This is a genomic window from Dokdonia pacifica (assembly GCF_900188275.1).
GTDB lineage: Bacteria > Bacteroidota > Bacteroidia > Flavobacteriales > Flavobacteriaceae > Dokdonia > Dokdonia pacifica.
On sequence record NZ_FZNY01000005.1, the window covers coordinates 346030 to 440338 of the forward strand.

Consider the following 94309-nt stretch of genomic DNA (forward strand, 5'->3'; position numbering starts at 1 on the left):
TAATTGCACGTCAAATTTCTCATTGTCTAAAGTCGAAATTATAAATTCTGAATTTGCAAATGCAATATCATCTACTCCTAATGTATCATCAATAATCACTGTATAATCTTGAACTTCTCCAAAAGAAAAACTAGAACATGCTTCATTGATATCACCTGCAGCAGATGTATCTATCGCTTTTGCTCTTAAGATATGACTTCCTAATGGCGATCCAACAGGTATAGTCAAAGTAAAATCTTCAAGAACTCCTACTTGTTGGAAAAATTCTCCAGCAATGAGTTGTTCTGAATCTTCAAAATCACCATTATCATTAAAATCAATCCAGACAGATAAAGCTTCTACACCAGGGCCACCTGGCCAGTTTTGCTGTGCTTGTAATATGTACTCATTTTGACCATCTACATTACTCAATGTAGTAGATAAGTCTGTTCTATTTGCATATCCTTGAGGTCCTCCTTCAGGTTCTGTATTACAACCATTCCCACCATCATCAGCATTAATAGTATTTAATACAAATTGCTTGATTCCATCTATATTACAACCTTGAGTAGCCATAGGCATACAGATATTTAATAATTCAATACTTGTCTCATCATTAGATGGATCTTGATCTCCAGCTAAATTTGTTCTTGCAACAATCGTATGATTTCCAGCTACTGTGACATCTGCTTGTGTTGTAAATGTATAGCTCACTGTAGAGTTTGCTGGAACGTTTCCTGTAAATGTTTCTACTACTGGAGCTTCTGCATCTAAGATATATTGAACCTCAAAATTAGATTGTGCAACTCCTCCAAAATTAGTAATATCTACAGTTACGTCTTCTACTCCTAACATACCTGAAGTAGGTGACGTAATAGCACTTACACCTAAATCATCTGCCAATAAATGTGTTACTTCAATAGATGCGTCATCATTTACAGGTTGTTGATCTCCATCTAATAATGTATTGGCTGAAATTACATACGTTTGACCTTCTATATTTAAATCTAATGTAGCTGTAAACATATAATTTACAGATTCTCCACCAGGTATAGTTCCTGTAAATGTTTCGTTAGCAATAAGAGCGCCATCTAATCTTAATTCTAAAGGAATATTAGATTGATCATCTGTCCCAAAGTTTCTTATAATAATTTCTACAGTTTCTGAATCGGTAAGATCACCAGTCTCTGGAGATATAAAACCGTTTACACCTACATCTGTAGCAAATCCATCTGAAAGTCTAAAAGAAGCAATTCGTGTAGCCCAAACATTATTTGATGAAAAATACTGACTCGTATGCCAAAATGTAAATTCATTTGGATCTAATGTCATATGCGCATAATCTCCAAAACGATTTGAATTCGTTTGTACGCCTGGTCCATCAAATATCACATTTTCTTCTACTGTCATTTGTCCTAAAGGATCTGAAGCAAATCGACCTGTATGACGAATACCAACAGGCATATCACCACTACCAATATTATAAGCAAGTCCTATGTTACCTTGAGCATCCATAGCAGCACTACTCATAAAACGACTATTTCCATCATCTGGCGCAAACGTTCCTTCTTGAAATAATGTCCATGTATCATCTGCATCTGTATTTCGAAGTTCTATCCATCTAATCCCTGATGTATCATTTCCATCCACATCTACATTAAATGTAATTAACCAAGAATTATGATCTTCAAAAACTCTGTAATTTGCCATATAAGATATGATACCACCTTGACCTGCTAATTCTTGAGCAGTTCCTGGCTGATCAATTTCTCCAACTCCAAAAGCAGCAAATAACGAATCAAATGCATCTACAGGTATTTCTTGTGGGTTTGCAGAGATCGTAGAGTTTCCAATATCATCCCAATCAATAACAGCCTCCCAAATCAACAATTGATCTGTATCTATATTTCCATTCCATGAATCATCCTGTAAATACACGAAAAAACCTGGTGAGTTTTCTGGTGTTGCAAAACCTGTTAGGTTTGCAGATGCAGCGCTAAAAATAGTAGTTGGATTTGCAAATTGTCCTGTAAGATTAAGTCCTACTATTTGTGCATCTGGATCTCCAGCTAGCATAGCATCACGCTCCAATACAAAAACTTCTCTTGGGTTAAATCCACCACCACCACCATTACCATTGGTAGTAAGATAATAGCCATCTGGCCATATAGAGTAATGTGGATAATCTTCAAATTGCCCATTAAGAATTTCATAAAGGTTATATGCTCCCGCAGGATCTGAAGTCTCTGAAATAGCAATTAATAAAGAATTTGCTCCCTGTCCAAACTCGCTCACTAACCACCTATCGGCTAGTTGATCATATAAAACTATTGGATCTCCACTATTAGAAGGGTTTCCTAAAAAAGTTCCTAAGGCTACAGGACCAACCTCTAAATCACCATCTTTCGAAAAAATTGCAATAGAAGAGTTAACAGCTTGCACATAATGATTAGGTCCTACTGCTCCTGTAGGATCAGGAGGAACAAACCCTGTTGCACCTATTCCTATAAAATTAGCTTCAATAGCATCTGGTGCTAATAATGGTCCCATTTCTCTTTGTATTGTAGCTTCAGGATCAGACTGACCTTCTACTAAATTATCAAAAGAGCCTTCATAACGGTTGGGTACAATAATAAGTTCATCTACGCCAAAGTCATGATTTTGCGCAGTTGGAAGATCTCTAAGTGCTTGTGTCTTCCCTTTAAAAACAGCTTGAGAAACCTGACTAGGTCCATTGGTCTCTTGTGCAAACATCCCTATACTTAGAAAGAAGATTGCAATAAAAAATAATTGTTTTCTCATATAATGGTTGATTTCTTTACTTTAAAACAATTTAAAGATACAATTTCCTACCTGTAAACGTGTATTATACATATTGAATCTAATTAATTCAAATCATCACAAATACATACATATTAACAGGCATCAAAAAAATCTGTTTATAATATATACAACCTATGCGTTATTCATCGTGTGTATTTTGCTTAAAAAATGTAAATTTGCGCCTTTAAATAACATCACATACTTACCTGTATGATTTACTTCTTCGGAAATCCAAAAGAAACTGTATTTGCAGTTCAAAGTAATCAAGATTTAACTCAAGAAGATAGCCAAAAGCTAGTGTGGCTTTTTGGCAATCAACCTAAGATAGAAGCGTCCACAATAGACGCTTTTTTTATTGGACCAAGAGCAACAATGATAACACCATGGAGTACAAATGCTGTTGAAATCACTCAAAATATGGGGATTAAAAACATCATTCGTATAGAAAAGTTTTCTTCCTCTACAGAGGATGATACTTCTTTTGATCCCATGATTTCTCAAAAATACACTGTACTTAGTCAAGATATTTTCACTTTTGACATAGAACCAGAACCTATTATTGAGCTTGATGATATTAGAACGTATAATGAACAAGAAGGACTCGCTTTAAGTGAAGAAGAAGTTGTTTATTTGGAAGAAGTATCCAAAAAAATAGGTAGAAAACTTACAGATTCGGAAGTTTTTGGATTTAGTCAAGTAAACTCAGAACACTGTCGTCACAAGATTTTTAATGGAACCTTTGTGATAGATGGAAAAGAAATGCCCTCTTCTTTGTTTAAACTTATTAAAAAAACGTCTGCAGAAAATCCGAATACTATCGTATCTGCTTATAAAGATAATGTAGCATTTACTGAAGGACCTCGGGTTACGCAATTTGCACCAAAAACTGCCGATAAGCCAGATTTCTATCAAGAAACAGAATTTGACAGTGTCATTTCGCTTAAAGCGGAAACCCATAATTTCCCAACAACAGTTGAGCCTTTTAATGGAGCTGCTACAGGATCTGGAGGTGAAATTAGAGATCGACTTGCAGGAGGGAAAGGATCTTTACCACTAGCAGGCACAGCAGTATATATGACGCCATATTCAAGACTACTGGAAGATAGACCTTGGGAACAAAATATGCCCGCTAGAAAATGGCTATACCAAAATCCAATAGATTTACTGATTAAAGCTTCTAATGGAGCATCAGACTTTGGAAATAAATTTGGACAACCCTTAATTACAGGATCAGTACTCACCTTTGAACATGAAGAAGAAGGACGTAGGTTAGGATACGATAAAGTAATTATGCAAGCTGGTGGAATAGGTTATGGAAAAAAAGATCAAGCCCTTAAAGACACTCCTAACAATGGTGACAAAATAGTCATCTTAGGAGGAGAAAACTACCGTATTGGTATGGGAGGTGCTGCAGTATCATCTGCAGATACTGGTGCTTTTAGCTCTGGTATTGAATTAAATGCCATACAACGTTCTAATCCAGAAATGCAAAAACGTGCTGCAAATGCCATACGAGGCCTTGTAGAAAGTGAAGAAAACCCTATTGTTTCTATACATGATCATGGAGCTGGAGGCCACTTAAATTGCCTTTCTGAACTTGTAGAAGAAACTGGAGGTCATATAGATTTGGATCAACTTCCTGTAGGTGATAAAACACTCTCTGCCAAAGAAATTATTGGTAATGAATCACAAGAACGCATGGGACTTGTGATTGGTGAAAAAGACATGGAAACACTTAAGCGTATTTCTGAACGTGAGCGTTCACCAATGTACGAAGTAGGAAATGTTACCAATGATCATCGTTTTGCTTTTGTGAGTAAAACTACTGGGGAATCTCCAATGAATCTTGCATTAGAAGACATGTTTGGTAGTTCTCCTAAAACAGTAATGACTGATACAACGATTGATCGCGCATATAAAAACCCGACCTATCAATTAGAAAACTTTCATGATTATCTAGAACAAGTACTACAATTAGAAGCTGTGGCTTGTAAAGATTGGCTTACTAATAAAGTAGACCGTTGCGTAGGAGGTCGTGTCGCAAAACAACAATGTGCTGGTCCTATACAACTCCCTCTTAATAATGTAGGAGTTATGGCACTAGATTATAAAAGCACTGAAGGTATTGCTACTTCTATAGGACACTCTCCCGTAAGCGGGCTTATCGATCCTGTAGCTGGAAGTAAAAATAGTATTGCAGAAGCTTTAACCAATATTGTATGGGCACCACTTACTGATAATTTAAAATCTGTGAGTCTATCTGCAAATTGGATGTGGCCTTGTAAAAACGAAGGTGAAGATGCTCGTTTATATAAAGCAGTACAAGCTATTTCTGACTTTGCAATAAATTTAGGTATCAATGTGCCTACTGGAAAGGATAGCCTTTCTATGAAACAAAAGTATCCTGATGGAGATGTAATTGCACCAGGAACTGTTGTTATCTCTGCTGCTGGAAGCTGTAATAATATCAATAAAGTTGTAGAGCCTGTTCTTAAAAAAACCAGAGGAAATATTTATTATATAAATATGTCTCAAGACACCTATAAATTAGGCGGATCTAGTTTTGCACAAGTATGTAAAACCATCGGTAATGAGGCACCTTCTATTATAGATGATTCCGCTTTCGCGAAAGCGTTTAATACCTTACAATATCTTATTAAAAATGATTTGATTTTGGCAGGACATGACGTGGCTAGTGGAGGACTTATCACCACCTTATTAGAAATGTGTTTTGCAGATACTGAATTAGGCGCAACTATAGATCTTTCCGATTTAGGAGAGCAAGATCTTATCAAAGTATTGTTTGCTGAAAACGCTGGAGTAGTATTTCAAGCCAAAGATGACTCCGTAGAAAGCATACTCTCTGAGCAAGGAATTCCATTTTCAAAAATTGGATCAGTGACACACTCAGATACATTAGAAATTAAAAATCACGGTGTAGAACTTGGACTTACTGTTTCTTCTTTAAGAGATACTTGGTATAAAACGTCTTATCTATTAGACAGTAAACAAACAGCAAATAATCTTGCTAAAGAGCGTTTTGATAATTATAAACTACAACCTTTAAGATATATATTCCCAGGTCATTTTACAGGAAAGCTTCCTCAAATAGATGCTAGCAAACCTCGTCCAAAAGCGGCTATTTTAAGAGAGAAAGGGAGTAATTCTGAAAGAGAAATGGCAAATGCTATGTATCTAGCTGGTTTTGATGTAAAAGACGTTCATATGACAGATTTAATATCTGGAAGAGAAACATTGGAAGATATTCAATTTATAGGTGCTGTTGGTGGTTTTTCTAATAGTGATGTACTAGGATCTGCAAAAGGTTGGGCTGGAGCTTTCTTATATAATGAAAAAGCAAATAAAGCTTTAAAAAACTTTTTTGCTAGAGAAAATACAATGTCTATCGGGATTTGTAATGGATGTCAATTATTCTTAGAACTAGATCTCATCAATCCTGAACATGAAAGACTTGCTAAAATGACTTATAATGATTCCAAAAAACACGAAAGTAGTTTTACAAGTGTTACCATAGGAAATACAAATAGTATCATGATGTCTACCTTAATAGGCACAACAATGGGTGTATGGATAAGTCATGGAGAAGGGAAATTTAACCTCCCTATGGAAGAGTGGCATTATAAAATAGTAGCTAAATATGAGTATGCAAATTATCCAGCAAACCCTAATGGTTCTGATTATGATACTGCAATGCTTTGTGATATAACGGGTAGACACTTAGTAACTATGCCACATATAGAGCGCTCAATATTTCCTTGGAACTGGGCACATTATATAGATGGAAAGCATGATGAAGTATCACCGTGGATAGAAGCATTTGTAAATGCTCGTGAATGGATTGAAAAAAATAGTTAGAAAATGTAATTTCTAGGTAGGAAATCCTACTATTAAATTGTTTTTATACTATACTACAATAAAACCTCCTTGATTAATGAAAAATATTTACTTGATTATATTCTTACTTTCTTTTTTTGCTATATCTGCTCAAGAAAAACTAGAAACATACCAACGTGCTAAAATATCTTTTAATCAAGATAGTGACCTATTTAGATTACAACAGCTTGATATTCCAGCTGATCATGGAATTAAGAAGAAAGATCACTTCATCATTTCAGATTTTTCTGTTAGTGAATTAGAACGTGCTCGTATAAATGGTTTTCAAGTAGAAGTACTTATTGAGGATATAAGAGCACATGCTGCAGAACAAAATAGATTAAACACTCCTCTACAGAGAAATGCAAGCTGTAGTGAAGATACAGGTGCAGTCTACCCTACTCCAGATAACTTCAATTTAGGATCTTTAGGCGGATATATGACATATCAAGAATTTCTAGATGAATTAGATGATATGCATGACCTATACCCTAATTTAATTACTGCCAGAGATGGAATAAGTGATTTCTTAACTGAAGGACAAGCTGACAACTCTGTGACACCATCTATAGGAGACAATAGAATAGAATGGGTTAAAATAAGTGATAACCCTAATGAGACTAATGAAGGGGAAGCACAAATACTCTATACGGGTATTCATCACGCTCGAGAATTTGCTACATTATCAGAGTTAATTTTCTATATGTGGTATTTATTAGAAAACTATGAAACTGATGCTGAAGTACAGAGTATCGTAAATAACACAGAACTTTATTTTGTTCCTGTTGTAAATCCTGATGGATATTTATACAATCAAGTATTGGATCCTACAAATGGGCAAGGATTCTGGCGTAAGAATAGAAAAAATGGTAATGGAGTAGATAACAATCGTAACTATGATTACCACATTAATGGTGATCCAAATAATGGTTCTTGGGGAGGACCAGGCGCTTCAAATAATCCAGGTTCTGAAGTATATCACGGCCCTTCTGCATTTTCTGAAGTAGAAAACCAAGCTATCAAATGGTTTGTCGAGCAACACAATTTTGTAATTGCATTAAATAATCACTCGTTCGGAAGATTATTATACTACCCATTTGGTTATGCAGATGTAGCAACGCCTGATGATGCACTATATCAAGGAATAGGAGCTGAACTAACATCATTAAATGGTTATAACGCATTAAGAGATTCTCCTTTCTCTGGAGATAGTGATGATTTTATGTATGGTACGGTAGGAACGCATGACAAGATATTTGCATTTACACCTGAAATAAATAATTCTTTCTATCCGCCTTCAAATCAAATTGAAGATATTGCTAGAGAGATGATGTTCTTGAATCTTACAGCTGCAAAAATGACTAATAATTTTGCAACATTATCTGATACTTCTTCTCTATTTATTGATACAACTACACCCGATGCTTCTTTTAATATTAGACGTTTAGGCATCAATGGATCTGGAGATTTTACAGTAAGCATAAATCCAGTATCTAGTAATATTATAAGTGTAGATACTCCTGCTACATTTTCTGGTCTTGCAACATTAGAAGATCAAGACGGTAGTATTGGATTTACCTTATCAAATAGCATTGTAGCAGGCGATATCGTAGACTATGAACTTGTCGTTAATAATGGCTCTTTTGATACATCAATTTTTATTTCTAAGATATTTGGAGAATCAGAACAGGTATTCTTTGATGATGGAAGTAGTTCAACAACAAACTTTGAGACAAATGATTGGGGAATTACAGACGATTTCTTTGAGTCGGCACCAACTTCTATCACTGATTCTCCAAATGGAAATTATAGCAATGATGAAAATTCATCTATTGTAATAAATACACCTGTAGATTTAACAGATGCATTATCTGCTTCTGTATCATTTTATGCTAGATGGGAGATTGAAAACACATGGGATTATGTACAGTTTGAAATCTCAACTGATAATGGTTCGACTTGGATTCCTCAGTGTGGAAACTTTACAACAGAGGGAACAAACATACAACCCCTTGGTGAGCCACTATACGATGGTACTCAATCTGAGTTTGTATTAGAAGAAATTTCTCTTTCAGACTATCTTGGAGAAGAAATTATCGCTAGATTTCAATTAGTTTCTGATGACCAAGTAAGAAGAGATGGTTTTTACTTTGATGATCTAGAGTTTCTAGTAGTAAACGAAGAGGAACTATCTGTAGGAGAAAGTATTCTTGAAAATTTCACTGTTTTTCCAAATCCTGTAAAAGATATTTTAACCGTACAAGCTCCACAAGGAGCATATACTACAACGGTATACAATATACAAGGACAGCGTGTTTCTGCAACAACAGAACACACTGGAAGTGCTCAGTTAGATTATAGCAGCTATGCAAATGGTATTTACTTTGTAAAAATAGCTTCAAACAATGCATTAAAGACTATTAAAGTGATTAAAGAATAAATTCCATACACTAAATATTTTTACAAAAAAGGGCTAACAAATTGTTAGCCCTTTTTTGTAGTAGTAACTATTTCTATGCCTTTAATAGCAAGCATATTATAATTCCTATTGTTAAATAATTCTCGATTCTTAAAAATATCCTACATGATTTTAACATAATCAATAAAAAAACCATCATTTTTTCATATTTTGCAAGGATAAATTATAGTACATGGAAATTACGAGACTTTTTGATTTCCCATATTACCAATTAGAGAAAAATAATATTTCTGATGCGCTTTGCACAAAGAAAAATGGTGTTTGGGAAGCTACTTCAACTCAAGAATATATAGATAAAGCAAATGCGATAAGTAGAGGCTTATTACGTTTAGGCGTAAAACCTAATGACAAGATTGCATTAATATCAATGACCAATAGAACAGAATGGAATATTTGTGATATTGGAATATTACAACTAGGAGCTCAAAATGTTCCTATATATCCTACCATATCTATGGAGGATTATGCCTATGTTTTAAATCATTCTGAATCAAAATACTGTTTTGTTTCTTGTGCTGAGGTTCATGGTAAAATTTCTGCTATCATGGATCAGGTTCCTTCTTTAAAAGGAGTGTATTCTTATGACGAATTAGGTGATTGTGATAATTGGACAAAGGTATTAGAGCTTGGTGCTGATGATAGCAATCAAGACGAAGTTGAAAAACTTAAAGACAATGTAAAAACAGATGACCTAGCAACACTTATATATACTTCAGGTACTACAGGGAGACCAAAAGGAGTGATGTTATCTCATAAAAATATCGTGAGTAATGCACTTGCGAGCTCACATAGACTTCCAATACCTGAAAATGATGTAAGAGCATTAAGTTTTCTTCCGGTATGCCATATTTATGAGCGTATGCTCATGTATTTATATCAATACATGGGAGTTTCAATTTATTTTGCAGAATCATTAGAAACTATAAGTGATAATCTTAAAGAAGTAAAACCAGTTGTGATGACTGCTGTGCCTAGACTATTAGAAAAGGTATATGATAAAATCATAGCTAAAGGAGCAGACCTTTCAGGTATAAAAAAATCACTTTTCTTTTGGGCTGTAAAAATAGGATTACAATACAAACCATATGGACAGAATGGATGGTGGTATGAGAAAAAGTTAGGATTAGCACGTAAACTTATTTTTTCTAAATGGAAAGAAGGTTTAGGAGGCAATTTAAAACTCATAGCTTCTGGAAGTGCTGCACTACAACCTAGACTAGCACGTATTTTTAATGCAGCCGAAATGGGAATCATGGAAGGCTACGGTCTTACAGAAACATCACCTGTTTGCTCTGTAAATGATATGCGTGAAGGAGGTTTTAAAGTAGGAACGGTAGGGAAATTATTACCTGGTGTAGAAGTAAAGATAGCTGAAGATGGAGAAATTCTTGTAAAAGGGCCTAATGTAATGATGGGCTATTATAAAGATCAAGAAAAAACAGACGAAGTAATTAAAAATGGATATTTCCATACAGGTGATATCGGAGAGATTGATCAAGATGGATTCTTAAAGATCACTGATCGTAAAAAAGAAATGTTCAAAACATCTGGAGGAAAATATGTAGCACCTCAACTTCTAGAAAATAGATTCAAGCAATCTTTATTTATAGAACAAATTATGGTTGTAGGTGATGGAGAAAAAATGCCTGCGGCATTAATTCAACCAAATTTCGAATTTTTAACTGATTGGGCCGACAAAAAAGGAATCTCATATACAGATCATGCAGATCTTATTTCTCAAGAACGTGTTGTAAAACGTTATCAAAAAGAAGTAGATGAAGCTAATGAGACATTTGCCAAATGGGAAAAAGTAAAACAATTCCGTTTAACGCCAGATACTTGGTCTGTAGAAGAAGGTCACCTCACTCCTACTATGAAATTAAAACGTAAAATTATAAAAGAAAAATATAAGCCACTGTATAATGATATTTATGGCCATACAGAATAATTATTACTAAAAGCTTAAATAAAAACTCCATTACTACTATTGTAATGGAGTTTTTTTATGACCAATTTTCATTTTTTATACGCTTTCGCGAAAGCGTACACACAATAAAAAACTAAAATAATAGTTACATAACTACAAAAATAGTTGTTCAACTAAAAAAATCGTTATACATTTGAAATATCAATTACACTATCTTTTAAAATAGAAGATATCATCAATCAAATAAAAATTAAAAAAATACCGTTTGCACGGTCTATACATATGGAGAAATTAACTAATAAAGAAGAGGAAATAATGCATTCCTTATGGCAACTAGAAAAAGCCTTTGTTAAAGAAGTAGTAGCAACATTGCCCGCAGGTAATCATTACAACACGGTATCTACAGTGATACGTAATCTTGAAGAAAAAGGATATGTATCGCATACTGCATTTGGAAAGACACACCAATACTACCCTATAATTACGATAGAAGCATACCGTAAGCAATTTATGCAAACTGCAACTCAAAAGTTTTTTGATAGTTCATATAAAGAAGTCGTATCCTTTTTTGCAAAAGAAGAAAAAATTTCTGCTGCTGAATTGAGAGAAATTCTAGCCATTATTGAAAACAAAGAAAATAAAGCGTAGCAACTAGTAACTATTCTCTTTGGTGAGAGAAAATCAAAACGTATGGAACCATTCATTTACATTATAAAGAGTATAACGATCCTCTCTATATTTTATATTATTTACCGTATAGTGTTACAAAAAGACACCTTTTTTACCGCAAATAGACATTATTTATTAGCAGGTATTGTTGCGGCTCTTGTATTTCCTTTTATAGAATACACAAAGATCATTTATAAAGACATCCCTATTATAACTACTACTGTTGAAGACTCTCCTATGGTAATGGTCACTGAGACTGTACTACAATCTCCATCAGAACCTTTAGTTATAAATTGGTGGCAAATAGCACTTATTGTATATACCGTTGGCGTATGTATTATGATGGTACGTTTATGTATACAACTTATCTCTTTACATAAGCTTATCTCTTCCTACCCAAAAACTTATAGTGACGGGTATACTTATGTTCAAATTACTGATAAATCCATCACGCCTTTTTCATTCTTTAAAACAATATGTTATAATCCCAACCTACATAATTCAAAAGAACTCACTATGATCTTAGCGCATGAGAAAATCCACGTGCGTCAAAGACATACCATAGACGTTTTGCTTACACAATGCCTACTGGCGATACAATGGCTTAACCCATTAGCCTGGTTATATAAGAAAAGCTTGGAGCAAAACTTAGAATTTATTGCAGACAGTGGAGCTATCCAAGAAGTTCCCTCTTCTAAAGAATATCAACATACACTGGTTAAGGTCTCATCAACCATCGTACAACCAGCACTTACTAATAATTTTTATCATTCATTAATCAAAAAACGAATCGTTATGCTAAACAAACAAACATCGCGTAAACGCAACTTATGGAAACTAGGTCTGGTCTTACCAATACTAGCTATATTTATGTATTCCTTTAATGTAAACGAAGTCATAGAATATCGTGAAGTACCTAATACTCCAGAAAACGCTATAGAGCCTTCTAGTGAACGTATATCTATACTAGAAGAAGAAGTGCCACTTACTAAAAATAATGACAATACAAATGACTCTGTAGCTAATAACAAGGCAATAGCAACTCCAAATGAGCAAAAACAGTTTACAATTACAAATACAACTACTGATGCTTATTTAAAATCTATAGAGGCTCATTTTGCAAAAACATTTAAAAGTACTTTAATTCGATTTTCAAAAGTAAATCACATAGATGATCAACTCGTAGGATTTGAGTTTCAAACAAAAATGGCTGATGATCCGCGTTTTTTCACTCGCTTCTCAGTAGATAATGCTGCAAATTTTAATCCGTTTAATTTAATACCAATTGCTGAACATGAAATCTTAATGGCTGATGCCAAAGGGGCTAAGATTAGATTTACACCTGAGCAATCCCTTAGCACTTTTAAAGTACAAGAAACTATGGGGAAAAATCCTATAGTCGTAGTAAATGGAAAAGTCATTCATTCGGATTCCAATACAATTTCTTATGAAACTGATCAAGGTATACTTACAGTATTGCCATCTAAAGCAATGGCATTATATGGAGCCGAAGCAAAAGATGGAGCGATTGTTATAAATGATCCAAACTATACCACTAAGGTAAATGGGAAGTATATAAATACACCTAAAACAAATGCAACTACAAATAACACAATAGTTGCTATAGCTTTTAAAGTACGTATTACTAAAAATACTACAGATGCAGAATTAGAAACCATCAAAAAAAATCTTAAAGAAAATCATAGTGTGGAAATTGACTACTCTGTGACACGTAACAATAATAATGAGATTACAGGTCTGAAAATAAAGTACAAAACTGCAAAAAACAATACAGGAAATTACACTGTTAGTGGAGACTCTCCTATTGCTGACGTATTTATATTTGAAGATGAAGATGGTTATACAGGTATAGGAAATACAGGTTCTTCGGCAGAGATTCGTGAGCGAATGGAAGAGAGACAAGCTTTATTACAAGAACGATACAAGCAAATGGAGGAGCTACATAAAGAACGACAAGAAGAAATGGAGGTGCTAGAAGAAGAGCATAAAGAGCGTCGAAGAGAACTTGAAGAAAGAGTTGAGAAACAACAAGAAAAATATAAAGAACGTTTAGAGATTCATGAAGAGAAAATGGAAGAACGCCAAAAAGCACTAGAAGAACGAAGAGCTATTTTGGAAGAGAAAAGAGAAGAGATGAGTGAAGTACGCCAAAAAGCACTAAAAGAAAAAAGAAAAGCTTTAGAAGAAAAGAGAAAAGTACTAGAGGAGAAAAGAAAAGAAATGCATAAAAAGCATTTAAAAAGTGCTCAAGTCGTACATGGATACAATACTAATAGCCAAAGACTATTCATTACTTCTAGTCCTACTGGTATTATTACAAATGCAAATAATGGAGGAGTTGTCACAAATTTTGTCACAAAAGAAACTTCAAATGCAGAGTTAAAAAATATTCAGGCGTCATATGCCGAAGATGATATTAAATTCTCATACAAAGGTTTGAAGCGTAATAATCAAGGAGAAATTATTGCTATCACATTAAAGCTTTCTGATAAAAACAATAAAACATCGGCAACATTTAAAAATAATAATGAAGCTATTCCTATGATATATGTAGGATATACTGGAAATCAATAAGTATCCTTATATATCGACTTTAAATACCTTGAACATTATAAAAGTTTAAGGTATTTTTTTGCAAAGTTTTAAATATCTCATATGTAATTTAGGGTAAAAAACAATACTTGGCATTACCTTTGATATAGTATAATAAAACTATAACTCAAATATGATGATACGCAAAATTTTACCACTACTCCTTTTTTCATTTATTTTATTCTCATGCGCTAATGACGATGATATTAATACAGATACTATTGGACAAACTTTTGAAATCAGTAATGTAGACTTTATAACTACAGATGGATTTCAAGGCGTTGTAAACGTCGTAGTACCAAACAATATTTCTGTTTTTGAGTCTGATGTTCCGTTAGTATTTATTTTAGATCCAGCAGCAACTGCTGCAAATGGAGTAGATGTATTTGAACCACTTCCACGAAGTTTCTTTTTTAATAATGGTGGTTTTGCTCAATATAGATTTAATTTCATTTTTGATGATGCAACAGGAATCTTTGACTTAGACCTTGTATTAGAAAGTGACGATTTTGATGCATTAGGAAATGATTTTACACAAAATCAAATATTCAGAATTGTAATTGTACCATCTGAATTTGCAGAAACGCATAATACAGATAATTTAAATACTGTACTATCAGAACTTAATTTAGATTAAGTTTACACTATACCATTTTTAAAAAACTGCTTTTGAATATTTTCACAGCAGTTTTTTTTATGCCTTCACATTTCATAAAATTAAATTTGCCCCTATTACGCATTAAAAAAGGCTTTTTTAATGCGTAATTTTTTACAATTTCTACAGGTAAAAAATAATTACAAAAAGATGAAACCCCCATTTTTAGGCCTTTTTATGACAAAAGTCCCCTAGAGATTTTAAAAAGCTCCAAAATACCCCCTACAATTGTTTCATATTTATACAACAACAATAAAATAAGGTTACATATATTAATTTTGTTGTAGATATAATTTTAAATATTGAAACATATATGATTTTTTTACTTACAAATTAGTATCCAAATGCATAAAATCTATTAAAAATATTTTGCAGCTTCATACAAACGCCACTTCTTTGCTGTATCAATCAAAAACAACTATTAAAAACTTTTAAAATTATCTATTATGAAAACGCAAGAAATGACATCTAGAAAACATGTAAGAACAAACAAAGCTTTAGGTATATACACCGTATTTATGGTATCACTATCTATAAGTTACATCGTCACCAGTTGGTTACAATATGTTGGGTAACCTAAAAACATAAACATCAAAAAGTATTTATTAACCACTTAAACTCACTCACACTCATGGTACAAATTATTATTGCCGCTTTAGAAGTTATCTTTGGATAACAACCTGACCACTTCCGTCTAAGACCGATGCATATCCTAAGACGTTACTTATCCACTTGATGAATTATTATGGGTTACGCTTTCGCGAAAGCGTACCATCTCATCACATCATTTTTCACTAAAATATAGAATACAGCCACATTTGCGACTACACACGCACGGGAAACTACGTCCTATTTTTAATACAGAACTGACTAGTTTATTGCGTTTTCAAAGCTAGTCAATACAAACCTCCTTGCTCTTGATCAGAAATAGGAGGTTTTTCTATATAATATCTTTAGTACTTTTGAAATTAATTTGGCATCAAAATTGAAACTTGATAAAAAAGTCAATGATTATGAAGTACGTCTACACAACATTATGTATACTCTTGTGTCTTACAAGTTGCTCATCTGTAAAAAAATCTACCTCTTCTATTTTAAGTGGTGATTATGATGAGGCTATAAATACCTCTGTACAGAAACTACGCAAAAACCCTACTAAGAAAAATAAAGAGTCACATATACTGCTTTTAGAAGAAGCCTTTGCAAAAGCTGTACAAAGAGATACAGATCGTATTACGTATTTACAAAAAGAAGGAAACCCTACTAAAATAGAAGAAATCTATCAATTATATAAAACGCTACACAGAAGACAAGAAAGTATTAAACCATTGCTTCCATTACAATTACGAGAGCAAGCTAGAAATGCTGTTTTTGATATTAAAAACTATGATAATGAACTTATCACATCAAAAAGGGAACTTACAGACTTATTATATAATCAAGTAATTAATTCACTAGCTGCTGCAAATTCTAAAGTAGATTACAGAAGAGTGCATAATGATCTGGAATACTTAGATGATTTAACTCCTAATCACAAAGATGTTCATCAACTTTTAGAAGAAACCCATATTAAAGGAACAGATTATATTGAAGTAGCACTATATAATGATTCTGATATTTTATTACCAAGACGATTACAAAATGATCTTTTAGATTTCTCTACATATGGTCTTAATGATTTTTGGAAAGTTTATCACAGTACTCCGCAACAAGGGGTGACCTATGATTACCTCATGGATGTCTCATTACGAGAAATTAATATCTCACCAGAACGTTTTAGAGAACGAGAAGTGCAAAAAGAAAAAAGTATCAAAGATGGTACAGAATTCTTATTAGATGACGATGGTAATTTTGTACTAGATGAAGATGGAGAAAAAATTGAGGTAGATAAAATGATCACTGTTCGTTGTAACTATTATGAAGTATTACAAACCAAGGCTGTAAATATTATAGGTCAAGTACGTTATACATCACATACTACAAATCAGGTGATAGAATCATTTCCTCTTGCTAGTGAATTTATTTTTGAACATTACTTTGCCACTTATGATGGAGATAAAAGAGCCTTAGATGATGGTTTACTAAGATATACACGTAATAGAGAAGTTCCATTCCCTTCTAATGAGCAAATGGTATATGATGTAGGGGAAGATCTAAAACAGCGTTTAAAATCTATTATAGTAAAATCTAATTTTTAAAAACAATCTAAAAAGGCTACTCATTTTGAGTAGCCTTTTTAAAGTTATATATCGTACTATTTTTATAAATACTGATGCAATACAGGAACGTTTACAGCTCCGTGGCTATCTGCATATACAGCTGTTCCATTTTTGATAACAATCATTTGTGGGCTCTGATGTATTACTTGAAAACGAGCCGCTACTTCATTAGACACCTCACGGTATGCTTTTAAATCCAAATAATATATATCCATTTGAGTAGCATCTATATCATAAGTAGATTCAATTTGTCTTAATACCATACGACTGATTCCACAAGTAGTAGAATGTTTATAAATCGCAACAGGTTTAGCTTTAGAATCGTTTGCAATTTTATCTAGTTGGCTAATCTCTCTCAAGTGTTGCCAAGGAATTTCTGGTTTTGGTGCTTTAGGTTCTTTAGACCCAAATAATCCGTTAAATACGCCCATATTCTGATTTTTTATACAAAAATAGTCGTTTAGGGTTTAGTAAGCTTTCGCGAAAGCAAAAAAAGTATCTACATCTTACGTCATATTGTAAAAACAACCTACAGAAGCAATACAACAACACGTCAAAACGTCACTAAAAATAAGCCTTCACACGTCATTTTGTCTTATTACGTACCTTGGAATAACTATTGACAAGTATCAATCAAAAAACAACTATAAAAATTTAAGAAGCCATGAACTTCAATAATTTCACTATAAAATCACAAGAAGTCATACAGAAAGCACAACAAATTGTGCAAGAGCTAGGACATCAACAAATTGAGAATGAACATATTTTTAAAGCCATCTTAGAAGTAGATGAAAATGTAACTCCATTTTTATTGCAAAAACTAGATGTAAATATCCCGTTACTGAAGCAGATTTTAGAAAGTACGCTAGCAAGTTTTCCTAAAGTATCTGGTGGAGATATGATGCTTTCTCGTGAGGCTGGAAAAGCGATCAACGATACAACGATTATAGCAAAAAAAATGAATGATGAGTATGTATCTGTTGAACATATGATACTTGCTATTTTTAAAACTAAAAGTAAGATTGCTCAAATCTTAAAAGACCAAGGTGTTACAGAAAAAGCACTAACAGCAGCTATAGATGAACTCCGAAAAGGAGATCGTGTTACTTCTCAAAATGCAGAAGAGACCTATAATGCACTTAATAAATATGCAAAAAATTTAAATCAACTTGCGAAGGACGGAAAATTAGATCCCGTAATAGGTAGAGATGAAGAAATACGTCGTATTCTTCAAATTTTATCAAGACGTACTAAAAACAATCCTATCCTAGTGGGAGAACCAGGTACTGGAAAAACAGCCATTGCAGAAGGATTGGCACATCGTATTATAGATGGAGATATTCCAGAGAACTTAACAAACAAGCAAATATTTGCATTAGACATGGGTGCCTTAATTGCAGGAGCTAAGTTTAAAGGAGAGTTTGAAGAACGCCTTAAAGCTGTAATCAAAGAAGTAACTACTAGTGATGGAGATATTGTTCTTTTTATAGATGAGATTCATACACTAGTAGGCGCTGGAGGTGGTCAAGGCGCTATGGATGCAGCCAATATTCTAAAGCCAGCCCTAGCACGTGGAGAATTAAGAGCAATAGGAGCTACAACGCTAGATGAATATCAAAAATATTTCGAACAGGATAAAGCGTTAGAACGCCGTTTTCAAAAAGTACTAGTAGATGAACCGGATACAGAAAGTGCTATTTCTATCTTAAGAGGAATTAAAGATAAATATGAGACGCATCATAAAGTACGTATTAAAGATGATGCCATCATCTCTGCCGTAGAATTATCACAACGTTACATTACGAGTCGTTTCCTTCCAGATAAGGCAATTGACCTAATGGATGAAGCCGCTGCAAAACTTCGCATGGAAATCAATTCTAAACCAGAAGAATTAGATGTCTTAGATCGTAAAGTAATGCAACTAGAGATTGAAATCGAAGCGATTAAACGTGAAAAAGATGAAGCAAAATTAAAAAGCCTACATCTAGAACTCGCAGAATTGAAAGAAGCTCGAAATTCGATAAGTGCCAAATGGTTATCTGAAAAAGAAGCTGTAGAACGGGTACAAACGACTAAGCAAGAAATAGAAAATTATAAACTAGAAGCAGAAAGAGCTGAAAGAGATGGAGATTACGGACTCGTAGCAGAACTTCGTTACGGAAAAATAAAAGATGCACAAGAACGCTTAGAATCTTTACAAAAAGAACTGGTTGCTCACGAAGAAACTGCACTTATCAAAGAAGAAGTTACAACTGAAGATATTGCGGAAGTTGTTGCAAAATGGACAGGAATTCCTGTAACAAAAATGCTCCAAAGTGAACGTGAGAAGTTACTTCATTTAGAACAAGAATTACACAAACGTGTAGTGGGGCAACAAGAAGCTATCATTGCAGTAAGTGATGCTGTAAGACGTAGTCGTGCAGGATTACAAGATCAACGTAAACCTATAGGTTCCTTTTTATTTTTAGGAACGACTGGTGTTGGGAAAACAGAACTTGCAAAAGCATTGGCCGATTATCTTTTTGATGATGAAAATGCAATGACACGTATTGATATGAGTGAATACCAAGAACGTCATAGTGTAAGTAGACTTGTAGGAGCACCTCCAGGTTATGTAGGATATGATGAAGGAGGACAACTTACAGAAGCCGTGAGGCGCAAACCATATTCTGTAGTTCTGCTAGATGAAATTGAAAAAGCACACCCAGATACATTTAATGTGCTCTTACAGCTACTAGATGAAGGAAGATTAACAGATAATAAAGGACGCACAGCAGATTTTAGAAATGCTATTGTTATCATGACTTCAAATATGGGAAGTCATATTATCAAAGAGCGTTTTGAAGCTATTCAAGATATGGATAGCGCCATAGAAGCAGCTCGTGTTGATGTACTAGGTTTATTAAAACAATCTATACGGCCAGAGTTTTTAAATCGTATTGATGACATCGTAATGTTTACACCACTCACCAAGAAAAACATACGTGATATTGTAAAATTACAATTACGAAGTGTCAAAAAAATGCTTAATAAACAAGGCATTGTACTAGACTCTACAAGACAAGCTATTGACTTCTTAGCAGCAAAAGGATTCCAACCTGAATATGGGGCTAGACCTGTAAAAAGAACCATTCAACGAGAAGTATTAAATCAATTGTCAAAGGAAATATTAAGTGGAAAAATAGCCACCAATAGTATTATTCTTTTAGATGCATTTGATGATGTACTAGTCTTTAGAAATCAGGACGAATTAACAGGCGAAGAAGAATAATTGTTGTTGCAATTCTATAAAAAAAGCACCTATATGGTGCTTTTTTTATTAATTTAAGTAGCTTAGAGCCATAATCCAATATAGTAATGTTAACCATGAATAAATCTATAGTACTTATAATTTGTATGATTACCATAGTAATTATTACAAGTTGTAAAGAAGAAAAAACTTCAGTACCTCCTCAAGAAATAAGTAAGGAAGATATACAAACTGATCTTGTAAAAGTTCCAGAAAGTTGGGTTACAGAAAGAGTGACTAAAGCGAAAAATAGATTGCAAGGGTCTCCCGCTGGAACTATCGTATGGAATGCCATGGAAGCACATGGAGGTTTAACCAACTGGTATTCAAAAGGACCTATAGCCTTTCATTTTGATTATAAACCTCTAGATGGAAGTACACGACGTAATACATATCAAACAGTAGATATGTGGCGTAATACAGCTAGGCATCAACATTATGATGATCGCTCTCAAGAGTTTGGATGGGATGGTTCTCAAGCTTGGACAAAAACGACAGATAGTACCGCTTTTAAATACAACCTTCGTTTTTGGGCATTAACTCCTTATTATTTTCTTGCACAACCCTTTGTACTTGATGGGGAAGGTGTGATCCTAGAACAGTTAGAAGATAAAAATTTTAAAGACAAGATATACAATGTTATTAAAGTAAGTTTTGCAGAAGGTACGGGTGATGCACCAGATGACTATTATGTTCTCTATTTTGGAAAAGAAGATCATACACTTGGTGTAATTCGTTATATCGTATCCTATCCAGGGTATTTTGAAAAAGGAAAACATTTACCTGAAAAGTTTATGGAGATACAAGGAACTACTACAATAGATGGTATTATAGTAAGCAAAGGATACCACACGCATTGGCTACTAGAAGATGAAACACCTGGCGAGCATATCACAACAATTACTGTAGATTCTATTTCTTTTCAACCAAAAACTAAAAAAGAATATCTTGAGGCACCTCAAGAAGCTACAATTCTAAGGGGATTAAAATAATATCTTATTTTAAAAATAGCTATGCTTTACATTCAATTTGAAATTAAAAACCCAGAAAAGTACTATGCTTTTAAAAAAGTATATAAAATACTTTTTGAGATTAAACCTAAAGGAGAAAGTAGACCGTTTGAGTTTTGGGAAGATCTCATTCCTGCATATTCGAAAAAATTTTTAGAGGGGTTTTATAAAAAAGAAAATGCCCTTTCAGATCTTATTAGAGAAGACTTCACATCTATGATTAATTACTTAGAGTTTGGATTAGATGCAGATTTTATAAACCTCCAAATTCTTAATCCAACAACAGGGCAAGTAGATTTTGCGGCTTTAGGATTTCCTTATGGAGGTATGGACAGGCTTCTTGTTTTTTTAAAATCATATGATTGTATTCCAAAAGAGATTTACAATGGGTTTTCTGTATGTAAACTCACTTGGATAGATAAATACACTTATGAATCAATAGATTTACCTGACAAAACTGAAGCATACTTGAATTAAATAAAACTGTTACACTAGTGATTTTTTAAAAATTTATTTAATGATTCTAGAGCTAGAAATATATACTTCTACTAGATACATACCATTAAGTTTGTAATTACAATACTAATTTTTACATTTAAGATGTTATTCAAAATGTAAAAAACATATGCGCCCTCTTTTAATATGTATTTGTAGTCTTTTTTTATTCATAAGCTGTACGCAAACTATCTCTACTCCTGCAACATTAGATACCCTAACAAAAGAGAGTCCTCGTATACAAGGGGAAAATGCCTACCTAGAATCTCCTTATGTAACCGCAGGTGATCGTGTATATATGGTAGGGCATCAAAATGGATCTTTTCCTGAATTAGGCTGGCATATTAAAGATGAAATGGGAGGCATCTGGAACCACCCCATCAAACTAATAGATGGTTTTGATATAGAAATTCAAAAAAACAATACTACGGTAGCTTTAGATAGCGCACACACTTTTACAAATTATCCATATGCCAATAAACATGAATATACGTTACAAGAACAAGAATTAAAAGTAGATCGCTGGCAATTTGTACCTGATCATAAAGAAGGTATTTTCATTCAACTAGCAATCAGGAACACTAGCAATACAGAGACTAGTTTTGATCTTGCATTTACAGGTAATGTAGATCTTAGACCTACTTGGCTTGGAAAAGAAACCAATATGATTGATGCGCAAGATATAGCAACCTATGATGCTACTACTGATCACTGGATAATGAAAGATCAGAATAACCCTTGGTTTGTTTCTTTTGGATCTGATCACACCTCTATAAAACAAAAGCAAAAAAAATCTTCCTACAGAGGTATGGGAGTAGCTGGAGAACTCGCCTATCATATCTCAATACCTGCAAAGAGTACTGAAACTATCAATTTTGTAATCGCAGGAAGTTATATCTCAAAAGAGAACGCTATAGCAACCTATCAAGATATACATACATCGGCTATAAAAGATATTCAGTCAAAAAAGCAACGCTATGCTCAATTAGCAAAACAATCTAAACTTACCATTCCTGATAAGGATATCCAAGAAACTTTTGAATGGCTCAAATACAATAGTGATTGGTTAGTACGTACCGTTCCAGAAATAGGTTCTGGAATCACAGCAGGTATTCCTGATTACCCATGGTGGTTTGGCGTAGATAGTGAATATGCACTTAAAGGATATATGGCTATTGGACAAACAGAACCTGTATACAATACCATACAACTATTAGATAGTGTATCAAATGCTCTGAATGGTAATGGACGTATCATTCATGAGATGTCTACCAATGGAAAAGTATTTAATCCTGGAAATATTAACGAAACGCCACAATACGCATCTCTTATTTGGGAAGTGTACCAATGGAATGGAGATCGTACATTTTTAGAGCGCTACTTCCCTACTATTGAGAAAGGCCTAGATTGGTTACTCAGTGAGAAAGATGCAAATAACAACCTATTTCCTGATGGGTTTGGAATGATGGAAATTCATGGTCTCGATAGTGAAATGATTGATGTAGCCGTCTATACCCAAAGAGCCTTTGACGATGCTGCAAAGATGGCTTCAATACTTAACAAAAATGAACTCTCAAAGCGATACGAAGAAATTGCTCTTTCGCTTAAAGCGAAAATAAATACAGAATTCTGGTCTGAAGACTATCAGAGCTATGCAGATTTTATAGGAACAGATACACAAGCATTACATCTTATAGAAGATGCCATTGTACGTGCAGATACACTTAACAAACCATGGGCCGTTGCTGAGCTTAAAAGCACGCAACAAGCGATCAAAGCAAACCCATCATCACAGCCAAGACCTTTTGTATTACATCATAATTGGGTAGTAAATACGCCTATGGAAATGGGAATTGCAGATTCTACAAAGGCATTACAAGCATTACAAACCGCCGAAAAGTTCGTAAATCCTTTCGGAGTTTTTGTAACAGGAATAGACAGAGATGATTCTGCCGGAAAAGACGATGGGTCTTTTAAAGGAAGTAAAATCTTCTCCTATACAGGTGCCGTCATGACACTTCCTACTGGTGTACAAATTGTAGCTGAAAATAACTATGGACGTCCCGATCAAGCTCTGAATTATTTGAAGCGAATGAACAGAACCTTTAGCTATGCTTTTCCTGGAAGTATGTATGAAGTATCTCCAGATTATGGAATGATCACACAGGCATGGAATATTTATGGATATGCAGTTCCTATTGTGCAACAGTTTTTTGGAGTACAACCCAATGCAGCCCAAAAGAAAGTCACTATACAACCTCAAATGCCGAGTACATGGAATGATGCATCTTTAGAAAATATCAAAATAGCCGATAATGAAGTCTCTATATATTACACAAAAACGGGATCACAAATCCATCTAAAAGTAATACAAACCAATCCTGAATGGGAAATTACTATTGAGTTACCATCACAAGATGGAAATAGTAAGAAATTTACTTCTAAAGGATTAACTCAAGAAGCACATAATTAATTACACTAAAAACTGAAATAAATCTGGTTTATCATTCAGGTAATCACCAAAGAATTTACGTGCATGCATTCTATTAACGAGAGGTTCTAAATCTGTTACTTTTTTTAGTTGAATTCCTACCACGGCAGGCCCTTGCTCCCTACTCGTTCGTTTAGAATACTCAAAGTGTGTAATATCATCGTCAGGACCTAAAACCTCAGCAACAAACTCCTTTAAGGCACCTGCACGTTGTGGAAAACGGACAATAAAATAATGCTTTAAACCTCTGTGTAATAAAGCACGTTCTTTAATCTCTGCTGTACGAGTAATATCATTATTACTTCCACTTACCACACACGCAACATGTTTTCCTTTAATCTTATCTGCAAATTGATCGAGTACGGCTAGTGTTAAAGCACCAGCGGGTTCTACGACAATAGCATCACGGTTGTATAAATCTAGAATAGTTTGACACACTTCTCCTTCTTGTACCGTAACTACTTGATCTAAAAACTGACGACATATTTTAAAATTACGCTCTCCTACGCGTTGTACAGCAGCCCCATCTACAAACTTATCGATATCAGATAAGGTTGTATTTTGACCACGTTCTATAGAAGATTTCATAGCGGGTGCGCCTGCAGGTTCTACTCCTATCACTTTCGTATCTGGAGACAATAAATGAAATACCGTACTTAATCCAGCAGATAGTCCTCCACCGCCTATGGGTACAAATACATAATCCAATGGCGTAGTAGATTGCTTAATGATTTCTAACCCTACCGTTGCTTGTCCTTCTATAATTTTTTCGTCATCAAAAGGGTGTACAAATGTTTTTCCTTCTTCTAGACAGCAGGTATTCGCTTTCGCGAAAGCGTCATCAAACGTATCACCTTCTAAAACCACCTTGATCCAATCTCCTCCAAAAAGCTTGACTTGTTCCACCTTTTGAGAAGGTGTAGGCATCGGCATATAAATCGTACCATGTATCTGTAGTTTTGCACATGCAAAAGCGACACCTTGGGCATGATTTCCAGCACTGGCACATACAATCCCTTTCGTTTTTGCTACTGAAGATAACGAACTCATCTTATTGTAAGCTCCTCTTATTTTATAAGATCGCACTTGCTGTAAATCTTCTCTTTTTAAAAGAATAGTCGCATCATATTTTTTAGAATATGTAAAACTCTGCATTAAAGGTGTTTGAGTAACAACTTCTTTAATAGCTTCTGAAGCATTTTTTACAGCATCAAGCGTAGGATAATATGTGGTTTCTGTTTGCATAATTTTCATTCTCGCACTTCGGCTACGTTCTGCATAAACACCAGTGGGAATATCATTCTTATTAATTTTATCATTCCTCCTTCTCGAAGAATCTATTATTAGTGTCATTTCGAGTGCAGTCGAGAACTGATTACTAAAAAACTTCATTGAGCTCTCGACTGCGCTCGAGCTGACAACACTAATTTAAAACAGCTTCTGGTGTGTCTTCTGTTTTTACTTTTTTCATGGCAGTCATAGCTTTACGCAATCTTGCACCTACTTTTTCTACTGGATGATTACGAATGGCATCATTTACAGCAATAAGTTCTTGATTATCTACGCTATTTGATTTCGCGAAAGCGGTACCTATCACATCTACATCAATAGTTTTCATAAAATCAGTAAGTAATGGCTTGCATGCATGATCAAAAAGATAACATCCATACTCTGCTGTATCAGAAATGATACGGTTCATTTCAAACAGTTTTTTACGAGCTATCGTATTTGCAATAAGTGGTGTTTCGTGTAATGATTCATAGTAGGCTGAGTCTTCAATAATACCTGCAGCAGTCATGGTTTCAAAAGCAAGTTCGACACCAGATTTCACAAAAGCAACCAGTAACGTCCCATGATCAAAATACGTTTGTTCAGAAATATGATCGCCTGTAATTTCTTGTTTTTCGAAAGCAGTTTCTCCAGTGGCAGCACGCCATGTTAAAAGGTTTTTATCATCTGCTGCCCAATCTTCCATCATAGTTTTAGAAAAATGCCCCGAAATAATATCATCCATATGCTTTTCAAACAGCGGGCGCATAATTGTTTTTAAGTCTGAAGCTAGTTGAAAAGCTTTGATCTTAGCAGGATTACTTAAGCGATCCATCATGGTGGTAATACCTCCGTGTTTTAATGCTTCTGTAATCGTCTCCCATCCATATTGAATAAGTTTTGCTGCATACGAAGGTTCGATTCCTTTTTCAACCATTTTATCAAAACAAAGAATAGATCCTGTTTGTAATACACCACAAAGAATGGTTTGTTCTCCCATGAGATCACTTTTTACCTCAGCAACAAATGATGATTCTAATACACCTGCTCTATGTCCCCCAGTTGCAACTGCGTAAGCTTTTGCTTGCTCTAATCCTTTTCCTTGCGGATCGTTATTAGGATGTACTGCAATAAGTGTAGGAACTCCAAAACCACGTAAATACTCTTCTCTTACTTCAGATCCTGGGCACTTAGGTGCTACCATAATTACTGTCAAATCTTTACGTACCTGCATTCCTTCTTCAACAATATTAAATCCATGAGAGTAAGATAGTGTTGCTCCTTCTTTCATAAATGGCATTACTGCCTTTACAACAGCAGTATGTTGCTTATCTGGAGTTAAATTAAGTACTACATCTGCATCAGGTATAAGCTCTTCATAGGTTCCTACCGTAAAATCATGTTTGGTTGCATTTTGATAAGAAGCACGTTTTTGATCTATAGCACTTTGGCGTAAAGCATAAGAAATATCAAGACCACTGTCTCTCATATTTAATCCTTGATTTAGTCCTTGCGCACCACAACCTACAATAACCACTTTTTTCCCATCAAGGGCTTTGGTTCCGTTAGAAAATTCATCGGCAGTCATAAAACGACATTTTCCTAATTGTGCTAATTGATCTCTTAATGATAATGTGTTGAAATAATTTTCCATGTGTGTATCTTATTTTTTCATCTCCGTATAGACGGAGATCTAATCTCTCTCTGTCCTTCGGACATCTCTCCTAAAGGGAGAGAATTAATAATCTTTTATATTTTTTAATTATGCTGTTTATGCTTTCGCGAAAGCGTACTCATCTTCTTTACTTAACTCTTTTAAAAGTTGAGAAATAGGCATTTCTGATTTTGTGACCGCAATACGCCCTGATCTGACAAATTGCATAATCCCAAAAGGTTTTAATTCTCTGTATAATAATTCGATTTCAGAGCGCATTCCAGATTTTTCAAGTACAAAAAACTGTTTGTTTACTGTTACAATACGCGCATGACTATCTTTTATAATGTTTTGGATTTTTCGTTCTTCAAAGAGTAAATCTGATTTAATTTTAAATAATGCACTCTCTGTAAAGATGGTTTCCTCATCGGTATGGTAATAGGCTTTAATGACTTCTATCTGACGTTCAATTTGTCCTATAATTTTTTTGATTTGTGATTCTGTTACTTGCACAACAAGTGTCCATCTGAACACATCATCTATTTCACTTTCTGAAGCAGAAAGGCTTTCTACATTGATGTGGCGACGTTGGAAAATAGCCGAAATACGGTTTAATAACCCTATATTATTTTCGGTATAGATACTTACGGTATAGGTCTTTTTCTCCATAACTTTTATTTTAATTCCTGAGAAAATGTGTATCTCATTACTTTTAAATTAGTGTTCTTTTAAATTAGAATAACTCTTTATTATTTATTTCCCCTTTGGGGGTTAGGGGCCTTTTACTCTAGCCTTATATCTGATACAGATGCGCCTGAAGGAATCATAGGGAATACATTATCTTCTTTTTCTACACATACTTCTAGGAAGTATGAATCAGTACAAGCGATCATTTCTTTGATAGCTCCCGCTAGTTCTTCTCTTTTAGTTACTTTTTGTGCTTGGATATGATATCCTTTTGCAATAGCAACAAAATCAGGATTCACCATCTCTGTAGAAGCGTATCGTTTATCAAAAAACAATTGTTGCCACTGTCGCACCATCCCTAGAAACTCATTATTTAATACCACAATCTTTACAGGTACCTTATTTTGAAAAATAGTTCCTAACTCTTGAATGGTCATTTGGTATCCACCATCTCCTATAATAGCGACAACTTCTCTATCGGGTCTTCCCATTTTTGCTCCTATAGCTGCAGGTAATGCAAAGCCCATAGTTCCGAGACCTCCAGATGTAATATTACTTTTTGTTTGATTAAACTTTGCATAACGACAAGCTACCATTTGGTGCTGCCCTACATCAGATACAATAATGGCGTTCCCTTGAGTTTCTTTATTAATACCATCAAGGACTTCTCCCATGCTAAGACCTTCTTTGTTTGGCACAAGATCATGCTGAATAATCTTAGTATATTCTACTTGATACAAGTCTTTAAATTGTTGATGCCAATCTGTATGTACATTGGGCGACACTTTGGATAGTATTTTAGAAAGACTCTCTTTACAGTTACCTAGTACAGCTACATCTACCATTACATTTTTATTAACCTCGGCAGGGTCTATTTCAAAATGAATGATTTTTGCTTGTTTTGCATAGGTATCTAAAGATCCCGTTACACGATCATCAAAACGCATTCCTATTGCTATTAATAAGTCACATTCATTAGTTAATACATTAGGAGCATAATTACCATGCATCCCTACCATACCTACATTAAGAGGGTGATCTGTTTCTAATGCAGACACTCCTAAAATGGTCCACGCAGATGGGATCCCCGTTTTTTCAACAAAGGTTTTAAAAGCTTCTTCGGCTTCGCCAAGAATCACCCCTTGTCCCCAAACGATCATAGGTTTTTTTGCGGTATTAATTAATTGTGCTGCTGCTTCAAGAGCCTCTTCTTTTACTTCTGGAACAGGTTTGTAGCTTCGTATATGAGTACATTCTTTATATTCATAATCTAACTCGCCAAACTGCGCATCTTTTGTAATATCAATAAGTACTGGTCCTGGACGACCACTACGTGCAATATAGAAAGCTTTCGCAAGCACTTCTGGGATTTCGGATGCTTTGGTTATTTGATAATTCCACTTGGTAACAGGTGTTGAGATGCCAATAATATCTGTTTCTTGAAATGCATCACTTCCCAATAAATGTGAAGCTACTTGACCTGTAATACATATCATAGGAGTACTATCTATTTGAGCATCTGCTATTCCTGTAATAAGGTTGGTTGCCCCTGGTCCTGAAGTGGCAACTGCCACACCTACTTTACCTGTAGCTCTTGCATATCCTTGCGCAGCATGCGTTGCTCCTTGCTCATGTCTTGTAAGTACATGTTGTAATTTATCTTGAAACTTATACAGCTCATCATACATAGGCATAATAGCACCGCCGGGATACCCATATATGAGATCAACTCCTTCTGCTAGTAAACAATGGATAATGGCTTCGCTTCCTGTAATAGTTTGCTTTCTAGTTTCTGTATGTATTATTTTTTTTGTTTCCATACCCTCGCCTGACCTCTCCAAAAGAGAGAGGAATTTTTAATTAATTCTTTTATTTAAAACTCGTCTGTTACACATCCCTGTGAAGCAGATGCTACTGTTTTTGCATATTTATATAAAGCACCTCGTTGTACCTTAAGAGGAGGTTGTGTCCAATGTGCTTTCCTATTTGCTAATTCTTCTTCACTAACATCTACCGATATGGTGTTAGCTTCGGCATCAATTGTAATGATATCTCCATCTTCTACAAGTGCTAAGGTGCCTCCTTCTTGAGCTTCTGGTGTAATATGACCTACTACAAACCCATGGGTTCCTCCAGAGAAACGGCCATCAGTAATAAGTGCCACTTCTTTACCTAATCCTGCTCCCATAATAGCTGCTGTAGGTTTTAGCATTTCTGGCATTCCAGGGCCTCCTTTAGGCCCTTCATATCTAATAACAACAACATCACCAGAGACGACTTTTCCTTGTCTGATTCCATCATTAGCTTCAAATTCTGAATTAAATACACGTGCGCTTCCGCGAAAGCGAACTCCTTCTTTACCTGTAATTTTTGCAACAGATCCTTCTGTAGCAAGATTTCCGTATAGAATGCGAATGTGTCCTGTTTTTTTAATTGGATTTTCTACTGAATGAATCACATCTTGATGTGCTTTTAGATGATCAACATCCGCAAGATTTTCAGCAAGTGTTTTTCCTGTAACTGTAAGACAGTCGCCATGTAGCATTCCTTGTTCCAGCATATATTTTAATACAGCGGGAACTCCTCCTACTTTGTGCAGGTCTTCCATGAGGTACTTTCCACTTGGTTTTAAATCTGCTAAGAATGGTGTCGTATCACTTATTTTTTGAATATCGTCAAGCGTAAAAGGAATTTGAGCTGCTTTGGCAATCGCCAAGAAATGCAAAACAGCATTTGTAGACCCACCTAACACGGTTACAAGCCGAATTGCATTCTCAAGCGATTTAACCGATACAATATCAGATGGTTTGATATCGTGTTCAATAAGATGTTTTAATGCATTTCCTACTTTAGCACACTCTTCGGTTTTGTTTGTACTTATTGCTGGATTTGATGATGTATATGGCAAACTCATTCCGAGTGCCTCAATAGCAGAAGCCATTGTATTTGCTGTATACATTCCTCCACAAGCACCAGCACCAGGGCATGCTTTTTTAACAACAGTTTTAAATTCCTTTTCTGTAATAGTACCTGCAACTTTTTCACCCCAAGCTTCAAAGGCAGAAACTACATCTAATTTTTTATCTTCATGACATCCAGGAGCTATGGTGCCACCATATACTAAAATAGAAGGTCTATTTAATCGTAACATAGCCATAAGGGCACCTGGCATATTTTTATCACATCCTACCACCGTCACAAGCGCATCATAACTCATTGCTTCTACGACTGTTTCCATAGAATCTGCAATCAAATCACGGCTTGGCAATGAAAATCGCATTCCAGGGGTTCCCATAGAAATTCCATCACTCACACCAATGGTATTATAAATCAACCCGACAAGATCTGCTTGTTGGATACCACCTTTTATATCTTTTGCTAATGCATTTAAATGCATATTACAAGGGTTTCCTTCGTACCCTGTACTTGCGATTCCAACAAAAGGTTTTTGAAAATCATCTTCTGTTAACCCTATGGCATGCAACATAGCTTGTGCAGCAGGTTGCGTTGGATCTTGTGTAACGGCTTTACTATATGGATTGAGTTCTTTCAATGTTATATTATTTAAAATGTTAAAACTAATAGCTATTCATTATTTAAAAATTCTCTTTGCTGTTTACTTACGTTATTCAATAGCACCAAAAAACACATAACAACCTAAATAACAGCATTTTGTGTTTTTATTTTCTTTCCAAGTCACATCATAAAAAAAGCCTGTATCAATAATGATACAGGCTTTTATATAATGGGTATAGCAGTCCGTATCATTCCCTTTGAGGAATAATAATAATGACGCTATTGATAATTTGGTTTCTCATAAACATGGGATAAATGTATAAAAAGATTTTTGAAAAAAACACGAAAAATTCAAAATGGTAGGTTCTATTTTCAATCGCTTCAGTAAAATTGTACTTATTTTTGTAAAAAATATATAGTGAATATCCCAAGCCTCATTGATTCGCAACGCACCTATTTTACTACAGGTAAGACAATAGCTATCTCATCACGCATTCAGGTTTTAAAAAAATTATACAAAAGCGTAAAAAAAAATGAAGAAGCCATTCATAAAGCGTTGTATTCAGATTTTAAAAAACCTATATATGAAAGTATTTCAAGTGAAACGGGAATTGTGTATCGAGAATTACGACTTGCAATTAAAGAATTGGAATTTTGGGCACGACCAAAAAAAGTAAAAGGATCACTACTTAATTTTCCATCAAAAGATTATCTGTATTATGAACCCTATGGAACAACGCTCATTATTGCGCCCTGGAATTACCCGTATCAACTTGCATTAACACCTCTTATTGGAGCCATTGCAGCAGGAAATACTGTTGTTATAAAACCTAGTGAACTTACTCCAGCGACAAGTCAAGTTATAGAAATTATTATTAGCGAAGTGTTTACTCCAGAATATATTGCTGTGGTACAAGGTGCTATTCCAGAAACAACCGAATTACTTGCGCAACGTTGGGATTATATATTTTTTACAGGGAGTGTGTTTGTAGGCAAAATTGTAGCACAAGCTGCGGCAAAGCATTTAACACCTACTACATTAGAATTAGGAGGTAAAAACCCTTGTGTCATTGATGCATCTGTAAATATCGCATTGGTTGCAAAGCGTATTGTTTGGGGGAAGTTTTTAAATGCAGGACAAACATGTGTTGCCCCAGATTATATATTGATTGATGCTTCTATAAAAGATTCATTTTTAAAAGAATTGGAAAAAGAAATAGCGCTTGCCTATGGAAAAGATCCTTCAACTTCCCCTGATTTTGCTAGAATTATAAATGAAAAGAATTTTGATAGGCTCACTAAAATGTTAGAGGATGCACCTATTGCATTTGGAGGAAAAATTGATCGTAATCAACTCTATATAGCACCTACAATTATTGATAATCCAAGCATAGATAGTTTTGTTATGGAGGATGAAATTTTCGGCCCAATTTTGCCCGTCATCCCTTATCAAACCAAAGCAGATATAGAAGCTATTATAGACCGTTATGAGAAGCCATTATCGGGGTATATTTTTTCGCGAAAGCGGTCTTTTACAAATTGGTTTTTAAGTCGTTTTTCTTTTGGAGGAGGTGCTGTAAATGATACCGTGATTCAATTTGCCAATGAAGCATTACCATTTGGCGGTGTAGGTCATAGTGGTGTAGGTAGTTATCACGGAAAGCATACTTTTTTAACTTTTAGTCATACAAAAGCCATTGTCAAAAAAGGAAATTGGTTAGACCTTCCTGTCAGGTATGCACCCTATAAAGGGAAAAATAACTTACTAAAGGCTGTTTTAAAATGGTTATGATTGTATGATGAGATTATGTTTCATTACATAAATTACAGCACCTACTCTAGATGACACCCCTAGTTTTCTAAATAACTCTGCGCGTCTATTTTCTATGGTTTTAGGGCTTAAATTCATACGGTCTGCAATTTCTTTGTATCCTAAATCGGTACCACAGAGGTAATTTAAAAACTCCTGATCGGTAGGTTTTAATTGAAATTTTCTATGGTTACTAATCTCAGTTTCTTTTTCTTCAGAAATACCATTTAAAGCCTTTTTACGAAGATCTCTATCTACTATTTCATTATACACAAATTCTCCTTTACTAGCTCTTACAATAGAGGCATTTAATTGCGTAGGTTCTACATCTTTAAGAAGATAGCCTTTACAACCGAAGAAAATCATATTAGAAATGGTTTCTTCATCATCTTCCATGGTAATGGCAATCACATTAATTTCTGGACAATTATCTTTAATCCATGCCATCGTGCTTAATCCATTCATGATGGGCATACGGACATCTAACAACACAACATCTGGTTGTTCATGACCACTTTTAAGGTATTCTACAAACTCTCTACCGTTTTTGGCAACAAAAACGACATAGGTATCTTCAAAACCTGAGACTAGTGTTTTTAATGCTTTCGCGAAAAGAATATGATCGTCAACAATGGCTACTTTGAGCGGTTTCATTTAGGGGAAGGTTGGTATGTTAGTGTTATTTCGGTTCCATGACCTTGTTTGCTATGCGCCACTAATTGTGCATGAATCATTTCTGCCCTGCGTTGCATATTAATAAGACCTGAACCTAATTTATTATCATGGGTATTATATCCTATTCCATCGTCTTTTATCATAATATGAAGATGTTTCTCCTCATAAGATATATTTATAACAAGGTGTTGTGCTTCTGCGTGTTTAATCACATTACTACAACATTCTTGCACTATTCTAAATATAATAATTTTTTCGCGTTCTTCTATAAAAATAGGTTCACCAGTTACTGTAAGTGTAGAATTGGTATGCGAAAAACGATTTAAGCGATCTATCTCTACTTGTATTGCTGCTTGTAAATCCATGTTTGCAAGAACCTCACTATTAACAATTTTAGAAAGCTGACGCACCTCAGTAAGACTCAAATCTACTGTTTCTAATGCCTCTTTAAATGTTTCTTTTTTATCATCAGGAAGAAGTGAAAGACCTGATCGTAATTGCATTTTAGCAACCGAAAGGAGTTGTCCTACATTATCGTGTAACTCCATCCCTACATTTTTAAGGGTTGCTTCTTGTATCTCATTTTCGGCTTGTACAAGAGCACTCTCATATTCTTTTTGAGCCACTACTTTTTCTATAAGCAGTTTGTTTTTACGACGTTGAAACGTATAAAAGAAGAGAATAAATAGAAAGACAAGGACTACGACTACTATGATAAAGTAGGCGACGAGGAGAACTTCGTGCTTTGAGATTTGTTGAACCAATAACATTTTACAATACCAAAGATAATAATTCCATACAGGAAGTAGTTCGCATAACTTAAAATCAATCGATAATATTTAGTAAATACGATTTCTTCCGACTTTATATATTGACTACTCAAAAATAGTGGTGTGACCGAAATAAAATATAATAAAACACCTACAGAAATATAAAAAGGTAATTTATGAGTTATCTCTAGAATTCTATCAGATGTCAAAATCTCATAATAGTACATACATAGAACCATCACAATAAGAATCAATCCAAATAAATTCATGAGTTGAGAGTACCCAATAAAAAATATCTCTCCAAATATAAAATCAAAGATGGTTATTATATTGAAAGTAATCATCGAATAAATAACTATAGATTTTTTCTTACTAGATATCAGTTGCTTAAAGAAGTACCAAGTATAAAACATATAGGCAATTGCCGTATATATATTGAAAAGCCAATAATTTTTAGACCATTCTGGATTATTAATAAAAAATGGTAGCTCATCAAATTTATATGGACAAATTAAAAATGTGTATGAACCTAAAACTTCTACAGATATAACTATCCATAGATATATACTCAAGAATTTAAAAGTCTGTGTTTTTAGTTTTTTGATTTTTATATAAGAAAATGTGGCTACTACTGCAGCCACAAATTCTAATATCAATGAAAAATTAATAATATCAAGTAAAGTTTTTATCATTTACGGATTGTATTGTGTTGGAGGCCATCCTCCTTGAGTATTATTGAATGGATCAATATCGTAATTATTTTCATCATCATCATCTCCCCCTCTACTTGTACTTGCTGTTTTTCCTTTAGTAGGGGCTAAGAAAAAAGTTGTTTTGTCAGATTTTGATGCATCGTATGCTCCAAAATATAAACGTACGCCTGGGTTTGATACTCCTTGTTTTTTAGATTCATCTTCCACATAATCTAAATACTCTCGAAGTTCAGAAATACTAAGTGAAAATTCACAGGTATCATGTTCTCCTAAGCTTTCTCTAAGAGTTTCTCCCCTTGTCTTACTCCAGTGAGAAAACAACTTTTCAGCATCCTGAGGTGAGATGCATTTTTCTGGTTTTGCCATAATGTAAATAGTTAAAGTTAAGTTATGAAAGTAGCAAAATATAACTCGTTCTCCAAGAAGATTTATATAAAAACAGGTAAAAATACCTATTTATGTTACGGTCTTCCTGTATAAATTAGCGGTAAAATTCTTACGAACCTATATTAAAATTCTTACGAGGATAAACAAATATATAGTATTAAAAGATTCTAATTATGAAAAGAGCCTCAAACTCAGAAAGATTACTCGCACCAAGACCTATTGTTATGCCATCTACTATCACATTTTGTAAACTTACTATTAGAAAATTATACGCCAGAGGAAAGCGTTTGGGAATTGCTGGTTGGAATAATGAAGCAGATTATGCAGATTACATCCACAACCTATGGGAAGCTATTTCTTCACATCGCGAACTCAAATCAGAAGCAAAACGCACTGAAGATCTTTTAGGAAAAGGAGATGTTATTCAATTGCTTAGTGATACGGTTATGGAACAGCAAAATGTTCTAGCTAGTAAGTAAAAATGATACGGTATCATCTTGTTTTTTCTGAGCTAATACATTCATAGCACTTTCAGAAAGTTGTAATATGCGTGGGTATCCGCCTGTAGTTTGACAATCTTGCATTAAAATCATCATTCGTCCAGAGGGTGTTAACTGTACTGTACCGGGAATCACTGGCCCTGTTGTTATAGAAGGTATTTTATGAGCTATTGTATCCTCTAATTGTATTGCCATTCGATTCCAAAGTTTGGAAATAGTAAATGTTTTTTTTGATATATCAGCACGTAACTTCTCATCCAAAAGATCGTATTCAGGTCCTTTATATGTAATGAGATCTTCTTCTTTCAGGTAAGAAACAATAGCAGTTTCCTTTTCAATTTTAAGTCGGGCGCCTTTTATTGCACCATATAGAGATATACCTACAGGAATACTTGCTCCCTTTTGTATTGTTTTGGATTTTGTAATAGGCACATACATACTTTTACTTTCTAATACTGATGGTGATTGCATTCCTCCAGCAATTGCAAAATAGCCTCGACAGCCTTCTGTAATTTTAGTGAGCTCTAGAATTTGTCCTTTACGTCCTTTATAAACTGTATTATTTTTGATGGTTTTAGCATCTAGGGTTGCAATGGTATTTCCGCCAGTAATCACAAAGTGTCTATCACAAAGAAATTGAATAGAAGGGCCTACCAAAGTATATTCAAGCACTGCTTCATTTAGGGAATTATTGACAAGTGTATTTGCAAGTTGCATCGCTTTTTTATCCATGACTCCACTTTCTGGAATTCCTAAATGAGCATATCCAAAGCGACCTTGATCTTGAATAGTTGTATAAAAACCTGTACGTTCTATTTGAATACTATCTTTCATCTTCTTCTTCTAGTATTGGAAATACGGTTTCTGTAAGTGCCTGATTTTTTATACGTTGATACTCTTTTGCGTCTATTGCATAAAATTGAATAGCATCTCCTGCTTTAAATGGAGAAGGTTGCTTTTTTGAAACATCAAATAGTATACTAGGACTATGTCCAATGGTGTACCACCCGCCAGGGCTATCTTGAGGATATATTCCTGTTTGTTTTCCTCCTATAGCCACACTTCCCTTTTTGACATTTTGAGATGGGATTGATTTACGTTCTATATGTAATCGTTTATCAAGGCCTTCTAAATAAGGAAATCCTGGTAAAAATCCCATAAAATAAACAGTATACAATGGTTTTGTGTGTAGTTCTATTAATTGATTTAATGTGAGCGAAGTCTTCTCTAAATAGGCATCTAAATCATCTCCAAATAAGGATTCATAGCATACCGGGATGCGATGAACTCTTGTTTTCTGGTCTTCCTGAGGGATTGTTGCTTTAATAATTTCGCGAAAGCGGTCTTCAATTGTATTTCCAGAAAGAGAATCTATGGTAACATATTTAAGTAAAATCTCTGTGTAGGTATGAATAATCTCGGCATCAAATTCTTTTGCAAGGTTTTTTTTAACAGCAAGAAGAAACAGCAATAATGATCTTGAAGGAACAGATTTCCATTGAATACTCCAAGAGTTCTCTCCTAATTTAAAAATATGGACATTGTGATAGTACATCAGTATATCTGTATTTGATGACTTTTAAGACCCTGATGTATTTCGGTTAAAATTTGAAATGCAGAGGGTGTATCACCATGAACACATAAAGTGTCTATTTGAAATGGTAATTTTTCATTCGTACTAGTGATGAGTTGTTGGTCTTTAATCATCGGAATAATATGCGCAAGAACTTCTTTTGCATTATGAATTACAGCATCAGGTTTTGATCTACTCACCAATGTATAATCATTATGATACCTACGGTCTGCAAACCCTTCTACTTTTGTTTGTAATGCTCCTTCTGCCGCTCTTTGAATGACAGATTGATAAGGTACATATAGTACTAATTGATCATCAATTTCCTGAACTACATCGATTACTAGCTTTGCTATAGTGATATCTACGGCAGCTAAATTATATAGTGCTCCATGTACTTTTACGTGATGCAATTTTTGATGTTGCCTTTCGGCGAAATTTTTTACCGTTTGTATTTGCTCCTTAAGACTATTCCGGAGATCTGTTGTTGTCATATCGAGTACCAATCTTCCAAAATTTTCTTTATCTGGATAGCCTGGATGTGCTCCGATCTTTACATTATTTTTGATGGCTAGTTGAATGGTATGCTGTATTGTATTTGCATCGCCTGCATGTGCTCCACACGCAATATTACACGAACTCAACAGTGGAAGTAATTGCGCTTCATTACCTACACCTTCACCTACATCACTATTTATATCAATATGATACATTACACAACGTTAAATGCTTTAAGAATAAGACGAAGCCCTACTCCAAAAACGATTAACCAAATAGCTACACTTAGTATATTTTGCCACGTCTTGTTTGTATAAGCTCCTAATAGTTGTTTTTTATTTGCTATCCAGATTAAATATCCTGCAATGATAGGTAATAAAACTCCATTAGCAACTTGTGCAAATAGAATAACATCCCCTGGTCTATAGCCAAGTGAAGAAAATATAATTCCTAAGAGTAGGATTATCACCCAAACCCATCGAAATCTCATAGATTTAATATTCTTCTCCCATCCTAAACACCCCTGTACTACATACGCTGCAGCCAATGGAGCTGTAATTGCAGAAGTTAATCCAGCTGCAACTAACCCTACTCCTATAAAATAACGTGCATATTCTCCAAATAATGGTTCTAAACTTTTAGCTAAATCGGCGGCATTAGAGATCTCTTGTCCTTGAATTGCTGCTGCACAAATAATAATGGACATAGAAACCAATCCACCCAAAATAACAGCTACAATTGTATCTTTTCTTGCAATAGAAAGATCTTCTGGTCCTCCCCATTTTTCAGTTACTAAAGATGCATGAAGAAATAAATTATAAGGCACTACAGTAGTTCCTATCAAAGCAACAATAGTAAGTATACTTTCATCTGGAAATGAAGGGGTGAAACTATTTTTTAAAATAGCTACAATATCTGGTTTTGTAACAATAGCTGTGATCAAGAATGCGACACTCATAAATAGTACTAGCCCCACTAAAATACGTTCTAGCATCTTATAGTTTCCTATATATAGAATTATAGCTGCCAGAATACCTATTCCGATACTCCAAATATTAAGTGATAATCCTCCAACGTCAATTGTGCTTATTATTCCAATCGCTTCCACACCTAGTACACTACCACTTATATTACCCGCTTCATACGCGGCATTTCCAATCACAATAGCACTTAGAATTAATAAAATAGATAACAATCGTACTAATGGATTTGTAATTTGAGATCGTATTACTTTAGCAAGACCATTATTGGTTACAAGTCCTATCCGAGCAGCCATTTCTTGTAATACAATGGTGGCAATAATAGAAAGTACCATGGCCCATAATAAGGTAAATCCAAATGATGCACCAGCATCGATACAGGTGGCTACAGTGCCAGGTCCAATAAATGCCGCTGCAATGAGAACACCTGGGCCTGAAATTTTATACTTGCTTTTCACTAGATGTAGAATATTTTAAAATGTGTCATATAAAATTATTTTTTATTTTTCAATTCTCGTTTTAATATCCTTAATTCTATTTTATTTTTTTTATCAATTATTTTTTGAATTCTATTTTTCCATAGTCTAAAACCAAAAAATGATAACATAGAACCAATAAGAAAAAACAAGCTTCCAAATAAGTATATAAATTTTAACTTATTTTTTTCATATTTAATACCTCTTTTTATTGACTCTAGTTCAACCTTTTTCAATTCTAAGCCCTTTGAAGCTATTTCCATTTCTTTTAAAATTTTGTCTATTTCTTTCAATTCAGATTGCCCTGGAATTATTTGATCTTCATACTTGAAAATAAATGCTAAATATTCTCGCCATTTTGGATCAGCTTGAATGTTAGCTAAATTCTGTTGATATTCTTTTCGAGAATTCTCTGTATAGTCCTTTTCAGGAAAAGATCTCAATACATTATTAATTGTTTTATACTTACTTTCAAGTTCCAATCTATAACCTTTAAAATAAATACTATCGACTTTAAGTTTTTGCTCAGTTAGCTCCATATTTCGGATTTCACGTTCTAATTCAAAACTCGTTAAAAGAATTATACTCATCGAAAATATTGCTATAAAGATTCCTGATAACGCATAAAATTTATACAAGTTATCAGTTGGTAAATTAGGTACTGAGAAAGGAGTCATTTTTCTTTCATTATGAATGGACAACTAATGTATAAAAAATACTACCCATTCATCATTTTTCTTTTTGTAAAATCATTTTTCATGACTGTAATTACTTTTTTAGTAAGTACTCTTGCTAGATATCCTTTTACAAGTTTAATAGCATTTCTAAGTAGCCATTTCTTTTTAAAACGCGTCTTTATTTCATAATCTAAAATGACTTTTATTCTATTTTTCAGAGAAGACTCTATACTTTCAAAATATCCATTTCTAATTTCGGGGAAGTCAGGAACTGTATAAAAATATGGATTTGTCTTTCCTTCTTTTTTAGCTTGGATAAATAAAATATCAGGAATAATTGGAAAATAAGCTTTCTCTACTCCTTGATCATCTGTATCTTCCTTAAGGAAAACATCTTTTGCTTCGGCAGTGAGGTCTTTGAATAAAGGATGCGGATTTGCTTCATCATACTCTAAAGAAAAGAAAGCTCTTAGGAAATTTCTAGCATTATCTCTTCCTAAGAAAAAATCATGTTTTCTAAACTCAATATCTAAAAAACCTCCAAAACCTCCTAAGGCACTACAGGCTAGTGGTGGATGCTCTGCCAGTTTTCCGGGTCTTTCCCATTTTACAGGAAATATGAGTAACCTAAAGTAATCTTTATAAAAAGCACCCGATCTTTTTACACGAACTTGTTGTTGGAATAATGAATATCCCTTTCCGAGTACTTGCCAAATATTTTTTTGAAAAAAAGAAGTTTCCCCTTCAATATCCTCAGCGAGATCTTGATTGTAAAAATTAGGGAATGGGTCTATCATAATCGTTCCAAACATTGGGGTTTCCTTATTATAATTGGGATGCATACTTTCCAGCACATTGACCACTTCTGCATAAGGTTCATTGTTTATCGTTCCTCCATCTATATTTGTAAAGTCAAAATTTTCTGTTTCTAAGTATATTTTTATTGCAGAGCGCTCCTGTACACCTAGGCTTCTTAAAATAGCATTTTCTATATATGCGGTTGTGAGTTTTCCATCAAATTGTCTCATTTCGAGTCCAATAGGGAAAGCTCCCGTTCCTTTTGTACACAGCTTCATTAGCTCTTTGGCTTCTGTATCATAAGGATCAAAATTTAAATAAATGTCGGTATCTGTTGCTGCGTCAAATTTTAGTTTAAAGTGCGCAATTATCATATGTTCATGCATACGATGGCCTGGTGAAAATGGAAAACTAGCCGACGTGAAATTTTGAAATTTAATCTCAAAAGGAATACCTCTTACACTACAAAGAGTTACTAGTACTCTTAGGTCTTCAGATATATACTTAGGGCGTTCTCTCTTTTGATTTTGAGGCGGTACTTGATTGAAAACTCGATCTGCAATATTATCTATTGGTTTAGAATTTAATAATGAAGGAACCCCATGCGTACTTTCATCTATATCGGTAACGGTAAGCATTTTTTGAAACGTAGCTACTTTATTTTTAACAGCGGGCGCTACATCATCATCTAATAACACCCAACTATCATACAAAATATTACCTGTTTTTTCATTAGAAGGTTTGCGTACAGGTTCCATTTTTGAGAATGTTGATAGTGCGGTAATCATACCTACCATCCCTCCTGCCGAAGCACCTCCAAAAGCATCTATACAAACATCATACATAGGAATAGTGGGATCATATTCCGGACTCTCCTTTCCTACACTCCTATTCCTTTCTTTCTTTTCTTCCCACAATTCTAGAACTTCTATTAAATAATCCATAAATCCAGCTGTATATGCTCCTGCCGATACAGCACCTGCCATTGTAATTCCTATATGAAATGTTTCTGTTTGTGTCGCCATGTCTTTTGTTTTCGTGTCAATCAGTTAACGAATAGGAAAGTACATATTTTATCATAGATATGAATACCCTTTATGAGGTATTTTAATCTGCATTATGCAATAGTTTAGGACATTGGGTGTTTGAGTATACGCTTTCGCGAAAGCGTATAACAACATATAAATTGCAAAAAAATAGCCGTAGGAATAATAAAGAGGGAGTGCACCACTACCCCCTCTTTAAATACTTTATTTACATAAACATTTCTAATAAAATAACTACACTTTAATTGTTATTGAACTGTTTACGCTAATTTATCAATACAACTAACAAAAATAAATTAGGCTTGTAAATAACAAGGGAATCTAAACTACGCTATAGATTTATATAACACAATAGTCACTATAAAAGCGCTACTTGCCCTTTCATATTTGTAGTCATAATATGTAAAAATGTATGTGTCCTGCAGTATATATTATGCAGGTATCAAGTTTACTAGTAGAGCTAGGATGTAAAATCTAAAAAACTATTAGACACCCATTGCTCATCTAAACTTATTTGTGACCAACCGTTTTTTTCTTCATAGGCAAAGACTTCTTGATTTTTTACAACAGAACCTACCACGTGAAATTTTGTAGAAGGGCCACTACGTACATTGAGTACATGGGCATTTACAGTGGCTCGTTTTATTTCTTTTACATAGTTACCAGAAACCCATTCTTCTTTATTTTCTGATATTCTGTACCAATTATTTTTCTCTTCATAAATACGTACCACTGCTCCTAGAGAAGTTTGCCCAACACGTTCAAATGAAGAGCTTGCTCCTTTACGAATATTTAATAGGTTTGCTGTCACATATCCATATCCTATGATAGAAGAAGATATTTCTCCTGTAATAGGTTGTCCTATAGCAGCTGCAACAAGCGGTAGAAAATGCTGCTCACAATCTGATACTTTATTACCTCCAAAAAAATTAGTGCCTGGACAACTCTTTGTACCCGAACCTCCATTAGTACGCGCTCCTGTACTCAGGTTAAACCAATGATGGTATACAATCCTATCTGTAGATACTGGCACATTAAAACGTTTACATAATGCGGCAGTAACCGAAATAATACTTTGACGTTGTAAATCTGTCATTTCATCTTCTCCAGTATCAAAAAAGCCTATATTTTCTATACAGATAGCGTGTTTATTATTTCCATAAATACAAGCAGGAGATCGCTCAAAATCTCTTCCTGTAAGAATTCTTCCATCTGGAAAAATACTAAGATGTTGCCCAATATCACTCCATCCGTTATTATTGACATGATGGTTTTTCATGCTCTTTTGCATATCAAAATGATTGTCTCCTTTAAAGTGAATATAACTAGGTGAAAATGTGTGATGTTGCTGAACAAACAGCACGGTACGCGCAATATTTTGTTGCTGAATCCATCGTTCAAATTCAGAAACGGTGAATGAGGTAAAGCCAAATTTTGTTTTCATGTTGATCTATTTTTTGAATGGTATCACCTCTAAAGATACTTTAAAATACTCACTATCAGTAGCTACGCCTTATTTTCTTACAATAGTTTCAGTAGTTTTCTTGAAATAATGTTATAGACAGTGTTTTTTCGCTTTCGCGAAAGCATATATAATATATGCAGATATACACTTAAATCATGATGCATCTTGCAATCCAAATTCACATTCTATTACCTGAAAAAAATGTATTATTCTTTAGGTAAAAGAGAATCTCTTTTTACATTAATAACATGAAAATCTCCATAATAACTTGAAGAAACCCGTACTTGAATTCTATCGTTATAGTAAATGATCTCTAGCTTATCAATTTCTGATACTACAGGTTTTTCTTTCGTAATTTTCACTCTTTCAAATTTACCTTTTACAAGCGCTCTATCTATACCACTGTAAAAATTATAAAGAGGTTTTTCTTTTTCATTAAATTCAAAAGTAATTACGAGTCTAGGGTTATTATCTAAAGACAATGTAGCATTAGCCATATAAACTGGGATCTCGAGATAATCACCAGTACTATCTATAACTTCTTTTGTAGTAGGATCTATATTTTCAAGTATATTTTTAGATACTTTAATGACACCCCCTTTAGCCATTCCTATTTTAAGTTTGTAACTCCGTAGATCATCTATGTATGTGAATATATTTCGGGATGAGCTTAAATTACTATAAAAATCTATTATAGATTTCTCAGTTTTTAGCGATTGATCTTTTTCTATAAAAGTTTTAAAAATTAATTGCAATGTTTCCTCATAAGTGTAGTTAGATTTTAATGTTTTTATGAGGTTTTTAAAGGCGTCATTATCATTTTTTGGTATTTCAATATCTGTGTTAAGTTTTTCATTGATACGTTTTACAAATATTTCAATTCCAGTTTCGTCTTTTTTGTAATCAAAATCTACAAGTTTATTTATTGTATTGGCTACAACTTGTCCTAAACTAAGGCTTAATACATAAGTTCCTGTTTCAAAATAAGAATAATAACTATAGTCAAAAGATTTTACATAATTCTCATGACAGTAATTTAGTATTGCTAGTTCACATTCTGTATCAATACTATATTTATTTCTAGTAAGTGTTTCGCTAATTTTCCTTTTAGAACTGGCCGTAGGCGAGAATACTATAAGGTCATCATACAATGGTATATTTATTCCTTCTCCTTTATCATATGCGCTAAGTTGTATATAACCTCCACTATTTCTTGAAGAAATACTATTTCTTGAAAGACCAAAAAATAACTCTTCTAAACTATGATCTACCCAAGCAGTTATATTTGAAAAATCCTTACTATCTTGACTTTGAAGGCTTGACACGCTACAAAATTCTTGAAGTATCGGTAATGCCGAATCATAGCTTTGTTGCCCATAAGAAACTAAATGTATAAGTAATAAGGCTAAAAAACTATAGCTATATTTATTATTAGAAATGTAATTCATGTTATTTATGATTTCTTATATCTTCTATTCCCATTTACAACTTCATAGGTTCGTTTTATCTTCCCATTATTATCATACTCATAATAAACTCCGTTACCATCTTTTAATGTTCCTTTATCTAATGGGTTTCCATCACTATCATTAGCCTCAATAAGATTAAGAATTTTTCTGTTTTCTCCATATTCTAATATGGACTTTACGATTCCATTTTCATAATACGAAATGTATTTCCCTACAGGCACATTCATGTTATATATTTTTTCTTCTCTAGGATTCCCGTTCTTATAATAATTCATGCTCTTTCCGTGTAACTTTCCATCTTTATAATTTTCCTCCTTCATTTTAATACCATTGATCGCATAAATTATATACTTCCCATTTTTCTTTCCATCTTTATAATTAGCTTCACTTTGTATTTTTTGAGTCTTTTCATAATATTTTATCCATTTACCATCTTCTTTGTAATATGAATAATTTTGAATAGCGACTTTTTTTCCTTGTTTATTAAAAATACGCTCAACTCTATATTTTCCTTTTTTAGAGTATTTAATTTTTTTGTGAATGTTACCATCTCTGAAATAGACAATAACCTCTCCTGTAATATTATTATTCTTATAGGTTTCTTCTCTTTTAAGTTGTTTATTATCAAAAAAGAATTTCCACGTATTAATTCTTTCTCCTTTATCATTATAACATTCTATACTCAACGGATTTCCATTATCGTAAAAAAACTCAAAACATTCATTCTGACTAAAAAGAGTACTTATTGTAAAAAGTGTTATTAATAGGGTTACTAATTTTGATTTCATACATTAAAAAAATTAAGTACGTAAAAGTAGTTTTTATATTCCAATACTTTATATGAAGATTTATCTCAACATACAGTGTGCTCAGATTGCATGATTTTGATGTAAATAATAGTGTTGCTGGGTATGCTTTCGCGAAAGCATATATAGTACTTTTATAAAAGACAAGTAAAAAACACTTTTTTGATAAAAATATGTTAATAAATGCACTTTAACGGCTTTATAGTGTTTTTTGTCGATTTTTAATTTAAAAATATTTAATTTTGCTTTTTAATATATATGAATATATCAAGTTATAATACCTTGCGCTAATTAATTCAAGAAGAAACATTCTTAACCCTATTTTTCAAGCATTTTCAAATTTATATTTTTATTAAAAATAACGAATAAATCACCTATATAACTTGCACCCCATTTTAGTATATGGTTTTTAAAATTTGTTATTAAATCCTACTATTAAGTGTACCAAAATCATAACCTACATGTTTTTCAAAAATGATCATTTAAGTACCCGGAATCTTACAAAAAAATATGTATTGTTGTTCATTTTTGCAATAACAACAATGACCTCATATTCTCAAACAAGAGCTACGATTAAAGGTACTATTTCTGATCAATTTGGAGGTCTTCCAGGTGCTACTGTAAGCATTGAAGGAACTACTCAAGTTACGACTACAGATGTAAACGGAATGTATGAATTTTCTGTAGATGAAGGTACGTATATCATAAATGCAAGTTTTGTAATGTATGTAACAGACTCCAAAGAGACATCAGTTATGGTTGGGGAAACAGTACAACTTGATTTTTTATTACAAACTGGTTTTTCTATAGATCAACCCATAAGTATCGGTACTCGAGGGAATCCTATATCTAGCTTAAACACGTCTTCTCCTGTAGATATCATTACACCACAAATGCTAGAGAATGCAGCTGGATTAGAGCTAAGTACGGTATTACATTATTTAGTCCCTTCTTTCCATTCTACACATCAAACTATTGCAGATGGTACAGATCATATAGATCCAGCTACCTTACGTGGATTAGGTCCTGACCAGGTATTGGTACTTATTAACGGAAAACGTAGACATAGCAGTTCGCTTCTCAATGTAAATGGAACTGTGGGTAGAGGTAGTGTAGGCGTTGATTTTAATGCCATTCCACTAGCTACTATTGAACGTATTGAAATCTTACGAGAAGGTGCAACATCACAATATGGATCTGATGCTATTGCAGGAGTGATCAATATTATACTCAAAAAACAAACTGAAGTTATAGATATAGATAACAGAGTCCTTATCAATAGTGAAGGAGATGGTTTTGAGAATTACTCTTCAGGAAATTTTGGTTTAAAACTAGGAGCCAATGGCTTTGTAAATGTAACTGCAGAGTATCGAAATAGAAATGCAACCAACAGAGCTGGAAACTATACTGGTAATGTATATAGCGATGATCCAATTGAAGATGCATTGTTAATTGAAGAGAATGATTTCTTTAATCAAACGGGATATGATGATAGGCAGGTGATGGAAATCGGAAATGCAGAAACACAAAACCTTGCCCTCTATTTTAATGGTGAATTTAAAATGTCTCCTAACGCTACTATTTATTTACATGGAGGAAGGAATTATAGAGAAGGAAAAGCAAAAGGTTTTTATAGATTTCCAAAAGACGAAGATCGTGTAGTATTATCACTTTTCCCAAATGGTTTTTCCCCAGAAATATTAACCGATATTCAAGATGATGCAGTTGTTGTAGGAATTAAAGGGATTAAAAATGGCTTTAATATTGACTTTAGTCACACTATTGGCAATAACAGAATAGACTACACGATTAATAATTCTAATAATGCATCCTTAGGGATTACATCACCACGCACCTTTTATTCTGGAGGTTTTTCTTATCATCAAAATACAACCAATCTCGATATATCAAAACCTCTTGATTATTTCAAAGGAGTAAACCTAGCTTTTGGAGCCGAGTTACGGGTTGAGAATTATCAAATTATTGCTGGCGAGGAAGCATCCTATGTAGATGGTGGTGCTACCTTTATTGATGCTAATGGAGAAGAAAGACCTCGTATCCCAGGAGCTCAAGTATTCCCAGGTATACAACCAGAAAATGAGTTGAATAGATTTAGAAGTAACTCATCAGGATATATTGATATAGATGCCAACTTAACAGATAATTTTTTAATGCGTTTAGGAGGTCGATATGAATCTTCAAATGATTTTGGAAGTCAAGCGGTATATAAGATCGCGAGTAGATATCGTATTGATGAGAATCTAAGCTTCAGGGCGGCATATGCTAAAGGATTCAGAGCTCCTTCTTTACATCAAGTATATTTTCAAAATATAAGTACACAATTTATTAATAATACCATTGTACAAGTAGGTACCTTTAATAATGAAAGTGCGGTAGCAAGAGAAGCTTTTGGAATTGATAGACTCAGCGCCGAAACTTCAAGACATTTTAGCGCTGGTTTAAATGGAAAACTAGGAACTAAAATTACATTTGGTTTAGATTATTATCTTATCAATATAAAAGATAGAATTGTACTTTCTGGACGATTTTCAGAAGGGTATGAAGATATCTTAGATCCTTTTAACGTAGGAGCCGCACAATTCTTAACAAATGCTATTGACTCCAAAACCAATGGTATAGACTTTTCAACATTTTATAAAGACCAATTAGGTAACGGAGTGCTTAATGTTTCTCTTGCAGGAAATTTCACAAAAACAGAAGTCGTTGGACCTATTAAAGTATCTTCTTCACTTATTGGACAAGAAGAAGTTTTATTTAATAGAGAAGAAGTAGCACGTGTAGAAAAAGCGCAACCAAATTTTAAAATAAATTCAAATGTCTCTTATGAATGGGACAAATTCAAAGTACAAATAGGAAATACTTATTTTGGAGAAGTTACTTTCTTACATCCTAGCGATGGTGATCCTGCAAACTGGGTACTCAATGAATATACTGGAATTATTGAATCTAGAGATCAAGTATTCACTCCTAAAATTATCACAGACGCATCTATAAGTTATCAAGCTAGTACAAATATTATCTTCACTCTTGGAGGTAATAATATTTTAAATGTGTTTCCAGATAGACATACTCATGAGGCAAATACAAGTGATGGAAGTTTTGTTTATAGTAGACGTGTACAACAATTTGGAATAAGTGGTTCTAACTTCTTTGCAAAATTATTACTACGCTTGTAATGAAAAAGGAAATAAAGCACACCATAAGGATTGTTTTTCTACTACTACTTAGCATACATAGCATAGGTGACTTACAATCCCAAAACACAGAAAACAAGCAAGTAGAAAGATTACAACGTGCAATTTTTGTCTATAACATTGCACAACAAGTAGCATGGCCAAACGCTAACAGTTTTAAAGAAGTTACTATTGGTGTATTAGGTCCAGATAGAACTACTATAGATCTACAAGCAATGGCCCAAAAGCGAAGCATTGGAGGAAAACCAGTTCGTGTAATTACCCATTCTAAAATAAAAGATATAGGAGCTATTCAAATACTCTATGTAAATAACCGCTTTCATTATGACATTGCTTATATATTACAATCTATAAAAGGGAAAAATATACTACTAATTACAGAAGATTATAGCTATAATGCTTCTATGATTAATATGGTCTCTGTTGGAAATTCATTTGAATACGAACTGAACGAATCACTCCTTTCTATAGAAAACTTTACCATAGCACCTTCCCTATCCCAAAATGCAGTAAGCTCTGCACAAAAATGGAAAGCCTTATTTAAGGACACACAATCATTACTTGAGAAAGAAAAAACAACGGTCATAGACAAAAACAAAGAACTATTAGAAAAAGACACCATACTTAAAAATCAACAAGACATCTTAAATTCACAAAAAGATGCTATTAGCCAACAAGAAAAGAGTTTGCAAACTAAAGAACAAGCGTTTGAAAAGCAATTAGACTCTATAAATGTATTGTGGTCTATCAATCAGATACAGGAACAAAAATATGAAGATAAAGTAGCTATTGAAAAAGCGCTTGAAAAACAGATCACAGAACAAATTGCATTTTCAAAAGTCACACAAGATCAAATTATAAAAAGTAGAAAAAAGCTTGCACAACAAGACTCTATATTAGCTTTAAAAAACAACCAGATTACAGAAGCAGAGGCAATTATAGATAACCAACAATCTATCATTACAAGTAAGACCAAAATTAATATGTTGCTTGGCGTGATTGCTGGACTATTGTTATTAGGTGGGGTTTACTTTTTTATTAATTATCGTAAAAAACAAACACTCAATACCACACTTGCATCCAAGAATAAAGAAATTAACAAACAATCTAAAGCACTCTCTTTAAAAAACAGTGAATTAGAGCAATTTGCGTATATCGCGAGTCACGACCTTAAAGAACCACTTAATACCATCTCTAGTTTGATCATGCTTATCAAAGAAGATGCTGGAGAGACGTTAGATGCTAGTGCACTAGAGAATTTAGATTATATGGATGCATCCAGTACCCGCATGCGTACTTTAATAGAAACCTTATTGCAACATTCTAAATTAGGTGCCATGAGTGATGTAGAAATTATTGATTGTAATGCGCTCTTAGACGATCTTCAAAAAGACTTAGCCACTGTTATTAAGAAAAATAATGTCGTTTTTCATATTGATCAATTACCCGCAGTAAGAGCATCCAAAGTAGAACTCCGATTGGTATTTCAAAACCTACTTGCCAACGCGATAAAATTCAGGAAAGCAGACACCGTTCCTATCATTAAGATCACTTCGTCAAAAGACGCAGATGAAGCATTTCCTGATCAATACTACCATACTTTTTATGTAACAGATAATGGAATTGGGATTCCAGAGATTCACCAAGAGAAGATCTTTACTATTTTCCAGAGATTACATGCAGATGAAGCCTATGAAGGTACAGGAATTGGACTCGCGCATACCAAAAAAATCATACAAGCCCATGGTGGAATCATCTCAGTAGAAAGTGAGCCAGGACATGGAAGTACGTTTTCATTTACGTTGCCAGTGTAGTTGCTAGTGTATTTTATTCTTTTTTCGCTTTCGCGAAATGTTATACATTATTGTTGAAATAATAAATAACCAGCACTACCCCAACCATCCATCTCTATCCAAACTACGATACTGTATGGCTTCGCTGATATGTGTTCCGGTAACGGTTTCACTTCCAGCGAGATCTGCAATGATACGGTCTACTATAAATATTTATAAATTATATCAAAACAAAGAGGCTTTACAAGGCATATGTCTGTTATTTTGACATTCAATGAATTGAAAAAGTATTCAAATTTATTTTTTTTGATTATTCTTGTAAATAAAAAGCCCGTAGTTATGCCATTTCCTTTGTGATTGAAAGGCGTCTAAATCCCCATCTCCATCAATATCATGTAATTTTATTCTCCAAGAATTCCCGCTGGAATTCCCAATAAAATGAGATGTAAAATAACCTGTCCCATCATTTTCTAACCACATGAGTTTGTATTTATTCATAAACGCTTCGACGTCTACCATAACATAATCTGAAGTTCTGTAAAGGATATCAATATCGCCATCGTTATCAATATCACCAGTATAGATTAATTTTTCAATATTTGGCGACTCTTCAATAATTTCTATAGGCTGCATTATCTTATTAGCATTTACTTTACTCCAACTCAGTTTCCGTCTCTCATCAATAAGAATATCCTCTATAGAATCATTATCAATATCTGCCATGATCAAATTGTAATAAAATCCATAACACTTTTCAAGAAATGGAACTTTAAATGTGTTGTTTTCTTTATTTTCAAAAGAAGTATAGCACTCACATGCTTTACTTAAGTCAATAATTTCTAGTTTCCCATCTACATTGGCATCAAAAACAAATAATTGTTTAAATTGATCTGATTCTGAAATGGTTACAGGTGGGGTGTTAAATGTCCCATTTTCATTAAGATAGACATAAAATCCTTTACGACTATTTCCATCTGTTCTTCTTATTTCATAGGTAACAATATCAATATCGCCATCATTATCAAAGTCAATCAAGTCAGCATTTGGAACTCTTGTATTCATTAAGTTAACTTCTTGATATTCAAACTTACCCATTCCTAAATTTTTATACCAACCTACACGATCTATCTTGGTTCTTTCATCCCACCAGAACACATCTTGAAGTCCATTATTATCCATATCTGCCAAAATGATTTTATTAAAATAGTTCTCATTTTGTATGATGGGTACGGCATCAGAAATTTCTCCATTCTTAGAAACAGGATAATAAAATAATCGGTGCTCTGAAGCTGCAATGATATCTTTAATTCCATCATTATTGATGTCTAAAAAATCAAAATCACTAATACTCCCTGTGATGACCCAATCGTCTTGATATACCAATGTCATATTATTATTTATACCAACTGAAATTCTATATCCGTTCCTTACAGAAAACTCGGTAAAGTCTCCAATACCATCATCATTCATATCTGTAATCATAAGGTAAGCCGACTCATGTTTTGCGACGATTGGTTTTTCTTCTGAAAATTTTCCATTTTCAATATTTTCTAACCAGAAATTTTCTGAGGGTTTTGTAGGTGGTACTCTGATGTTTTCTACAATATCTAAATCCTTATCACCATCCATATCGGAAAGAAAAAATGTAATTGGAATCTCTTTTGTTTCTATTTTGTGTTTTTTATAATAATGCCCTTGTTCATCACGCTCATTCCAATAGATACCATTATCATATTCACTCGCATACACAAAATCCAGATCACCGTCGTTATCAATATCTTCTATATAAAATACATCTACTCTGGTTTGAATCTCGTATGATCCCTTTTCAACATAATTTCCATTCTTAAATGCTCTTATTTTCACTAATATTTTATTAGTGTCACCTGATGTAGTTACCTGTTCAGAAATGATCTCTTTTTTACCATCTCCATCAATATCCTTAGACATTACAAATCCAAAATCTCCAAAAAGTTGCCGAAATTCCTTAAACTTTTCAAACTGTCCTTTACCATCTCCTGTAAAAGCCATAATACTGCCTCCAAAACGATTGATGAGTATATCTAAATTGTTATCGGCATTAATATCTGCTACATATATGTCTGAATACTCAATAGCATAATATCCAATCTTAAATTTCTGTTTCAGTTCTTTAAGACCTTTACTTGAATTCATAAAAATCTTGATTTTACCATCTTTATGTAGCACCACAACATCATCTAAACCATCATTATTAAAATCAGCTACACTTAAAGTTTCCATATTTTCGGACTCAGCAAATTGAATGGTTTCTTGTTTGTGCCCATCACCATTGTTAATATGAACAAATGGATAAGCCAGGATGTCAGGAAATTGGTCTTTATTATAATGAATAAAGCGTGCTTTTTTACCATAAGTAAAGCCTATACTCCCTATAAGTTCACCTTTACTAAATTGCTGTGAGGATACAATATCAGGACAAATAAAAAGACAAATAAGTATAAGAGTTCTGAACATAGATTTGTTTTTATTCAAAGATAAAACAATAAAAACCATCAAGCATTTACTAGTTATAATTCCCTCGCTGGCGCCAGTTTGTAACTGGTGCCCACTCATCACAACCTACACTTAGATACGATGTCGTTGCTAACATCATAAAATCACTTCCTGTTCTCATTCTAGTTACCCCAACCATCCATCTCTATCCAAACTACGATACTGTATCGCTTCGCTGATATGTGTTCCGGTAACGGTTTCGCTTCCTGCGAGATCTGCAATGGTTCGAGATACTTTTAAAATACGATCATACGCTCTCGCAGAAAGATTCAGACGTTCCATAGCGGTTTTTAATAGCGTTTTAGAAGCCTCATCAAGCGCACAGTACTTTCGGATTTGCTTGACATTCATCTGAGCGTTGTAGTTTGTGGATTCGCTTTCGCGAAAGCGGACTACTTGTAATTCCCTCGCTGCCGTCACTCGTTTCCGAATCTCGACGCTGGACTCGGCTTTTTGCTCACTACTCAATTTTTCAAACGGAACGGGTGTTACTTCAATATGAATATCAATACGATCTAATAAAGGACCACTCACCTTCCCTAAATAACGTTGCATCTCTGCTGGACTACTCGTCACTGGAGCGTCGGGATCATTAAAATACCCTCCTGGACTAGGATTCATACTCGCTACCAACATAAAACTACTAGGATAGGTTACTGTAAAGCGGGCTCTGGAAATGGTCACTTCTCGATCTTCCAATGGCTGACGCATCACTTCTAATACCTCACGTTTAAACTCGGGTAACTCATCCAGAAACAACACCCCATTGTGAGATAATGAGATTTCGCCTGGTTGCGGATAGCTTCCGCCTCCTACGAGAGCAACATTTGAGATGGTATGATGTGGTGATCTAAATGGGCGTTCGCTCATCAAACCTTGGTCATTCTTAACACGTCCCGCCACACTATGAATTTTAGTAGTTTCCAACGCCTCTCGCAAACTCATCGGCGGAAGAATGCTCGGAAGTCGTTTAGAAATCATGGTCTTTCCTGAACCTGGAGGACCTATCAATATAATATTATGTCCGCCTGCAGCGGCAATTTCCATACAGCGTTTTATAGACTCTTGTCCTTTGACATCGGCAAAATCAAATTCTGGATGTTCCAAACTTTTATAGAACTCGGCTCTTGTATCTATAACGGTTTGTTCTAATGGAATGTCTTTATCAAAAAAGGCAATAACTTCGCTTATATTTTCGACACCATACACTTCTAATCCATCAACAATAGCAGCTTCTTTAGCATTTTGTTTGGGAAGAATAAAGCCTTTGAAACCTTCTTCTCTTGCTTTGATCGCAATAGGCAAGGCACCTTTTATGGGTTGTAATCCTCCATCTAGAGAGAGTTCGCCCATGATAATGTATTCTTCTACGCGATCTCCTTTAATCTGTTGTGTAGCGACTAATATTCCTGTTGCTAATGTAAGATCATAGGCAGAGCCTTCCTTACGCATATCGGCAGGTGACATATTGATAATAATCTTTTTTCCTGGGATTTTATAGCCATTATTTTGAAGTGCTGCTGCAATTCTATAATTGCTTTCTTTAATGGCATTATCAGGTAATCCTACAAGGTGGTATCCGATTCCTTTATCTACATTGACTTCAACGGTAATGGTGGTGGCATCTACACCAAACACTGCGCTACCAAAAACTTTGGTTAACATACATTTTTAGTTAGTGTAAGATAGAAATATGCGCAGCTCTATACCTCACTGATTATAAGACCATAAATATAAATGCTTTTTATGGGTTTACAAATCAATCTTTTAGGAAATTAAGCTTTATAAAAAAACCTGCAAAGCGAACTTCACAGGTTTCCATATGGGTCTTAATTTTATATAAAACTATTTTACAAGAATCTTCCCAACTTCAATTTCAGATCCGTAAACTACTTTATAAAAATAAAGACCAGAAGTAGTAAGATGATAGTCTATTACTACTGTTCCTGCATCAAACTCTTTAGATTTGTATTCTTTTACCATCCGACCATAACTATCATAAATCATCACAGTAATAGCTTCTTTTTCTTCCAAAGGAATCGCAATCACTCCATTTCCATCTGAAGGATTAGGATAAGTTATTATCTTACTTTTTAAAACGGTACTTATATCTTTTATATCATCTACAGAAATTCCATCTGGTACATTACTACGAGTAGGGCAATCAAATGGACAAGTATCATTCCAAGTACCATTTCGCATTGCTCCGCCAGAAGTAAAATTGAACCAGCCTTCACGGTCTCTAAATAGATCTACAGATTGACTTCCATTATTCCCATTATTAAAAACAATTCCAATTTCAGAACTACTTACGCCTGTTGGTAATGTGATATCGTAAAAGTACCAATTAGCAGTATCGGGAAGGGCTGTCATTTGTAAACCAGGCCAGTTGGGAGTACCCGATAAAACACCATTTTGAGTTGTATTAAATGTATACGCAAAAATCGTGTTCCAATCATTAGGTTGATGGGCATAGATACGATAGGTATTTGTAGAAGTTCCAGGACAATCTGAAGGACAAACATCTGACCAAGTACCATTTCGTAAGGCACCGCCAGAAGTAAACTCAAACCAACCATCTTTATCTCTAAATAGATCAACAGATTGGCTTCCATTATTCCCATTATTAAATACAATCCCGATTTGATTGGTACTCACTCCTGTAGGTACATTGATTTCATATTCATACCAAACTGTACTTCCTGAAACGGGTGTCATAGATTGCCCAGGCCATCCGTTGGTACCAGAGAGCACACTATTTGTTGCTGTGTTATATACATAGATATCAAGTTCATTCCAGTCTAATGGTTTTTTAGCACGTACAGTAAATGATGAAGGAGGAGTTACACTATTGCCATCAAAAGCTTCTCCTATTAAGACAAGACCAAACGGGCTGTTAAAATCTGCGGTATTATTTGTCACCGTAGCAGTATTTCCTGAAAAATAATCAGTAAGTTCAGTTCCATCTGGCCATAGATTAAACACATTTAGTGCATTCTGAAAGTCACCATCATTTCCTGTATACACTAAACTTTTGTCAGATAACACGCCGTTATCAAACTCTCTTTTAAAGGTATATGGTGTATCCTGTAATTTTGTATGTACACCCGCCCCTACAGAAACATGCTCTCTTCTAAAGCGTCCTATCTTTTGGTGATGTAATAAGGTGAGTGACGCTAGAGAATTAGGGTTTGAAAGATCTCCAAAATTCATAAATGATCGTAACGTAGCATCACCTGTTGCCCCACCGCCGGGTGTTAAGGTACGTGCGGTTTCATCTCCATAATATATTTGTGCGGTAGAAGGTGACAGTAAGAGCTTGGTACCTGCTTCAAAAGTTCTCGTTCTATTGATATCAAATACCTCAGCAGTATCATGATTTGCCAAGAAATTCATCACAGAAGCACCTCCTAATTGATTTTGCAATAAATTGTTATAGCTAGAAAATATACTCTCTAAGCCTTGATTTGCGACAAAACGAAAATCAAAATTGATAAGGTTTTCATACCCATTATTATAATAATCTACATTAAAACCATCTCCATTAAATACACGCTGCATTCCTAGTGCAAAATAATTAAACACCTCTCCTGTCATCCAGAAAGGTTGATCGTCTACTTTCTTTTGAGGATTATTTCCTTTCCAATCTTGCAGTGCAATAAGCCCTTCTGTTTTTAATTCGGTCCATACAGATTCTTCTACATGTTTTACAGTATCTACTCTAAAACCATCTACACCATAATCTCTTACATAATCAGTCAACCATTTTATGATATAAAAACGAGGAGCTCTCGGATACCCTGTTCTATTAAAGAACGCATCAAGTTCTGCTAGTTCCTGATCTTTTCTACCTTCATTTTCCCATTTGTCCAATAGCCACTGAGGAAGATTTACGGGAGTATTACTCTCTGTTAAAATGTCTGGCAAATTAGCAACTAACTCACAAGGAATTGTTCCTTGAGGCCCATTAAAATTACAATCTGGATCTCTTCGTACCCAGTCACTTGGCCAAGACTCATCATCAGGATTATCTGGTCCTACATGATTTAAAACAACATCCATAACAATACGAATACCATGATCATGCGCGGTATCTACTAATGTTTGAAATGTCGTTTCAGTACCAAGATTACGGTCTATGGCCGTCCAGTCTTTTGCCCAATAACCATGAAAGGCATAATTTTTCCCTGGACCTTCATCTGTTGCTCCATGAATATTTTCATAAGGTGGTGTTAACCATATGGCACTCACTCCTAAGTCGTCAAAATAACCTTCATTGATTTTATTAATAAGACCTTGTAGATCGCCTCCTAAATAACTTCGTAGTGGCGCGCCGTCTTGTTGTCTTCCATACGAAAAATCATTAGAAGGGTCTCCATTTTCAAAACGATCGGTAAGTACAAAATAAACAGTTGCATTTTCCCATACAAAAGGAATATCTCTGCTCTGTCCTAAGCTAGTTATGTACGTAAATAGTACACATAAAATTGTCAAAAATTTAGTTGTTTTCATAATTCTGGGGGATTAATTGGTTATACGTATTAGATTCTTCCTATCAAACAGTATTTAAATCACTAATAATCTGATAGATAAACCCATTTAAAAATAAGTGAAAGTTCTAAGATATTCTGTTCAAAAATCCATTAATTTTTAAAATCGATATCATTTTTAACATATTGATATTCAATGCTTTCAATTAAATACGTTAACGAAAACGTTATCGTAAAAATTATCAAATTCGCAATATTTAGTAAGGGTTATTTAAGAAAGGTTTCAGAATAGAAAAAATAGAGAGATCTATCTTACACATTATACATAATAATTCCTGTTATGAATACATTTTCAAATGACGAAATTCATACAATGTTTTATGAAAATCCTATCATTCTAGTAGGAATTAATACTATACTCGTAATTCTCAAACAATCGGCAAATAGACATAAAATCAAGATGAAATACATTTGCATCTTAAAAAAAAGTTAACAAAAAAGAAAATACCCCCATTTTTCAGAAGAAAACTGAGCAAAAAAAATCAAAAAAGGGGGATTTACCCCTTTCCTAGCACATAAGTATCCTATACTTTTAACATAGAAAACAAATAAAGGTTTGTTTAGATTTAACAAATGGGGGATGTGACGTTTTTATTTGAGTGTTTAAAGACAATTTTAACGCACAATACCATTTAATTTAGGGGTGAAAGGCATCCCGCTTCTCTGCGGGATGTTTTTCTAAAAAAATCTAAACATCAATATATATAGTGCGCTTGCTACCTACGCACAAAACAATATAGGGGGTGAAAGGCATCTCGCGGCTTAGCGGGGTGTTTTTCCGTTTTAGGACATATCTAAAATAAAAAAGCGCACCTGGTAGGTGCGCTTTTTTATTTTAGTAAGATATCTTATTTCTATCTCAGAATACTAAATGAGATTCTAGAAGTATGAAACACAGTATGTGTTTCTTTTGTAAAGTCAGACTTCTTAGCTTCAAAAATATTATCTACATACGTTTGTGGATTCAAATCAATAAGCGGAAACCATGTACTTTGCACTTGAATCTGTATTTTATGACCTTTCTTAAAGGTATGTAACACATCTTGCAACTTGATGAAAACTTCTTCTTTTTTACCAGGTACAAATGCTTCTGGACGTTCCATGCTTCTTCTAAAGCGTCCTCTCATGACTTCGCTACGCACCATTTGATGGTAACCCGCCATTTGAACACCTTCTTCTGTCTCTTCTGTATTAGGTACATCATCTGGATACACATCAATGATTTTTACAATCCAATCTGCGGCAGTTCCAGTAGTAGCTACTTCTAGTTTTGCCATAATCTCCCCAGCGAGTGTCACCTCATCATCTAGTACAGGCGTTTCATATACTAATACATCATCCCTTTTAGCTGCAAATCGTTGATCATCACTCATATATTTACGAGGTGTAAACACCATTTTCTTCCCTTCGGCATACGGAACTGGATTTGCTGGATCACTCACAAAAGTTTCTGCTCCATTCTTAGTAGATGGGCTTCCAGACAACCTATTATTGTCATCTAAATAAAATGTAGCTCCCATTGTTGCTTTAGGTGGCCATACATCAAATGACTTCCACTCTTTCGTTCCAGTATCAAATATATGTGCTTCGGGTAATTGTGTCTCATTACCTCCCATTCCTTTTAAGAAGTGATTAAAGAATTTTGTCTCTAATTCTTTTTGAAAATAATCAGAGATATTATCTCCAAAATACACATTACCTACAGCTTGTCTTTTTCTATCACGTGCCCAATCTCCATGACTCCATGGTCCAAAAACAACGGTGTTATAATTATTGCTACGTTTTTCTATATTCTTATACGTTTCCCAAGGTCCATATAAATCTTCTGCATCAAAAAGACCTCCTACTGTCATAACAGCAGGTTTGATATTTTCTAGATGTTGAATAATCCCTCTAGATCTCCAAAACTCATCATAATTAGGATGCTCTTTTAATTGTGTCCAGAACTCATTAGTTTCATCATAATATGCATCTAGATTTGATAACGGTCCTGTCTTCAAAAAGAAGTCAAACTGATCGTCACTATCTAATTTTGGAAATTGGTACCATGCATCTGTAGTTGGGCCTTCTTTTTGATATCCAAATAAAGCAGTTGCTCTCCAGTAACTCAGTAAATAAGCTCCATTATGATGAAAGTCATCAAAAAAGAAATCTCCAATACAAGCCTGTGGTGAACTCGCTTTTAAAGCAGGGTGACCGCTTAATAAAGAATAGGTTGCATAAAAGCCAGGGTACGAAATTCCCCAAGTTCCAACATTCCCATTATTATTTTCTACGTTTTTCACTAGCCAATCTATCGTATCGTAGGTATCACTTGCTTCATCTACTTCATTACCTTCTTTATTAGGAATATAAGCGCGCATATTATCATACTTCCCTTCACTCATCCATCGCCCACGTACATCTTGGTATACAATAATATTTCCTTCTTCCATCATATACTTATTAGGCCCTATTTTAGAACGAAATTGTCCTTCCCCATAAGGTTTGCTACTATATGGTGTACGTTGCATTACAATAGGATACGTCTTTGAAGTATCCTTTGGAGAATAAATAGTCGTGTGGAGTTTTACGCCATCACGCATCACAATATCCACCTCTTGTTTATTGTAATGTGCTTTTACATCATAGGTTTCTTGTGCATACGCTTTCGCGAAAGCAAAAACAAATAGCAATACGAATAGTTTCTTCATTATATATTAATTATTATTAAATCGTGTTATTCCTTCTTTTAACCAAGCTAAATATTCCTCAATATCAGGAGTATAAGATACTGGCTTATTTAATTCTTTTTCGTCATGGTCTAGCAATACATAGTAAGGAGCGGCTAAAATACCATAACGTTCTATCTGAAAATTACTCCATTTATTTCCTACTGTTTTTATACGACGTCCTGAAGCACTAACGCCTTGTTCACTTTCTGGGAGTTCTTCTCTAGAGTCACCGTATAAAGAAATTAAAACAATATCATTACGTAAAACATTTAATACTTTAGGGTCTGACCATACGCGTTCTTCCATTCGTCTACAATTTATACAGGCATATCCCGTAAAATCTAAAAGAATCGTTTTATTTACCTTTTTTGCATAGGCAACTCCTGCATCATAATCTGTAAAAGATAATAAATCATGTGGCCCCAACTCTGCATGTTCTGGAATTTCTTCTTCTGAAGAAACGATAGAAGATTTACCACCTACACCATACGGAGATTCACTATTTTTCATAGGAGGAGGAAAACCACTTATCAATTTAAGAGGCGCTCCCCATAGACCCGGTATCATATATACTACAAGACTTAATGTAGTTAATCCAAGTAAAAGACGTCCTACCGAGATATGATTTAAATCACTATCATGAGGTAACTTTAATTTCCCGAATAGATATACCGTTAGCCCTATCATGATAGCAATAATGATCGCTAAGAATATTTCGCGCTCTAAAATATTAGTTTGTGCAACAAGATCTGCATTTGATAAAAATTTAAATGCCAATGCTAACTCTAAAAACCCTAATACTACTTTTACAGTATTCAGCCATCCACCTGATTTTGGTAATGAGTTTAACCAACCAGGAAACATCGCAAATAATGCAAATGGTAATGCTATAGCAGAAGAAAAACCTAACATACTTATGATAGGTGCTATTCCTCCTTTTGTTACAGATTCAACAAGAGCAGTTCCAACGATAGGTCCTGTACAAGAAAAAGAAACAATAGCCAATGCCAATGCCATAAAGAAAATACCGATCAACCCTCCTCGATCTGCTTGTCGATCTACTTTATTTGCCCATGATTGCGGTAACATAATTTCAAATGCTCCCAAAAATGAAATAGCAAATACTACGAGTAAAACAAAAAACGCAATATTAAAAGGGACACTTGTAGAAACCTCAACAATGGCAGTTTCTCCAAAAATAGCTGTCACTGCAAGTCCTAATACTACATATATAAGTATAATAGATAAGCCATATATAATGGCATTTTTAATTCCTTGCGCACGTGATTTGCTCTGTTTTGTAAAAAAGCTCACGGTCATGGGTATCATAGGAAATACACATGGTGTTAAGAGTGCTGTAAACCCACCTAAAAAAGATAGAAAAAATATGAGCCATAGCCCTTTTTTATCTTCATTTTGATCATCATCATCATCGTCTATTACCTTTTCTTTTTTAGCTGTATTTGTATCGGTTCCGTATTCCTGAAATGCAGTAAAATTATCAAAAATAACCACCTTGTTATTTACTAAGTCATGTACTACATTAAACTCTTGATTGATACAAACTTCTTTACAGGTTTGATGTTTTATTATCGATTTTACAAAGGGTGTATTTGGATCGTTAAGCGTAATCTTTTGAGATAATCGTCCTGTATCTTTCCAAAAAACCTCATCTACTCCAAAAATCTCGCTATACTCTCTATGAGTAGGACTTTCGACTGCGTTTCCTTCTAATATATAAGTGGCATTACTTTTAGGAAAAAACTCAAATCGCAAAGGATTTGGTCCATCTTCAGGAGTAAACTGGCTATATACATGCCAATCCTTTTCTATAACAACATTATAGTGTAAAATATATTCTGTATCTGAAATTTTTTCAATTTCTCCAGACCATTTCACAGGGTCAAACTTCTGACCACCTCCAAAGCCTTGTCTATCGCCAAACCCTTGAGCCATCGCAAGTGTTGCGGTAAGTATAAATACTCCGAGGAGTGTAAGCGTTTTACGCATCATATTGCATATGTTATTTTTAGTAGTTTTTTTGTATCCTCTTGCGCACTATATCTTCTATCAGAACGATACCCTAGTATCCAAATAATTCCTTTTTGGTCACATAACAACCAGGTATTTTCTTTGGCTACCAAAGATAGCTTTTCATCTTTAAAAAATTTACTCAATTTCTTTTTCCCTTGCATTCCTGAAGGATAAAAGAAATCACCTTCTTTCCAACGGCGTACAGTCATTGGAAATTGTACTTTAGAAAGGTCTACATATATCTCAGTATCTAAGACAGTTGCAATAGCATCTACCCCAGCAAATGACAACCTTCCATAATCGCCTTGATGTTCTTGTATGTCTTCCTTTATTAGAAAAGAAGTCGTTTTATTTCTTTCTTCTTTACGATAAGGGTAAAGTTGTAATGTGGTTCGGTCTTTTAGTAGTCGATGTGTATCCGAAAAAAGTTGTTTGCCCGATTGCGCTTCTAGTAAATGATACACATCTTCCCAAGCAGTAAATCCATAATCCTTATACAATACATAAAGTACAGCATGAGGAGTTGGATGCGCTTTTAATTTAGGAATGTCTACACAGATAGCACGAGGTCCTATTAAACTATCCAACGGATAGAAATATCGGTCCTTCAGTTCTTGCTCATATACATTTAATAAGCTCACCGATTGTTGTACATGCGTTACTGTTTTTTCTGCCGTGTGTAGTATATCTGGTCGTATTTTTTCTAGTTCAGGGATAACATGATGACGGATCGCATTACGTACATATGCATCAGAAGCATTACTACTATCTTCACGCCATGTAATTTGATGCGCTTGTGCATATTCATAAATACGCTTTCGCGAAAACGGTAACAGCAACCTCAACACATTCCCAGAAATAGCCGGTATTCCACTCAAACCATCTATTCCTGTACCTCGAGTTATATTAATCAGCAGTGTTTCTAGATTATCATTACTATGGTGTGCTGTCAGTATATAATCGTATCCTTCAGCGGCAGTGAGTTCTTTAAACCAAGTATACCTTAAATCGCGAGCTGCCATTTGGGTAGAGATGGTATGTTTTTTTGCGTAAGCGGATGTATCAAAACTCTTCTCGTAATACGAAAGCGTGTTTTCTGCAGCAAGCGCCTTTACAAAACGCGCATCTTCATCACTTTCTTCTCCTCGTAAGTTAAAATTACAGTGTGCAATCCCTATATCTAATCCAGATGATATACAAAGGTGTACCAAAACAGTACTGTCTAATCCTCCACTTACGGTAGCTAGTAATTTTGTATTCTCTGTGAGGAAAGGAAATTGTTTTTTTAGATGTGATTGAAACGCATCAAGGAGCATACTAAACGATCTTAAACTCTTCCTTTAAGGGCATTAAACACCCATGCAATGGCAAAAAAGCCAAAACCAACTGCGGCAAAGCCCCATCCGGCAACATCATCATATCTAAAAGCTCCTAAAGCAATAAGTGCTAGTCCAACTACAATCATTATAAAGGTAGCCCAAGCGAGCACCGTATTCTTATTCATTCCCATAGATTCAATTTAAGTTGTTCAGCAATTATAAGAATAATTGTCATAACAAGGGATCGAAATACAAATATCGACTAAATTTCATAAACGTGAGGAAGAGAAAGCTATAAGGTTTTCGTAAATTCGAACATTATTTTACGTCTTATCCATTTTAACAAAAAAATAAGGCGTTTTTAAAAACATTATTTTTAATATACCTACCTATATAAAAAAGCGTATTTCAGTACTATGGATATAAAATTCAATAAAAACGAAGATCATAATAAACTCTTACTTTCTGATTTAAAAAGAAAACTTGCAAAAGTAAAATTGGGTGGCGGTGAAAAGCGTATTGAAAAACATCATTCTAAAGGAAAACTAACGGCACGAGAACGAATAGACTACCTAGTAGACGATCCAAAAAAATGCATCGAAATAGGTGCTTTTGCTGGTGAAGGAATGTATGAAGAACATGGTGGCTGCCCTAGTGGTGGTGTGGTTATAAAAATTGGATACGTATCTGGAAAGCAATGTATTGTTGTTGCTAATGATGCTACTGTAAAAGCAGGCGCTTGGTTTCCAATCACTGGAAAGAAAAATTTACGAGCACAAGAAATTGCAATAGAAAATAAATTACCTATTATTTATCTTGTAGATAGTGCAGGAGTATATCTTCCTATGCAAGATGAAATCTTTCCAGACAAAGAGCATTTTGGGCGTATTTTTAGAAATAATGCTGTAATGAGCAGTATGGGTATTACTCAAATTTCTGCGGTTATGGGTAGTTGTGTTGCTGGAGGTGCCTACCTTCCTATCATGAGTGATGAAGCACTTATTGTAGATAAAACAGGGAGTATTTTTCTTGCTGGAAGTTACCTTGTAAAAGCGGCAATTGGTGAGACGATAGATAATGAAACATTAGGAGGTGCAACAACGCATTGTGAAATAAGCGGTGTAACAGATTACAAAGCAAAAGATGATAAGGATGCTTTGGATACCATTAAAAAATTAATGGATAAAATAGGAGATTATACAAAAGCAGGATATAACCGTAAAGAGGCTGCACTTCCTAAAGAAAATCCTGATGAAATTTTTGGTATTCTTCCAGCTTCCAGAGCCGATCAATATGATATGCGTGAAATCATCAAACGTCTTGTAGATCATTCTGAGTTTGATGAATATAAAGAAGGATATGGACAAAGTATTCTTACTGGATATGCTCGTATAGATGGTTGGGCTGTGGGTATAGTAGCAAATCAGCGTAAGTTGGTGAAAACTAAAAAAGGTGAAATGCAGTTTGGCGGTGTGATTTATTCTGATAGCGCCGATAAAGCAACTCGTTTTATAGCCAATTGTAATCAAAAGAAAATTCCATTGGTATTTTTACAAGATGTTACCGGATTTATGGTAGGTAGTAAAAGTGAGCATGGAGGTATTATAAAAGACGGTGCAAAAATGGTAAATGCAGTATCAAATAGTGTAGTGCCTAAGTTTACTATTGTTATTGGAAATTCCTATGGTGCTGGTAATTATGCCATGTGTGGTAAAGCTTATGATCCTAGACTTATAGCTGCTTGGCCAAGTGCAGAGCTTGCTGTGATGAGTGGTAATTCTGCAGCCAAAGTATTATTACAAATAGAAACGGCTTCTCTTAAAAAACAAGGAAAAGAAATTACTCCAGAAGTTGAAAAAGAATTATACGATAAGATCAAAGCACGTTATGACGAGCAAATCTCTCCGTATTATGCGGCTTCACGTATTTGGACAGATGGTGTTATAGATCCTAGAGATACAAGAAAATGGATTTCTATGGGAATTGAAGCTGCAGACCATGCTCCTATCGAAAAGCCTTTTAATTTAGGCGTTATTCAAGTTTAAATTCAGATTACTCGACAACATTACAAAAAGCCGTCTAATTAGAAATTAATAAGACGGCTTCTATAACTAAAAAGTAGTGGGTTAATAAATATAAAGTGGTGTTTTATGATCTTTCAAATTGTTGACCATCCAGAGTAAGAATATTCCCCGAAATTGACCAAGTACTTGTAAATGCTGAGGGTGGATCGTTTTGCTCTCCAACGCAACTACTTACATCTGTTGGTGTAATGGTTATACTATTTCCCGAAATCGTATAATTAAAATCTGTAATGATCCCTCCATTCATACAGATATCGTTACAATCTGCTTGAAAAACAGATCCGGAAGAACTTGAAGTGAAATTAAAGAAGTTTCCATCTCCATTAGCATTGGTACACTCTGTAGGTATTTGATTCCATCGACCTAAAATTTCATCTCCTCCTGTATTAGAGCTTGATCCCGATACAGTTGCAAAACTATTTATCGTATCCCAGCTTACAGTATCACCATCGTTTACTATACCGTTTGTAAGAACTCTAGTCAGTTCAAGATCAATAAAACTAGAAAGTTCAAGTGCAGTTCCTCCTCGGTCTAAAACAACTTCTACACTTCTTGTTTCTCCTCTTTCTAAATCAAATAAGTTTGCTGTTTCTTCTCCTCCTATATCATTGCCATCACTATCGCGAATTAAAGGAAACGAAACATCTTCATGTACAGAGTTCCATGTAAATATCAAGTCGATTGTTATTGGACCTGAATCGTCATCTGAACATGAATTAAACAAATTTGCACATATAAGTAGCACAAAAAATAAACTAATTTTTTTCATCATAATTAATTTTGAAGATTTAAAGGCGTAAAAATCGTAGTTGTAAAGAGTACTTAAAATACCCATTACTAGGCATTTTTATACATTAGAATTTATGGCCTATATTGTAAATCTTGACAGTTAGGAAAAGTATCAGTGTCCCAATAAAGTTTAAGGTATTTTAAAAGACTCCTTATAATATTTCGCGAAAGCGGACAACATCATACTAAAACATATATTTCTGAGTTTTAATTTAGAAAAGGTTTGTATACATTAGCAGTCTATGATTAAAAGGGGACTTCCAACTTATATTTTATATTTATTTTCTACGTTTTTTTGTTTTGCACAAACAGATATACCTACAGATTATTTTACAAATCCGTTAGAGATACCGCTTGTTATGGCGGGTACTTTTGGAGAACTACGAAGTAATCATTTCCATAGTGGATTGGATATTAAAACACAACGCAAGGAAGGGCTAAAAGTATACGCCACTGCAACGGGTTATGTAAGCCGAATTAAAATTTCTCACTACGGATATGGGAAAGCGCTCTACATACAACACCCGAATGGTTATACAACAGTATATGCACATCTCAAGAAATTTAGCCCAGAAATAGAAGCATATATAAAGGAGAAGCAGTATAAGAAAGAACGTTATGAAATTGAAGTGTTTCCTACCTCAGGTACTTTGACAGTTACTCAAGGAGACCTAATTGCTTATAGCGGAAATACAGGCGGTAGTGGCGGACCTCATCTACATTATGAAATTCGAGATGCTAATGCCAGACCTATGAATCCCTTTTTATTTGGGATTGATGTAGCAGATCATAAACCACCAAAAATCACAAAAGCATTTGCCTATCCATTAGATGAAAACTCTTATATAAATAGTGCTCAAAAACCTGTCGAACTTAGAGTAAGAATGCAAAAAGACAGCACCTATATTACTGAAAAAATCAAAGCCCAGGGAAATATAGGTTTTGGTATAAGTACCATAGATCAACAAGATGGTGCAACTAATAAAAATGGTATTTATCAAATTCAAACTACCGTAAACGGGGAAGAAAACTTCTTACTTTCCATGGATAAATTTTCTTTTGCCGAAACACGCTATCTCAATAGAATGATTGATTACGGACGTTATATCAAAAAGAGAAATAGGGTTCAGAAATTATTTATAGAAAAAAACAATCCGCTTAGTATTTATAAAAACCATGTAGATAATGGTGTTCTTACCATCAATGATAGCTTGTCTTATCAATATGGCATAAAAATAAAAGATTATGCAGGAAATGTGACAGCTATTAATGTTCCTATTGTTGGAAAAATAGATACACTAGCAACACCTAATCCACCTATTGCTACAGATAATTATGCCTATTCAGATCAGCCTTTTTCATTTACAGATGGTAAGTTTTCTGTTTATATTCCAAAAGGTGCTTTATATGATCATACATTTCTGAATCTAACATCAAGTTCTGATACACTTCATTTTCATAATGAAGAGACTCCTTTACACAAAAATGCTATTATCAGCTACGATCTTTCGGCTTACAGCGGAGAGGATAGAGAAAAACTATATTTAGGGAGATTGAACCGTAAGGGGAATGATATATATTATACGAGTACAAGAATTAAGGATAATGCACTCACAACTGCTACCAGAACTTTCGGAAAATATACCATAGGAATGGATAAAACCCCTCCAGTTATTACACCAAAGAATGTAGCTAATGGGAGGTGGATGTCTAAGTATCGCTACCTTAAATTTAAGATTGAAGATGCCAAAAGTGGCATAAGAGGATATCGTGCTACCGTAAATGGTAAATTTATCCTGATGGAATATGATTATAAAACTAATACCTTAGTACACGATTTTAATGATAATATCGTTACTGATACAGAAAATAACTTAAAACTAATCGTCACCGATAATGTAGGAAATAGTACTACATTTGAGACAACATTTTTTAGAAAAAAATAATCTCTTGAAAAAAAGATACTTCCTACCTGTACTCGCTTTCCTTTTTTGTCTGACAACATATAGTCAAACAGCTACCATAAGAGGAGTTTTATTAGATGAAAATCAAATCCCTGTCCCAGGAGCTAATATCACCTATGGAAATGACGGTGGAATTACCAATGACAATGGATTCTTCCAAATTGAAATTCCAGCAAATCAAGAAGTAACGGTTGTATTCTCTTATGTCGGGTTTAAAAATATCACACAAACGTTTAATCTACCTGCAAATGCTGATATAGAGTATAATCCTATTATAAAAACAGATATAGCACAATTAGGAGAAACGATTATTACATCAAATAGAAGAAGAGCTCGAGAACAAGGGGTTGTTACGATATCGCCAGAAGCCATTCGTAAATCAGTTGGGGCACAACCTGGAGTCGAAAGCCTACTAAAATCGCTTCCAAGTGCCAGTAGCACTAATGAATTAAGTACGAATTATAATGTACGTGGAGGAAACTTTGATGATAATCTAGTGTATGTAAATGAAATCGAGGTATATCGTCCTTTCTTAATACGTTCAGGACAACAAGAAGGATTCAGTTTTGTAAATAGTGACTTGACACAAAGTGTCTCTTTTAGCGCAGGAGGGTTTCAAGCAAAGTATGGTGATAAACTAGCATCTGTATTGGATATCTCTTATAGAAGACCTACAGGATTTGGCGCTAGTGTAAATGCGAGTCTTTTAGGAGCAACTGCATCTGTAGAAGGGGTTTCTAAAGATGGAAGACTTACAGCTATTACAGGACTTAGATATCGTAATAATGGGTTATTAGTTTCTTCAAGACAAACAGAAAGTAATATCAATCCTATTTTTGCAGATGCACAAACTTTTATAACCTATAAGTTTTCAAAGAAATTTCAGTTAGACTTCTTAGGTAATATTGCTATTAACGATTATGATTTTGAACCTTTAAATCGTCAAACAAATTTTGGAACACTTGCAGATCCTGTAACCCTATTAATATTATTTGACGGACAAGAGGAAGATAAGTACGAAACCTATTTTGGTGCCTTAAAAGCAACACAATTAGTCAATGAGAATTTAACCTTAAAACTTATTGGCTCTATTTATCACAGTCAAGAGCAAGAGTTTTTTGATATCCTTGCACAATACCGTTTAGGTACTCCTGATAATAATATCGGAAGTGAAGATTTGGGAGAAGTAGAGTTTACACAAGCTGCAGGAGGTCAATTTAGAAGTGCTCGTAACTTACTAGATGCATTATTTGTAAATGTAGAGCACAAGGGAGAATATGTAAAAGGCGAAGATCAAATAGATTGGGGAATTAAATATACTCATGAAGATATACGCGATCAATTACGTGAATATGAGATTATAGATTCTGCTGGCTTTGCGGTACGCCCTCCTATTCCTGATTTTGCAAATGATCAACCATTTACTCCTTTTGAAGGACCTATCGAACCTTTTACAAGTGTGCGTGCAAGAAATGATGTACAGATAGATCGTTTTTCTGGGTATGCACAATATACCAAACGTACCGATTGGGGGGATAATGAAGTATCATTTAATGTAGGTGTGAGAGCTCATCAATGGACCGTTAGCGGTCAAGGTCTAGAAAGCTCATCCCAAGCCGTTTTTAGCCCAAGAGCACAGTTTAGTATTAAACCAGATTGGGATCAAGATATGGTTTTTAGGCTTTCTGGAGGGGTCTATCAACAACCACCTTTGTATCGTGAATTACGAAATGCTATAGGTGAAGTGGTACCCAATGTAAAAGCCCAAAAATCTATCCATGCTGTTATTGGTCATGATTGGAGTTTCAATATGTGGGGAGGACAATTTAAATTGGTAAATGAAGCCTTTTATAAAGATCTTACCGATGTAAATACATTTACATTAGAAAATGTACGTATACGTTATCGAGCCAATAATAATGCTACTGCACGTATTTATGGTTTTGAATCTAGACTTAATGGAGAGTTTGTTCCCGGAACAGATAGCTGGATCAGTGTAGGATTACTTCGTGCCGAAGAAAATCAAGACAATAGAGGTTTTATAGCTAGACCAACAGATCAACGATTTAAAGCAGCGTTCCTTTTTCAAGATTATATTCCTACGGTGCCAAGTGCAAGATTATACCTTAATATGGTTTATCAAACAGGATTACCTGGAGGTACTCCTAGTAATGTAGATCCATATGATTTTGAAGACTTACCAAGATTACGTGATTTCTTTAGAGCAGATTTAGGAATCTCTTACGTGTTTACAGATGAAGAGAAAAGAAAGAAAAAAAACTATCCAAAAGGACACTGGTTATATCCATTTAAAGAATTAAGTGCTGGATTTGAAATCTACAATATCTTTGATAGATTAAACTCGATCACCAATACTTTTGTGAGAGATGCTAACTCTGGACAACAATTTGCAGTTCCTAACTTCTTAACTCCAAGAGTCTTTAATGTACGTGTAAATATGAGGTTCTAAGTAATTACTATTACTTATCATATCAATTTTTTACCCATTGCAAAAAAGTCAAAATGCTCTTCTCCTATGGTGAAGTCATGATTGCCTATGATATCAAATCCATTCTTTTTATAAAATTGGATAGCGCGTTCATTACTATTAAGAACAGATAACCAGATATACTCATAGTCTAATTCTTTTGCTTTAAGAAGTAATTGTTTTTGTAATTCGCGTCCAATTTTTAAAGAGATAAATTCTTTTAATACATAAATTTTCTGAAGTTGACAGATTACTGTAGTTTCTACAAATGAAGTAGGAGAATTTAATTTTAGTTTTGAATAACCTACAGCTTGCCCATCTATAAATGCCAGCCAAAAAATACTGGTAGCTTTACATAAACTTGTTTTAATTTTAGTTTCTGAAAATGTAGTTTCTAAATACTGATGAAGATCATTCGGGTTTCTAAAGAGGTGTCCAAAAGTTTCGGTAAATGTAATTTTCCCTAAATGAGAAATAGGTGTAGCATCATCTTGGGTAGCAATACGTATTTCTAGGCTGTTCATGAGTATGTATTCATTTTCGCGAAAGCGTAAAAATACAAACCTATACCAAAAAAATATCCTAGCTAGGCTAGGATATTTTCACTTTCAATATATTCTTTTAAGACGCCTACCACATAGTCGACTTCTTCTTTTGTATTATAAATAGAGAATGAAAAACGCAAACTTGGTTTCTTAAAATCTTCATCATTCAAGACTTGCTTAAGCACGTGAGATCCACCTGTGCTTCCGCTTTGACAGGCACTTCCTTTAGAACAGGCAATTCCCTTCATATCTAGTTGAAAAAGAAGCAACACCGCTTTTTCTTCTGCTATAGGAAGGCATACATTTAAAAGTGTATAGGTGCTTTTTTCTGAATGACCACAATTCCCATTCAACTTAACATTAGGAATCTCCTTTTGAAGCCTTTCGGCGAAATATGTTTTAATCCCCTTTACATATGCACTTTCTTCTTCCAGGTTTTTATATGACATATGAAGTGCTTCTTCAAGCCCTACAATATTGTGAACTGCTTCGGTACCTGCACGTAATCCTCGCTCTTGAGAGCCTCCAAAAATGAGCGGTTTTAACCCGCTATTTTTACGTACAAATGCAAAACCAATTCCCTTAGGCCCATGAAATTTATGTGCTGCTGCTGCTATAAAATCTACTGGAATCTCTTGTAAATCTAATTCATAATGCCCCACACTTTGTACCATATCTGAATGGACAAGTGCACCATGTGATTTACATAAGGTTGCAATAGCTTTAATATCGATCATATTACCGATCTCATTATTCACATGCATTAAGCTTACTAATGTTTTTACGTCACTAGCCTTTAGAAGTTCTTCTAAATGAGCTTCATCAGGAGTACCACATTCTTTAAGATTTACAAATTGTAAATCTATTTTATGGCATGTAGAAACTTCCTCGGCGGCATGAAGCACAGCATGATGCTCTATACGCGATGTAATAATGCGTCTAACCCCAAGGTCTCGAACAGCGCTATTAATAACTAAGTTATCTGCTTCTGTACCTCCAGATGTAAATACAATTTCTCCAGCTGTAACATTAAAAAGTTTGGCAATACGCTTACGTGCAGTTTCTATTTGGCTTTTAGCCGTGCGACCAAAAGCATGCGTAGAAGAAGGATTACCTGGCACGTCTCGCATAACTTCTGTCATGCGGTCTACTACTTCCTTTCTTATTTGGGTAGTAGCAGCGTTATCAAAATAAATAGAATTCATCAAACGTTGTAGTTTTGTTAAATAACAAATGTAAAGGAAATAAAATAATTTTTGTCATTACTTTGTTGCTTCCTTTCTACTATTTTTGTTTAAAATTCATTTTAATGAAAAAGTTTTTATCTGCTATTATAGCTATCTATTGTTTAACATCATGTGATGATGGTGATATTATAGTTACTTCTTTTGACTTTGAAGAGCAAACTTTAGAACGTTGTACAGATTTTGAGTCACAATTTGTATTCTTTAAAATCAATCCTGACAATAATGAAAGCATTGCATTGTCATTTACCACCACCGAGGATATCTTTGGTGCTGGTGATGGAATGGAAGCAACCAGAGAAACCTCCATACAGCTATCCGGAAACGACAATATAACGTATAGACGTTTTGATAATACAGTCACCAGTGATTATTTCTGTAATCCTATACCACCAGCTACACCTATAGTAGTTGAAGAATTTATAAGTGCCGATGGAGATATTACTGTATTTACAAGTGGCACCTATGCAGATAGTGATGGGATTCCATCAGATACAGAAGATCCAACAGGACTACAAGACACCGATGGCGATAGTATACCAGACATTCTAGATTTTGATGATGATGGAGATAATGTCCCAACTGCTCAAGAAGGTGTCGTTTTAAATGATGATGATACTATTAATACGGAACTAACACGTGATACCGATGGTGATGGTATTTTTGATTACCTAGATAATGATGATGATAATGATGGAGTATTAACGATAAATGAAGACGCAAATATGGATTTAGATCCTAGCAATGATAATTCAGATCCAGACAACGAATCTTTAGATGATTATCTTAATCCTGCTTTTACTGGTACCGTAAACACACAAGCTTTTAGAGAACATTCCTATTTCTTAAATGATATTATCATCACCATTAATACCCAAAATCTAGATTTTCGTAATCAAAACGGAGAAGAAGTAATACGTGATATACGTACTGTTATTTTTGGAGAGTTTACTGGAACACCTTCGGCTACTTTTACAACAACACCTACTTTCTAATTATTTTCGTTGTGCGTTCTGATAGACATAAACCTCAGTAGCACCCGCGCCATATTTTTGATAGTCGGCACTGTAAAATTTAATCCCATCATACCTGTTAAAGAGATAATATAGCTCATCTTTTAGCACACCCTCTCCTACTCCATGAATAAATACAATTTTAGGAATACGCTTTGATATCGCAAAAAGTAATTGTCGCTCTGCCGTATCTACTTGAAGGGTAAGAATATCATGATTGGTCATATGCCTATATGACTTCACCAATTTCTCAATATGCAAATCTACTTCCATAGGAGGCAAGTTGCGTTCCTTTGGTTTTACGCGAGCAGTTTTGGGTTTAACTTTAGGTTCCTTTTCTAGCCCTTTCTGATACGATACATCGATAAGTTTTTCTTTAATGGTGTTACTTATAGCAGGGATAATTTCGCTTTCGCGAAAGCGTATAATGAATCCATCTGTGGTTTCTATTGTAATGTATGGCATATCTATGGCGACTATAATGCCATCTAGATTATCATCTAGTACCTGAATTGACTGTCCTATTTCGAAGTTTTTGCTCAAAACTGTGTTTTTGAACGACAAAAATATACAAACTATCGAAAAGCTTAGCCCTGACAAGGAATTTGGGAAAAAAAAGTTAAATTTGTTTTTGAGTTTTTAAAGTAAAACATTATGAAAAACCTACTTATTGTAGCACTAACTGCCCTAAGTGTTACAGCAAACGCTCAGTTGTATGTACAACCTAGTGCAACTGATGCTTCGTATATTTATGTAAATGATACATTTATTTACGTAGACAAAGACGTAGAATTAGAAACGAATAATGTAACAGGTATCAACAATGTTGGTATTCCTAACATATTATTACGTAATCAATCGCAATTATTACAAGGAACTTCTACTGGCTCTGACGAGCTTAATAAAGGAACAGGTATTGTTTCTTTATATCAAGAAGGTACTACCAATCAATATGATTATAACTTATGGGCTTCGCCTGTAGGTCTATCTTATCTATCTTCTGGTTCTGTTACTCCAGATGGAAATGGCTTGTTTGCATTTCAACCGTCATTTGTTTCGGGAGGTGTAAGTATACCTCAGCAAGTATTTTATGTACCTGCAGGGTCAAACCCAGAGACAACAAGTAACCCTGCCTTAATAGGACCTAGTCTTAATGGTACTGCTGGCCCTAACTTATTAAATATCGCTTCTTTCTGGATTTATGGATATGAAGCAGGAAACGCTACTGCAGATTTCATCCCTGTACAAAGCACAGGTACATTACCTGCTGGTTTAGGATTTACTATGAAAGGTGTATCTGGAGTAGATGCTACAGATGCTGGTGATGGGGTAGCAAATAACTTAGGTGTATTAGGAGATGGTCTAGGACAACGTATTGATTTTAGAGGAAGACCTAATAGTGGTACAATTACTGCTAGAGTACTTCCAGATACACAAACAATCACTGGAAACCCATACCCTTCTGCATTAGACTTAAATTATTTCTTATTACTGAATTCAAACTCAGGTACTTTCACTACAGAAACCTTACCTAGTGGAAACACAGTAACTTTTACTGGTACAGATGTAACAGAGGGAGTAGCGTATTTTTGGGATAGTGACCCAACAGCACAAACACACTTTATAGAAGAGTATCAAGCTGGTTATGGAATGTATTCTCCAATGGGACTATTAGCAACAGATGGAATGTATGTAGCTGCTCAATTTCTAATGTATGATGAGGCAGGTAATCCTATTGTAGGATCTGAAACTGGTGTCGTTGGACTAGATTATGACAGAAGATTTTCTCCTATTGGACAAGGGTTTATGGTAACAGGATCTGCTACCCAAACAACAGATACTTTTACTTTTACAAATGATATGAGAATCTTTGTAAAAGAAGGAAATAATTCTGATTTTAGAAGTAGTGAAAACACTTCTGAAAATGAAGTTGTTGAAGCTATAGGTGTTGGTACTTATTATGAAGATATAAACAACTTTCCTACATTTTCTCAATTTAAAATCGGGATTAACATCAATGATACTTACGGTCGTGAACTTGGAGTAGGAATTCTTGATCATGCAACTAGAGGTTATGACGTTGCTATGGATGGTAAAGCTGCTGGAATATTAGAATCAGATGTTACTTTTTCAATTAATGAGGAAGAGCAATATGTAATCAATGCAGTTCCAGATGATGAATATCAAGCACTAACATTAGCAATAAACGCAGAAACAACTTCTGAATTTAGATTTATTGCTAGAGATGTAAGAGATTTTAATTACGAAGGAATCTTTTTATTTGATACTGTTTCTGAAACGTATTATGATATTCAAGAAGAAAGCGTTCTTTTACAACTACCAGCCGGAAACTACCCAAAAAGATTTGAAATTCGTTTTACAAGGGAAGTAGAAGAAGGAACTTCAATTCCGAATGACGATGATGATGATGAAACGAATGACGATGATGACGATGAAACTAATGACGATGATGACGATACTCAATGGGAAGAAGACACTCAATGGGAAGAAGAAGAGGAAGAAGAAGATACTACCACTAACACTAATGATGATGATGATGAAACATTAAGTGTAGATGAAGTTGTGATCTCAGAAAGTATATTAGAATCGTTTATAATTTTCCAAAATAATAACGCAAGCCAATTAGAAATAAGAAACCCTAATCGTATCGCATTAACTAATGTTATGTTATTTGATATGACTGGAAAACAAATATTCTTAGGAAAAGATTTAGGTGATCGTGATGTATTTACATTCCCAACTAGCAATTTAAGTGCGGGAATTTATATTGTCACATTCAGCACTGAAAACGGACTGACAAAGGCTCGTAAAATAAACGTAACTAACCGATAATAGCATTCCCTATGGAGGAATATATGCTACCATGCCTAAACAAAAAGTATCTTGGATATGAATGTATGGGTTGCGGAATACAACGCTCTGTAGCATTACTTCTAAAAGGTGAATTTATAGAAGCATTTTATATGTACCCAGGAATCTATCCTTTGATAGCGCTCCTGGGTTTTTTAATAGCCAATCATTTTTTTACTATTAAATATGCTAATAAAACTATTATTTTTTTAGCTATATTAACGGTCTCAACGATCATTATAAGTTATTTGATCAAAATTACGCACTAAATTAACTAATTAATCAAAACACAAATTATGGAACAACAAAAATTACCTAATGTAACGATATCACTTGTACTAGGAATTATATCTTTTATAGCATGTTGCTGTTCTTCTGGAATTGGAGGTGTTCTCTTTTCTGGAATAGCACTTTTCTTAGCAAATAAAGACAAGAAAACATTAGAAGCTAGTGGAGACCCATCTATATATACAAATGCTAGTCAATTAAATACGGCTAGAATTATTGCAATTATAGGGTTAGTAATAAGTGCTCTTATATTAATATGGTCTATCTATCAAATTATTGCAATTGGTGGATGGGAAGCATATATGGAGCAACAAAGACAAATGATGGAGGATTTAGGACTTCCTTCTTCTTAAAATACACTATTTGTATTAAATTATTAAAGGCAAATCGTATGATTTGCCTTTTTTTAGTATTATTTTTTTCATAATCAGAATATTCTTTTAAATTGAAAATTATATTCACGAAAACTAATAACTAATGGAAAACCAATCAACAATGACATCTGACAATATTCCTCAGAGACCAAATAACTATTTAATACTTGCTATTGTCACAACATTCTTATGTTGTAATATTACTGGTGTTGTAAGCATCATATATGCAGCTCAAGTAAATGCAAAATGGGAAGGCGGAAATTATGAAGGTGCCATAAGTGATTCTAAAAACGCAAAACTTTGGGGACTTATAGGTCTTATAGGCGGTTTTGTAATTATAGGAGTTATGATGCTTCTTTACGGCGCTATGATTTTTGCGGCAATAAACTCTGGAGGTAGCGGATACAATTATTAATAGAATCAAGAAATATAAATATATAAAATACGGGTATCTCTTACTAGGGGTACCTCTATTTTTTGTGGCGCGTTATTATTATAATAACGACCCCGAAGTTGCTAGTGGCGAAGGGATTTTTCCTAGATGTATTTTTAATCTGGCTACAGGATTTCATTGCCCCGGATGCGGAAGCCAAAGAGCAACGCATGACTTGTTACATTTTCGTATTGGAGAAGCTCTTAAGCATAACATAGTTATTGTACTTATTGCGATCATTATGATCTCAAAAGTATATGCGTTTCTCTCAAAAAAATACTTTTCAAAATATTATTACAATCTAGGGCATAAGTCATACTTTACTTATATAGTCGTTGGTATTGTATTTCTATATTGGATTCTTCGCAATATCCCCTATGAGCCATTCGTACATCTAGCACCATAAATAATGGTGCTATAACGTATAGTATACGCTTTCGCGAAAGCGTAAAAAAACCGTCTACAATAATGCAGACGGTCATTTATAATTTATAGAAACCTATGTTTACTTTTCAAAAGCTTTTAATGTTTTTGTAATAATAGAAACACAGTCCAATAATTGCTCTTCATTCATTACCAAAGGTGGCGCAAAACGAATAATATTTCCGTGAGTAGGTTTTGCTAATAATCCATTATCTCGTAATGACATACAGATATCCCAAGCAGTCGAGCTATCTTCTGTATCATTAATTAGTATTGCATTGAGTAATCCTCTCCCTCTCACTAGATTTACAATAGTACTATTTTCTATATACTCATTCATTTTTTCTCTAAAGAGATTTCCAAGAGTTCTAGCATTTTGAGCAAGGTGTTCATCCTTTACTACTTCTAATGCTTCTGTTGCTACTGCTCCAGCAATTGGATTTCCTCCAAAAGTACTTCCGTGTTGTCCTGGTTTAATTACCTCCATAATAGGGTCATTTGCAAGTACTGCAGACACAGGATAAGCGCCACCTGAAAGTGCTTTTCCTAAGATTAAAATATCTGGTGTCGCATAGCTCTCTTGCTTTTCACAATGTCCTTCACAAGTACAGTTTCCACAAACAGCGAGTAAAGCTCCTGTACGTGCAATACCTGTTTGAATCTCATCTGCAATAAATAATACATTATGTTCATTACATAATGCTTGTGCTTTACGCATATAATCATCATTTGGTGTATACACTCCTGCTTCTCCTTGAATAGGCTCTACCAAGAAGCCTGCAATTGTTTTACTTGATTTTAATGCCTCTTCTAATGCATGCACATCATCATATTCGATTTTAATAAATCCTGGTGTATAAGGGCCAAAATTTTTACGCGCATCTTCGTCATTTGAAAAAGAAATAATCGTGGTGGTACGCCCATGAAAATTATTAGAACATACAATAATTTGAGCCTCATGTTCTGCGACTCCTTTCTTTTCATATGCCCATTTTCTTGCAAGCTTAATAGCTGTTTCTACAGCCTCAGCTCCAGTATTCATTGGGAGTACTTTATCAAACCCAAAATACTCAGTCACATACTTTTCATAAGGTCCTAATGTATCGTTATAAAATGCACGAGATGTAAGGGTAAGTGTTTTTGCTTGTTCTGTCATTGCATTTACAATGCGAGGGTGACAATGCCCTTGATTTACTGCAGAATAAGCCGATAAAAAATCATAATATCGCTTTCCTTCTGCATCCCAAACATATACACCTTCTCCTCTACTTAATACGACGGGAAGTGGGTGATAATTGTGAGCTCCATATTTGTCTTCTAATGCAATTGCCTCTTGTGACGAAAGTTGATCAACTGTTGCCATAATCTAAAAAAATTTAAAATTAAAAAAACGCAATTCCTGCTGTACCTTTATCCTTTCGAAAGCTCGAAAATTCAGCGTAGGAGAGAAATCATCCTTAGAGTTTGCAATTTAATAAAATTAAGTGTTGAAAAAAATCATTCATGCAATTTTGACGAGAGTGTTGAAACTTGTAATTCTAATCGCTTTAATTCTCTTATAATACTATTCTTATCCATCTGCATCCATATATAAAGCTTGAGCATAGAGAGCATTAACATACAAAAAACTCCAGCAACTGCCCATTTAATAAGTTCATTAGTTACATCTGTTTTAAAAAAATGTATGATACAATACACAAAAAAACCTAATACAATAACATTTACAATATTCATCATAATAACAATCCATTTATTCTTTCCCATAAATACCCCTCCAAACATTTGTAATAAGTTTTGCTCATCTAAATCATCATAAAACTTTGCTTCTTCTTCTGTTAAGGCTTCTTTTATCAACTGGTCTATCTCTTCATATTCTTTTCTCATAATTTCTAGTTTTTAAGTATTGTTTTTAATTTCTCTCTTGCGTAATAAAGTCGTGACTTTACAGTTCCTTTTGAAATGTGTAGAATCTCACTTATTTCAATTAAACCATAAGATTCTATATAAAATAACTTTAATACACTTTGTTGTTCTTTAGAAAGTGATGCGATAGCCCGTCTGAGTTTTTCTTTAACGAGTAGATTTTCTGGAATAGCTGTTTCTTCTACTATTGACGTATTATTTTTTGAGGTAATCTCTTGTTTCTTATCAAGAGTTCTTTTATTTTTTCGATACCAATCAATCGATTTTTTAGTCACTATAGATAGTCCCCAAGCACCAAATTTATCAGGATGCTCTAGTGTATGGATATTCTTCAATATGGTAATCCATGCATCTTGCGCGATATCTTTGGCAATATCAAAATCATTAGCATAGCTGTAGGCTTGTTTACAGAATTTCCTGTGCCACCTTTTTACAAGTACAGCCATGGCACTTTTATGACCTTCACAATAACGAATTACGAACCAAGCGTCTTCTATTTTTCTAGATGATTTCATATCACTTTCTATACTATAGACGACAGGATTTTAAATAGGTTCATTTTTAAGAGAGCTATTTTATAATGTTAAGGTAGGAATATTAAAATATACGCTTTCGCGAAAGCGTATACAAATACAATACATAAAGATGAAGATTATCTTTAAAAAGAAAAGCCTTCCTGAAAAATCAGGAAGGCTTTTTATTGCAACAATAACTAATAAATACGTATTAGTCCTTTTCCTTTTCTGCAAGCTTAGAAGCAAATCCTCCAACAGCTACTCCAGCTCCGAAAGGGTTAACATCAAATCCGTTACCATTATTATTATTATAAGCTAATGAACCCGTAAAGCCACCTATAAAACCACCTACATCAGCCCAGAACTTACCTTTAGCTCTTGATGCTCTACCCCCTTGCTCATGATGATCCCAAAACAGATAAGAATGTTTTGCAAGTGAAATTGCACCTAAAAGTGTATTTCTTGAATCAACGCTCAATTGCTCATCACTTAGTACTCTACCTACTATTTCTTCAGTATTTGCGATAAATTCATCATTAGAAGTTCCAGATGATAAAACCAATTCAAGATCACCTAAATATGCTTTCTCACGATCTTCAATATATCCTTCTACCCAGATATGAGTATAGTAGTTATATCCATCTCCAGCTATTGAATTTATATCTATTCCTAATGGTTCTAATTGCCCAAAACTAGCAGAATCTTCACCCATTACATCAGATAAATACATTACCATACCTTCATACGTATCGTCTCTTGTTTCTATAGCATTAGCTAGTGCTAGGTTATGTAACTCTCCAATATATTCTAATGGGTTTGCACTATTAGATCTATTGAAACTTGTATCTAATGTAAGATTTTGTTCATCTTTAATGTTTGTATCGTCCTGAGTACAACTTGAAAACGAGACAACAGCCAACATTACTATAAATATTTTTTTCATTTGTTTTATTTTGATTTTCACCTACTCATACGCTTTTCGGAAACCGCGACTTTATCTTAAGTATAAGTGATACTTTAAAAATTTTCGAAAATCATTTTTGTTCTGAACACTTCAAATATTCTGTGATTTAGTGAAATCTACAAGCATATCATATCTTGATTACAAAATCAAGAGTCTCTGTTTTTAAAATCAAGAGTTGTTTAAAAAGAGTTATTTTTATATTCTATTTAACTCAAAATAAAGAGATAAGAATTATGTGCTTATTTCTAACTAAGCCCTCCTATATGATCCTAAGAAAGGTTTTTATCTTTATAAGTATTATCATTTTTATAACTACTTCCCAAGCCCAGGAAGAGTTTCAGGAACAAATAGAAAAACTAGACTTTAAAACAATTTATTCAAGGTTTGAAACATACTATAATGATTTAGATTCTATAAATGCATTACGGTATGCTGAAGCTTATTATATCAAAGCAAGAAAGACAAAAGATACTAACCATATTGCAGATGGGTATTACTACAGAGCCTTAATTGATAAAGAATATAAAAGTCTTCATCTATATGATTCCATTATATCACTAACATCAGATGTAAAGAAAAGTAATTATCCTACTATAGCTTATCTTCAAAAAGGGTATTACTTTGTTAGTACATATCAATATGATAAAGCATTAGAAAATTTTATTCAAGCTAGCATAAAAAATCATGGTAAGAACAAAGAAAATCTAGCTTTACGTATCAATATAAGTATAACTGAGTTGCAAATAAGAATTGAGGAAAACAATAAAGCTCTAACTACTCTTAAAAAAATTTGGAAAGAAACTGTTGATGTAAATTATAAAACTAAAAATCCTGATATATATAATGAAATACTATTTGGACTAGCCAATGCAAATAGAAAACTACATCATATTGATACTTCTAATACATATATAAACCTAGGACTTCTTACTAATGATACTAAGAATAAAGAAAGTAATTATTACTATTATTTTTTACTACTTAAAGGCATTAATGAGCTAAGTAATGATTTTAATGGAAATATACCTCCAAAATTAAAGACCGCAATAAACTATATGAATCGTGTAAACTTTAAAGAAAATATAGCTTTAGCATATCATTATATAGGAGAAGCGTATCATAAAAAAGGAGAAGAAGAAAAAGCATTACAATACTTTTTTAAAGTTGATTCTCTCACTGAAAAATCAGCTTCTATTTTACCAGAAACACTAGGTTCTTATAATTATATAAGGGATTATTACAAAAAAAGTAAAGATGTTGTTAATGAACTTATTTATGTAAAAAAAATTATAGCCTTTGATAGTATTCTAGATATAAACTATAAATCCATAAATAATAAAATTAGAGATAAATATGAATTACCTACCCTAATAGAAAAATACAATCAAGATTTTGCCACTTTAGAAAAGCAAAACTCAAAGTCTAATACATTAGTGATTATTTTATATAGCATAAGTAGCATCACATTTATTGTTTTATTCTATGTACTCTTTCAAAGAAATAAATACAAAAGACGTTTCAAGCAATTACAGGAATCCAGTTTGAATAAAAGATTAAAGAAAACATCATCTAAAGAAAAACCAGATTTACCAGAAAAAGTATTTATTAAAGTAAAGAATTGTTTAGATGCATTTGAAAAAGAGCAACAGTTCTTAAATCACGCTATGAATTCTGAAAAACTAGCACAACAAATAGGAACCAACAGGCCATATTTTGCAAAGGCATTTAATTACTATAAAAACGAAAGTTTTAATGTTTATTTGCGTAACCTTCGCCTTAATTATGCTCTAGAGCGATTAAGAGACGATCATATATTTAGAAAATACACCATTAAAACAATTGCAAACGAGTCAGGATTTGGCAACTCAGAATCTTTTTCTAAATACTTTTTTAAAGCATATGGCATTTACCCATCTTTCTACATAAAGTCTCTCAACAATGAAAACCAGAGATCTAATAGATCATAGATTATAGATTATAGCTCTATATTTCAAAATCAAGACATATACTGGTATTTTTCACTTCAGTTATATAAATTAATCTAGTATGTTTATTTCATAACTATAAAAGCTAATATTCAAATGAAAAAAATGAAAAACAAATTATCTTTTGATACATTTAAAATAGCAAAACTCTCTTGGAATTTATCAATGATACGGGGAGGACAAGGACCTACAACTACTCTTGACGAACATACTCATAATTGTCCAACTGATCCTACTCAAAGCGATACTTTAAGTCAAAAAACTAATTCTTCTCTAAGATGTAGCAGTAATGATTGTGCGGGTTAGTATACCTAGGGGGGGGTAAAGCAAAATACATTTTATCATAATACCTATTTGTATTGAAAAAATGATCCTAAAATTCATATAGCCTGTTTCATAAAAACAGGCTATTTTTGCGTGATGTCTAGAAGAAAACAAAACCGCAAAGTTTTTACGGAACTTGAAGTAACAGATGCTGGTGCCAAAGGCAAAGCAATCGCTCATGCACCCGACGGAAAAGTCGTTTTTATAAATAATGCTGTACCTGGCGATGTCGTAGATGTACAGACTACAAAAAAACGTAAATCATACTACGAAGGCACGGCTACACATATTCATACGCTTTCGCGAAAGCGTACACAACCACAATGTCAACACTTTGAAGTATGTGGTGGGTGTAAGTGGCAACATATGGACTATAAATACCAACTAGAGTATAAACAGCAAGAAGTTGTCAATAACCTGACTCGCTTAGGAAAAATAAAACTCCCAGAAGTAACGCCTATCGCTGGAAGTGCTTCTCAATATTTTTATCGCAATAAGATGGAATTTGGCTTTTCGGATAGTAAGTGGCTTACCATGGAGCAAATCAAAAGCGATGAAGTAATAGAAGACCGAAATGCCCTAGGATTTCATATCGCTGGAATGTGGGATAAGATTTTAGATATTGAAAAATGTCATCTACAACAAGATCCAAGTAATGCGATACGTAATGGTATTAAATCATTTGCTACCAAAAATAATATGGCATTTTACAATGCCCGCAATCAAGAGGGGTTATTGCGTACCTTAATGATACGCACATCATCTACTGGAGAATTGATGGTGCTCGTACAGTTTTACAAAGAAGATGTTGCGCAAAGAACACTCCTACTCGATTATATAAAAAATGAATTTCCCGAAATTACATCTTTATTATATGTAATTAATTCAAAAGGAAATGATACTATTTATGATCAAGAAGTAATTTGCTATCATGGGAGAGATCATATTTTTGAAGAAATGGAAGGATTGCAATTTAAGATCAATGCAAAATCTTTTTATCAAACCAATTCTGCACAAGCCTATGAATTATACAAAATCACAAGAGATTTTGCGGGACTAACTGGTAATGAACTTGTATATGATTTATATACTGGTACAGGAACCATTGCACAATTTGTTGCAAAGAAAGCAAAGAAAGTGATTGGAGTAGAAGCAGTTCCTGATGCGATTGAAGCTGCCAAAGAAAATGCACAACGCAATCATATCGATAATGCCGAATTCTTTGTAGGGGATATGAAAAAAGTATTTAATGAGCAGTTTATAAGTACACATGGAATCCCTGATGTGATTATCACAGATCCACCTAGAGATGGAATGCATGCCGATGTGGTTAAACAAATCTTAAACATTGCGCCACAAAAAGTAGTTTACGTAAGTTGCAATAGTGCAACACAAGCACGTGATCTTGCGTTACTAGATGAAACCTATAAAGTAACAAAAGTGCAACCTGTAGATATGTTTCCGCAAACGCATCACGTAGAAAATGTAGTACTACTAGAAAAAAGATAGAACTACGCTTAAAAACAAACCATCATGATCTATAAAAACATAAGTGCTTCTCTAATTGTCTTACTACTCATCTTCTCATGTACATCAAAACCTGAGCATAATACAGCGTCTTCTGAAACAACTAATGAAGATATTATTATAACAGGAAACATTGATAACCTAGATGTCGCTAAGTTTGGAGACAAAGTATCTTTTGGATATCATGATTATATGGCCGGTGATTATCGAGAACTAAAAGCTTCTATAGATACACTAACAGGCGATTTTATAACAAATATTTCTTCTATCGCACCCGTTCAGATCTACTTCTATCATAATAATGGCTTAGAAATTATAGTATCTCCAGGAGATAGTATCCATTTTAAAATGGATGGTAGTATTATTGATAAAACAGCTTTTGTTAATACCCTTGAAATAAGCGGTGATGCGGTTCAGACAAATAAAAATCTTATAGCATTTCATCAAGAATTTAAGCCTGATTATGCACGTAATGAACTTGAAATAAAAAGAGGCAATCCAGAAAATTACAAGAAATACTTAGACTCCTTATACATAGAACGAAATAAAAAAATCCAAGATTTTGCTTCTAATAATGAATTGAGTAATACGTTTAAAAACTGGCTAACCGTTGAGGAAAAGTATGCGAAAAATGCTGCTTTATTACAATATCCTCCACTGTATAATATGTTTACTAGACAGTTTCTTGATGTAACTCCAGATTACTTTAATGATGCTATGAAAGTTCCTAGTTTTACAAAAGAAGATCTAGCAAATAGCACCCTCGCAAGAAATTATATACAATATTACTACTATCAACTTAGAACAGAATTACAATCAAAACTTTCACAAGAAGATTTGAGAGAACCTAAAAAAAGAGATTCTGTGTTCTATACATCAATCAATACTATAGCCAAAGACAATAAGTTAATGGCACAGCTTATTACACTAACCGCTTTGCAAGGAGAACTTAATAACAATACCATAAAAGGATATGAGGATAATATAACCCAAATAGAAAACTTGTTTGCAGACAGTGATTTTTCAGCTCCCCTGAATGCCAAATATCTAAAAGTAAAAAACCTATTAGAAAACCCTATACTTCCAGAAGACTCTAAGTTATTATCCTTTCAGACTGAAAACCCAGAAGAATACCTTAAAGAGATTATCTCAAATGCAAATGGAAAGGTCATATACATAGATAACTGGGCAACTTGGTGTGGACCTTGTAAGCAAGAGTTCAAACAAAGTACCCCACAGCTAAAAGAAAAATTCCAACAAGATGTTGAGTTTATTTATCTGTGCCATCAATCTAATGAAAAGTTATGGAAGCCTTCTATCGCCGAGTTTAAAGTGACTGGAAAACATTATTTCCTTTCACAAGAAGAAAGCAATCCTATATTTAGAGAAATAAATTTACAAGGATTTCCTACCTATACTATTATCAATAAAAAAGGGGAAATTGTAAAATCTGGATTTGAATACCGCCCTAGTAGAGCAATTACTTCAGAAATCCTAACAGAATTAATAGCAGAGTAATGACAAAACGTTTATTTATAATAGGAACTGTACTCTGGGGATGTATCATGCTCTCTTCTTGTGAAAGAGACGATATATGTGCAGAAGCCACACCCGTTACCCCTTTATTAATCATTGATTTTTTTGACATTGAAAATCCAACAGAACCAAAGACACCCGTAGATTTAACGATTAGAGAAGTAAATGGAGATACATTAGACGGCTCGCCTTTTAACACTTCTACAGTCTCTATACCACTGCGTACAAATCAAGATCAGACGGATCTACTCTTTGTACTAAATACGGGTAGTGAAGAATTAGAAACCCCTGAAAATATAGACGGACTTAGCATCAATTATGTTCGTATTGAAGAATATATAAGTAAAGCATGTGGTTTTAGAATAACATATGATGCGCTAGATGCAACTCCTAGCTCCCAAGATGGTGAATTCTGGATACAAGATGTAATAATAATTAACACAACTGTAGAAGATGAGACTTCAGCACATATCCAGATTTTTCATTAGCCTATCTATTATTTTTATGAGTGCATTCCTTAGCGCTCAAGAAAATGAAGATACTACAGAGACAGCTACTAAAGATGTTACACAACAAAATGTCCAGTACTATGGCTTACGTATAGGAGTTGATCTTTCAAAACCCGTACGTAGTCTTTTAGACGATCAGTATAGTGGTCTTGAGATTGTAGGAGATTTTAGAGTGAGTAATCGTTATTATGTAGCCGCAGAACTAGGAAATGAAACATTTACAGTAGATGAATTTTCAAATATTGATGTAACTTCTTCAGGTTCATACATAAAAGCTGGATTTAACTATAATGCCTATAATAATTGGTTTGGTATGAATAACCTTATCTATGCAGGTGTTCGTGCAGGTTTTTCAACTTTTACTCAAGAACTAAACACCTATACAATTTCTACCTCAAATACATTCTTTGAAGAAGATGTGCGCACAGATACTAGAGAATTTGACGGACTAAATGCCACTTGGTTAGAATTTCAACTAGGTATACAAACTGAACTGTTTAGTAATTTTTATTTAGGAATTAATCTTCAAATCAAAAATAGAGTTACAGAAACAGAACCCGATGGATTTGAAAATGTATATATTCCAGGATTTGGAAAAACTACAGACGAGAGTAAATTTGGTGTAGGTTATGGATATACACTATCCTACCTTATTCCTATTTTCAAAAAATAAAAAGTGTATTGTTTTGTACGCTTTCGCGAAATCGAACTTGTGAGATTCACGACCGGAGGGAGAATGAAATGGTAAATCGAGCTTGCAAGACCTGCCTGCCGTCAGGCAGGTTCATGACCAAAAGGGAGAGCGTAGCGTTAAAGCATATAAAGGATATCTCTTATTTTTCTTTGGTAAATAAGAGATCATCTGCTGTCTCACTATTATATAAGGAATCCAGAAAAGAGAGAAACTCCTCTGTAGAAGTACGCAAATCTATTTCTTTTTTCTGTCCCACAAATCGAACCTTATCAAAATGAGGAAGGATAAGTGCTACAAATTCCTTATTAGAAACACCTGATACATTTTTAAGATGATGTGGTACATATTCTATGTATAACATTTTAACATCAGTCAGGACATCTTGCATACCCTGTAAAGCAAAATACTCTGCCCCTTCTATATCTACAATAATGTGATCTGGTTTTGGAAGGCTTTCCTGTTTAATATGATCATCCAAACGTATCATATCTACCTCGACCGTATCTGGATTATCATGAGAATACAGATAACTGTCCTTAATAGGTTTTATCTTACTCCCACCACTATTAAGTGTATTTTTATAAAAAGATATTTTCTTTTCTGAATCTCCTACGGCATAATTAAAAAGCGTCGCATTCTCTAAATCATTTATTAAAACATTTTTAGATACATATCCAAAAGTATCTGGATTTGCCTCATACCCGACAATGGTCTTACATTGCTTCCCTATAGGTACTAAAAGAGTCCCTATATGAGTTCCCAAAACATATACAATATCATCTTTATGGATATACGTTAAAAGCTCTTTGATTTCAGAAATATTCCATCCTCCTTTGAAACCAAGATAACGACCAATTGTATAATCATCTATAGGCGCTAGTATCATTCCATTTTCAGTGTCATAAATAACTCCTTTTGCATGATGCCCTAATACTTTCTTTCGAAGTTTTATTTTAAACTGACGCTTTTTAACCTTTATTTTTTTCATATCTAAGTATAGATAAAATCGTGTTTATGATTGTTGGTGCTTTGCTTTTCGGGTTCCTTCGTACATTTCGTATTTTACAAATCTACTCTCTAGACTACCATTATATAGTTTTATTTTTCGACTTGGTCGTAATCCTACATGTTTTAATGCCTCCATATTTGAAGTAATAAACCAAGCATGTGATCCTGGATAGCTAGATTTGAGTGTATCTCCAATTTCTGCATAAAAAGCTTCCATAGAAATAGGGAGTCGTTCCCCATAAGGAGGATTAAATACCAATTGTAAAAAGTCATTCCCTTCTTTTTTAGAATCAAAGAAGTTTTGTTCTTTAATGGTTATAAAATCTTGTAATTGCGCATTTTTAATATTATCTCTTGCTTTACTAATCACAGAAGGCGCCTTATCATACCCTATAATCTTATATTTAAAATCCTTTACCTTTTTTAGGGCAGAGGCTTCTATAAGATCATATAAATCTGGATCCCAATCATCCCACTTCTCAAAAGCAAATTCTTTTCTATTTAAATTGGCAGGGACATTAGCGGCTATCATTGCAGCTTCTATAAGCATGGTCCCACTACCACACATAGGATCTAATAAATCACTCTGACCTTCCCAACCACTCATAAGAATTAATCCCGCAGCTAAAGCTTCATTTATAGGCGCTATATTCGTTTTAGTTCTATATCCTCTATGATGTAAAGAAGCACCACTACTATCTAGTGAGATAGTACACCAATTATTTTGTATATGCACATTAAGACGTACATCTGGGTGTTTTGTATCTACATTTGGGCGTGTCTTTTCTTCTTTTCTAAATTTATCTACAATCGCATCTTTTACTTTAAAAGATACATATTGTGAATGCGTAAATGTATCACCGCTTACGGTAGCATTAATAGCAAACGTACGATCTACACTCATAAAGGATCGCAGATTCATTTTTTGAACACGACGGTATAAATCATCTTCATTCATGACACGAAACTCTGCAATAGGTTTTAAAATTTTTATAGCGGTACGACAACAAAGGTTGGCTTTGTACATAAACCCTTTATCTCCATCAAAAGAGACATTACGCACACCTATTTCTACATTTCCAGCACCTAGATTACGTAATTCATTTGCCAAGATTTCTTCAAAGCCAAAAAATGTTTTGGCTACCATTCTAAAGTTTTGGTTTGATCCATTCATATGCCACAAAAATACAGTATTTTTACCCACTCAAACTTGTACAAAACAAATAACCTTTGACTGCTTTCTTATTACCTCTTTTTGCCGTTATAGTTGGATTTTTAATTGCGCTAGTTTTAAAACCATCTATTAGTAATAAAGTCAATCTATTACTATCCTTTAGCGGCGCCTTTTTATTATCTACAATTATCTTTGAATCATTACCAGAGGTTTATATAAATCAAGACCATAACGTTGGAATTTTTATAGTAGCTGGTTTACTTATGCAAATTCTATTAGAATTTAGTTCTAAAGGGGCAGAACATGGACATACCCACCAAAAAGACACCGCTAGTTTTCCTTGGTTACTTTTTATAAGTTTATCTATACACGCACTTATAGAAGGCTTTCCTGTTTCTGAAAATGATCATATGTTGTATGGTATTGTGGTTCATAAATTACCTATTGCAATCATTATATCTTCCTTCCTTCTGGCTTCTCAAATAAAGTTATGGAAATCTATTTTATTTATAGTAGGTTTTGCTCTTATGACTCCTCTAGGAAGTTATATTAACCAGCAAGCTTTTATTCTAGATTCTTATAAAACACCTATTAATGCCTTTGTCATTGGGGTACTTCTTCATGTTTCTACTACAATACTATTTGAAAGCTCAAAAAATCATCAATTTAATGCTTCTAAACTAGCAGTTATTATATTAGGATTTATTATTGCATATTATCTATAAAATAGGATTTTTCTTACTATTAAGCCCAGTAATAACGAGGCTAAAATTTTGTTAAGAATAATTTATCATCTAATTTTAGAGCCTCACTAAAAAAATCAATTACAATGGGGAAAAAATTATTTATAGCAGCATTTGCTATGCTATTCATTATGAGTTGTAGTACTGACAACGAAGACAATCAAACAGTAACCATAGACGAAAGTATTCCTGAAATTTCAAACCTTATAACTCATGTTGCCGCAACTGCATTTGATAATTCTGCCCGTGGAAAATATGTAGGTGTATTTGGTCATTATCAAAATTCAGAGTTACACGGTAAGATATATATCAATAACGGTATGGATACTAGACATTCAGCAATTATTGAGCTTATAAATGGAGAAACATTAAAATTTCAAGGAATTCCTCAGTCTAGGAGTAATCCTAATCTTATCTATTTTGAAGGAAAAGCAGGAAGCTTTGATCTTAATTTTGAAGATTACGCAAATCCACAAGCATCTAATGTGTTTATGAATGATGTAGATACAGAAGGATATATTACATTAGTAAAAAGTACAAGAGGAGCTGATCCATTGGTATTTATTGGAACCTATGAAGAAACAGGTAATGAAATTGAATTTTTCGGAAATTGGGATTTAATCGCAAATCCTGCAACAGCAACATCTACACCATTTTCTACAACTGTTCCTGGCGTACCATTTCCTATTAGCGGTACTGCAGTATCACAAGAAATTGTAACCATGTCTATAAGCCATGCTGGATCTACAGATCCTTTTGTTATAAATGGAGCAGATGATTTTGATATAAATGCTGCTGTGGCTTGTGCTCCTGCTGGAATAGCTATACCAACTACTGAGCCTGTAATTCTTGATATTACTATCCCACCACCTTTTCCTGGATTTCCTACAACATTAGTAGATGCTATTAGTGCAGGGGGTCAAACCTCTATGATTAATGGTATAGAAGCTACTTGGAGTTTTAACTATACATCAGCAATTCCTATTGCTGGAATAGCTGAATCATATATAAATAATGATTGTACTGCTGCAGTATCAGGAACTTGGTCTTGGAATGGAAGAACAGGAACTACAACAGCTGTAATCGAATAAACTACACCATTTTATACTGGTTTAAAATAACTAATATGAGGATTCATAACTAATGAATCCTCATTTTTTATACCTACATTTATTTTTATGTTTAGTAAAGAACAGTCAAAAGAAATACGGCAACAGTTTTGGATATTTTTTGATAAACGATATCCCAGAAAATGGCTTTTATATAATACAGCGATTAAAGATGTGAGTCTAAAGTTTGATTTTGATACAAAAAAAGCAATCGTAGCTATAGATAGTACTTCTAATGACGAGATTTACAGAACGTATTATTTTGATAAATTCCTAAGTCTTAAAAACATTCTTAAAGAAGAAGTATCTTCAGACCTTAAATTTGAAGAACATTATTTACTTCCTAGCGGTAAACTCATCTCTCGCTGTTATCTTCAATTAGACGGTGTAAGTATTCATAACAAAAACACATGGCCACAAGTATTTGATTTTTTTAATACTAACATGGATAAGATTGAGCAATTCTTTGTAGAATATAAAGATTACATTTCTTCTTAAACGATAAGTAGGCTAGTACTTAGTTTATTTTCGCTTTCGCGAAAAGCGAATTAGGTTTCTTTCAATACAAAAAATGATATATCATACTAGGTATAAGGTAGGAGTTTGGGGACTTATCTTGTTTATATACTATACATTCTTATTTTAATGAAACATAAAGTAAGTAGGTAATTAGACAATCTGCCCCTAAAAAGAAACATTAAGAGACATGTAACCTCAAAATCCTGACTATTGTAGTCAGGATTTTTTTGATTTAAAGGACGTATACTATATTTCTACAAATTATTTAACTCATTTGTATTTTTCTTCATTCGCTTTCGCTAAAATCTATTCTGTATGTATATGTTTTAGGCTAGTTTTGTTTTTCAATACTTTGATTTCCTCTTCATAAAGCAACAAGGTATACCCTCTTTCTCCTTGACTTTAGGGCATAAAAAAGGTTTAACACATTATCTGTATTAGACCTTAAAAAAGCGGCGTCTCTACGCTCCACTCGATGTAGTACTCTCCTTCATAAAGCAACAAAGTATCATCTCTCTTTTCCCTTGACTTTAGGGCATAAAAAAAGTCTAACACATTAATCTATATTAGACCATAAAAAGCGGCGTCTCTACGCTCCACTCTATGTAGCACCCTCTTCATAAAGCAACAAGGTATCATTTCTTTTCCCTTGACTTTAGGACATAAAAAAAGGTCTAACACAAATTGTATTAGACCTTAAAAAGGCGGCGACCTACTCTCCCACGATTGTAGTACCATCGGCGCTGGCGGGCTTAACTTCTCTGTTCGGAATGGGAAGAGGTGAGCCCCGT

At 34.0% G+C, this 94309-nt stretch carries 70 protein-coding genes, 1 rRNA gene and 1 pseudogene (1 of these 72 cut by a window edge); 34 read left to right on the forward strand and 38 right to left on the reverse strand.

Annotation, left to right across the window (positions count from 1 at the left end; all coding sequences use genetic code 11):
• Positions 1–2781: the 5' portion of a GEVED domain-containing protein gene (locus CHB80_RS16225; protein WP_089372548.1), read on the reverse strand. Its footprint begins 201 nt before the window's first position; 2781 of the gene's 2982 nt are visible here — the first part of the coding sequence; it begins with the start codon at positions 2779–2781; the stop codon falls past the left edge of the window.
• A 231-nt stretch (positions 2782–3012) separates the two neighbouring features.
• On the opposite strand from CHB80_RS16225, the gene purL reads away from it, so the two are divergent.
• The 7 genes from purL to CHB80_RS16260 all read left to right on the forward strand — a co-directional run bounded on the left by purL (position 3013) and on the right by CHB80_RS16260 (position 17237).
• On the forward strand, positions 3013–6678 hold the full coding sequence (gene purL / locus CHB80_RS16230; protein WP_089372549.1) for a phosphoribosylformylglycinamidine synthase: 3666 nt from the start codon (positions 3013–3015) through the stop codon (positions 6676–6678).
• Positions 6679–6754: 76 nt separating this feature from the next.
• Positions 6755–9136: a M14 family zinc carboxypeptidase gene (locus tag CHB80_RS16235; RefSeq protein WP_089372550.1), complete on the forward strand. Its 2382-nt coding sequence runs from the start codon at positions 6755–6757 to the stop codon at positions 9134–9136.
• 211 nt (positions 9137–9347) lie between these two features.
• Positions 9348–11123: an AMP-dependent synthetase/ligase gene (locus CHB80_RS16240; RefSeq protein ID WP_089372551.1), complete on the forward strand. Its 1776-nt coding sequence runs from the start codon at positions 9348–9350 to the stop codon at positions 11121–11123.
• 261 nt (positions 11124–11384) lie between these two features.
• Positions 11385–11750 (forward strand): BlaI/MecI/CopY family transcriptional regulator, encoded by a 366-nt coding sequence (locus tag CHB80_RS16245; RefSeq protein WP_089372552.1) that lies wholly within the window; start codon positions 11385–11387, stop codon positions 11748–11750.
• A gap of 42 nt (positions 11751–11792) precedes the next feature.
• A complete protein-coding gene (locus tag CHB80_RS16250) occupies positions 11793–14366 on the forward strand; it encodes a M56 family metallopeptidase (RefSeq protein ID WP_089372553.1) in 2574 nt (857 codons plus the stop codon).
• Between the two features lie 151 nt (positions 14367–14517).
• Positions 14518–15021: a hypothetical protein gene (locus CHB80_RS16255; RefSeq protein WP_089372554.1), complete on the forward strand. Its 504-nt coding sequence runs from the start codon at positions 14518–14520 to the stop codon at positions 15019–15021.
• A 1031-nt stretch (positions 15022–16052) separates the two neighbouring features.
• Entirely contained in the window at positions 16053–17237 is a 1185-nt protein-coding gene (locus tag CHB80_RS16260) for a hypothetical protein (protein ID WP_089372555.1), read from the forward strand.
• A 62-nt stretch (positions 17238–17299) separates the two neighbouring features.
• On the opposite strand, the gene ytxJ is transcribed toward CHB80_RS16260, so the two are convergent.
• The gene (gene ytxJ, locus CHB80_RS16265; RefSeq protein ID WP_089372556.1) at positions 17300–17689 is read right to left on the reverse strand and encodes a bacillithiol system redox-active protein YtxJ; all 390 of its coding nucleotides are present in this window, start codon (positions 17687–17689) and stop codon (positions 17300–17302) included.
• A gap of 233 nt (positions 17690–17922) precedes the next feature.
• On the opposite strand from ytxJ, the gene clpB reads away from it, so the two are divergent.
• The 4 genes from clpB to CHB80_RS16285 all read left to right on the forward strand — a co-directional run bounded on the left by clpB (position 17923) and on the right by CHB80_RS16285 (position 24525).
• Positions 17923–20529, forward strand: coding sequence for an ATP-dependent chaperone ClpB (gene clpB / locus CHB80_RS16270; RefSeq protein ID WP_089372557.1), 2607 nt, complete (start codon positions 17923–17925; stop codon positions 20527–20529).
• Between the two features lie 95 nt (positions 20530–20624).
• A complete protein-coding gene (locus CHB80_RS16275; protein WP_229746938.1) occupies positions 20625–21539 on the forward strand; it encodes a DUF6503 family protein in 915 nt (304 codons plus the stop codon).
• 21 nt (positions 21540–21560) lie between these two features.
• A complete protein-coding gene (locus tag CHB80_RS16280) occupies positions 21561–22034 on the forward strand; it encodes a hypothetical protein (RefSeq protein WP_089372559.1) in 474 nt (157 codons plus the stop codon).
• A gap of 148 nt (positions 22035–22182) precedes the next feature.
• Complete coding sequence (locus CHB80_RS16285) at positions 22183–24525, forward strand: alpha-L-rhamnosidase-related protein (protein ID WP_089372560.1); 2343 nt, start codon at positions 22183–22185, stop codon at positions 24523–24525.
• Here CHB80_RS16285 and ilvA read toward each other — a convergent pair whose 3' ends face one another.
• The 5 genes from ilvA to ilvD all read right to left on the reverse strand — a co-directional run bounded on the left by ilvA (position 24526) and on the right by ilvD (position 31706).
• Positions 24526–25788, reverse strand: a complete 1263-nt coding sequence (ilvA, locus tag CHB80_RS16290; protein ID WP_089372625.1) for a threonine ammonia-lyase IlvA — start codon at positions 25786–25788, stop codon at positions 24526–24528. It lies immediately after the preceding gene.
• Positions 25789–25966: 178 nt separating this feature from the next.
• Positions 25967–27466, reverse strand: a complete 1500-nt coding sequence (ilvC, locus tag CHB80_RS16295) for a ketol-acid reductoisomerase (protein ID WP_089372561.1) — start codon at positions 27464–27466, stop codon at positions 25967–25969.
• Positions 27467–27583: 117 nt separating this feature from the next.
• Entirely contained in the window at positions 27584–28135 is a 552-nt protein-coding gene (gene ilvN / locus CHB80_RS16300; RefSeq protein ID WP_089372562.1) for an acetolactate synthase small subunit, read from the reverse strand.
• Positions 28136–28248: 113 nt separating this feature from the next.
• A complete protein-coding gene (ilvB, locus tag CHB80_RS16305; RefSeq protein WP_089372563.1) occupies positions 28249–29973 on the reverse strand; it encodes a biosynthetic-type acetolactate synthase large subunit in 1725 nt (574 codons plus the stop codon).
• A 53-nt stretch (positions 29974–30026) separates the two neighbouring features.
• Positions 30027–31706, reverse strand: coding sequence for a dihydroxy-acid dehydratase (gene ilvD, locus CHB80_RS16310; protein WP_089372564.1), 1680 nt, complete (start codon positions 31704–31706; stop codon positions 30027–30029).
• Between the two features lie 387 nt (positions 31707–32093).
• On the opposite strand from ilvD, the gene CHB80_RS16315 reads away from it, so the two are divergent.
• Entirely contained in the window at positions 32094–33461 is a 1368-nt protein-coding gene (locus CHB80_RS16315) for an aldehyde dehydrogenase (protein WP_371874996.1), read from the forward strand.
• Here CHB80_RS16315 and CHB80_RS16320 read toward each other — a convergent pair.
• The 3 genes from CHB80_RS16320 to CHB80_RS16335 form a co-directional block, all read right to left on the reverse strand.
• Positions 33456–34133 carry a response regulator gene (locus CHB80_RS16320; RefSeq protein ID WP_089372566.1) on the reverse strand — a complete coding sequence of 226 codons (678 nt, stop codon included), beginning with the start codon at positions 34131–34133 and terminating at the stop codon, positions 33456–33458. The two genes, CHB80_RS16315 and CHB80_RS16320, sit on opposite strands and share 6 nt — an antisense overlap.
• On the reverse strand, positions 34130–34780 hold the full coding sequence (locus CHB80_RS16325) for a sensor histidine kinase (protein ID WP_188476208.1): 651 nt from the start codon (positions 34778–34780) through the stop codon (positions 34130–34132). The genes CHB80_RS16320 and CHB80_RS16325 overlap by 4 nt, the downstream gene beginning before the upstream one ends.
• 836 nt (positions 34781–35616) lie before the next feature.
• Positions 35617–36003 (reverse strand): hypothetical protein, encoded by a 387-nt coding sequence (locus CHB80_RS16335; RefSeq protein WP_089372569.1) that lies wholly within the window; start codon positions 36001–36003, stop codon positions 35617–35619.
• A gap of 194 nt (positions 36004–36197) precedes the next feature.
• On the opposite strand from CHB80_RS16335, the gene CHB80_RS16340 reads away from it, so the two are divergent.
• Entirely contained in the window at positions 36198–36503 is a 306-nt protein-coding gene (locus CHB80_RS16340; protein ID WP_089372570.1) for a hypothetical protein, read from the forward strand.
• Here the strand turns inward: CHB80_RS16340 and CHB80_RS16345 are convergent.
• The 9 genes from CHB80_RS16345 to CHB80_RS16385 all read right to left on the reverse strand — a co-directional run bounded on the left by CHB80_RS16345 (position 36489) and on the right by CHB80_RS16385 (position 46294).
• Positions 36489–37358: a 5-oxoprolinase subunit C family protein gene (locus CHB80_RS16345; RefSeq protein WP_089372571.1), complete on the reverse strand. Its 870-nt coding sequence runs from the start codon at positions 37356–37358 to the stop codon at positions 36489–36491. The two genes, CHB80_RS16340 and CHB80_RS16345, sit on opposite strands and share 15 nt — an antisense overlap.
• On the reverse strand, positions 37348–38079 hold the full coding sequence (locus CHB80_RS16350; protein WP_089372572.1) for a 5-oxoprolinase subunit B family protein: 732 nt from the start codon (positions 38077–38079) through the stop codon (positions 37348–37350). Before CHB80_RS16350 ends, CHB80_RS16345 begins: the two co-directional genes overlap by 11 nt.
• Positions 38079–38810, reverse strand: coding sequence for a 5-oxoprolinase subunit PxpA (gene pxpA, locus CHB80_RS16355; protein WP_089372573.1), 732 nt, complete (start codon positions 38808–38810; stop codon positions 38079–38081). The genes CHB80_RS16350 and pxpA overlap by 1 nt, the downstream gene beginning before the upstream one ends.
• Entirely contained in the window at positions 38810–40033 is a 1224-nt protein-coding gene (locus CHB80_RS16360; protein WP_089372574.1) for an Nramp family divalent metal transporter, read from the reverse strand. The genes pxpA and CHB80_RS16360 overlap by 1 nt, the downstream gene beginning before the upstream one ends.
• Before the next feature lie 35 nt (positions 40034–40068).
• Complete coding sequence (locus CHB80_RS16365) at positions 40069–40728, reverse strand: hypothetical protein (RefSeq protein ID WP_089372575.1); 660 nt, start codon at positions 40726–40728, stop codon at positions 40069–40071.
• 41 nt (positions 40729–40769) lie between these two features.
• On the reverse strand, positions 40770–42551 hold the full coding sequence (locus tag CHB80_RS16370; protein WP_089372576.1) for a hypothetical protein: 1782 nt from the start codon (positions 42549–42551) through the stop codon (positions 40770–40772).
• A 481-nt stretch (positions 42552–43032) separates the two neighbouring features.
• Complete coding sequence (locus CHB80_RS16375; RefSeq protein WP_089372577.1) at positions 43033–44016, reverse strand: SH3 domain-containing protein; 984 nt, start codon at positions 44014–44016, stop codon at positions 43033–43035.
• A 227-nt stretch (positions 44017–44243) separates the two neighbouring features.
• Positions 44244–45485, reverse strand: a complete 1242-nt coding sequence (locus CHB80_RS16380; protein ID WP_089372578.1) for a hypothetical protein — start codon at positions 45483–45485, stop codon at positions 44244–44246.
• Between the two features lie 5 nt (positions 45486–45490).
• Positions 45491–46294, reverse strand: coding sequence for a toxin-antitoxin system YwqK family antitoxin (locus CHB80_RS16385; RefSeq protein WP_089372579.1), 804 nt, complete (start codon positions 46292–46294; stop codon positions 45491–45493).
• A gap of 560 nt (positions 46295–46854) precedes the next feature.
• Between CHB80_RS16385 and CHB80_RS16390 the strand changes: the two genes are divergently transcribed.
• A complete protein-coding gene (locus tag CHB80_RS16390; protein WP_229746939.1) occupies positions 46855–49509 on the forward strand; it encodes a TonB-dependent receptor in 2655 nt (884 codons plus the stop codon).
• Positions 49509–51341 (forward strand): YfiR/HmsC family protein, encoded by a 1833-nt coding sequence (locus tag CHB80_RS16395; RefSeq protein WP_089372581.1) that lies wholly within the window; start codon positions 49509–49511, stop codon positions 51339–51341. Before CHB80_RS16390 ends, CHB80_RS16395 begins: the two co-directional genes overlap by 1 nt.
• 75 nt (positions 51342–51416) lie before the next feature.
• On the opposite strand, the pseudogene CHB80_RS25110 reads toward CHB80_RS16395, so the two are convergent.
• The 4 genes and pseudogenes from CHB80_RS25110 to CHB80_RS16410 all read right to left on the reverse strand — a co-directional run.
• Positions 51417–51533: pseudogene (locus CHB80_RS25110) on the reverse strand (magnesium chelatase subunit ChlI family protein); the annotation flags it as partial.
• Between the two features lie 84 nt (positions 51534–51617).
• A complete protein-coding gene (locus CHB80_RS16400; RefSeq protein WP_179218196.1) occupies positions 51618–53816 on the reverse strand; it encodes an FG-GAP repeat domain-containing protein in 2199 nt (732 codons plus the stop codon).
• Between the two features lie 165 nt (positions 53817–53981).
• Positions 53982–55520, reverse strand: a complete 1539-nt coding sequence (locus CHB80_RS16405) for a YifB family Mg chelatase-like AAA ATPase (RefSeq protein WP_089372583.1) — start codon at positions 55518–55520, stop codon at positions 53982–53984.
• 180 nt (positions 55521–55700) lie between these two features.
• Positions 55701–58367, reverse strand: a complete 2667-nt coding sequence (locus CHB80_RS16410; protein WP_089372584.1) for an alpha-amylase family glycosyl hydrolase — start codon at positions 58365–58367, stop codon at positions 55701–55703.
• Between the two features lie 318 nt (positions 58368–58685).
• Between CHB80_RS16410 and CHB80_RS24715 the strand changes: the two genes are divergently transcribed.
• Positions 58686–58838: a hypothetical protein gene (locus CHB80_RS24715; protein WP_179218197.1), complete on the forward strand. Its 153-nt coding sequence runs from the start codon at positions 58686–58688 to the stop codon at positions 58836–58838.
• A gap of 421 nt (positions 58839–59259) precedes the next feature.
• Here the strand turns inward: CHB80_RS24715 and CHB80_RS16415 are convergent, their stop codons facing one another.
• Genes CHB80_RS16415 through CHB80_RS16430 form a run of 4 tightly spaced genes read right to left on the reverse strand, consistent with a single transcriptional unit; the run spans position 59260 to position 64663 of the window.
• The gene (locus CHB80_RS16415) at positions 59260–61098 is read right to left on the reverse strand and encodes a CocE/NonD family hydrolase (protein ID WP_089372585.1); all 1839 of its coding nucleotides are present in this window, start codon (positions 61096–61098) and stop codon (positions 59260–59262) included.
• 6 nt (positions 61099–61104) lie between these two features.
• A complete protein-coding gene (locus CHB80_RS16420) occupies positions 61105–63075 on the reverse strand; it encodes a protein-disulfide reductase DsbD family protein (protein WP_229746943.1) in 1971 nt (656 codons plus the stop codon).
• A gap of 53 nt (positions 63076–63128) precedes the next feature.
• Positions 63129–64469, reverse strand: a complete 1341-nt coding sequence (gene tilS / locus CHB80_RS16425; protein WP_089372586.1) for a tRNA lysidine(34) synthetase TilS — start codon at positions 64467–64469, stop codon at positions 63129–63131.
• 11 nt (positions 64470–64480) lie between these two features.
• The gene (locus CHB80_RS16430; RefSeq protein WP_089372587.1) at positions 64481–64663 is read right to left on the reverse strand and encodes a CAL67264 family membrane protein; all 183 of its coding nucleotides are present in this window, start codon (positions 64661–64663) and stop codon (positions 64481–64483) included.
• A 225-nt stretch (positions 64664–64888) separates the two neighbouring features.
• Between CHB80_RS16430 and CHB80_RS16435 the strand changes: the two genes are divergently transcribed.
• Positions 64889–66517 (forward strand): acyl-CoA carboxylase subunit beta, encoded by a 1629-nt coding sequence (locus CHB80_RS16435; RefSeq protein WP_089372588.1) that lies wholly within the window; start codon positions 64889–64891, stop codon positions 66515–66517.
• 103 nt (positions 66518–66620) lie between these two features.
• Here CHB80_RS16435 and CHB80_RS16440 read toward each other — a convergent pair whose 3' ends face one another.
• Positions 66621–67328, reverse strand: a complete 708-nt coding sequence (locus CHB80_RS16440; protein WP_143337162.1) for a hypothetical protein — start codon at positions 67326–67328, stop codon at positions 66621–66623.
• A gap of 259 nt (positions 67329–67587) precedes the next feature.
• Between CHB80_RS16440 and CHB80_RS16445 the strand changes: the two genes are divergently transcribed.
• Entirely contained in the window at positions 67588–69291 is a 1704-nt protein-coding gene (locus CHB80_RS16445; protein ID WP_089372590.1) for a M23 family metallopeptidase, read from the forward strand.
• 4 nt (positions 69292–69295) lie between these two features.
• Positions 69296–71779, forward strand: a complete 2484-nt coding sequence (locus CHB80_RS16450; protein WP_089372627.1) for a TonB-dependent receptor — start codon at positions 69296–69298, stop codon at positions 71777–71779.
• A 17-nt stretch (positions 71780–71796) separates the two neighbouring features.
• On the opposite strand, the gene CHB80_RS16455 is transcribed toward CHB80_RS16450, so the two are convergent.
• Together CHB80_RS16455 and CHB80_RS16460 are read right to left on the reverse strand one after the other, a co-directional pair.
• Positions 71797–72321, reverse strand: a complete 525-nt coding sequence (locus tag CHB80_RS16455) for a GNAT family N-acetyltransferase (protein WP_089372591.1) — start codon at positions 72319–72321, stop codon at positions 71797–71799.
• Positions 72322–72383: 62 nt separating this feature from the next.
• Positions 72384–73547 carry a cysteine desulfurase family protein gene (locus CHB80_RS16460; RefSeq protein ID WP_089372592.1) on the reverse strand — a complete coding sequence of 388 codons (1164 nt, stop codon included), beginning with the start codon at positions 73545–73547 and terminating at the stop codon, positions 72384–72386.
• Positions 73548–73651: 104 nt separating this feature from the next.
• Here CHB80_RS16460 and CHB80_RS16465 point away from each other — a divergent pair, with 104 nt between their 5' ends.
• Positions 73652–74581, forward strand: a complete 930-nt coding sequence (locus tag CHB80_RS16465; protein WP_089372593.1) for a hypothetical protein — start codon at positions 73652–73654, stop codon at positions 74579–74581.
• Here the strand turns inward: CHB80_RS16465 and CHB80_RS16470 are convergent, their stop codons facing one another.
• Positions 74582–75142 carry a Smr/MutS family protein gene (locus tag CHB80_RS16470; RefSeq protein WP_089372594.1) on the reverse strand — a complete coding sequence of 187 codons (561 nt, stop codon included), beginning with the start codon at positions 75140–75142 and terminating at the stop codon, positions 74582–74584.
• Positions 75143–75253: 111 nt separating this feature from the next.
• Here CHB80_RS16470 and CHB80_RS16475 point away from each other — a divergent pair, with 111 nt between their 5' ends.
• The 5 genes from CHB80_RS16475 to CHB80_RS16495 all read left to right on the forward strand — a co-directional run bounded on the left by CHB80_RS16475 (position 75254) and on the right by CHB80_RS16495 (position 78971).
• Positions 75254–77452 carry a T9SS type A sorting domain-containing protein gene (locus CHB80_RS16475; protein WP_089372595.1) on the forward strand — a complete coding sequence of 733 codons (2199 nt, stop codon included), beginning with the start codon at positions 75254–75256 and terminating at the stop codon, positions 77450–77452.
• A gap of 23 nt (positions 77453–77475) precedes the next feature.
• Positions 77476–77739, forward strand: coding sequence for a DUF2752 domain-containing protein (locus CHB80_RS16480; RefSeq protein ID WP_308489919.1), 264 nt, complete (start codon positions 77476–77478; stop codon positions 77737–77739).
• 27 nt (positions 77740–77766) lie between these two features.
• Entirely contained in the window at positions 77767–78111 is a 345-nt protein-coding gene (locus tag CHB80_RS16485) for a CCC motif membrane protein (RefSeq protein WP_089372597.1), read from the forward strand.
• Between the two features lie 124 nt (positions 78112–78235).
• Complete coding sequence (locus tag CHB80_RS16490) at positions 78236–78547, forward strand: CD225/dispanin family protein (RefSeq protein WP_218823094.1); 312 nt, start codon at positions 78236–78238, stop codon at positions 78545–78547.
• Between the two features lie 64 nt (positions 78548–78611).
• Positions 78612–78971: a DUF2752 domain-containing protein gene (locus CHB80_RS16495; protein ID WP_218823095.1), complete on the forward strand. Its 360-nt coding sequence runs from the start codon at positions 78612–78614 to the stop codon at positions 78969–78971.
• A 99-nt stretch (positions 78972–79070) separates the two neighbouring features.
• Here the strand turns inward: CHB80_RS16495 and rocD are convergent, their stop codons facing one another.
• From rocD to CHB80_RS16515, 4 genes are all read right to left on the reverse strand, one after another.
• The gene (gene rocD, locus CHB80_RS16500; RefSeq protein ID WP_089372600.1) at positions 79071–80351 is read right to left on the reverse strand and encodes an ornithine--oxo-acid transaminase; all 1281 of its coding nucleotides are present in this window, start codon (positions 80349–80351) and stop codon (positions 79071–79073) included.
• 134 nt (positions 80352–80485) lie between these two features.
• Complete coding sequence (locus CHB80_RS16505) at positions 80486–80872, reverse strand: DUF6768 family protein (protein ID WP_089372601.1); 387 nt, start codon at positions 80870–80872, stop codon at positions 80486–80488.
• Positions 80873–80877: 5 nt separating this feature from the next.
• The gene (locus CHB80_RS16510; RefSeq protein ID WP_089372602.1) at positions 80878–81426 is read right to left on the reverse strand and encodes an RNA polymerase sigma factor; all 549 of its coding nucleotides are present in this window, start codon (positions 81424–81426) and stop codon (positions 80878–80880) included.
• 211 nt (positions 81427–81637) lie between these two features.
• Positions 81638–82369 (reverse strand): hypothetical protein, encoded by a 732-nt coding sequence (locus CHB80_RS16515; RefSeq protein ID WP_089372603.1) that lies wholly within the window; start codon positions 82367–82369, stop codon positions 81638–81640.
• A gap of 284 nt (positions 82370–82653) precedes the next feature.
• Between CHB80_RS16515 and CHB80_RS16520 the strand changes: the two genes are divergently transcribed.
• The 6 genes from CHB80_RS16520 to CHB80_RS16545 all read left to right on the forward strand — a co-directional run bounded on the left by CHB80_RS16520 (position 82654) and on the right by CHB80_RS16545 (position 88944).
• A complete protein-coding gene (locus CHB80_RS16520; protein ID WP_179218198.1) occupies positions 82654–84357 on the forward strand; it encodes a helix-turn-helix domain-containing protein in 1704 nt (567 codons plus the stop codon).
• Between the two features lie 114 nt (positions 84358–84471).
• On the forward strand, positions 84472–84681 hold the full coding sequence (locus CHB80_RS16525) for a hypothetical protein (RefSeq protein WP_089372605.1): 210 nt from the start codon (positions 84472–84474) through the stop codon (positions 84679–84681).
• 114 nt (positions 84682–84795) lie between these two features.
• On the forward strand, positions 84796–86208 hold the full coding sequence (rlmD, locus tag CHB80_RS16530) for a 23S rRNA (uracil(1939)-C(5))-methyltransferase RlmD (RefSeq protein ID WP_089372606.1): 1413 nt from the start codon (positions 84796–84798) through the stop codon (positions 86206–86208).
• 24 nt (positions 86209–86232) lie between these two features.
• Positions 86233–87744 (forward strand): TlpA family protein disulfide reductase, encoded by a 1512-nt coding sequence (locus CHB80_RS16535; RefSeq protein ID WP_089372607.1) that lies wholly within the window; start codon positions 86233–86235, stop codon positions 87742–87744.
• Positions 87744–88250: a DUF6452 family protein gene (locus tag CHB80_RS16540; RefSeq protein ID WP_089372608.1), complete on the forward strand. Its 507-nt coding sequence runs from the start codon at positions 87744–87746 to the stop codon at positions 88248–88250. Before CHB80_RS16535 ends, CHB80_RS16540 begins: the two co-directional genes overlap by 1 nt.
• Before the next feature lie 16 nt (positions 88251–88266).
• Positions 88267–88944 (forward strand): DUF6048 family protein, encoded by a 678-nt coding sequence (locus tag CHB80_RS16545; protein WP_089372609.1) that lies wholly within the window; start codon positions 88267–88269, stop codon positions 88942–88944.
• Positions 88945–89104: 160 nt separating this feature from the next.
• On the opposite strand, the gene CHB80_RS16550 is transcribed toward CHB80_RS16545, so the two are convergent.
• Entirely contained in the window at positions 89105–89953 is an 849-nt protein-coding gene (locus CHB80_RS16550; protein ID WP_089372610.1) for an FkbM family methyltransferase, read from the reverse strand.
• A 24-nt stretch (positions 89954–89977) separates the two neighbouring features.
• Positions 89978–91147, reverse strand: coding sequence for a THUMP domain-containing class I SAM-dependent RNA methyltransferase (locus CHB80_RS16555; RefSeq protein ID WP_229746940.1), 1170 nt, complete (start codon positions 91145–91147; stop codon positions 89978–89980).
• 56 nt (positions 91148–91203) lie between these two features.
• Here CHB80_RS16555 and CHB80_RS16560 point away from each other — a divergent pair, with 56 nt between their 5' ends.
• From CHB80_RS16560 to CHB80_RS16570, 3 genes are all read left to right on the forward strand, one after another.
• Complete coding sequence (locus CHB80_RS16560) at positions 91204–91872, forward strand: ZIP family metal transporter (RefSeq protein ID WP_089372611.1); 669 nt, start codon at positions 91204–91206, stop codon at positions 91870–91872.
• A 104-nt stretch (positions 91873–91976) separates the two neighbouring features.
• On the forward strand, positions 91977–92981 hold the full coding sequence (locus CHB80_RS16565; protein WP_089372612.1) for a hypothetical protein: 1005 nt from the start codon (positions 91977–91979) through the stop codon (positions 92979–92981).
• Between the two features lie 87 nt (positions 92982–93068).
• Positions 93069–93497, forward strand: coding sequence for a DUF4268 domain-containing protein (locus CHB80_RS16570; protein WP_089372613.1), 429 nt, complete (start codon positions 93069–93071; stop codon positions 93495–93497).
• A 720-nt stretch (positions 93498–94217) separates the two neighbouring features.
• Here CHB80_RS16570 and rrf read toward each other — a convergent pair.
• Positions 94218–94309: ribosomal RNA gene (rrf, locus tag CHB80_RS16575) — 5S ribosomal RNA — on the reverse strand; the annotation flags it as partial.

What these genes read in the sequence shown, in the direction of transcription:
- purL (WP_089372549.1), top strand. Translation starts at nt 3,013, where the DNA reads ATGATTTACTTCTTCGGAAATCCAAAAGAAACTGTATTTGCAGTTCAA.
- CHB80_RS16235 (WP_089372550.1), top strand. Translation starts at nt 6,755, where the DNA reads ATGAAAAATATTTACTTGATTATATTCTTACTTTCTTTTTTTGCTATA.
- CHB80_RS16240 (WP_089372551.1), top strand. Translation starts at nt 9,348, where the DNA reads ATGGAAATTACGAGACTTTTTGATTTCCCATATTACCAATTAGAGAAA.
- CHB80_RS16245 (WP_089372552.1), top strand. Translation starts at nt 11,385, where the DNA reads ATGGAGAAATTAACTAATAAAGAAGAGGAAATAATGCATTCCTTATGG.
- CHB80_RS16250 (WP_089372553.1), top strand. Translation starts at nt 11,793, where the DNA reads ATGGAACCATTCATTTACATTATAAAGAGTATAACGATCCTCTCTATA.
- CHB80_RS16255 (WP_089372554.1), top strand. Translation starts at nt 14,518, where the DNA reads ATGATGATACGCAAAATTTTACCACTACTCCTTTTTTCATTTATTTTA.
- CHB80_RS16260 (WP_089372555.1), top strand. Translation starts at nt 16,053, where the DNA reads ATGAAGTACGTCTACACAACATTATGTATACTCTTGTGTCTTACAAGT.
- ytxJ (WP_089372556.1), bottom strand. Translation starts at nt 17,689, where the DNA reads ATGGGCGTATTTAACGGATTATTTGGGTCTAAAGAACCTAAAGCACCA.
- clpB (WP_089372557.1), top strand. Translation starts at nt 17,923, where the DNA reads ATGAACTTCAATAATTTCACTATAAAATCACAAGAAGTCATACAGAAA.
- CHB80_RS16275 (WP_229746938.1), top strand. Translation starts at nt 20,625, where the DNA reads ATGAATAAATCTATAGTACTTATAATTTGTATGATTACCATAGTAATT.
- CHB80_RS16280 (WP_089372559.1), top strand. Translation starts at nt 21,561, where the DNA reads ATGCTTTACATTCAATTTGAAATTAAAAACCCAGAAAAGTACTATGCT.
- CHB80_RS16285 (WP_089372560.1), top strand. Translation starts at nt 22,183, where the DNA reads ATGCGCCCTCTTTTAATATGTATTTGTAGTCTTTTTTTATTCATAAGC.
- ilvA (WP_089372625.1), bottom strand. Translation starts at nt 25,788, where the DNA reads ATGCAAACAGAAACCACATATTATCCTACGCTTGATGCTGTAAAAAAT.
- ilvC (WP_089372561.1), bottom strand. Translation starts at nt 27,466, where the DNA reads ATGGAAAATTATTTCAACACATTATCATTAAGAGATCAATTAGCACAA.
- ilvN (WP_089372562.1), bottom strand. Translation starts at nt 28,135, where the DNA reads ATGGAGAAAAAGACCTATACCGTAAGTATCTATACCGAAAATAATATA.
- ilvB (WP_089372563.1), bottom strand. Translation starts at nt 29,973, where the DNA reads ATGGAAACAAAAAAAATAATACATACAGAAACTAGAAAGCAAACTATT.
- CHB80_RS16320 (WP_089372566.1), bottom strand. Translation starts at nt 34,133, where the DNA reads ATGAAACCGCTCAAAGTAGCCATTGTTGACGATCATATTCTTTTCGCG.
- CHB80_RS16335 (WP_089372569.1), bottom strand. Translation starts at nt 36,003, where the DNA reads ATGGCAAAACCAGAAAAATGCATCTCACCTCAGGATGCTGAAAAGTTG.
- CHB80_RS16340 (WP_089372570.1), top strand. Translation starts at nt 36,198, where the DNA reads ATGAAAAGAGCCTCAAACTCAGAAAGATTACTCGCACCAAGACCTATT.
- CHB80_RS16345 (WP_089372571.1), bottom strand. Translation starts at nt 37,358, where the DNA reads ATGAAAGATAGTATTCAAATAGAACGTACAGGTTTTTATACAACTATT.
- CHB80_RS16350 (WP_089372572.1), bottom strand. Translation starts at nt 38,079, where the DNA reads ATGTACTATCACAATGTCCATATTTTTAAATTAGGAGAGAACTCTTGG.
- pxpA (WP_089372573.1), bottom strand. Translation starts at nt 38,810, where the DNA reads ATGTATCATATTGATATAAATAGTGATGTAGGTGAAGGTGTAGGTAAT.
- CHB80_RS16365 (WP_089372575.1), bottom strand. Translation starts at nt 40,728, where the DNA reads ATGACTCCTTTCTCAGTACCTAATTTACCAACTGATAACTTGTATAAA.
- CHB80_RS16370 (WP_089372576.1), bottom strand. Translation starts at nt 42,551, where the DNA reads ATGGCGACACAAACAGAAACATTTCATATAGGAATTACAATGGCAGGT.
- CHB80_RS16375 (WP_089372577.1), bottom strand. Translation starts at nt 44,016, where the DNA reads ATGAAAACAAAATTTGGCTTTACCTCATTCACCGTTTCTGAATTTGAA.
- CHB80_RS16380 (WP_089372578.1), bottom strand. Translation starts at nt 45,485, where the DNA reads ATGAATTACATTTCTAATAATAAATATAGCTATAGTTTTTTAGCCTTA.
- CHB80_RS16385 (WP_089372579.1), bottom strand. Translation starts at nt 46,294, where the DNA reads ATGAAATCAAAATTAGTAACCCTATTAATAACACTTTTTACAATAAGT.
- CHB80_RS16390 (WP_229746939.1), top strand. Translation starts at nt 46,855, where the DNA reads ATGACCTCATATTCTCAAACAAGAGCTACGATTAAAGGTACTATTTCT.
- CHB80_RS16395 (WP_089372581.1), top strand. Translation starts at nt 49,509, where the DNA reads ATGAAAAAGGAAATAAAGCACACCATAAGGATTGTTTTTCTACTACTA.
- CHB80_RS16400 (WP_179218196.1), bottom strand. Translation starts at nt 53,816, where the DNA reads ATGTTCAGAACTCTTATACTTATTTGTCTTTTTATTTGTCCTGATATT.
- CHB80_RS16405 (WP_089372583.1), bottom strand. Translation starts at nt 55,520, where the DNA reads ATGTTAACCAAAGTTTTTGGTAGCGCAGTGTTTGGTGTAGATGCCACC.
- CHB80_RS16410 (WP_089372584.1), bottom strand. Translation starts at nt 58,367, where the DNA reads ATGAAAACAACTAAATTTTTGACAATTTTATGTGTACTATTTACGTAC.
- CHB80_RS24715 (WP_179218197.1), top strand. Translation starts at nt 58,686, where the DNA reads ATGAATACATTTTCAAATGACGAAATTCATACAATGTTTTATGAAAAT.
- CHB80_RS16415 (WP_089372585.1), bottom strand. Translation starts at nt 61,098, where the DNA reads ATGAAGAAACTATTCGTATTGCTATTTGTTTTTGCTTTCGCGAAAGCG.
- CHB80_RS16420 (WP_229746943.1), bottom strand. Translation starts at nt 63,075, where the DNA reads ATGGCTCAAGGGTTTGGCGATAGACAAGGCTTTGGAGGTGGTCAGAAG.
- tilS (WP_089372586.1), bottom strand. Translation starts at nt 64,469, where the DNA reads ATGCTCCTTGATGCGTTTCAATCACATCTAAAAAAACAATTTCCTTTC.
- CHB80_RS16430 (WP_089372587.1), bottom strand. Translation starts at nt 64,663, where the DNA reads ATGGGAATGAATAAGAATACGGTGCTCGCTTGGGCTACCTTTATAATG.
- CHB80_RS16435 (WP_089372588.1), top strand. Translation starts at nt 64,889, where the DNA reads ATGGATATAAAATTCAATAAAAACGAAGATCATAATAAACTCTTACTT.
- CHB80_RS16440 (WP_143337162.1), bottom strand. Translation starts at nt 67,328, where the DNA reads ATGATGAAAAAAATTAGTTTATTTTTTGTGCTACTTATATGTGCAAAT.
- CHB80_RS16445 (WP_089372590.1), top strand. Translation starts at nt 67,588, where the DNA reads ATGATTAAAAGGGGACTTCCAACTTATATTTTATATTTATTTTCTACG.
- CHB80_RS16455 (WP_089372591.1), bottom strand. Translation starts at nt 72,321, where the DNA reads ATGAACAGCCTAGAAATACGTATTGCTACCCAAGATGATGCTACACCT.
- CHB80_RS16460 (WP_089372592.1), bottom strand. Translation starts at nt 73,547, where the DNA reads ATGAATTCTATTTATTTTGATAACGCTGCTACTACCCAAATAAGAAAG.
- CHB80_RS16465 (WP_089372593.1), top strand. Translation starts at nt 73,652, where the DNA reads ATGAAAAAGTTTTTATCTGCTATTATAGCTATCTATTGTTTAACATCA.
- CHB80_RS16475 (WP_089372595.1), top strand. Translation starts at nt 75,254, where the DNA reads ATGAAAAACCTACTTATTGTAGCACTAACTGCCCTAAGTGTTACAGCA.
- CHB80_RS16480 (WP_308489919.1), top strand. Translation starts at nt 77,476, where the DNA reads ATGCTACCATGCCTAAACAAAAAGTATCTTGGATATGAATGTATGGGT.
- CHB80_RS16485 (WP_089372597.1), top strand. Translation starts at nt 77,767, where the DNA reads ATGGAACAACAAAAATTACCTAATGTAACGATATCACTTGTACTAGGA.
- CHB80_RS16490 (WP_218823094.1), top strand. Translation starts at nt 78,236, where the DNA reads ATGGAAAACCAATCAACAATGACATCTGACAATATTCCTCAGAGACCA.
- rocD (WP_089372600.1), bottom strand. Translation starts at nt 80,351, where the DNA reads ATGGCAACAGTTGATCAACTTTCGTCACAAGAGGCAATTGCATTAGAA.
- CHB80_RS16505 (WP_089372601.1), bottom strand. Translation starts at nt 80,872, where the DNA reads ATGAGAAAAGAATATGAAGAGATAGACCAGTTGATAAAAGAAGCCTTA.
- CHB80_RS16510 (WP_089372602.1), bottom strand. Translation starts at nt 81,426, where the DNA reads ATGAAATCATCTAGAAAAATAGAAGACGCTTGGTTCGTAATTCGTTAT.
- CHB80_RS16515 (WP_089372603.1), bottom strand. Translation starts at nt 82,369, where the DNA reads ATGAAAAAAATATTTATAGTAATGTTGGCTGTTGTCTCGTTTTCAAGT.
- CHB80_RS16520 (WP_179218198.1), top strand. Translation starts at nt 82,654, where the DNA reads ATGATCCTAAGAAAGGTTTTTATCTTTATAAGTATTATCATTTTTATA.
- CHB80_RS16525 (WP_089372605.1), top strand. Translation starts at nt 84,472, where the DNA reads ATGAAAAAAATGAAAAACAAATTATCTTTTGATACATTTAAAATAGCA.
- rlmD (WP_089372606.1), top strand. Translation starts at nt 84,796, where the DNA reads ATGTCTAGAAGAAAACAAAACCGCAAAGTTTTTACGGAACTTGAAGTA.
- CHB80_RS16535 (WP_089372607.1), top strand. Translation starts at nt 86,233, where the DNA reads ATGATCTATAAAAACATAAGTGCTTCTCTAATTGTCTTACTACTCATC.
- CHB80_RS16540 (WP_089372608.1), top strand. Translation starts at nt 87,744, where the DNA reads ATGACAAAACGTTTATTTATAATAGGAACTGTACTCTGGGGATGTATC.
- CHB80_RS16545 (WP_089372609.1), top strand. Translation starts at nt 88,267, where the DNA reads ATGAGTGCATTCCTTAGCGCTCAAGAAAATGAAGATACTACAGAGACA.
- CHB80_RS16550 (WP_089372610.1), bottom strand. Translation starts at nt 89,953, where the DNA reads ATGAAAAAAATAAAGGTTAAAAAGCGTCAGTTTAAAATAAAACTTCGA.
- CHB80_RS16555 (WP_229746940.1), bottom strand. Translation starts at nt 91,147, where the DNA reads ATGAATGGATCAAACCAAAACTTTAGAATGGTAGCCAAAACATTTTTT.
- CHB80_RS16565 (WP_089372612.1), top strand. Translation starts at nt 91,977, where the DNA reads ATGGGGAAAAAATTATTTATAGCAGCATTTGCTATGCTATTCATTATG.
- CHB80_RS16570 (WP_089372613.1), top strand. Translation starts at nt 93,069, where the DNA reads ATGTTTAGTAAAGAACAGTCAAAAGAAATACGGCAACAGTTTTGGATA.